Origin of the sequence: Phaeovulum molybdatiresistens (assembly GCF_023544865.1) — a bacterium.
GTDB lineage: Bacteria > Pseudomonadota > Alphaproteobacteria > Rhodobacterales > Rhodobacteraceae > Pontitalea.
Window position 1 is genome coordinate 111,016 of record NZ_JAMJFX010000003.1, and the last position, 84,160, is coordinate 195,175.

The 84,160-nt window shown below is 67.0% G+C and carries 77 protein-coding genes (1 of these 77 cut by a window edge); 41 read left to right on the forward strand and 36 right to left on the reverse strand.

Annotated elements, in window-relative coordinates:
- Positions 1–831: the 3' portion of a DNA helicase RecQ gene (gene recQ / locus MXB90_RS04000; protein ID WP_250041339.1), read on the forward strand. The gene continues 1,221 nt to the left of window position 1, outside the view; 831 of the gene's 2,052 nt are visible here — the last part of the coding sequence; the start codon falls outside the window, past its left edge; its stop codon occupies positions 829–831.
- A 6-nt stretch (positions 832–837) separates the two neighbouring features.
- Here the strand turns inward: recQ and MXB90_RS04005 are convergent, their stop codons facing one another.
- Positions 838–3,060, reverse strand: a complete 2,223-nt coding sequence (locus MXB90_RS04005) for a response regulator (protein WP_250041342.1) — start codon at positions 3,058–3,060, stop codon at positions 838–840.
- A 133-nt stretch (positions 3,061–3,193) separates the two neighbouring features.
- Between MXB90_RS04005 and MXB90_RS04010 the strand changes: the two genes are divergently transcribed.
- Complete coding sequence (locus MXB90_RS04010) at positions 3,194–8,632, forward strand: alpha-2-macroglobulin family protein (RefSeq protein WP_250041344.1); 5,439 nt, start codon at positions 3,194–3,196, stop codon at positions 8,630–8,632.
- 1 nt (position 8,633) lies between these two features.
- Entirely contained in the window at positions 8,634–10,667 is a 2,034-nt protein-coding gene (gene pbpC, locus MXB90_RS04015) for a penicillin-binding protein 1C (protein WP_250041349.1), read from the forward strand.
- An 8-nt stretch (positions 10,668–10,675) separates the two neighbouring features.
- On the opposite strand, the gene bktB is transcribed toward pbpC, so the two are convergent.
- From bktB to MXB90_RS04035, 4 genes are all read right to left on the reverse strand, one after another.
- The gene (gene bktB / locus MXB90_RS04020) at positions 10,676–11,851 is read right to left on the reverse strand and encodes a beta-ketothiolase BktB (RefSeq protein WP_250041350.1); all 1,176 of its coding nucleotides are present in this window, start codon (positions 11,849–11,851) and stop codon (positions 10,676–10,678) included.
- Between the two features lie 98 nt (positions 11,852–11,949).
- Positions 11,950–12,690, reverse strand: a complete 741-nt coding sequence (locus MXB90_RS04025; RefSeq protein WP_250041351.1) for a metallophosphoesterase family protein — start codon at positions 12,688–12,690, stop codon at positions 11,950–11,952.
- Between the two features lie 77 nt (positions 12,691–12,767).
- Entirely contained in the window at positions 12,768–14,363 is a 1,596-nt protein-coding gene (gene serA / locus MXB90_RS04030; RefSeq protein WP_250041352.1) for a phosphoglycerate dehydrogenase, read from the reverse strand.
- A 62-nt stretch (positions 14,364–14,425) separates the two neighbouring features.
- The gene (locus MXB90_RS04035) at positions 14,426–15,574 is read right to left on the reverse strand and encodes a phosphoserine transaminase (RefSeq protein WP_250041354.1); all 1,149 of its coding nucleotides are present in this window, start codon (positions 15,572–15,574) and stop codon (positions 14,426–14,428) included.
- A 149-nt stretch (positions 15,575–15,723) separates the two neighbouring features.
- Here MXB90_RS04035 and serB point away from each other — a divergent pair, with 149 nt between their 5' ends.
- Positions 15,724–16,596, forward strand: coding sequence for a phosphoserine phosphatase SerB (serB, locus tag MXB90_RS04040; protein ID WP_250041356.1), 873 nt, complete (start codon positions 15,724–15,726; stop codon positions 16,594–16,596).
- Here serB and nagA read toward each other — a convergent pair.
- Together nagA and MXB90_RS04050 are read right to left on the reverse strand one after the other, a co-directional pair.
- A complete protein-coding gene (gene nagA, locus MXB90_RS04045) occupies positions 16,584–17,720 on the reverse strand; it encodes an N-acetylglucosamine-6-phosphate deacetylase (protein ID WP_250041366.1) in 1,137 nt (378 codons plus the stop codon). The two genes, serB and nagA, sit on opposite strands and share 13 nt — an antisense overlap.
- Positions 17,717–18,547, reverse strand: a complete 831-nt coding sequence (locus MXB90_RS04050; RefSeq protein WP_250041368.1) for a glucosamine kinase nucleotide-binding domain-containing protein — start codon at positions 18,545–18,547, stop codon at positions 17,717–17,719. Before MXB90_RS04050 ends, nagA begins: the two co-directional genes overlap by 4 nt.
- 196 nt (positions 18,548–18,743) lie before the next feature.
- Between MXB90_RS04050 and MXB90_RS04055 the strand changes: the two genes are divergently transcribed.
- The 9 genes from MXB90_RS04055 to MXB90_RS04095 all read left to right on the forward strand — a co-directional run bounded on the left by MXB90_RS04055 (position 18,744) and on the right by MXB90_RS04095 (position 28,631).
- Positions 18,744–20,879, forward strand: a complete 2,136-nt coding sequence (locus MXB90_RS04055) for an FAD-dependent oxidoreductase (protein ID WP_250041370.1) — start codon at positions 18,744–18,746, stop codon at positions 20,877–20,879.
- Entirely contained in the window at positions 20,876–21,490 is a 615-nt protein-coding gene (locus tag MXB90_RS04060; RefSeq protein WP_250041372.1) for a CDP-alcohol phosphatidyltransferase family protein, read from the forward strand. Before MXB90_RS04055 ends, MXB90_RS04060 begins: the two co-directional genes overlap by 4 nt.
- Before the next feature lie 3 nt (positions 21,491–21,493).
- On the forward strand, positions 21,494–22,672 hold the full coding sequence (locus tag MXB90_RS04065) for an ABC transporter substrate-binding protein (RefSeq protein ID WP_250041374.1): 1,179 nt from the start codon (positions 21,494–21,496) through the stop codon (positions 22,670–22,672).
- Entirely contained in the window at positions 22,669–24,342 is a 1,674-nt protein-coding gene (locus MXB90_RS04070) for an ABC transporter permease (protein ID WP_250041383.1), read from the forward strand. Before MXB90_RS04065 ends, MXB90_RS04070 begins: the two co-directional genes overlap by 4 nt.
- Entirely contained in the window at positions 24,339–24,974 is a 636-nt protein-coding gene (locus MXB90_RS04075) for an ATP-binding cassette domain-containing protein (RefSeq protein ID WP_250041385.1), read from the forward strand. The genes MXB90_RS04070 and MXB90_RS04075 overlap by 4 nt, the downstream gene beginning before the upstream one ends.
- Before the next feature lie 72 nt (positions 24,975–25,046).
- Positions 25,047–26,780, forward strand: coding sequence for a dihydroxy-acid dehydratase (gene ilvD / locus MXB90_RS04080; RefSeq protein ID WP_250041388.1), 1,734 nt, complete (start codon positions 25,047–25,049; stop codon positions 26,778–26,780).
- Positions 26,761–27,399 carry a hypothetical protein gene (locus MXB90_RS04085; RefSeq protein WP_250041389.1) on the forward strand — a complete coding sequence of 213 codons (639 nt, stop codon included), beginning with the start codon at positions 26,761–26,763 and terminating at the stop codon, positions 27,397–27,399. Before ilvD ends, MXB90_RS04085 begins: the two co-directional genes overlap by 20 nt.
- Before the next feature lie 92 nt (positions 27,400–27,491).
- Positions 27,492–28,265, forward strand: a complete 774-nt coding sequence (locus MXB90_RS04090) for a DUF6478 family protein (RefSeq protein WP_250041390.1) — start codon at positions 27,492–27,494, stop codon at positions 28,263–28,265.
- A gap of 9 nt (positions 28,266–28,274) precedes the next feature.
- Positions 28,275–28,631, forward strand: a complete 357-nt coding sequence (locus MXB90_RS04095) for a hypothetical protein (RefSeq protein ID WP_250041391.1) — start codon at positions 28,275–28,277, stop codon at positions 28,629–28,631.
- 10 nt (positions 28,632–28,641) lie between these two features.
- Here MXB90_RS04095 and MXB90_RS04100 read toward each other — a convergent pair whose 3' ends face one another.
- Positions 28,642–30,660 (reverse strand): NADPH-dependent 2,4-dienoyl-CoA reductase, encoded by a 2,019-nt coding sequence (locus MXB90_RS04100; RefSeq protein WP_250041392.1) that lies wholly within the window; start codon positions 30,658–30,660, stop codon positions 28,642–28,644.
- A 268-nt stretch (positions 30,661–30,928) separates the two neighbouring features.
- Between MXB90_RS04100 and MXB90_RS04105 the strand changes: the two genes are divergently transcribed.
- Complete coding sequence (locus tag MXB90_RS04105; RefSeq protein ID WP_250041394.1) at positions 30,929–31,834, forward strand: LysR family transcriptional regulator; 906 nt, start codon at positions 30,929–30,931, stop codon at positions 31,832–31,834.
- Positions 31,835–31,838: 4 nt separating this feature from the next.
- Here MXB90_RS04105 and MXB90_RS04110 read toward each other — a convergent pair whose 3' ends face one another.
- Genes MXB90_RS04110 through MXB90_RS04120 form a run of 3 tightly spaced genes read right to left on the reverse strand, consistent with a single transcriptional unit; the run spans position 31,839 to position 34,238 of the window.
- On the reverse strand, positions 31,839–32,783 hold the full coding sequence (locus MXB90_RS04110; RefSeq protein WP_250041397.1) for an OmpA family protein: 945 nt from the start codon (positions 32,781–32,783) through the stop codon (positions 31,839–31,841).
- Entirely contained in the window at positions 32,780–33,508 is a 729-nt protein-coding gene (locus MXB90_RS04115) for a GNAT family N-acetyltransferase (protein ID WP_250041400.1), read from the reverse strand. Before MXB90_RS04115 ends, MXB90_RS04110 begins: the two co-directional genes overlap by 4 nt.
- Before the next feature lies 1 nt (position 33,509).
- The gene (locus MXB90_RS04120; RefSeq protein WP_250041403.1) at positions 33,510–34,238 is read right to left on the reverse strand and encodes a competence/damage-inducible protein A; all 729 of its coding nucleotides are present in this window, start codon (positions 34,236–34,238) and stop codon (positions 33,510–33,512) included.
- Between the two features lie 109 nt (positions 34,239–34,347).
- Here MXB90_RS04120 and map point away from each other — a divergent pair, with 109 nt between their 5' ends.
- Entirely contained in the window at positions 34,348–35,163 is an 816-nt protein-coding gene (gene map / locus MXB90_RS04125; protein ID WP_250041404.1) for a type I methionyl aminopeptidase, read from the forward strand.
- 65 nt (positions 35,164–35,228) lie between these two features.
- Here the strand turns inward: map and rsmD are convergent, their stop codons facing one another.
- Both rsmD and MXB90_RS04135 read right to left on the reverse strand, forming a co-directional pair.
- On the reverse strand, positions 35,229–35,792 hold the full coding sequence (gene rsmD / locus MXB90_RS04130) for a 16S rRNA (guanine(966)-N(2))-methyltransferase RsmD (RefSeq protein WP_250041410.1): 564 nt from the start codon (positions 35,790–35,792) through the stop codon (positions 35,229–35,231).
- Entirely contained in the window at positions 35,789–36,991 is a 1,203-nt protein-coding gene (locus MXB90_RS04135) for an NAD(P)/FAD-dependent oxidoreductase (RefSeq protein WP_250041413.1), read from the reverse strand. The genes rsmD and MXB90_RS04135 overlap by 4 nt, the downstream gene beginning before the upstream one ends.
- Before the next feature lie 80 nt (positions 36,992–37,071).
- Here MXB90_RS04135 and MXB90_RS04140 point away from each other — a divergent pair, with 80 nt between their 5' ends.
- Positions 37,072–37,560, forward strand: a complete 489-nt coding sequence (locus MXB90_RS04140; RefSeq protein WP_250041415.1) for a peroxiredoxin — start codon at positions 37,072–37,074, stop codon at positions 37,558–37,560.
- Positions 37,561–37,609: 49 nt separating this feature from the next.
- On the opposite strand, the gene MXB90_RS04145 is transcribed toward MXB90_RS04140, so the two are convergent.
- From MXB90_RS04145 to smc, 5 genes are all read right to left on the reverse strand, one after another.
- Positions 37,610–37,972, reverse strand: a complete 363-nt coding sequence (locus MXB90_RS04145) for a 4a-hydroxytetrahydrobiopterin dehydratase (RefSeq protein WP_250041417.1) — start codon at positions 37,970–37,972, stop codon at positions 37,610–37,612.
- Between the two features lie 65 nt (positions 37,973–38,037).
- Positions 38,038–39,207: a GNAT family N-acetyltransferase gene (locus MXB90_RS04150; protein ID WP_250041419.1), complete on the reverse strand. Its 1,170-nt coding sequence runs from the start codon at positions 39,205–39,207 to the stop codon at positions 38,038–38,040.
- A gap of 45 nt (positions 39,208–39,252) precedes the next feature.
- Positions 39,253–40,017: a glycerophosphodiester phosphodiesterase family protein gene (locus tag MXB90_RS04155; protein WP_462982215.1), complete on the reverse strand. Its 765-nt coding sequence runs from the start codon at positions 40,015–40,017 to the stop codon at positions 39,253–39,255.
- Complete coding sequence (locus tag MXB90_RS04160; RefSeq protein WP_250041424.1) at positions 40,017–40,475, reverse strand: RidA family protein; 459 nt, start codon at positions 40,473–40,475, stop codon at positions 40,017–40,019. Before MXB90_RS04160 ends, MXB90_RS04155 begins: the two co-directional genes overlap by 1 nt.
- Before the next feature lie 126 nt (positions 40,476–40,601).
- On the reverse strand, positions 40,602–44,060 hold the full coding sequence (gene smc, locus MXB90_RS04165) for a chromosome segregation protein SMC (RefSeq protein WP_250041426.1): 3,459 nt from the start codon (positions 44,058–44,060) through the stop codon (positions 40,602–40,604).
- A 270-nt stretch (positions 44,061–44,330) separates the two neighbouring features.
- Here smc and MXB90_RS04170 point away from each other — a divergent pair, with 270 nt between their 5' ends.
- Together MXB90_RS04170 and MXB90_RS04175 are read left to right on the forward strand one after the other, a co-directional pair.
- The gene (locus MXB90_RS04170; RefSeq protein ID WP_250041533.1) at positions 44,331–44,687 is read left to right on the forward strand and encodes a CidA/LrgA family protein; all 357 of its coding nucleotides are present in this window, start codon (positions 44,331–44,333) and stop codon (positions 44,685–44,687) included.
- On the forward strand, positions 44,680–45,396 hold the full coding sequence (locus MXB90_RS04175; RefSeq protein ID WP_250041434.1) for an LrgB family protein: 717 nt from the start codon (positions 44,680–44,682) through the stop codon (positions 45,394–45,396). Before MXB90_RS04170 ends, MXB90_RS04175 begins: the two co-directional genes overlap by 8 nt.
- Here MXB90_RS04175 and MXB90_RS04180 read toward each other — a convergent pair.
- From MXB90_RS04180 to MXB90_RS04205, 6 genes are all read right to left on the reverse strand, one after another.
- Positions 45,393–45,911 (reverse strand): trimeric intracellular cation channel family protein, encoded by a 519-nt coding sequence (locus MXB90_RS04180; RefSeq protein ID WP_250041435.1) that lies wholly within the window; start codon positions 45,909–45,911, stop codon positions 45,393–45,395. The two genes, MXB90_RS04175 and MXB90_RS04180, sit on opposite strands and share 4 nt — an antisense overlap.
- Positions 45,901–46,362, reverse strand: a complete 462-nt coding sequence (rnhA, locus tag MXB90_RS04185) for a ribonuclease HI (RefSeq protein WP_250041437.1) — start codon at positions 46,360–46,362, stop codon at positions 45,901–45,903. The genes MXB90_RS04180 and rnhA overlap by 11 nt, the downstream gene beginning before the upstream one ends.
- A 31-nt stretch (positions 46,363–46,393) precedes the next feature.
- Positions 46,394–46,843, reverse strand: coding sequence for a DUF3429 domain-containing protein (locus MXB90_RS04190; protein ID WP_250041440.1), 450 nt, complete (start codon positions 46,841–46,843; stop codon positions 46,394–46,396).
- Positions 46,840–47,793: a 4-hydroxy-3-methylbut-2-enyl diphosphate reductase gene (gene ispH, locus MXB90_RS04195; RefSeq protein ID WP_250041442.1), complete on the reverse strand. Its 954-nt coding sequence runs from the start codon at positions 47,791–47,793 to the stop codon at positions 46,840–46,842. Before ispH ends, MXB90_RS04190 begins: the two co-directional genes overlap by 4 nt.
- Positions 47,794–47,884: 91 nt before the next feature.
- Entirely contained in the window at positions 47,885–48,331 is a 447-nt protein-coding gene (locus MXB90_RS04200; RefSeq protein ID WP_250041444.1) for a YqaA family protein, read from the reverse strand.
- A gap of 91 nt (positions 48,332–48,422) precedes the next feature.
- On the reverse strand, positions 48,423–48,986 hold the full coding sequence (locus MXB90_RS04205; protein ID WP_250041447.1) for a LabA-like NYN domain-containing protein: 564 nt from the start codon (positions 48,984–48,986) through the stop codon (positions 48,423–48,425).
- Positions 48,987–49,116: 130 nt separating this feature from the next.
- Between MXB90_RS04205 and folK the strand changes: the two genes are divergently transcribed.
- The 11 genes from folK to recO all read left to right on the forward strand — a co-directional run bounded on the left by folK (position 49,117) and on the right by recO (position 57,800).
- Positions 49,117–49,734, forward strand: a complete 618-nt coding sequence (gene folK / locus MXB90_RS04210; protein WP_250041449.1) for a 2-amino-4-hydroxy-6-hydroxymethyldihydropteridine diphosphokinase — start codon at positions 49,117–49,119, stop codon at positions 49,732–49,734.
- A 36-nt stretch (positions 49,735–49,770) separates the two neighbouring features.
- Positions 49,771–50,124, forward strand: coding sequence for a DNA-directed RNA polymerase subunit omega (gene rpoZ / locus MXB90_RS04215; protein ID WP_250041452.1), 354 nt, complete (start codon positions 49,771–49,773; stop codon positions 50,122–50,124).
- A 24-nt stretch (positions 50,125–50,148) separates the two neighbouring features.
- Positions 50,149–52,266, forward strand: a complete 2,118-nt coding sequence (locus tag MXB90_RS04220; protein ID WP_250041454.1) for a RelA/SpoT family protein — start codon at positions 50,149–50,151, stop codon at positions 52,264–52,266.
- Between the two features lie 39 nt (positions 52,267–52,305).
- The gene (locus MXB90_RS04225; protein ID WP_250041456.1) at positions 52,306–52,977 is read left to right on the forward strand and encodes a DUF2062 domain-containing protein; all 672 of its coding nucleotides are present in this window, start codon (positions 52,306–52,308) and stop codon (positions 52,975–52,977) included.
- A gap of 63 nt (positions 52,978–53,040) precedes the next feature.
- Positions 53,041–53,802, forward strand: coding sequence for a pyridoxine 5'-phosphate synthase (locus MXB90_RS04230; protein WP_250041458.1), 762 nt, complete (start codon positions 53,041–53,043; stop codon positions 53,800–53,802).
- 12 nt (positions 53,803–53,814) lie between these two features.
- Complete coding sequence (acpS, locus tag MXB90_RS04235) at positions 53,815–54,216, forward strand: holo-ACP synthase (RefSeq protein WP_250041459.1); 402 nt, start codon at positions 53,815–53,817, stop codon at positions 54,214–54,216.
- Between the two features lie 56 nt (positions 54,217–54,272).
- On the forward strand, positions 54,273–55,055 hold the full coding sequence (gene lepB, locus MXB90_RS04240; protein WP_250041460.1) for a signal peptidase I: 783 nt from the start codon (positions 54,273–54,275) through the stop codon (positions 55,053–55,055).
- A complete protein-coding gene (rnc, locus tag MXB90_RS04245) occupies positions 55,052–55,741 on the forward strand; it encodes a ribonuclease III (protein WP_250041461.1) in 690 nt (229 codons plus the stop codon). The genes lepB and rnc overlap by 4 nt, the downstream gene beginning before the upstream one ends.
- Entirely contained in the window at positions 55,734–56,645 is a 912-nt protein-coding gene (gene era, locus MXB90_RS04250; RefSeq protein WP_250041462.1) for a GTPase Era, read from the forward strand. The genes rnc and era overlap by 8 nt, the downstream gene beginning before the upstream one ends.
- Positions 56,645–56,980, forward strand: a complete 336-nt coding sequence (locus MXB90_RS04255) for a DUF1491 family protein (RefSeq protein ID WP_250041464.1) — start codon at positions 56,645–56,647, stop codon at positions 56,978–56,980. Before era ends, MXB90_RS04255 begins: the two co-directional genes overlap by 1 nt.
- A 94-nt stretch (positions 56,981–57,074) precedes the next feature.
- Positions 57,075–57,800, forward strand: a complete 726-nt coding sequence (gene recO / locus MXB90_RS04260) for a DNA repair protein RecO (protein WP_250041466.1) — start codon at positions 57,075–57,077, stop codon at positions 57,798–57,800.
- Between the two features lie 45 nt (positions 57,801–57,845).
- Here recO and MXB90_RS04265 read toward each other — a convergent pair whose 3' ends face one another.
- Together MXB90_RS04265 and MXB90_RS04270 are read right to left on the reverse strand one after the other, a co-directional pair.
- Positions 57,846–59,510 (reverse strand): acyl-CoA dehydrogenase family protein, encoded by a 1,665-nt coding sequence (locus tag MXB90_RS04265; protein WP_250041469.1) that lies wholly within the window; start codon positions 59,508–59,510, stop codon positions 57,846–57,848.
- 124 nt (positions 59,511–59,634) lie between these two features.
- Positions 59,635–60,741, reverse strand: a complete 1,107-nt coding sequence (locus MXB90_RS04270; protein ID WP_250041471.1) for a Hint domain-containing protein — start codon at positions 60,739–60,741, stop codon at positions 59,635–59,637.
- 269 nt (positions 60,742–61,010) lie between these two features.
- On the opposite strand from MXB90_RS04270, the gene dapE reads away from it, so the two are divergent.
- Both dapE and rnr read left to right on the forward strand, forming a co-directional pair.
- Positions 61,011–62,153 carry a succinyl-diaminopimelate desuccinylase gene (dapE, locus tag MXB90_RS04275; protein ID WP_250041473.1) on the forward strand — a complete coding sequence of 381 codons (1,143 nt, stop codon included), beginning with the start codon at positions 61,011–61,013 and terminating at the stop codon, positions 62,151–62,153.
- A gap of 118 nt (positions 62,154–62,271) precedes the next feature.
- Positions 62,272–64,533, forward strand: coding sequence for a ribonuclease R (gene rnr / locus MXB90_RS04280; RefSeq protein ID WP_250041474.1), 2,262 nt, complete (start codon positions 62,272–62,274; stop codon positions 64,531–64,533).
- Between the two features lie 10 nt (positions 64,534–64,543).
- Here the strand turns inward: rnr and MXB90_RS04285 are convergent, their stop codons facing one another.
- Positions 64,544–66,115, reverse strand: coding sequence for a phospholipase D-like domain-containing protein (locus tag MXB90_RS04285; RefSeq protein WP_250041475.1), 1,572 nt, complete (start codon positions 66,113–66,115; stop codon positions 64,544–64,546).
- Between the two features lie 109 nt (positions 66,116–66,224).
- Complete coding sequence (locus MXB90_RS04290; RefSeq protein ID WP_250041476.1) at positions 66,225–67,823, reverse strand: phosphoenolpyruvate carboxykinase; 1,599 nt, start codon at positions 67,821–67,823, stop codon at positions 66,225–66,227.
- Positions 67,824–68,162: 339 nt separating this feature from the next.
- Here MXB90_RS04290 and MXB90_RS04295 point away from each other — a divergent pair, with 339 nt between their 5' ends.
- Genes MXB90_RS04295 through MXB90_RS04325 form a run of 7 tightly spaced genes read left to right on the forward strand, consistent with a single transcriptional unit; the run spans position 68,163 to position 73,484 of the window.
- Complete coding sequence (locus MXB90_RS04295; RefSeq protein ID WP_250041479.1) at positions 68,163–68,864, forward strand: response regulator transcription factor; 702 nt, start codon at positions 68,163–68,165, stop codon at positions 68,862–68,864.
- On the forward strand, positions 68,861–70,579 hold the full coding sequence (locus MXB90_RS04300; protein ID WP_250041481.1) for a sensor histidine kinase: 1,719 nt from the start codon (positions 68,861–68,863) through the stop codon (positions 70,577–70,579). Before MXB90_RS04295 ends, MXB90_RS04300 begins: the two co-directional genes overlap by 4 nt.
- Positions 70,576–71,010 carry an HPr kinase/phosphorylase gene (locus MXB90_RS04305; protein ID WP_250041483.1) on the forward strand — a complete coding sequence of 145 codons (435 nt, stop codon included), beginning with the start codon at positions 70,576–70,578 and terminating at the stop codon, positions 71,008–71,010. Before MXB90_RS04300 ends, MXB90_RS04305 begins: the two co-directional genes overlap by 4 nt.
- Positions 71,007–71,930, forward strand: coding sequence for an RNase adapter RapZ (gene rapZ, locus MXB90_RS04310; protein WP_250041485.1), 924 nt, complete (start codon positions 71,007–71,009; stop codon positions 71,928–71,930). The genes MXB90_RS04305 and rapZ overlap by 4 nt, the downstream gene beginning before the upstream one ends.
- Positions 71,927–72,328, forward strand: coding sequence for a PTS sugar transporter subunit IIA (locus MXB90_RS04315; RefSeq protein ID WP_250041494.1), 402 nt, complete (start codon positions 71,927–71,929; stop codon positions 72,326–72,328). Before rapZ ends, MXB90_RS04315 begins: the two co-directional genes overlap by 4 nt.
- Positions 72,328–72,597 (forward strand): HPr family phosphocarrier protein, encoded by a 270-nt coding sequence (locus MXB90_RS04320; protein ID WP_250041496.1) that lies wholly within the window; start codon positions 72,328–72,330, stop codon positions 72,595–72,597. Before MXB90_RS04315 ends, MXB90_RS04320 begins: the two co-directional genes overlap by 1 nt.
- A gap of 26 nt (positions 72,598–72,623) precedes the next feature.
- Positions 72,624–73,484: a lysophospholipid acyltransferase family protein gene (locus tag MXB90_RS04325; RefSeq protein WP_250041499.1), complete on the forward strand. Its 861-nt coding sequence runs from the start codon at positions 72,624–72,626 to the stop codon at positions 73,482–73,484.
- A gap of 48 nt (positions 73,485–73,532) precedes the next feature.
- On the opposite strand, the gene MXB90_RS04330 is transcribed toward MXB90_RS04325, so the two are convergent.
- Positions 73,533–74,408, reverse strand: a complete 876-nt coding sequence (locus MXB90_RS04330) for a 3-hydroxybutyryl-CoA dehydrogenase (RefSeq protein WP_250041501.1) — start codon at positions 74,406–74,408, stop codon at positions 73,533–73,535.
- Between the two features lie 154 nt (positions 74,409–74,562).
- On the opposite strand from MXB90_RS04330, the gene MXB90_RS04335 reads away from it, so the two are divergent.
- Positions 74,563–75,390 carry a DUF6473 family protein gene (locus tag MXB90_RS04335; RefSeq protein WP_250041503.1) on the forward strand — a complete coding sequence of 276 codons (828 nt, stop codon included), beginning with the start codon at positions 74,563–74,565 and terminating at the stop codon, positions 75,388–75,390.
- Positions 75,391–75,461: 71 nt separating this feature from the next.
- Here MXB90_RS04335 and MXB90_RS04340 read toward each other — a convergent pair whose 3' ends face one another.
- From MXB90_RS04340 to MXB90_RS04365, 6 genes are all read right to left on the reverse strand, one after another.
- On the reverse strand, positions 75,462–76,388 hold the full coding sequence (locus MXB90_RS04340) for an electron transfer flavoprotein subunit alpha/FixB family protein (RefSeq protein WP_250041505.1): 927 nt from the start codon (positions 76,386–76,388) through the stop codon (positions 75,462–75,464).
- The gene (locus MXB90_RS04345; RefSeq protein ID WP_250041507.1) at positions 76,388–77,146 is read right to left on the reverse strand and encodes an electron transfer flavoprotein subunit beta/FixA family protein; all 759 of its coding nucleotides are present in this window, start codon (positions 77,144–77,146) and stop codon (positions 76,388–76,390) included. Before MXB90_RS04345 ends, MXB90_RS04340 begins: the two co-directional genes overlap by 1 nt.
- 174 nt (positions 77,147–77,320) lie before the next feature.
- Positions 77,321–77,893: a cob(I)yrinic acid a,c-diamide adenosyltransferase gene (locus tag MXB90_RS04350; RefSeq protein WP_250041510.1), complete on the reverse strand. Its 573-nt coding sequence runs from the start codon at positions 77,891–77,893 to the stop codon at positions 77,321–77,323.
- 3 nt (positions 77,894–77,896) lie between these two features.
- Positions 77,897–78,100 carry a twin transmembrane helix small protein gene (locus MXB90_RS04355; RefSeq protein WP_250041512.1) on the reverse strand — a complete coding sequence of 68 codons (204 nt, stop codon included), beginning with the start codon at positions 78,098–78,100 and terminating at the stop codon, positions 77,897–77,899.
- Positions 78,101–78,163: 63 nt separating this feature from the next.
- Positions 78,164–78,991: an SDR family NAD(P)-dependent oxidoreductase gene (locus MXB90_RS04360; protein ID WP_250041513.1), complete on the reverse strand. Its 828-nt coding sequence runs from the start codon at positions 78,989–78,991 to the stop codon at positions 78,164–78,166.
- Positions 78,992–79,067: 76 nt separating this feature from the next.
- Positions 79,068–79,568 carry an SH3 domain-containing protein gene (locus MXB90_RS04365; protein ID WP_250041514.1) on the reverse strand — a complete coding sequence of 167 codons (501 nt, stop codon included), beginning with the start codon at positions 79,566–79,568 and terminating at the stop codon, positions 79,068–79,070.
- Between the two features lie 144 nt (positions 79,569–79,712).
- Between MXB90_RS04365 and parC the strand changes: the two genes are divergently transcribed.
- Complete coding sequence (gene parC / locus MXB90_RS04370; protein ID WP_250041515.1) at positions 79,713–81,971, forward strand: DNA topoisomerase IV subunit A; 2,259 nt, start codon at positions 79,713–79,715, stop codon at positions 81,969–81,971.
- Between the two features lie 4 nt (positions 81,972–81,975).
- Here parC and MXB90_RS04375 read toward each other — a convergent pair whose 3' ends face one another.
- Positions 81,976–83,343 carry a cytochrome P450 gene (locus tag MXB90_RS04375; RefSeq protein WP_250041516.1) on the reverse strand — a complete coding sequence of 456 codons (1,368 nt, stop codon included), beginning with the start codon at positions 83,341–83,343 and terminating at the stop codon, positions 81,976–81,978.
- Positions 83,344–83,486: 143 nt separating this feature from the next.
- Between MXB90_RS04375 and MXB90_RS04380 the strand changes: the two genes are divergently transcribed.
- Positions 83,487–84,160 (forward strand): GTP-binding protein (locus MXB90_RS04380; protein WP_250041517.1); only part of this gene is annotated, 674 nt, incomplete at its 3' end.

The window sequence follows — 84,160 nt, forward strand, 5'->3', positions numbered from 1 at the left end:
GCGGTTCGCAAGGCGCTGTCGGCGGCGCTGCGCACGGGGGAAAGCTTTGGCACGGGTCATCTGATCGAGATCCTTCTGGGCAATGCCACCGACAAGATCACCACGCGCGGGCATGACCAGTTGCCGACCTTCGGCGTGGGGCGCGACCTGTCGCGCGCGCAGTGGCAGGCGGTGTTCCGGCAGATGATGGGCCATGACCTGATCCGCCCCGATGCCGAACGCCACGGCGCGCTGGTGATGACCGAAGCCGCCCGCCCCATTCTGCGCGGCGAGGCGCAGATCACGCTGCGGCGCGACCTGATCCGCAAGGCCACCGCCCGCCCGGTTGTGCGCACGCTTGTGTCCGAGGAGGATGCGCCGCTTCTGTCCGCGCTCAAGGCCAAGCGCCGCGCCCTGGCCGAGGCGGCGGGCGTTCCGGCCTATGTCGTCTTCCCCGACCGCACCCTGATCGAGATGGCCGAGGTGCGGCCCACGACGCTGGATGCGATGGCGCGGATCAACGGGGTCGGCGCCAAGAAGCTGGAAAGCTATGGCACCGCTTTCCTGGAGGTGATCTCCGGCGCGGCCGAGCCGATGCATCCGGCGCGCCGCCGTCTGGCCGGGCGCGAGGCGGGTGGCCTGTTCGACCGTCTGGCCGAGGTTCAGCTGGGCCTGGTCCGCGGCGCCGATGGCCACGACCGCTATCTCAGCTGTCCGCCGGCAACATTGCGCCGGATCGCCGAAACACGACCCCGCACCCGGGCCGATCTGCTGCGTGCGGGGCTGGCGGATCAGAAGCTGGACCGCTTCGGCGATGCGTTCCTGCAGGCAATCGCCGCGTTTGAAGGCTGACAGGCCCTAGCCCGCTTCGTCGTCGCTGCCGATCGGGGGGCGGGCGTCCGCTGGCTGATGGGCGCGGATCATGTCGGCGATCGCCGTCTTTTTCAGCGGCTTGGTCAGATAGTGATCGACCCCCGCGGCAAAGATTGAATCGCTGTCGCCATCCATCGCATGGGCGGTCAGCGCGCAGATCGGGGTGTGCGCCCCCGCCACCCCTTCGGCCGCCCGGATCGCGCGTGTCGCTTCACGGCCGTCCATCTCGGGCATGGAAATATCCATGAACACAAGATCGGGGCGGAACGCGGTCCACAGATCCACCGCCTCGCGCCCGTTATTGGCAAAGCGCAGGTCGATGTCGAAATCCTGCACCATCTTGCGAAACACCAGCTGGTTGGTGCGATTGTCCTCGGCCGCAAGAATGCGCATCTGCCGCAGTTCCGCGGGGGGCGGTGCGGGCGGGTCGGGCGGCGTGGCGGCCGCATCGGGGTGTGACAGCGCCTGAAGCGTGCGGAACAGGTTCGATCGCAGCACGGGCTTTTCAAGGCATCCCGCCAGTTCCGCGCGCATCCGGCCATCGCCCATCGCCTCGGGGTCCGAGGTCAGCAGCAGGATCGGGGCTGCCACCCCGCGTTCGCGCAGCTTTTCGACCAGCGCCATGCCGTCCATTTCGGGCATCTGATGGTCGGTCAGCACCACATCGAATCGCGCGCCATCTTCCAGCACCCGAAGCGCCTCGGCGCTGGATCGGCACAGGGTCACATCCAGACCATAGGTTTCCAGCTGGCGTTCCAGGATGACGCGGTTGATCAGCAGATCGTCGATCACCAGGGCCGCCTTGAGCGTGATCGGCGGCCCGGTCTTTTCCGTCGGTTCGGCGGGTTCCGCCACGGGCACCACGACCTTGAACCCGAAGCAGGATCCCTTGCCGGGTTCGCTGTCCACCCAGACCGCGCCGCCCATCAGCTCGACCAGCTGGCGGGTGATGGTCAGGCCAAGGCCGGTGCCCTCGAATTTGCGGTTGGAATCGCTTTCGACCTGATTGAATTCGCCGAACACGTGATCAAGGAGTTCGGGCGCGATGCCGATGCCGGTATCTTCAACGGTGACATGCAGTTCATATTCGCTGGTGGCCCGTTCGAACCCGACCACGCGCGCCAGCACATGGCCTGCAGTGGTGAACTTGACCGCATTGCCCAGAAGGTTGGTCATGATCTGGCGCATGCGGCCCGGGTCGGCCACGAACCGCGTCGGCAGGAACAGGTCGTAATCGACCAGCAGCTTCACCCCCTTGTCCTTGGCCGTGGGCTGCAGCAGCACCATCACCTCATGCACGCAGCGTTCCAGATCAAAGACTTCGGGGTAAAGTCGCAGGCGTTCCGCCTCGATCTTGGAATAGTCCAGCACGTCATTGATGATGGTCAACAGCGCCTCGCCCGAGGATTTGATCGTTTCGGCATAAAGCCGTTGATCCTCGGTCAGGTCGGTTTCCGCCAGCAATTCGGCCATGCCCACGACCCCGTTCATGGGGGTTCGGATCTCATGGCTCATGTTGGCCAGGAAGGCGGATTTGGCGCGGCTGGCGGCCTCGGCCCGGCGGCGGGCTTCCTCCAGCTCGGCTTCGCGCTGGATCGTGCTGGTGATGTCCTGGGCCAGGCAGACAAGGTCGCCATCTTCGGCCCAGCGGTCGATCAGCTTGATGTGGCGGCCATCCGGTGTGTGCAGGATGAAGGGGTCGATATGGCTGCCGCGGATGCGAGCGACCATTTCGTGGTGCCAGTCCAGCGGGTCGCGACCGCCCATGTCGACCATGCCGTGCCGGGCCACCAGTTGCAGCACCGAATCATAGGTCACCCCGGGGGTCAGCGCGATGTGTCCGCGAAAGAACGACAGATAGGCGCGGTTGGCCACCACCAGCCGCAGGTCGCCATCAAAGACGGCAAAGCCGTCGCGGATGGTTTCCAGCGCGTCCCACAGCCGACGCTGCGCGATCTGGGCCACCGAATGGGCGCGCTGCAGATCGTCGCGCACCTTGGTGTTTTCCCCCTTCAGCGATTCGGCCTCGGTCAGGGCGCGCTGCAGGCCGTGGCGCTGCTGCACGATCTGGTCCGAGAGCGCGCGTGCATGTTGCGCAAGCTTCTGGTTTGCGGCGAAAAGTTCGCGTTTCTTCTGTTCCAGCAGCCGTTCCGCCGCAAGGCGCGCGCGGCGTTCCTGCGCCAGCTTGTCCACGATACTGCTTTGCATTCCGCCGAACCCGTCCCAAAGTTCCGATCCGGGCAGATTGGCAAATGGCCGTGAAATAAGGCTTAACCCCCGCAGGCATTGTCAGCAAAGCCACGCCGTGACACCATCCCCGCATCGGAGCGGAGGAGTTTTCATGCGTGCCATCCTGTTTGCGGTTTTCGCCGCCTTTGCCTTCCCCGCTTTTGCCCAGGACGCGCCCTTGGTGCCCGAACGTCGCATGGTCCTGTCCGAAGGGGTCGATCTGGTGGGCCGCGATCTGGCGCAGATCTTCGACACCACGCTGGATGCCTGCGAGGCCGCCTGCCTGACCGATCCGCGCTGCGAGGCGATGACCTATAACGCCCGTTCGCGTGCATGTTTTCCGAAAGCCGCCGTCACCGGGTCATTGCCCTATCAGGGGGCCTATTCGGGCCATGTCCGCGCGGCTGCGGCGGGCGCGCAGGCGCGGGCGGCGACCCGGGCGGCGGATCTTGGGTTTCTGCCCGACGACATGCTGCGCGCGGCCCATGATCAGGCGCGCGCCTTGGGCCGCACCCATGTGACAGGCGACTGGTCCGAAGCTGATCTGCTGGAGGCGCTGGCCACCGCGCGGGCGGCGGGCGATGGCGCGCAGGCGCTGCGGCTTTTGGGCGCGGTCCTGAACCTGACCGATGCCGCCGACCAATGGATCGACTACGCCCGCCTGACGCTGGAAGCCCCCGCGCCGGATAGGCCCGAGGCCGCGCACCGCGCCGCGCTGGCCGCCGTGAACGGCTATCTGCGCGCGCCATCCGCCCCCGTTCAGGCCGAGGCGCTGATGGTGCTGGCCCAGGCCGAGGCGCGCGGGGGCGCGACCCGCGCCATCGTTCCCGCCCTGCGCCTGGCAACCCGGCTGTCGCCGCGACAGGACATCGCCGCGGCGCTTGACGATGCGATCGGCAAATACGGCTTTCGCATCGTCGAACACCGGGTGGAGTCCAACCTTGCCAGCCCCCGCCTTTGCGCGGTTTTTTCCGAGGATCTGGCCCGTGGGGTGGATCACGCCAGTTTCGTGCAGCTGCCCGAACCGGCCCTGTCGGTTGAGGCCGAGGCCAATCAGCTGTGCGTGGCAGGGCTTCGGCACGGCGCGCGGCTGGCGCTGACCTTCCGCGAAGGGCTGCCCGCCGCCTCGGGCGAAAGCCTGGCGCGGGATGTGACGATCACCGCCTATGTCCGCGACCGCGCGCCCGCGGTGCGTTTTCCGGGCCGCGCCTACGTTTTGCCGCGTGCGGCCGATGCCGGATTGCCGGTGGAAACCGTGAACACCAAGGCGCTGAATCTGCGGCTGATGCGGGTGTCCGACCGCAACCTGGTCGCGGCGCTGCGCGACGATTACTTTGCCCGCTCGCTTGATGTCTGGTCGGCCGATCATTTTGCCGAAACCCTGGCCGAAGAGGTCTGGACCGGCACGGCCCAGGTGGGGATGGAGGTCAACCGCGACATCACCACCCGCCTGCCCGTGCAACAGGTGACCGGCCCGCTGGGCCCCGGCATCTATGCGCTGCAAGCCTCGGTCCCCGGGGCGGATGTCTATGAAAACCCGCCCGCAACGCAGTGGTTCGTGATCTCGGATCTGGGGCTTGCGACCTGGTCCGGGGTGGATGGGCTGACGGTGGTGGTGCGCGGCCTGTCCGATGCGGGCCCGCGCGCGGGCGTAGCCGTGGAACTGGTGTCGCGCGCCAATGCGGTGATTGCCACCGCGCAGACCGATGCCGAGGGCGTCGCCCGTTTTGCCCCGGCGCTGACCGCGGGGCGGGGGTCTTCGGCCCCGGCGCTGGTGCGGGTGGCGCAGGGCGAGGACATGGCCTTCCTGTCACTGACCGATGCGGAATTCGACCTGTCCGACCGCGGGGTCGAGGGGCGCCCGCCCGCGCCGCCGATCGACCTGTTCCTGACCACCGATCGCGGCGCCTATCGCGCGGGGGAAACGGTGAACGCCACGATTCTGGCGCGCGACGGCGCGGCCCGGGCGCTGCCGGCGCTGCCGCTGACGGCGGTGCTGATGCGCCCCGACGGCGTGGAATATGCCCGCGGCCTTGCCGATCCGGTGGGGGCTGGCGGTCATGTTGCGGCCTTCCCGATCGGCGCCGCCGCCCCGCGCGGCACCTGGCGGCTGGATGTCTTTGCCGATGTAAAGGCCCCGCCGTTGGCCTCGGCGCGCCTGTTGGTCGAAGATTTCTTGCCCGAACGGATCGACTTTGACCTGACCTTGCCCGAAGTCCCCCTGGCCGCCGATGCCCTGTCCGATCTGGGCCTTGCCGCGCGTTATCTGTTCGGGGCGCCCGGCGCGGATCTGCAGGTTGAGGGCGAGATGCGGCTGACCGCCGCCACCGCCCTGCCGGGCTGGGAAGGTTTCCGCTTTGGCCGCCATGACGAGCCCTTCCCCCCGCGCTTTGAGGCCGTGGACCTGGCGCAGACCGATGCATCGGGGCAAGCCACGATCACCCTGCCGCGCCCCGATCTTGGCGCCGACGCGGTCCCGCCGCTGGAGGCCGCACTGACGGTTCGCGTCCGCGAAGGTTCGGGCCGGCCGGTAGAACGCACCATCACCCGCCCGCTGCTGCCCGCCGATCCGGTGATCGGTATCCGTCCGCTGTTTCAAGGCGATGCGGTGTCCCAAGGCGCCGAGGCGGGTTTCCAGCTTGTGGCGCTGGGGCCCGATGCCCGACCCGTGCCGATGCAGCTGCGCTGGGTGCTGAACCGGGTTGAAACGCGGTATCAATGGTATGCGCTGTATGGCTCCTGGAACTGGGAAGCCGTCACGGCCCGCACCCGCATTTCCGAAGGCACGGTGACGCTGGACGGTACCGCCCCCGCACAGATCGCCGCGCCGGTGGACTGGGGCCGGTATGAGCTGGTGGTGGAACGGCTGGGCGGGCCCTATACGGCGGCCTCGGTCGGGTTCGATGCGGGCTGGTATGCCGCCGCCGACACGATCGCCAGCCCCGACCGGCTGGACCTGTCGCTGGACCAGCCGCGCTACCGCGCGGGCGATACGGCGCGGCTGCGCATCGCGGCCCCGGCGGATGGCGTGGCGCTGATTTCGGTCCTGTCGAACCGGGTGATCGCGCTGAAGACCGTGCCGTTGACGGTTGGCGACACCGTGGTCGACCTGCCCGTGACCGAGGAGTGGGGTGCCGGGGCCTATGTCACGGCATCGGTCCTGCGCCCGCTGTCCGGTGATCCGCAGGACCGTGTGCCGGTCCGCGCGCTGGGTCTGGCCCATGCCGCGGTGGACCCCGGGCCCCGCCAACTGCAGGCGCGGTTCGAGGTACCCGAGGCGGTCGATCCGCGCACGACCCTGCCCGTGGCGATCAAGGTGGATGGCGTCGCCCCGGGCGACACCGCCCATGTCACTATCGCGGCGGTCGATCTGGGCATCCTGAACCTGACCGCCTTCAAGGCGCCAGATCCCTCGGGGCATTATTTCGGTCAGCGGCGGCTGGGCGTGGGGTTGCGCGACATCTATGGCCGGTTGATCGACGGGCGCACCGGGGCCGAGGGGATCATCCGATCCGGCGGCGATGCGGGGCGCGGGATGCAGATGCAGGCCCCGCCCCCGACCGAGGAGCTGGTCGCCCATTTCACAGGCCCGCTGGTCGTGGGCCCCGACGGCTATGCCCGGACCGAGGTGCCCCTGCCCGCCTTCAACGGCACGGTGCGGCTGATGGCGGTGGTGTGGTCGGATGGTGGCGTGGGCCAGGCGCAGGCCGACGTTCTGGTGCGCGATCCGGTGGTGGTGACGGCGTCCCTGCCGCGCTTCCTTGCGCCGGGCGACCGGGCAAGGTTGCTGCTGGAGGTGGTCCATGCCACCGGCCCCGCAGGGCGGATGGGGCTGGATGTCACCTCGGGCGGGCTGGGCCTGGGCGATGTGCCCGCGGGCTTTGATCTGGAACCGCTTGGCAAGGCGGAGCTGTCGATCCCGCTGACCGCCGGGCAGGCCGAGGGGTTGGAACAGATCCGCGTGGCCCTGACCACGCCTGCGGGAAGGGTGCTGGAAAAGATCCTGACCATCCCCGTGCAGCGCAACGATCCGGCTGTGGCGCGGCAATCGCGCTTTGATCTGGCGGCGGGCGATACCTTCACGCTGGATGCCAATGCCTTTGCCGGTTTCGTGCCGGGCAGTGCGCAGGCCACGCTGGCGGTTGGCCCGCTGGCGCGGTTCGACACGGCGGCGCTGCTGGCGGCGCTGGACGCCTATCCCTATGGCTGCACCGAGCAGGTGACGTCCAAGGCCCTGCCGCTTCTCTATCTGTCCGAGGCCGCACAGGCGATGGGCCTTGCCACGCCTGACGATCTGCGCGCCCGGATCGACACGGCGATTGCCAACGTGCTGACCAATCAGGACGCCAGCGGATCGTTCGGCCTGTGGCAGGCCGGGGCCGGCGATCTGTGGCTGGATGCCTATGCCACCGATTTCCTAAGCCGGGCGCGGGCGCGGGGCCATGCGGTGCCCGATGCGGCCTTCCGCACGGCGCTAGACAATCTGCGCAGCCGGGTGAACTACGCCCCCGATTTCGATGCCGACAGCAATGATGGCGGCACAGGGCTGGCCTATGCGCTGATGGTGCTGGCGCGCGAAGGGGCCGCTGCGGTGGGCGATCTGCGCTATTATGCCGATGTGAAGGGCGGCGATTTCGCAACGCCCCTGGCTGCGGCGCAGCTGGGCGCGGCGCTGGCGCAATATGGCGATCCGACGCGGGCCGATGCCATGTTCGCCCGTGCCGCACGGATGCTGCAGGCGGCCCCCGCGACCGAGGGGCAGCTGTGGCGCGCCGACTATGGCAGCGCCTTGCGCGACCGCGCCGCAGTGCTGGCGCTGGCGGCCGAGGCCGGGACGAACGCGGTGCCGCTGGATACGGTCGGCACCGCAATCGCCGAAAGCCTGCGCCAGCAGCGCTTGTCAACGCAAGAGGCCGCCTGGGTGTTGATGTCCACCAACGCGCTGATCGACCGGCCCGGGGCCGAGGGATTTACCGTCAACGGCGCGCCCGTCACCGGCCCCTTGTTGCGCGTGCTGGACGATACGGATGCGCCGCTGGAAATCACCAATGGCTCGGACCGGGCGCAGGTGCTGACGCTGACCACGACCGGCGTACCCCAGGTGCCCGAACCCGCAGGCGGCAAGGGCTATACCCTGACGCGCAGCTATTACACGCCCGAAGGTGTGCCGGTGGACCCGGGCAGCGTGGCGCAAGGCACCCGGCTTGTCACCGTGCTGGAGATCACGCCCCATGGCGGTGGCGCGGCGCGGCTGATCGTGGCCGATCCCTTGCCGGCGGGGTTTGAAATCGACAATCCCAACCTGATCCGGGGTGGCGATCTGGCGGGGCTTGACTGGCTTTCCCTGGCCCAGGACACGCGGATGACCGAGTTCCGGCAGGATCGCTTTCTGGCCGCGCTGGACTGGGATCAGGATGCGCCCGTGCGGCTGGCTTATATGGTCCGCGCCGTGACCCCGGGCGATTTCCACCACCCCGCCGCCAGCGTCGAGGACATGTATCGCCCCGACTATCGCGCGCAGACCGCGACGGGCCGGGTGACGGTAAACTAGGATGCGCCGGACGGGGCTGATCTGGCTGGTCGCGGGGTTGTTGGCGTTTGCGACAGCCCGCGACGGGCTGGACCACTGGATCGCCCGCACCGACCTGCCGCCCCTGTCGGTGGCGGTCGGAACCGAGGTGCAGGCCCGCGACGGGTCGATCCTGCGCGCCTTTGCCGTGGCGGACGGGCGCTGGCGGCTGGCGCCCGGGCCGGTCGATCAGGAATTCCTGGCCGCGCTGATCGCTTATGAGGATCGCCGCTTTTACGACCATGGGGGCATCGACTCCTTGGCGGTCGCCCGGGCCGTATGGCAGGCGATCCGGGCGGGGCGGGTGGTGTCGGGGGCGTCCACGCTGACGATGCAGGTGGCCCGCCTGCTGGAAGAGGGGCCGACCGGCACGCTCTCGGGCAAGATCCGGCAGGCCCGGGTGGCGTTGGCGCTGGAACGGCGCCTGTCCAAGGCCGAAATCCTGGGCCTCTATTTGCGCCTTGCGCCCTATGGTGGCAATCTGGAAGGGGTGCGGGCGGCAACGCTGGCCTGGTTCGGCAAGGAACCCCGTCGCCTGACCGCGGCCGAGGCGGCGCTGCTGATCGCGCTGCCGCAAGCGCCCGAAGCGCGGCGCCCAGATCGCTTTCCCAAGGCGGCCGCGGCCGCGCGCGCCCGTGTTCTGGACCGGCTGGCTGCGGCCGGGGTGCTGGCCCCCGACCGGGCAGAGGCCGCCCTTGCCGAACCCGTGCCACTGCAGCGGCGCGACTTTCCCGCGCTGGCCCCGCATCTGGCGGCGCGGCTGGCCCGGGCCGCACCGCCGGGCGCGCAGATCGCCACCACCATCGATCCCGGCCTGCAACGCGCCGCGGAACGCCTGGCTGCGCGTGCCGTGGCCGGGCAGGGCGGGCAGGTTTCCGCGGCGGTGATCTTTGCCGATCATGCCACCGGCGCGGTTCTGGCGCATGTCGGCGGCGCCAGCTGGGGTGCCGAGGCGAACGCGGGCTTTGTCGACATGACCCAAGCGCCGCGATCGCCCGGATCGACGCTGAAGCCCTTTGTCTACGCGCTGGCCTTCGACGATGGCCTGGCCCATCCCGAAACGCTGATCGAGGATCGCCCGCTGGCCTTCGGCACCTGGGCACCGCAGAACTTCGACCGCCGTTTTCGCGGCACCGTCAGCATCCGCGCCGCGCTGACCGAATCGCTGAACATCCCCGTTGTCAGCCTGACCGAGGCGCTGGGCCCGGCGCGGCTTCTGGCCACGCTGCGGGCGGCGGGGATGCGGGCCGAGGTGCCCGCAGGCGCGCCGGGGCTGGCGGTGGCGCTGGGGGGGCTGGGGGTCAGTCTGCAGGATCTGGTGCAGGGCTATACGGGCCTGGCGCGGCTGGGGCGGCCCGTGCGCCTGTCGCCGCAGCCGGGGCAGGCGCAATTTCCCGACGGGCGGTTGTTCGGCCCTGTGGCCGCCTGGCAGGTGGCCGATATTCTGGCGCAGGTGCCGCCCCCCGCCGGGGCCGCGCCGGGGCGGATCGCCTTCAAGACCGGCACCAGCTATGGCCACCGCGACGCGCTGGCGCTGGGCTTTGACGGGCGCCATGTCGCGGGCGTCTGGCTGGGCCGTCCCGATGGCACGCCGGTCCCCGGCGCCTTTGGCGGTGATCTGGCCGCGCCGATCCTGTTCGAACTGTTCGACCGCGCCAAGCAGGCCCGCGACCCGCTGCCCCCGCCGCCGCCTGCCACGCTGCTGGTGCCCCATGCGCGCCTGCCGCAGCCGCTGCAGCGGTTCCGCCCGCGCGGTGTTCTGGTGCCCGATGCGCCGGGGGATGCCCCGGAACTGGCCTTCCCCCCCGATGGCGCCGAGGTTGAGGCGCAGGGCGGCCTGGTCGCCAAGCTGCGCGGCGGCACGCCGCCCTTCACCTGGCTGGCCAATGGCGCGCCGGTCGCCCTGGCCGAACGCGGGCGCGAGGTTCTGTTGCCGCTGTCCGGCCCCGGTTTCGTGACGCTGACGGTGATCGACGGGGGCGGGCGGTCCGCCGCCGCCTCGGTGCGGTTGCGCTAGGCGCCGGGTCAGACCCGTTCGATTGCCAAGGCGATGCCCTGCCCGCCGCCGATGCACATGGTGATCAGCGCGCGCCGTCCGCCGGTGCGTTCCAGCGCGTGCAGCGCCTTGACCGTGATGATCGCGCCGGTTGCCCCGACCGGATGGCCAAGCGCGATGGCGCCGCCGTCGGGGTTCACCTTCGCCGGGTCAAGGCCAAGCGCCGTGTTGACGGCCAGCGCCTGGGCGGCGAACGCCTCATTCGATTCGATGAGGTCGAAATCGCCGGGCTCCAGCCCGATGCGGGCGCAAAGCGCCTCGACCGCCGGGATCGGGCCGATGCCCATCACCTCGGGGCGCACGCCTGCCACGGCATGGCCCAGGATGCGCGCGCGCGGGCGCAGTCCCGCCGCCTCGGCCGCATCGGCCCGTGCCAGCACAAGCGCCGCCGCACCGTCATTGATCCCCGAGGCATTGCCCGCCGTGACCGTGCCGTCCTTGCGAAAGGCCGGGCGCAGCGCGGCCAGCGCGGCGGCGCTGGTGGCCTTGGGGTGTTCGTCGGTGTCGAAGATCACATGCCCCTTGCGGGCCGGAACCTCAACCGGGACGATTTCGGCCTTGAAATGCCCGGCGGCAATCGCGGCGGCGGCCCGGCGCTGGCTTTCCAGGGCGAAGGCATCCTGCATTTCGCGGGTGATGGCATGTTCGGCCGCGACGTTTTCGGCGGTGATGCCCATGTGCCCGGTGCCGAAGGGGCAGCTGAGCGTCTGGGTCAGCATGTCGATGGCCCTGATGTCGCCCATCTTCTGGCCGAAGCGCGCCTGCGGCAGGCTGTAGGGCGCGCGGCTCATGCATTCGGCGCCGCCGGCCAGGGCGAAATCGGCGTCCCCCAGCATCAGCGCCTGCGCCGCCGAAACGATGGCCTGCACCCCGGACCCGCACAGCCGGTTGACGTTCATCGCGGGGGTGCCGACCGGGATGCCCGCGTTGATCGCCGCGACCCGCGACAGATACATGTCACGCGGTTCGGTGGCGATGACATTGCCAAAGACCACCTGGCCGATCAGTTCGGGTGCGATCGTTGCGCGGTGCAGTGCCGCCTTGGCGGCGACGGTGGCAATGTCGATTGGCGCCAGGCCCGACAGGCCCCCGCCAAAGGTTCCGATGGCCGTCCGCGCGCCGGACAGGATGACGATCCCGGTCATGGCTGATCCCCTTTCGATTTTGCGCGAAGGCTATCGCCCGCCAATGCGTGGCACCAGTCCCGACCGAGGCCGTGACGTAGCGTCACGGTCCGTCGGTGTCAGCCCTGCGCCGGCAGCGGATCGCGCCCCATGGCGGTCAGCAGCCAGGCATCGCGCCCCTCGATCACCACGGCAGAGACCGGGCCGCCATAGCCGGCGCTGGAATCCAGGTTCAGGCGGTTGCCATAATGGGTGGCGCGGTCGATTGCGGTATGACCATGCACGACAAGGAAACCATGATCGCGCGGGTCATTCAGGAAATCGCCGCGAATCCACAGCAGATCATCTTCGGCCTGATATTGCAGCGCGATGCCGGGGCGGATGCCTGCGTGCACGAACAGCGCCGGTCCCCGCTGAAAATGAACGGGCAGGCGCGCCAGCCAGTCGACGTGATCGCGCGGCACGGCGGCCAGCGCCTCGGCGTGGATCTGTTCGACGGGGCGGTTGGCGGGTTCGCGCAGGCCATAGGATTCAAGCGTCTGCGGGCCGCCCAGACGGGGGTGCAGCCAGCTGAATTCTGCGCGCAGCCCCGGATCACGCGCCCAGGGGTCGGCCAGAAAACCCAGAAACATGCGGTCGTGGTTGCCCTTCAGCACTATCCAGTTTTCGCCCTGCGCCTGCCCGGCGATCAGATGGCGGACCACGCCCGCACTGTCGGGGCCGCGATCCACCAGATCGCCGACATGGATCACAGGCGCATCCGCGTCACCGCAGGCCACGCGATCGGCCGCGATCAGCGCATGGGCCTGGCGCAACAGGTCCAGCTGGCCGTGAATATCCCCGATCGCATAGCTGCGCATCGCACCCCCCAAGGACAAAGGCCCCCGCCGTCGCGGGGGCCAATGCCCATTACATCAAAGTCAGACGGGATTCGAGGTCAGGCGACTTCAAATTCCAGCGGCTTGACCTGCTGGAACAGCCCCGAGGCCTTCAGCTCATCGACCACGGCGGCGGGAAGCGGCTCATCCAGATACAGGATCGCGATGGCATCGCCACCGGCCGCGGCGCGGCCCAGGGTGAAGTTGGCGATGTTCACCTGATGCTTGCCCAGCGTGCCGCCCAGCGTGCCGATGATGCCGGGCACGTCCTTGTTGGTGGTATACAGCATGTGTGCCCCCACCTCGGCGTCGATGTTGATGCCCTTGATCTGGATGAAGCGCGGCTTGCCATCGCTGAACACGGTGCCCGCGACCGACCGTTCGCGGGTTTCGGTCACGACGGTCAGCTTGATGTAGCCATCGAACACGCCCGATTTCGCCTGGGTGGTGGTGGCGATGTTCACGCCCCGCTCTTTGGCGATGACCGGGGCCGAGACCATGTTCACATCCGGGTTCGCGGCCTTCATGATGCCCGCGATCGCGGCGCAGTTCAGCGCCTGCAGCTTCATGTCGGTCACGACACCATCGTAAAGGATGTTGATCGCCTGGATCGGCTCATCCGTCATCTGGCCGACGAAGTCACCCAGATGGCCCGCCAGCTTGACCCACGGGCCCATGACGGCGGCTTCCTCGGCGGTGACGGACGGCATGTTCAGGGCGTTCTGCACCGCGCCGGTCAGCAGGTAGTCCGACATCTGTTCGGCCACTTGCAGCGCCACGTTTTCCTGCGCCTCGGTGGTCGAGGCGCCCAGGTGCGGCGTCGCCACCACGTTCGGCAGGCCGAACAGCGGGCTGTCGGTCGCGGGTTCCACCGCGAACACGTCCAGCGCGGCGCCGGCGACATGGCCCGACTTCAGCAGTTCGGCCAGCGCCTCTTCGTCGATCAGGCCACCACGGGCGGCGTTGACGATACGGACACCCTTCTTGGTCTTGGCCAGGTTTTCGCGCGACAGGATGTTCTTGGTCTTTTCGGTCAGCGGCACGTGTAGCGTGATGAAATCGGCCTTGGCCAGCAGTTCATCCAGTTCCACCTTGGTGACGCCCATCGCCTTGGCGCGCTCTTCCGACAGGAAGGGGTCGTAGGCCATGACCTTCATCCGCAGACCCAGCGCGCGGTCGGCCACGATGGACCCGATGTTGCCCGCGCCGATCAGGCCCAGCGTCTTGTTGAAGACCTCGACGCCCATGAAGCGGTTCTTTTCCCACTTGCCGGACTTGGTCGACACTGACGCCTCGGGCAGTTCGCGGGCCACGGCGAACATCAGCGCGATGGCATGTTCGGCGGTGGTGACGCTGTTGCCAAAGGGCGTGTTCATCACGATCACGCCCTTTTTCGAGGCGGCCGGGATGTCCACGTTATCGACGCCAATACCGGCGCGGCCGATCACCTTCAGGTTTTTCGCGGCTTCCAGCACCTTTTCGGTGACCTTGGTGGCGGACCGGATCGCCAGACCGTCATACTGGCCGATCACTTCCAGCAGCTTGTCCTTGTCCTTGCCCAGATCGGGCATGTAATCCACCTCGACCCCGCGATCGCGGAAGATCTGCACGGCGGTTTCAGAGAGTTTGTCGGATACGAGAACCTTGGGCGCCATCACGGGCTCCTATCAAATGGGGTGGGGAAGGCGGGCGGCGGGGCCGCCCTGCCGGGTCCAGATCAGGCCTGCGCGGCGATCTCGGCCTCGAAGGCCCATTCAAGCCAGGGCATCAGCGCCGCGACATCCGCCGTTTCGACGGTCGAGCCGCACCAGATCCGCAGACCCGCGGGCGCGTCGCGATAGGCACCAACATCCAGCGCAACGCCTTCTTTTTCCAGCCGCTTGGCGACGGCCTTGGCAAAAGCGGCGGCGTCCTTGATCCGGTCGTCGGTGAACTTGAGGCAGACCGAGGTGGTCGAGGCCGTTGCCGGATCGACCGCGAGGTTCGCGATCCAGGGTTTGGCGGCGCAGAAATCCCACACGACCTTGGCGTTCGCCTCGGCCCGGGCGATCAGGCCCTTCAGCCCGCCGACGGATTTGGCCCATTTCAGCGCGACAAGATAATCCTCAACCGCCATCATCGAGGGGGTGTTGATCGTTTCGCCGACAAAGATGCCTTCGATCAGCTTGCCGCCCTTGGTCATGCGGAAGATCTTGGGCATCGGCCAGGCGGGGGTATAGCTTTCCAGACGTTCCACCGCGCGCGGCGACAGGATCAGGATCCCGTGCGCGCCTTCGCCGCCCAGCACCTTCTGCCACGAGAAAGTGACCACATCCAGTTTGTCCCACGGCAGGTCCATCGCAAACGCGGCCGAGGTCGCGTCACAGATGGTCAGGCCCGCGCGGTTCGCGGGGATCGCGTCGCCATTCGGCAGGCGCACGCCCGAGGTGGTGCCGTTCCAGGTGAAGACCACGTCCTTGTCGAAATCGACGGTGGCGAAATCCACGATCTCGCCATAAGGGGCCTTTTTCACGGTCGCGTCGAGCTTGAGCTGCTTGACCACGTCGGTGACCCAGCCTTCGCCGAAGGATTCCCAAGCCAGCATTTCCACGCCGCGCGCGCCCAGCAGCGACCACATCGCCATTTCCACGGCGCCCGTGTCCGAACCCGGCACGATGCCGATGCGGTAATCCGCCGGCACGCCCAGAATTTCGCGGGTCAGGTCGATGGCCTCTTTCAGCTTGGCCTTGCCGACGGCTGCGCGGTGCGACCGGCCCAGCGGCGCATCAGCAAGCATGTCGAGAGAGAAGCCAGGGATCTTCGCGCAGGGGCCCGAAGAAAAACGCGGATTGGCCGGCCGCGCAGCCGGGATCATGTGATCGGTCATGGTATCCTTCCAGATAAACGCCCCTCGTTGGGGAGAGGTGTCCCGCCGCTGGAAATACGCCTGCGCCTGCTCTGGCACAAGATGGAAAATTGCGATAATGCGCCGCATCTGACGCCAAAGACGACATCGCCCCAGACCGGAAGGCCCCCATGTTCATCGCAACCCTTCTTAGTGCCCCCGAAAAAGCCAATCTCGACCGGGTGACGGTCGAATCGCTGCGCGATGCCTGGGCGGGCGGGGCGGCGGAATGGCTCAACCCCGGGGTTGCGGCGGAATTTGAACTGCCCGAGGTGCCCGCGAACCGCTGGCAGGTTTGGGAAGGCCTGCAGAGGCTGGGTGTCGACCTGGTGATCCAGCCCGCCGAGGGGCGGCAAAAGCGGATGCTGCTGGCCGATATGGACAGCACGATGATCCAGCAGGAATGCATTGATGAACTGGCCGATGTCGCGGGCGTGGGCGACCGGGTCAAGGACATCACCGCCCGCGCGATGAATGGCGAGCTGGATTTTGAAGGCGCGCTCACCGAACGCGTGGGCCTGCTGAAAGGTCTGCCGCAATCGGTGATCGGGCAGGTCATCGCGGAACGCATCACCTTCATGCCCGGCGGGCGTGAACTGTTGGCGACGATGAAGGCCAATGGCGCCTATACGGTTCTGGTGTCGGGCGGGTTCACGGCTTTTACCGGCCATGTCGCGGGCACGCTGGGCTTTGACGAGGCCCGCGCCAACACGCTTTTGGTCGCGGACGGCCATCTGACCGGCGAGGTTGCCCGCCCGATCCTGGGGCGCGAGGCCAAGATGCAGGCACTGACCGAGGTTTCGGCGCGCCTTGGCATCACCCACGATCAGGTGATGGCGGTGGGCGATGGCGCGAATGACCTTGGCATGCTGGGCATGGCGGGCGCCGGGGTGGCGCTGCATGCCAAGCCCGCGGTCGCGGCGCAATGCGACATCCGCATCAACCACGGCGACCTGACGGCGCTGCTGTATATCCAGGGCTACCGGGTCGATCAGTTCGCCTGAACCGGCGCGCCCGCCTGCCAGACGCGGGTCAGGTTCCAGTCGGCATCGAAATGCACCAGATCGGCGGGCAGGCCGGGGGCGATACGGCCCCGGTCGGCCCCGATCACCTGCGCCGGAATGCGCGTGGCCATCGCCAGCGCGCGTTCGGGCGCGACGCCCACCTGTTCGATCATGAAGCGCACCGCCTGCGGCAGGCTCAGGTCCGCCCCGGCCAGTGTGCCATCCTCCAGCGTCAGCCGGCCGTCGCGGCGCAGTATGCGGCGGTGGCCCAGATGGAACTCGGTCAGGTCTGTGCCCGCCACGGCCATCGCGTCGGAAACCAGGAACACCGCGCCCGCGCGTTTGGCGGCCAGCGCCAGGCGGATGGTTTCGGGATGCACATGCACGCCATCGGCGATCAGGCCGCAGGCCAGTGGCAGCGACAGGGCCGCGCCGACAAGGCCCGGCTCGCGGCTGCCAAGCGCGCTCATCGCGTTGAAGAGATGCGTGACGCAGGTGGCGCCCGCGGCATGGGCGGCGGCGGCCTCGGCCAGGGTGCAATCGGCATGGCCCAGGCTGACCACCGCCCCCGCCGCGCGCAGGGCCGCGATCTGATCCGGCCGGGCCGAGGCCGGGGCCAGCGTCACCATCAGCGCGGGCAGGGCGCGGGCGGCGGCGATCAGCGCGGCAAGGTCATCCTCGGTCATCGGGCGGATCAGGGCCGGGTCATGCGCGCCGTGGCGGCGCGGGTCCAGATGCGGGCCTTCTAGATGCAGGCCAAGGAACCCCGGCACGCGCGCCTTTGCAGCGGCGATTCCGGCCCGGATCACGGCGGCGGTGGCCTGCGGTGTGTCGGTGATCAGCGTGGGCAAGATGCCCGTCACGCCCAGCCGCGCGTGGGCCGCGCAGATCCGGGCGAGGGTGTCCACGGTCGCGCTACCATCAAGCAAGATCCCGTCGCCGCCATTCACCTGCAGGTCGATCAGCCCCGGCGCCAGCACCCCGCCGTTCAGGTCAATCGCGCCTGCGGGTGCCTCGGCCTCGGTCAGGATGGCGGCAATCCGGTCGCCCTCGATCGCCAGGGCAAGGCCGGGGCGGATTGTCGTGCCGTCGAACAGGGCGGCGCCGGTCAGAATCTGGGTCATGTCGCGGCCAACCGGCGGGCCATGTGCAACGCGCCGTCCATGTTGTCGCCCAGGGCGGGGCGAATCTGCCAGCGGTCGCGCAGGCGGGTGGCGTAGGCCGGGCCAAGGCCGCCGGTGAAGGTAACGGGCAGCGCGCCGCCCTGCTGCAAAAGGCCGATGGCGGCGGCGACCTCGGCCGTGGCGGCGCCCAGAACCGCGATCGCGGCGGGGTCGTCGCTGCCGGTGACAAGCGGCGCAAGGGCGGCGAAATCCGCCGGGCGTGCGGATTGGGCAAAGGCGGCTAGCCCCGCGCCGCCGCCGTGGTCATCCAGTAACCGCCGCAACAGCGGCGTCAGCGGCACAAAGCCGTCCAATCCCCGTAGCGCCCGCGCCATCAGCGCCCGCCCGATCCACGCGCCCGACCCCTCGTCGCCCAAGACCAGCCCCCAGCCGCCGATCACCCGCAGCGCGCCGGCGCGCCGCACCGCAAAGACCGACCCGGTGCCCATTGCGGCAAGGATGCCATCGTCATCCCCCAGGGCGCCGGCCACCGCGATCTGCACATCCTGTACCACCTGCACACGGGCAAAGGGCAGACCTTGCGCAATGCGCGCGGCGGCCTCGGGGAAATTCGCGCCCGCAAGGCCCAGTACGGCGCAGACCTGATCGGGGGGGCAATGGCCTTGCATCACCGCCCCGGCAGCAGCAAGGATCGCGGCGCGCGCGCCCTGCGGATCGGTGACGATATTTGCCGGGCCTGCGCTGGCGCGGGCGATCACGCGGCCTGTCGCATCGGCCAGCGCCGCGCGGCATCCGGTGCCACCGCCATCCAGTCCAAGAAGAAACATGCCCGCCCCCTTGCAGCCCCGCGCCGCCAGATTGCCAAAACCCCGCGCCCGGCGAAAGGGTGGCTGGCGCGGACTGCGCTTTTTCCGCCTTATGCCGGGGCGTGCGGATTTTTTGGGTGACATTCGGCCCGCTTGCGCCAATTGAGGGGGGCGGGCGCGTATCGCCGCCCGAAGCGATGGGCGGCAAGGGAAAACGATGCGCAAACCGGTGATCTTTGCGGCGCTGGCGCTGGGGGTGCTGGGTCTGATCTGGGCCAGCGGCGGGGTGCCCGCCGATCTGGATGGCCTGCGCGCCGCGCTGGCCCACGCTGAAGGCTGGCGCGCGGCGCATCCCGCCGCCTTTGCGGCGCTGTTCTTTGCCGCCTATGTCACGGTCACGGCGCTGTCGCTGCCCTTTGCGGTCTGGATGACGTTGGCGGCGGGGGCGGTGTTCGGGTTCTGGGGCGGGCTGGTGCTGGTGTCCTTCGCCTCGACGCTGGGGGCGACGCTGGCCTTTCTGGCGGCGCGGTTTTTGTTGCGCGACTGGGTGATGGCGCGGCTGGGCGCGCGCGCCAAGGCGGTGGAACAGGGGCTGGAACGCGACGGGGCGTTCTACCTGTTCTCGCTTCGGCTGATCCCGGTGGTGCCGTTCTTTGCGCTGAACCTGCTGATGGGCCTGACCGCGATGCCTGCGCGGCGGTTCTATTGGGTCAGCCAGTTGGGGATGCTGCCGGGCACGGCGGTCTATACCAACGCGGGCACGCAGCTGGGGCGGATTGACAGCCTGTCGGGCGTGATCTCGGCCCCCGTTCTGGGTGCTTTTGCGGCGCTGGCGGTGTTTCCGTGGCTGGCGCGGCTGCTGTTGGGCGTTTTGCGGCGCAGGCGCGCCTATCGCGGCTACACGCGTCCGGCGCGGTTCGACCGCAACCTGATCGTGATCGGGGCAGGTGCGGCGGGGCTGGTCACGGCCTATGTCGCGGCGGCCGCCAAGGCACGCGTCACGTTGATTGAGGCGCACAAGATGGGCGGCGATTGCCTGAACTATGGCTGCGTGCCGTCCAAGGGGCTGATCCGCTCGGCCAAGGTCGCGCATCAGATGCGCCATGCCGACCGCTTTGGCCTGACGCCCGCCGATCCGGGCGTGTCGTTCCGCGCCGTGATGGCGCGGGTGCGGCAGGTGATTGCCGACATCGCGCCGCATGACAGTGTCGAACGCTATGAGGGGCTGGGGGTTGAGGTGCTGCAGGGCCACGCCCGGCTGATCGATCCCTGGACGGTCGAGGTGACCGGCGAGGCCGGGGCACAGCGTCTGACGGCGCGGGCGATCGTGCTGGCGACCGGGGCCGCGCCGGTGATCCCCGATCTGCCGGGGCTGGCGGATGTTGGGCCGCTGACCTCGGACACGTTGTGGGACCGACTGGCCGACCGTGACACCCCGCCCGCGCAGCTGTTGCTGCTGGGCGGCGGGCCGATCGGCTGCGAATTGGCGCAGGCGTTCCAGCGGCTGGGGTCACAGGTGACGCTGGTGGAACAGGGCCCCCGCCTGCTGCCGCGCGACGATGCCGAGGCCGCCGAACTGGTCCGCGCGTCGCTGGTGGCGGATGGGGTGCAGGTGCTGACCGGCCACCGGGCGCTGGCCTTTGGTGCGCAGGTCGGCAAATGGGTCGATCTGGACGGCGGTCAGCGGGTCGAGTTTGACGAGGTGATCGTGGCCGTGGGCCGCGCCGCGCGGTTGCAGGGCTACGGGCTGGAGGATCTGGGCATCCCCACCACCCGCGTGATCGAGACGAACGACTATCTGGAAACCGTTTTCCCCAACATCTACGCCGCCGGCGATGCGGCGGGGCCGTTTCAACTGACCCATGCTGCGGCGCATCAGGCGTGGTTCGCCGCGGTGAACGGGCTGTTTGCGCCCTTCTGGCGGATCAAGGCCGATTACCGGGTGATCCCCGCAGCCGTTTTCACCGACCCCGAGGTTGCCCGCGTCGGCCTGACCGAGGACGAGGCCCGCGACCGGGGCATCCCCTTTGAGGTCACCCGCTACGGCATCGACGATCTTGACCGCGCGATTGCCGACAGCACGGCGCGCGGCTTTGTCAAGGTGTTGACCCCGCCCGGCAAGGACCGGATTCTGGGCGTGACCATCGTGGGCGAACATGCGGGGGATCTGTTGGCGGAATTCGTTCTGGCGATGAAACAGGGGCTGGGGCTGGGCCGGATCCTGTCCACGATCCACATCTACCCGACCCTGGCCGAGGCGAACAAATTCGTCGCCGGCAACTGGCGCCGGGCGCATGTGGCCCCGCGCGCGCTGGCGGTTCTGGCGCGGTTCCACGGCTGGAGACGCGGATGATCGACGCCGCGCTTTTGCCCCTGCAGCGCCGCCTGCTGCATCCCCCGGCCCGCGCGCTGGTGGGTTTGGGGGTGCAGGCCGACCAGATCACCATTGCGGGGTTCGTGCTGGGCCTTGGCGCGGTGGTGGCCCTGACGGCGGGCGCCTTTGGCGCGGCGCTGGCCTTCATCGCGCTGAACCGGCTGGCCGACGGGCTGGATGGCGCGGTGGCGCGGATCACCGGGCCGACTGATCGCGGCGCCTTTCTGGATATCGCGCTTGATTTCGTGTTCTACGCGCTGGTGCCTTTGGGCTTTGCGCTGGCCGATCCTGCCGCCAACGCCCTGCCTGCGGCGGTTCTGATCGCGGCCTTCGTCGGCACTGGCTCCAGCTTTCTGGCCTTTGCCAGCATCGCCGCCAAGCGCCGCCTGCGGACCGATGCCTACCCGGCCAAGGGCATTTATTACCTGGGCGGTCTGACCGAGGGGGCCGAGACCATCGCCTTTTTCGCCGCCGCCTGCCTGTGGCCCGGGGGCTTCCCGGTTCTGGCCTATGTCTTTTCCGCCGCCTGCGCGGTGACCACCCTGACCCGCTGGCATATGGGCTGGCGGGCTTTTGCCGACAAAGGATGACCGATGCGTCTGTTGCTGACCGCCCTTGCCCTGACCGCCGCCACCCCCGCCCTTGCCGACTGGCAGGCCACGCTGGATGCCGCGCGCGGCCAGACCATCTATTTCAACGCCTGGGGCGGGGATCAGCGCACCAATGACTTCATCGCCTGGGTGGGCCAGCAGACCGAGGCGCGGTACGGCGTGAAGGTTGAACAGGTAAAACTGACCGACACCGCCGAGGCCGTGTCGCGCGTGATTGCGGAAAAGGCGGCGGGCAAGGATACGGGCGGCTCGGTCGACCTCATCTGGATCAATGGGCCGAACTTTCTGGCGATGCAACAGGCGGGGCTGCTGCATGGTCCCTTCGTCGCAGACCTTCCAAATGCGCGGTTCGTGGACCTGTCCGCGGGCGCCCCGGCCAGCCTTGATTTCACCGTGCCGGTCGAGGGGATGGAATCGCCCTGGCGGTTGGCGAAATTCGTCTTTGTCCATGACAGCGCCCGCGTCGATCCGCCCGAAACGATGGCGGATTTCGTCGGTTTGGCCACGGCCCATCCGGGGCGGATGACGCATCCAAACCCCGCGAATTTCATGGGCGCAACCTTCCTGAAACAGGCGCTGGTTGAACTGGCGCTCGATCCGGCGGTGCTGCAATCCGAACCGACCGAGGAAAGCTATTCCGCCGCCACAGCGCCGCTGTGGGCCTGGTATGACGCGCTGCGCCCGCATCTGTGGCGCGCGGGCGAAAGCTTCCCCGAGAATGAATCGGTGCAGGCCCAGATGCTGAACGATGGCGAGGTCGATATCGCGATGTTCTTTGATCCGGCCGCCGCCGCCTCGATGATCGAACAGGGGCTGCTGCCGGAAACCGCGCGCGTTTTTGTCCCGAAGGGCGGCAGCCTTGGCAACGTGTCCTTCGTCGCGATCCCCTACAACGCCGCGCATAAAGAAGGCGCCAAGGTCGTCGCCGATTTCCTGCTGGAACCCGCGACCCAGGCGCGGATGCAGGACATCACCGTGCTGGGCTCGTTCTCGGTCCTTGATCCGGCCCGGCTGGACGGGGCGGCGCGCGCGGCCTTTGACGCGCTGCCGACCGCGCCCGCCCTGCCGACCCTGGAGGATCTGGGCCCGACCCTGGCCGAGCCGCACCCGGCCTGGATGACCCGACTGACGGCGGATTGGGCCGCGCGCTATACGAAATGATCGGCGCGCGCGTCATCCGCGGGCTGGTGGTGCTGGGGATCGGCGGGCCGATCCTGGCGGGGCTGGCGGTGACGCTGGCGGCCGCCTTCGGCTGGTTGCCGGCGATCGGCGCGCGCGAACCGGGTCTTGATCCCTGGCGTCAGGCCATGGCTTTGCCGGGGGTCGCCACCAGTTTGCGGCTGACGCTGGTGACCGGGTTCGGGGCCGCGGCGGCATCCTTGGCGCTGGCGCTGGCGCTGGGCCTTTGGACCGCGCGGCATCCCGGTGTTCTGCGCTGGCTTTCGCCGCTGCTGGCGGTGCCGCATGCGGCATTGGCGATCGGGCTGGCCTTTCTGATCGCGCCTTCCGGCTGGATCGCGCGGGGCCTAAGCGGCCCTTTGGGCTGGACGCAGCCGCCCGATCTGGCGACCGTCGGCGACCCCTGGGGGTTTGCGCTGATCCTGGGGCTGATGATGAAAGAGGTGCCGTTCCTGTTGCTGGTGATCGTGGCGGCGCTGTCGCGGGTGCCGGTGGCGGCGCAGATGGCGGCGGGCCGGGCGCTGGGCTATGGCGCGGGCGCGGTCTGGGCCAAGGTGATCGTGCCGCAGCTTTACCCGCTGATCCGGCTGCCGGTTTTCGTGGTGCTGGCGTTTTCGATGTCGGTGGTGGACATGGCCTTGATCCTTGGTCCGTCGCATCCGCCAACGCTGGCCGTGGCGATCCTGCGCGGCTTTTCGGCGCCTGATCCGGCGATGATCCTGCCAGCCTCGGCCCTGGCGATGTTGCAGGCGGGGATCGTCGCGGGCGGCGTGGCCTCGTGGTGGCTGGCCGAGCGGGCATTGGCCGTGGCGGGCAGGCTTTGGCTGCGCCGGGGCGGGCGCGGGGGCGCGGGCCCGGTATGGGCGATAGCGGCCGTCGGCGGGGGGACCGGTCTGGTGCTGGCGGTCGGATCACTGTCGGTGCTGGCAATCTGGTCGCTTGCGTGGCGCTGGCGCTTTCCGCAGGCCCTGCCCGAAAGCTGGTCGCTGCGGATCTGGGCCGCGCCGGGGCAGGGCTGGGGCGGCGATGCGCTGGTGACGCTGGGGCTTGGGCTGGTGGCGGCGGCGCTGGCGCTGGCGCTGGCCATCGCCTGGCTTGAGGCCGAGGACCGACTGGGCCGTCGCACGCCGCTGGCGGCGCTGGTCGCCTTGCCGCTTCTGGTGCCGCAGATCGCGTTCCTGCATGGGGTGAACGTGGCCTTCCTGCGCGCGGGCCTGCCGCCCGGCTTCGCGGCGGTGGTCTGGGCGCACCTGCTGTTCGTCTTTCCCTATGTGCTGCTGGCCCTTGCGGGGCCGTGGCGCGCGCTGGATGCGGGGCTGATCCGGTCCGCCGCCAGCCTTGGCGCGGGGCCGGCGCGGCGGCTGGCGGGGGTCAAGCTGCCGATCCTGCTGCGCCCGATCCTGACGGCTGCGGCGATCGGTTTTGCCGTGTCGGTCGCGCAATATCTGCCGACGCTGTTTCTGGGCGGGGGCCGTGTGGTGACCCTGACGACCGAGGCGGTGGCGCTGTCCTCGGCCTCGGACCGGCGGGTCGCGGCGGTCTATGCGGTGTTGCAGGGCGCGCTGCCGCTGCTGGCCTTTGGCGCGGCGATCACCCTGCCCGCACTGGTGCAGCGCAACCGCGCGGGCCTGACCGGGGGGCTGATCCGATGACGCTGATCTTGCAGGATGTGACCGTGACCGCGCCCGGTGCCAGCGCACCGCTGTTTGCGCCCCTAAGCCTGACGGTGCCGCCCGGTGTGGTGGCGGCGGTGATGGGGCCGTCGGGGGTGGGCAAGTCCACGCTGCTGGATCTGATCGGCGGGCATCTGGGGCGGGGCTTTCGCGCGACGGGCCGGGTGACGCTGGACGGGCGCGACCTGCTGCCCCTGCCGGCCGAGGCGCGACGGGTGGGGGTGCTGTTTCAGGATGCCCACCTGTTCCCGCATCTGTCGGTGGGCGACAACCTGGCCTTTGGCCTGTCCGCGCAGGTGCGCGGCCGCACCGCCCGCCGCGCCGCCGTGGAACAGGCGCTGGACCGGGCGGGCCTGTCGGGCATGGCGCGGCGCGACCCGGCCACGCTGTCGGGCGGGCAGCGGGCGCGGGCCGCGCTGATGCGCACGCTTCTGGCGCGGCCCCGGGCGATCTTGCTGGATGAGCCGTTCTCGCGCCTTGATGCCGCGCTGCGCGCCGAGATCCGCGCCTTCGTGCTGGACCACATCCGCGCCGAGGCGATCCCCGCGCTTCTGGTCACCCATGACCCCGAGGATGCGCGCGCCGCCGCCGGGCCCATCGTGCCGCTCTGACGCGCCAAACCGCCTTGCCCCGCCAGCCCGCGCGCTTTATGCCATAGCCAGCCAATTCCGGGAGGATGACCCATGCAGAACAGCCGTTTCGACAAGTCGAAACTTCCCAGCCGGCATGTGACCGAAGGGCCCGAACGCGCCCCGCATCGGTCCTATTTCTACGCGATGGGCATCACCGAGGAAGAAATCCACCAGCCCTGGGTCGGCGTCGCCACCTGCTGGAATGAGGCTGCACCCTGCAACATCGCGCTGAACCGTCAGGCGCAGGCGGTGAAGATGGGCGTGAAGAAGGGCGGCGGCACGCCGCGCGAATTCACCACCATCACCGTGACCGACGGTATCGCCATGGGGCACGAAGGCATGCGGTCCTCGCTCGCCTCGCGCGATGCGATCGCGGATACGGTCGAACTGACGATGCGCGGCCATTGCTATGACGCGCTGGTCGGTCTTGCGGGCTGTGACAAGTCGCTGCCGGGGATGATGATGGCGATGGTGCGGCTGAACGTGCCGTCGGTCTTCATCTATGGCGGGTCGATCCTGCCGGGCAAGCTGAACGGCAAGGACGTCGTGGTGCAGGACGTGTTCGAGGCCGTGGGCCAGCATGCCGCCGGCAACATGACCGATGCGGAACTGGCGATCCTGGAACGTGTCGCCTGCCCCTCGGCCGGGGCCTGCGGCGGGCAGTATACCGCCAACACGATGGCCTGCGTGTCCGAGGCGATCGGTCTGGCGCTGATGAATTCCTCGGGCGCGCCCGCGCCTTATGAAAGCCGGGATCAGTATGGCGATGCCTCGGGCGTGGCGGTCATGCACCTGATCGAAAAGAACATCCGCGCGCGCGACATCGTCACCCGCAAGGCGCTGGAAAACGCGGCCCGCGTGGTGGCCTGCACGGGCGGTTCGACCAACGCCGGCCTGCACCTGCCCGCGATCGCGAATGAGGCCGGGATCGACTTTGACCTGTTCGACGTCTGCGACATCTTCCGCGACACGCCCTATTTTGTGAACCTGCGTCCGGGTGGCGATTACGTCGCCAAGGACCTGTTCGAGGTGGGCGGCGTGCCGGTCGTGATGAAGGAACTGCGCAAGGCGGGCCTGATCCATGAAGATTGCATCACCGCCAGCGGCAAGACCATGGGCGAAGAACTGGACCTGATCACCCGCGAGGCCGATGGCCGCGTGATCTATCCGGTGGAAACCCCGATCTCGGCCACGGGCGGTGTTGTGGGCCTGAAAGGCAACCTGGCCCCCGATGGCGCGATCGTGAAGGTGGCCGGCATGGCGCCCGAACAGCAGGTCTTCACCGGCCCCGCCCGCGTCTTCGAATGCGAGGAAGAGGCCTTTGCCGCCGTTCAGGCGCGCACCTACAAGGAAGGCGACGTGATCGTGATCCGCAATGAGGGCCCCGCCGGCGGCCCCGGCATGCGGGAAATGCTGTCCACCACCGCCGCGCTGTCGGGTCAGGGCATGGGCAAGAAGGTCGCGTTGATCACTGACGGGCGTTTCTCGGGCGCGACGCGCGGGTTCTGCGTGGGTCACGTCGGCCCCGAGGCGGCGCATGGCGGGCCGATCGCACTTTTGAAGGATGGCGACATGATCACCATCGACGCGATCAAGGGCGAAATCTCGGTCGCGCTGTCGGATGAGGAACTGACCGCGCGCAAGGCCGATTGGAAGGGACCCCGCGCCACCGATTATGCTTCGGGCGCGCTGTGGAAATATGCCCGTCTTGTCGGGCCGACCCGCTTTGGGGCGGTGACCCATCCGGGCGCCAAGGCCGAAACCCATGTCTACATGGATCAGTAACCTGCGGCGCAGGGCCGGGCGCATTGCCCCGGCCCTGGCACTTGCGGCGCTGGCGGGGTGCGTGGCCCCCACGGCGGGCCCCGCGCCGCGCAGCGTGGCTGTGGCCGATGGCACCCTGGTGCTGGCCGCCCCGCGCGGCTTTTGCGTCGACAATCGTTCGTTGCGCAACCAGGGCGCGGCCGCTTTCGTGCTGTTTGGCAATTGCGCAGCGCTGTCGCGTGACCCGTCCGATGCGCGCCCCGACTATCCCGCGGTGTTAAGTGCGGCGGTCAGCATGGGCGCGGGCGGGGCCGGTCTGGAAGGCCGGTTCGATCAGATGCGGCAGTTCTTCCGCTCGCCTGCCGGGCGCGCCGCGCTAAGCCGGGCGGGCCGGGCCGAGACCGTCGAGGTTCTGGATATCCGCACCGAAGGAAGCCTTTTGCTGATCCGCCTGTCGGACAGTGCCCCGATGGGCGGGGCGCCGGTCAGCGAGACCTATTGGCGCGCGATCACCGGAATCGGCGGGCGCATCCTGTCGCTTTCGGTGCTGCCGCTGAAGGACCGGCCGATCAGCGATGCGGCGCAACGCGCCCTGCTGGAACAGTTCGCCGCGACGATCCGCGCGAACAACGCGGGCTGAGTGTAAAAAATCGCGCGGATTGGTCCGTGCGAAACGAAATGATTACGGGTAAGTGGTTCACTCCGGCAAAAATGCGGGTGTTTCGCGTAAAGATGACCAAGAAACCGGCCTCTCTCCTTGACCGTCTGGCACAGCGCCACGCCCTGGCGCGCTGGTCGCGCGCTGCGCGCATTGCAGAGGCGTTGGATTTTTCCGACCTGCGGATGCTGCGCGCCGAGGCCCGCGCCCTGCGGCGCGAACTGAACCGCCTGCTGCATGTGGCCGAGGGGCGGCTGGCGCAGCCATTGCCGGGCCATGACGGAATCGCGCGCCCGTTGGGCACCGAATGGGCCTGGCGCGGGGATCTGTGGTCGGGGCCGGTGCATCCCGCCGGTCTGGCCCCGGCCGTCAACCGCGCGATGTTGGGCGGCCATGCGACGCTGTTTCATGACTGCCCGACCTCGGAACTGGTCTTGCGCCAGGTCCGCAGGGCCGATCCCGATCAGGTTGCGGCTTTCTGCCTGGGGCTGGATGTGTTTCGCTTTGACGGGTCGTTCCTGTCGCTGGCGATCGATCTGCCCGAAGCGGCGGTCCGGGGGCTTCGGCGCGACCATCTGATCCGGCTGGACCTGCCGGTCGAAATGGAACGCCCGCTGGAAATCTATTGTCGGCTGAATGTGAAACACGGGCCGAATACCGAACATCTGGTGCGCACCCTGCCGCACCGACAAGGGGAAACCGCGGTGGAATTCGACCTGGCCTACACGAAACTGAATGAAAAGCGCGTCGAACGGGCCTGGATCGACCTTGTCTTTGACGGGCCGCAGATGAACCGGATCGTGATCCACGATCTGACCGTCTCGCGTCGGCCGCGCGCGGGCATATAGGGGGCAGGCATGAAGCTGGAACTGTCGCGAATCCGCGCGGGCCATTGGGAAGGGATCATCGCCGCCGGTGCCCCCCCCGCACCCGAGGTGGTGCATCTTGATCAGGTTCTGCCGGGGCTGACGGTCGATGCGCAACCGGACGGGCGCTGGCGCCTGACCCTGCCGATCCCGGCAGAGCTGTTGCACGACGGTGTGCAGACCTTCGTGGTCCGCGATGCCGGATCGGGGGACCGGATAGGCCACTTCACCATCATCGCGGGCGTCCCGCTGGATGATGACATCCGCGCGGAACTGGATCTGCTGCGGGCGGAACTTGACATGCTCAAGCGCGCGTTCCGCCGCCACTGCGCCGAAACGGGCACCTGATCGCGCCCGGTTACAGCCCCGCGGCCAGGCGCGTCCCCTGATCGATGGCGCGCTTCGCATCCAGCTCGGCGGCGACATCGGCACCGCCGATCACATGTGGCTTGCGTCCCGCGGCAATCAGCTGATCGGCCAAGCTGCGGTCGGATTGCTGGCCCGCACACAGCACGACGGTATCCGCCACAATCACGGTCGGGTTTTCCCGCGCAGCGCCGAATGTGATGTGCAGCCCTTCGGCGGTGATGCGTTCGTAATTCACGCCACCGATCATCCTGACCCCCTTTGCCGCCAGCGCCGCGCGGTGGATCCAGCCCGTGGTCTTGCCCAGCCTGCGCCCGGGTTTTTCCGGCTTGCGCTGCAACAGCGTCACGGCCCGGGCGGGCGGCTCGGGCTGCGCGGGGGCCAGCCCCCCGGGGCTGCTGGCCGGATCGCCCACACCCCATTCGCGCATCCAGTCCGCGGGGTGCAGCGTGGGGCTTGTGCCGCGTTGCGTCAGGAATTCGGCCACGTCAAAGCCGATGCCCCCCGCGCCGACAATGGCCACCCGCGGCCCGGCCGTGACGGTGCCGTTCAGGATGTCGACATAGGACACCGCCTGACCGCCCTCAACGGGGATCGCGGGGTCGCGCGGGGTGACCCCGGTGGCGATGATGACCTCGTCAAACCCGGCAAGTTCCGCAACCGTCGCCTCGGTGTTCAGCCGCAGGTTGACCCCGCTTTGCCCGATCATTGTGGCGAACCAGTCGGTCAGCCCCCGGAATTCCTCTTTCCCCGGGATTTCGCGTGCCAGTGTCAGCTGCCCGCCAATCTGGGCCGCGCGGTCGAACAGGGTGACCCTGTGCCCGCGCTGTGCGGCGGTGATCGCCGCGGCAAGCCCGGCGGGCCCGGCCCCGACGATGCCGATCGATTTGGGAACGGCCGCCGGTTCAATCTGCAACTCGGTCTCATGCGCGGCGCGGGGGGTCACCAGACAGGTTGAAATCTTGCCCGAGAATGTATGGTCCAGGCAGGCCTGATTGCAGGCGATGCAGGGCGCAATCTCGGCCGCGCGTCCGGCGGCGGCCTTGGCCACGAAATCGGGATCGGCCAGGAAGGGCCGCGCCATCGACACCATGTCCGCCTGCCCCTGGGCCAGAACCGCCTCGGCCACCTCGGGCATGTTGATCCGGTTTGACGCGATCACCGGTATCGACACCTCCGGCCGCAGCCGCGCGGTCAGCCAGGTAAAGGCCGCGCGCGGCACAGATGTGGCGATGGTGGGAACCCGCGCCTCATGCCAGCCGATGCCGGTGTTCAGCATGCTGGCCCCCGCCGCCTGGATCGCGCGGGCCAGTTGCACCACCTCATCCCAGGTCGAACCATCCGGAACAAGGTCGATCAGCGAAATGCGATAGATGACGATGAAATCTGGCCCCACCGCGGCCCGAACCCGGCGCACCACCTCGACGGGCAGGCGCATGCGGTTTTCATAGGCACCGCCCCAACGGTCGGTGCGGCGGTTGACGTGGCGCACCAGAAACTGATTCAGGAAATAGCCCTCGGACCCCATCACCTCGACCCCGTCATAGCCCGCCTCACGCGCGCGGGCGGCGGCGGTCACGATGTCGGAAATCTGCTTTTCAATCCCCGCCTCATCCAGTTCCTGCGGCGCAAAAGGCGAAATCGGCGACTTCACCGCCGAGGCGGACACGCAGTCCGGCCCGTAGGCATAGCGCCCCGCATGCAGGATCTGCATCGCGATCCGCCCACCCGCGCCATGCACCCGGTCCGTGACGCGGCGGTGGTTGGCGATGTCCTCGGGCGTGAAAAGCCCCGCCGCGCCGGGAAAAACGCCCCCCTCACGGTTCGGCGCCATCCCCCCAGTCACCATCAGCGCGACCCCGCCCCGTGCGCGCGCGGCATAGAATTCGGCCACCCGGTTCCAATCGCCAGTCTCTTCAAGACCCGTGTGCATCGACCCCATCAGAACCCGGTTCGGCAGCACGACATGCCCCAGATCGAGCGGTGAAAGCATCTGCGGATAGCGGCTCATGCGACCCTCCCCCTTGGCCTGTTCCTCGCGCCAATCTGCGCCGCGCGCCGCCTCAAGTCACGCCAAACGCGGCGTCATGTTTTCATCTTGCGCGAAATACCTCGGGGGGGGGGGCGCAAGGCCGGGGGGCAGAGCCCCCCTTGCGCCGCGGATCCCCCCGACTGACCTTTGGGGCTTTTTCCAACATCTTGTCCGTCCGTGGCCCCATTTGCGCCCGAATTCGACCCGATACCGGATCAAGCTGCTCAATGTTGTCGAAGGTCGCACAATGGATCGCCTGACAGAAATGGAAGCCTTCGCCACCGTAGTGGATCAGGGCGGGTTCACCGACGCCGCCCGAAAGATGGGCATTTCAAAGTCGGCCGTGTCCAAGCACGTCTCTGCGCTTGAGGCGCGTCTGGGTGCGCGCCTTCTCAACCGCACCACGCGCCGGGTTTCGCCCACGGAAATCGGGCTGGCCTATTACGACCGTGCGCGCCGGGTGCTCAATGATGCGGGTGAGGCCGATGCGTTGGTCACCGCGATGCAGACCGCGCCCTCGGGCCTGTTGCGAATCTCGGTGGCCACCGATTTCGGCGTCAATCTGCTGTCGCCGATCCTTGGGGATTTCCTGCAGGAATATCCCGAAATCACCGTGAACATGGTGCTGAACAACCGCTATGTCGAACTGATCTCGGAAGGGTTCGACATGGCGATCCGGGTGGGCGATCTGGAAGACAGCACATTGCGTGCCCGCAAGCTGACCGAAACATCGCGCCGGATGATCGGCGCGCCGTCCTACTTTCAGCGCTATGGCCGCCCGCTCAAGATCGACGATCTGAACGATCACAAGCTGCTGCACTATTCCAGCCAGTCCAATGGCAATGTCTGGAAAATCACCGCGCCTTCGGGCGAACGCCGTCAGGTGCGGTCCAACGGCTGGCTGACGGTAAATGACGGTCAATCGCTGTTGCATGCCGCGATTTCGGGGCTGGGCATCGCTTATCTGCCCTCGTTCCTGTATGCCGATGCGATGCGCAAGGGGCTGGTCGAGGAGGCGATCCCGGGCCTGCCGATGGAAACCCTGGGGATCTTTGCCGTCTATCCGCCGGGCCGGTTCACCCAGCCGAAGGTGCGCGCCTTCATCGATTTTCTGGCGCAGACCTTCGCGGACAAGGGGCCGGACAACTGGTAGCGCGTTAGTCGGTTCCGGCGGTGGATTGCGGGGCGGTTGTCAGAACCGCCTCGACCCGCCGGTTACGCAGGCGGCCTTCGGGCGTCATGTTCGTGGCACGCGGGGCAAGCCAGCCCGCGCCTTCGGCCGAAACCTGCCCCGGCGTCACGCCGTAATCCGCGATCAACGCATTTCGCACCGCCTCGGCCCGGCGCTGTGACAGGGCGATGTTTGCGGCCAGGCCGCCCTCGGTATCGGTATGGCCGACCAAGGCGACCTGCGCATCCCGATGCGCCGCCAGATAGGCGGCCAGCGCCGCAAGCGAGGCGCGCCGATCCGGCCCAAGCGTCGTGGACCCGCTGTCAAACTGCAGATCCTCCAGCACGGCCCGGCCTTGCGTTTCCAGCGCGGCGGCTAGGTCGCTTTCGGGCGCCGCGGGGGTGGGCGCGGTGTCCTGGGCGGTGGCGGGCTGCGGGGCGCGGATGGGCCCGTCAGTGATCTCGGTGATCTGGATGAACCCCGATTCGCTGGACCGGCTGACCAGAACCGCCAGATGATCCGCGCCGCGCCGGGCCGACAGAAACCGGAAATCCCCCAGATCAACATGCATTGCGGGTTCGGGCAGCGTGTCGGTTTCATAGCGGAAGTCAAATCCGCCGCAGCCGTCCGTCTCGCATTCGAACAATAGACTGTAGCCCGCGGCAAGGATCTGGTCGCGCAGGGGGGCCAGGATCTGCAGCGTTGTCAGGCTGCTTGACGGGATGCGCCAGGCGCGGTCGCTGCGCGGACCTTCCAGCCGGCGCCGGTCAAAGCCGGTTTCGGTCCAGGGGCCAAGGGCCAGGTCATAGCTTGCCGCCGCGCTGGTGGTGGCGGCGGTTTCCACCGCGCCCGTCGGCAGGCCGGGGGCAAAGGCCAGGGCAATCCCCGGCAAGGCGGCCAAGGCCGATCCCAGCGCCAGGCGGCGGATCATTCCGCCGCCTCTGCGGGTGCGATGCGGTAATGATAGGCAGCGGTCTGGGTCATCCCCAGGCTGCGGTAAAGCGCGTTCGCGGCCACATTGGCGCGGGTGACGACCAGCGCCAGTGTATCGGCCCCGGCCTCTTGCGCCCAGTTCGCGGCCTCGGTCATCATGTGGCGCGCAAGGCCCCGGCGGCGCAGATCCGGCAGGATCGCCAGGGCGTGGACCATTGCGGTTTTCTGGTGCAGCGCGACGAAGGCCGCCCCCGCGCAGCGGTCCTCGGTGCGGCCCAGGATTGCGGTCTTGGGGGGGGACACGCGGTCCATGACCGCCTGGCGTTCCGCCCCGATCCCGGATTCGGTCCACAGGTCGCGGGTGATCTGCAGCGGCGGCCAGATCGCGAAGGCGGTGATCGGGGGGACCGGGCCCGCCAACTGCGCCACCGGGATCGCATAGGCCGCCACCGGGTCGACGACGCCGTAGCCCCGTGCGGCCAGCGCCGCATCAAGCGGGTCTTCGCCGGGCCGGATCATGAAGCGCGGCAGCTGGCCGAAGGCGCGATGCGCCGCCTCGGCGGCGGCGATGTCGGCCTGATCGAAGGGCCCGTCAAGGCTTGCCGCGCTGACCCGACCGCCGCCGCCACGGCCTTCGCGCACGGCAAAGCCGCCTGCGTGGACGATGCTGGCCGCGGGCCAGGTGGCGTCGATCGCGGCAAAGATCGGATCGGGGGGTGTCATGTCAGTGGCCATCCGGGAAGGCGGCCTGCAGCCGGGCGAACCCCTCGCCGACGCGGGCGGGATCGGTGCCGCGCACCACAAGATTGGTGCCATAGGCCCCATCGATCACGAAGGGATAGGATCCAAAGGACAGATCGGGCATGTCGCGCGCCAGATCGCCGAGGCCGTCGGCCAACGCCGCCTCGGGGCGCATGACGCGCAGGCTGTGGGTGACAAGCGGTGCGCCGCCCGTCAGCTGCGGCAGGACCGAGGCGACCATCGCCTGAAAGATGTTGGGCACCCCCGCCATCACATGGCAATTGCCGATGCTGAAGCCCGGCGCGGCGGAAACCGGGTTTTCGATCAGGGTGGCGCCTTCGGGGATGCGCGCCATGCGCAGCCGGGCTTCGTTGAAGTCCAGCTGGCGGGCGGCGTAATGCGCGGCAAGGATGGCGCGGGCATCTTCGCGCACGCCGATGGTCACACCAAAGGCATCGGCGACGGCATCGGCGGTGATGTCGTCATGCGTGGGCCCGATCCCGCCCGAGGTGAACAGATGATCATGCGCCGCCGACAGCGCCTTGACCGCCGCAACGATGGTTGGGTGATCATCGCCCACGACGCGGATTTCCCGCAGGTCGATTCCGGCGCGGGCAAGCTCGCCCGCCAGGTAATGGGCGTTGCCCTCGCGGGTGCGGCCGGTCAGGATTTCATCCCCGATCACAAGGATGGCGGCGGTGGGATTGGGCATGGAACTCTCCTTCGATGCAACAGCTATAGGGCGCGGGCGGGGGCACGAAAAGCCCGGCACTGGCCAAGGCCGCGATTTGTGACTATCTAGAAGCCGCAAACGCAGGAGAATGCCCGTGGACGATAGCAGTGGCCGTCTGACGAAGGATGGCATCCGCATTCATGAGCCCGCCGATTTCGAAGGCATGCAGGCCGCAGGTCATCTGGCCGCGCGCATCCTGGATGAGGTGGCGCCCCTGGTGGAACCGGGGGTCAGCACCGGCGCGCTGGACGATTTCATTCGCGACCGGGTCGAGGCGCTGGGCGCGAAATCGGCCACCATCGGCTATCGCGGCTATCAGCATGCCTCGTGCATTTCGGTCAACCATGTGGTCTGCCACGGGATTCCGGGGGCCAAGCTGCTGAAGGATGGCGACATCCTGAACATCGACGTGACCGTCATTCTGGATGGCTGGTATGGCGATACCAGCCGGATGTATGTGGCGGGCAACCTGCCGCGCAAGGCCGAACGGCTGATCCAGGTGACGCATGACGCGCTGATGCTGGGGATCGAGGCGGTCAAGCCCGGCAACACCTTTGGCGATATCGGCCACGCCATCCAGAGCTATGTCGAGGGCCACCGGATGAGCGTGGTGCGCGATTTCTGTGGCCACGGGCTGGGCCGGGTGTTCCACGCGCCGCCAAACGTTCTGCACTATGGCCGCGCGGGCGCGGGCCCGGTGCTGGAAGAGGGCATGTTCTTCACCATCGAGCCGATGGTGAACCTGGGCCGGCCCGAAACCAAGGTGCTGGCCGATGACTGGACCGCGGTGACGCGCGACAAGTCGCTGTCGGCGCAGTTCGAGCATTCGGTGGGCGTGACTGCCGATGGTTGCGAGATTTTCACACTGAGCCCGGCCGGGCGGTTTCATCCGACCTGGGGCTGAACGGTCAGGCCGGGGGCGCCGCCCCCGGACCCCCGGAGTATTTGGCCAAGAAGAAGCGGCAAGGGTCAGTCCGGCATCCGCAGCAGTGTGACCAGCGTATCGCCATAGGCGCGCTGGTCGATCTGTTGCAGTGGCGCGGGGGGCGTGGGCGGGGTGTTTTCTTCCCATACGATCATTGCGCCGGGGGCGATCCAGCCGCCTTCCAGGCATGAGGCGAGCGCGGCCTCGCCCAGCGATTGTCCGTAGGGCGGGTCAAGGAAGATCAGGTCGTAGCCGGGGCCGCGGTTGGGGCCCATGCGGGTGGCATCGCGCCGCCAGACATCGGTGACGCCCATGGCGCGCATTTTTTCGATGTTCTGGCGCAGAAGCGCGCGGGCCGCGGTGCCATCATCGACGAAGGCCACGCGGGCAGCGCCACGCGATAGCGCCTCAAGCCCCAGCGCGCCGGTTCCGGCGAAGAGGTCAAGCACCCGGGCGCCGGGGATCGGGTTGCCGTGGGTGCCGTTGACCAGAAGGTTGAAGATCGCTTCGCGCACCCGGTCAGAGGTGGGGCGCAGGTGGGCGCGGGCGTCGCCCTCGCCCACATCGGCCAGTTTCAGGCCGCGCTTGTCGCCGCCGATGATCCTCATGCCAGCAGCGCCTTGAGATCGGTTGCCGGATCGGCCAGCGCGTCAGGCGCGGGGGATTTGCCCGATTCAATCAGGCGCTTGCCGATCATGTAGGCGCGCGCGTCGTTCAGCGCATCCACCGCGATCAGCCGGTCGTTGCGATAGTACCAGAAGGATTGGCCGTCGCCCCGGCGGGTGATGACCTGGGTGTAGCCGGTGTTTAACCCGGCGATCTGAAGTTTCGCATCGAACTGATCCGACCAGAACCAGGGTTTGGGGTGATAGGCCTTGCCCGCCCCCAGCATGTTCGCGGCGACCGTTTCGGCCATGTCGATGGCGTTGCCCACGCTTTCCAGCCGCATCCGGCCATCTGGCCCGGGGAAAGAGGCGCAATCGCCCGCGGCCCAGATCGCGGGATCAGTGCTGCGGCCCTGGGCATCGACCTTGATGCCGTTTTCGATGGCAAGGCCCGCGGCTTCGGCCAGCGCGGTCTGTGGCGCGACGCCGATGCCGACAACGACCACATCCGCCGGGATGTGGCGGCCGTCGGCCAGATCGGCGCCGGTGACGTGGTCGGTGCCGGTCAGGCGCGCAAGGCCGGTACCCTCAATGATCTGCACGCCGTGGGCATGGTGCAGGGCGCGGATCGCGTCCGCGGTTTCGGCGCAGGCGACGCGGCCCAGGATACGCGGGGCGGCCTCGATCAGGGTGACCTCCAGGCCCAGCTTGCGCGCGACGGCGGCGCCTTCCAGCCCGATGTAGCCGCCGCCGATGACCACCAGCCGCGCGCCGGGTTTCAGCGCCGGGGCCATTGCATCGACATCGGCCAGCGTGCGCACCACATGCACCCCGCCAAGCCCGCCGCCGATTGCCGCGGGCAACTGGCGCGGGGTGGCGCCGGTGGTCAGGGCCAGCTGGTCATAGGCCAGGGTTTCGCCGTCGGTCAGGTGCAGGGTCTTGGCCGCGCGGTCGATCGCCTCGGCCCGGCAGCCGGTGCGGATGGTGATGTCCTGCGCGGCCCAGAAATCATCGGCGCGCAGCAGCAGCCGATCCAGTGCCATGTCACCCAGCAGATAGGCCTTGGACAGGGGCGGGCGTTGATAGGGGGGCACGGGTTCATCGCACAGGATCGTCAGCGCGCCCACATATCCCAAGGCGCGCAGCTTGACCGCCAAAGAGGCCGCCGCCTGCCCCCCGCCCACGACGACAATTCCTGCCATGACTGCATTCCCTCTAGTCGTTTCCACAACAGAACCTATATCCTGCCAGCATCTTAGCGCAACGCAACAGGGAGACTGACATGACGATTTCCGCGGGAGACACGCTACCGGGGGCGACGCTGCTGGAACTGGGCCCTGAAGGGCCGCGGACGGTGGATCTGGCGGCAAAGCTCAAGGGCCGCAAGGTTGTGATCTTTGGCCTTCCCGGGGCCTTTACCCGCACCTGTTCCTCGGCGCACCTGCCCAGCTTCATGCGCACGAAGGCCCAGCTTGAGGCAAAGGGCGTGGACGAAATCATCTGTGTTTCGGTCAACGATCCCTTCGTGATGGGCGCCTGGGGCGAGGCCACCGGGGCGACGGCGGCGGGCATCACGATGCTGGCCGATGCCGAAAGCGCCTTTGTCAATGCCATCGGGCTGTCGTTCAGCGCGCCGCCGGTGGGCCTGATCAACCGCTTCAAGCGCTTCGCGATGTATGTCGAGGATGGCACCATCAAGGTGCTTCAGGTTGAGGAATCCCCCGGCGTCTGTGACGTTTCGGGCGGTGAGGCGATGCTGGCCGCGATCTGATCGCGCGACCCCGGGCGCGCCCCCGCACGGGCGCGCCTTTTTTATCCGGTCATTGCGTTGCGTGCAGCTTGCACAGGCATTCGACGGGTTCCGTCTGGTCGCGCTGGACGGTCGCGCCCAAGGCCAGCGTGTCGATGGCGCGGGCCAGGTCGATGTCCAGCTGGCTTAGCCCGTCGCAGTGATGTGTCGTCAGGGTGATGTCGACCACGTTATAGACATTGGTCCATTCCGGGTGGTGGCCCATCTTCTCGGCCACCAGCGCGGCGCGCGACATGAAGCCCCAGGCTTCCGAGAAATTCCCGAACTTCAGGATCTTGCGGATCGCATCGCGGTCGGGCACCGCGCCCCATCCGGTTTCGCCCAGATCGGGCAGCAGGCGCAGGCGGTCGGCTTCGCTCAGGCGTTGGGTCATGGCAGTCGCTCCTTGGCTTTCGTGTGACGATAGCGCGCGGGCCGCCCCCGGAAAGGGCGGGGCGGTCAGTCGGCGGTGCCGGACCGGAACGGGCCATAGGCGGTAAGGATCTCGATATCCTCGGCCACGGCGACGCGTTCGGCGCGCAGGTAATCGGCGATGGCGGCGCGCAGGCCCGGATGCGCAATCCAATGCGCCGAATGGATCGGGCTTGGCAGATAGCCGCGCGCCAGCTTGTGTTCGCCCTGTGCCCCCGCCTCAACCCGCGACAGTCCCTGCGCGATGGCCCAGTCAATCGCCTGATGATAGCACAGTTCGAAATGCAGGAAGGGGTGATCCTCGATGCAGCCCCAATAGCGGCCAAACAGCGCATCGCGCCCGATCAGGTTCAGCGCGCCCGCAATGGGGCGGCCATCGCGTTCGGCCAGCACCAGCAGCACATCGTCGCGCATCTGGTGCAGCACGTCGAAAAAGGCGCGCGTCAGATAGGGGCGGCCCCAGTTGCGGCTGCCGGTGTCCTGATAAAAGACCCAGAAGGCATCCCAATGCTGCGGCTGAATATCATCCCCGGTCAGGGTGCAGATCGTGCCGCCAAAGCCCTGCGCGCGGTCACGTTCCTTGCGCAGCGCCTTGCGCTTGCGCGATGACAGCTCTGCCAGAAAATCGTCATAGCTGGCATAGCCGCGGTTGACCCAGTGGAATTGCTGCGTGCGGCGCGCCAGGTAGCCTGCGGTTTCCGCATCCGCCACCTCATCGGCCGTGCAGAAGGTGACATGCACCGAAGACAGCCCCGCGTCCTGTGCGATTTGTTCCATCCCGTGCAACAGCGCCGCGCGGCCCTGCGCCTCATACCCCGGTCGGGTCAGCAGGCGCCGCCCGGTGACGGGCGTGAAGGGCACAGCGCATTGCAGCTTGGGGTAATAGTGGCCGCCCGCGCGCTCATAGGCATCGGCCCAGCCGTGATCGAAGATATATTCCCCCTGGCTGTGTGATTTCACATAAACCGGCGCGACGGCAATCACTTGGTCCCGCAAGCGCGCCACGATCGGGCGCGGCTGCCAGCCGGTCTCCGCCCCGACGGAACCCGAGCTTTCCAGCGCGCTCAGGAAGCGATGCGTGGTGAACGGGTCGATGGCACGGCCCGCTGCCGCCTCGGGGCAGGCGCAGGCATCCCAATCCTGCGGGGCGATCGCCGCCACACCCGAATGGATCGTGATCTCGATGCTCTCGTTCATGCCGGCCCCCGTTCGCCCGCAAACATGGCGCGTCGGGGGGCGCCGTCAAGCGGGCAGGGGGGAAAGATAGTCCTCGAAGGTCACGTTATCCGCGATCTGGCGTGCCTTGGCCTCGACCTCGGGGGATTTGACGGTCCAGCACAGCACCGCCGCACCCTGCGCCTTCAGCGCGGCCACGCGTGGCCGGTCCAGGTCTGATACCTCATGCGAGATGAAACAGGCCCCGACGCGGTCATAATCCGGGATCTCGCGCAGCCGGTCGCGCGTGCCCGCCGCGATCAGCCCCCAATCTTCGGCGCGATAGGCAGATGTCGTCAGCCCCACCGCCACCCCGGGTGCCGCCCGATGAAATGCCGCCACCGCATGCGGGTTGAACGACATCACCGCCACCGGCCCGCCATAGCCGGCCAGCGTCCCGGCCACCGCCTGTTCCAGTAGGCCGACCTCGGGGCCAAGACCGCCATCCTGATCCTTGATCTCGATCAGCAGGGGCACCCGGCCCGCCACGATCGCCAGCACCTCGGCCAGCGTCGGGATACCGTCTTCGCCCCCCAGCAGCCGCAGCGTTGCCAGCTTGCGCGCGCTCAGCCCCCGGATGCGCCCGGACACCCCGGTCAGGCGCCGCAGATCATAGTCGTGAAAGACCATCGGTACTCCGTCTTCCGACGGCTGGATGTCGATCTCTATCGCATAGCCCGCCGCCACGGCCGCACGCACGGCGGCGCGGCTGTTTTCCGGTCGACCGGCCGCGCGGTCGTGCAGCGTGCGATGCGCGATCGGCAGGCGCAGGAAATCGGGGTGCAGCGCCATCATTCGACCTCGAAGATCGCCTCGACCTCAACGGCAACCCCGCGCGGCAGGCTGGCGGCGGATACGGCGGACCGCGCATGCCGCCCGGCATCGCCAAAGACCTCGACCATCAGGTCGGAACAGCCGTTGACCACCTCGGGCTGATCGGTGAAATCGGGCGTCGAATTGACAAAGCCCACCAGCTTCACGACCCGCCTGATCCGGTCCAGATCGCCAAGCGCGGCCTTGGCCTGCGCAATCAGCGCCAGCCCGCAGGATCGCGCGGCCAGCGCGCCCGCCTCTCGGTCCAGATCCGCGCCCAGCTTGCCCGTGATCAGCCCTTGGGCCCCGGCCGAGATCTGGCCCGATACGAACAACTGATCGCCCGTGCGCACAAAGGGCACATAATTGGCCGCCGGCATCGGCGCCGCCGGAAGCTCGATCCCCAGTTCCGCCAGACGTGCTTCGATCTTCGCCATGATTCCCTCCGGTTGGTTGCGGGGGCAGGCTAGGGTGCCGCCCGCGCGCCCTCAAGCCCCCTTCGGCTTTGCCGAAATATCCCGGGGGTAAGCGGCCTTGGGCCGCAAGGGGGCAGCGCCCCCTGCCTACGCCACCAGCTGTTCCGCCCGCTTGAGGTCGACCGAGACCAGCTGGCTGACCCCCTGTTCCTGCATCGTGACGCCGAACAGCCGGTCCATCCGGCTCATGGTCACGGCATGGTGGGTAATGATCAGGAACCGCGTGTCGGTGCGGCGGGTCATTTCATCCAGAAGGTCGCAGAACCGGGTGACGTTGGCATCGTCCAGCGGCGCGTCAACCTCATCCAGCACGCAGATCGGGGCGGGGTTGGCCAGGAAGACGGCAAAGATCAGCGCCATCGCCGTTAGCGTCTGTTCTCCCCCCGACAAAAGGCTCAGCGTCGACAGCTTCTTGCCCGGCGGCTGGCACATGATCTCAAGGCCCGCTTCCAGCGGATCATCGCTTTCCACCAGCACCAGATTTGCGTCGCCCCCGCCGAACAGATGGGTGAACAGCATGCGGAAGCTTTCGTTCACCTGTTCAAACGCGGTCAGCAGGCGCTCGCGGCCCTCGCGGTTCAGGCCCGCGATGCCCGCGCGCAGCTTGCGGATCGCCTCTTCCAGATCGGCCTTTTCCTTGACCAGCGTGTCATGTTCGGCCTGAACCTCTTTCGCGTCTTCCTCGGCGCGCAGGTTGACGGCGCCAAGGGCTTCGCGCTGGCGCTTCAGGCGGGCGACCTCGATCTCCAGCTCTTCGGATGCGGGCATGGCGTCGGGGTCGGTCGCCAGCGTCGCCAGCAGCGCGGGGGGGTCAAGCTCGGTCTCTTCGCGGATGCGTTCGGCGGCATAGGCCACGGTTTCGCGCGCCGCATCAACCCGGGCTTCGGCGCGGGCGCGGGCCTCGCGCGCCTCACCGGCCAGACGTTCGGCATCGCGTTCGGCCATCTGTGCCTCGCGCAGCGCGGATTCGGCGGTGGCCAGCGCATCGGCGGCGCGCGCGCGCCGGTCTTCGGCGGCCTCGATCGCCTCGGTCAGTTCCTCGCGCTTGGCGGCCAGCTCGCCCGGGGCCTCGGCGGCCTCGTGCAAATCGGCCTCGGTTTCACGCCGGCGCTGCGCCAGTTCGGCGGACCGTTTCTCGGCGGTTTCCAGGCGGTGCCGCCAGCCCGAGATTTCCTTGGTGATCTCCTGCCGACGCTTCAGCCGCGCCTCGCCCTCGCGGCGGATTTCGTCATGGGCGGACCGGCGGGTCATCATCGTCATCCGCGCGGCTTCGACAGTCATCTTGACCGCGTCGACATCGGCGCGGGCGGCGGCCAGATCGGGCAGGGCGGCCAGCGCGCTTTCCGCCTCGCGCAGCGCCATGCGCGCGGCCGAGGCCTCTTCCTCATGGCGGGCCACGGCCAGACGCGCGCTTTCCAGCTTGCTGCCCGCGATCGAGCGGTCCGCCTCGGCGCGCGACAGCGCGCGGCCTGCTTCGGCCAGCCGCCGGTCCGCCTCGCGCCGGGCGTCGCGGGCGCGGGCATCGGCGGCGCCAGCCTCGGCCAGCTGACGGGTCAGCATCTCATGCGCCTGCCGCGCGCCTTCGGCCCGGGCGGCGACTTCTTCCAGATCGCGCTTCAACTCGACCAGGCGGTTCAGTTGCTGCAACCGCAGCGCCGCGGCCGAGGGCGCATCCTCCGCACCCGACCGGAACCCGTCCCAGCGCCACAGATCGCCCGCGCGCGACACCAGCCGCTGGCCGGGGCGCAGCGCGTGTTGCAACCGCGTGCCTTCCGCGTGATCGGCCACCAGCCCGATCTGCGCGATGCGGCGGGCCAGCACGGCGGGCACGGTGACATGCGCCGAAAGCGGCGCCACGCCATCGGGCAGCGATTGGGGCGCATCGTAATCGGGCAGCGCCCCCCAGCCCGATTTCGCGGTCTGATCCACCTCGGGCGCGCGCAGATCATCGGCCAGCGCCGCCCCCAGCGCCGCCTCAAAGCCCTTGTCGACCCGGACCCGGTCCAGCAATTGCTTGCCCGCCGCAGATTCACGCTCGACCAGACGCGCCAGCGCCGCAACCTCGGCGCGCAGGGCGCCCGCTTCGCCTTCGGCCTCGGACCGGGCGGCGCGGGCGGCGGATTCGCGGCCCTGAATTTCGGCGCGGGCTTCTTCCGCGGCGGCAAGCGCCTCTTCGGCGGCCTCGGCACTGTCCTGCGCCTCGGTCTGGGCGGCTTCGGCCGCCGAGTGATCGGTATCCGCGCGTTCCAGCGCCGCCTGCGCGGCGGTGGCGGCCTGGGCGGCGCGGGCGGCTTCGGTTTCGGATTTCTCGGCGGTGGCGCGGTTGTCGGCCACCAGACGTTGCGCCGATTGATGGCGCGCGGCAAGGCGGGCGACATCCTCGGTCATCTCGGACAGCTGCGCCTCGCGGTCCTGCAGCACGCCCGCAGCCTCGGAGGAGGCCTCGGCGGCGGCGGTCAGGCGGGCCTCATGCCCGTCACTGGCCTTGGCGATCTGGCCCTGCTCCCATTCCAGTTGCGCGATCGTTTCGCCCGCATCGCGGTTCAGCCCCGCCTCGCGGTCCATGTCGCGGTCCAGCTGTGCGATGCGCGCGGTCAGGGTTTCGATCATCGCGCGGGCACGGTTTTCCTGATCGGTCAGGGCATCGCGCTGCACGGTCAGGCGTTGCAGGATGGCCCCCGCGATTGCCTCTTCCTCGCGCAGGGGGGGCAGGGCGTCTTCGCGCGTGGCGCGGTCCTTGGCGGCGATGCGGGCGGCCTGTTCGGCCTGACCCGCGGCGCGCATGCGTTCCGCCAGGCCCGATTCCGCCTCGGCCCGGGCCAGATCGGCCTCGCGCCAGCGGCGATACAGCAGGCTGCCTTCGGCCCGGCGCAGATCGGTGCCGATCTCGCGGTAGCGGGCGGCCTGCCGGGCCTGCCGGGCCAGCGTGGCCAGCTGGGCGGCCAGTTGCTCGACCACGTCATCGACGCGCAGCAGGTTCTGTTCGGCGCCGTTCAGTTTCAGTTCCGCCTCATGCCGGCGCTGATACAGGCCCGAGATCCCGGCCGCTTCCTCAAGGATGCGGCGGCGGGCCTTGGGCTTGGCGTTGATCAGCTCGGCGATCTGGCCTTGGCGGACCAGCGCGGGCGAATGCGCCCCGGTCGAGGCGTCGGCAAACAGCATCTGCACGTCGCGGGCGCGCACATCCTTGGTGTTGACCTTGTAGGCGGACCCCGCATCGCGCGTGATCCGGCGCACGATTTCCAGCACGTCGGACTCGTTAAAGCCCGAGGGTGCCAGCCGTTCGGTATTGTCGATCGACAGCGACACCTCGGCAAAGTTGCGTGCGGTGCGGGTGGCGGCGCCGGCGAAGATCACGTCTTCCATCCCCTCGCCGCGCATCGCGGTGGGGCGGTTTTCGCCCATGACCCAGCGCAACGCCTCAAGCAGGTTGGACTTGCCGCAGCCATTGGGGCCGACCACGCCGGTCAGCCCGTCGTGGATCACCAGATCGGTGGGGTCCACGAAGCTTTTGAAACCGTTGAGGCGAAGCCGGGTAAAGCGCAAGACGAGGCCTTTCTGATTCCATCGGGCGGGGCACAAGTGTCGCTGCATCGGGGCCCAAGTCAATCAGGTTCCCCATGATCTGGCGGTATCTTGCGCCTTATCCACAAGATATGCGCGGGTTGGCGCCGTGGGGGGCTGTCTGCCCCCCGGCCCGGCCCTGGCGGGCCGGTCCCCCCCGAGGATATTTGGACAAAGCCGAAGATCAGGGATTGGTGCTGGCGCGGGGGATTTGCGCGGGCTAGGCTGGGCGTGTTGATGGGGGAGGATGCGATGATCCCGGCGCTGGCCACGATCCTGATGTTTCAGCTTGCGGGCGAGGTGATCGCGCGCGCCCTGGAATTGCCCTTGCCGGGGCCTGTGCTGGGGATGATCGGTCTGGTTGTCGCCTTTCTGATGGCGCCCCGGCTGGCCGAGGTGGTGCGGCCCACGGCGCAGGGGCTTCTGGCGCATTTGTCGCTGTTGTTCGTGCCCGCGGGCGTGGGCGTGGTGGCGCATTTCGGGGTGCTGTCTGAACAGGGCCCGGCGATTGCGGTGGCGCTGGTCGGATCGACCATTCTGGCGATTGCGGTGGGCGCGCTGGTCTTTGCCTACGTCGCGCGCCTGGTGGGGAGCCGGGACGATGGCTGATGCGGCGCTGATCTGGTCCTATCTGTCGCGCGAGCCGTTGCTGTGGCTGACGGCTACCTTGCTGGCCTATTGGGCGGGGGATGCGGCGTTCCGGGCCTCGGGGCGGAAACCCTATGTCAATCCGGTGCTGGTGGCGGTGATCGTGCTGGCGGCGGTGCTGTGGCTGACGGGCACGGACTATCCCGCCTATTTCGAGGGGGCGCAGTTCGTGCATTTCATGCTGGGCCCGGCGACGGTGGCGCTGGCGGTGCCGTTGCATGCCAATCTGTCCCGGGTGCGGCGGGCGGCCCTGCCGATTCTGGCGGCGCTTTTGGCGGGGTCCGTCACAGCGGTGTTGAGCGCGCTGGGCATTGCCTGGGCGATGGGGGCGGATGCGGGGGTGCTGGCCTCGCTTGCGCCGAAATCGGCGACGGCGCCGGTCGCCATCGGTATTTCCGAGGGCCTGGGCGGGGCGCCGACGCTGACGGCAGTGCTGGTGCTGCTGACGGGGATCATCGGGGCGGTGGTCGTGACGCCGCTGCTGAACGCGCTGGGGGTGCGTGACTGGCGGGCGCGCGGCTTTGCCGTTGGCGTGGCGGCCCATGGCATCGGCACCGCGCGGGCCTTCCAGGTAAATGAGACCGCGGGCGCCTTTGCAGGCATCGGCATGGGCCTGAACGCGGTTCTGACGGCCCTGATTGCGCCGCTTGTGCTGCGGCTGTTTGTCTAGGCGCGGGGCGGGCGCGCCTTGTAGACCGGCAGGCGCCAGCCGAAGATCAGGCTGCCCGCGCGCAGGGCAAAGGTCACGCCGCCGCAGACCAGCAGCGCCGGCGCCCCGGGCCAACCCAAGCTCACCATGACCAGCGCCGCCGCCGCCCCGCAAAAGGCGCAGGTCAGGTAAAGTTCCCCCTGTTTCAGGACAAGCGGAACCTCATTACAGACCACATCGCGCATCAGCCCGCCGAAGGACCCGGTGGCGATGCCCATGATCACCACGATGACCGGCCCGGCCGCCAGCACGACAAAGCCCGGCTCGCCGACCCAGAACACCGGATCACGACCCAGCATCAGATCGCGCAGCGTGCCACCGCCCACCGCCGTCAGGGCGCCTATGAAGACGATCCCCACCAGATCCAGCTGTTTGCGTGAGGCAACCAGTGCCCCGGTCAGCGCGAAAACCAGAACCGAGGCATATCCAGCGCGGCGACGACCGACAGGTTCGCCAGCGCCCCGGTCATTTACCACTGCCCTTGAAGGGTGCCATGCCGGCGCGGGCCAGTTCGTCGGCCCGTTCGTTTTCCGGGTGGCCGGCGTGGCCCTTGATCCATTTCCAGGTGACCTTGTGGCGGCGCTGTGCCTCATCCAGGCGTTGCCACAGGTCGACGTTTTTCACCGGCTTGCGGTCGGCGGTTTTCCAGCCGTTCTTCTTCCAGCCGTGAATCCAGGCGGTCACGCCGTTCTTCACATAGGCCGAATCGGTGGTGACGGTGATCGCCACATCGCGGCTTAGAACCTCTAGCGCGTTGATCGCGGCCAAAAGCTCCATCCGGTTGTTTGTCGTTTCAGGCTCGCCGCCCGAAAGTTCGCGTTCCTTGACGATGCTGGTTCCGTCCAGTGCGCGGATCAGCACACCCCAACCGCCGGGGCCCGGATTGCCCGAACAGGCGCCGTCTGTCCATGCGAAGAATTCAGCCAAGGGTCACCTGTTCATCTGTCAAAAAGGGGCATCAGCCCGTCGTCAGGATCGCGATCAGGGCCGCGATCACAACCGCGCTCAGCATCAGGCGCAGACGCATCCACCAGCGCGGCGCAAGCCCGCGTGCGGCAAAAGCCCAATCCAGCGGCAAAAGCGCGGCAAAGCCCAGGATCAGCGCTTCGTTCACCGACAGGGCCTGTATCGCCATTGCGGCCAGAAACCCCAGCACAGGCAGCACCGACAGCGCGTAGCCAAGGGCCCAGTTGCCCTTGGCGGCAAAGCCCCACAGGCTGCCGGCCATGAAGCAATAGATCATCAGCCCATAGGCAAGCGCCACTTCGCGCGCGCTGAGCCCCGGCAGGGAAAAGAGGCCAAAGCGCAGCACCGCCACCGCCCAGAGGAAGGGGATCAGCCCGGCCAGCCCCAGCGCCAGCGCGACCACGGGGACGCGCCCCAGACCGATCAGGCCCCGACCGATCATGCCACCACCTCGCGCAGCACGCGCGGCACCTTGAATTCAATGTCTTCGCGCGCGGTTTCCACCGGCTCGACGGTCAGGTCGAAACGGTCGCGGAAGGCGTCGATTACCTCGGTCACCAGAACCTCGGGGGCGCTGGCGCCGGCGGTTACGCCCACCGCGCCCACCCCATCCAGCGCGCGCCAGTCGATGTCTTCGGCGCGCTGCACCAGCTGGGCATAGGCACAGCCCGCGGCGCGGCCCACCTCGACCAGGCGGCGCGAGTTTGACGAATTCGGCGCGCCAATCACCAGAAGCGCGTCGATCCGGGGCGCGATGGCCTTGACCGCAGCCTGCCGGTTGGTGGTGGCATAGCAGATGTCTTCCTTGGCGGGGCCGACGATGGCGGGAAAGCGTGCCTCCAGCGCGGCCACGATCGCGGCGGTGTCATCGACCGACAGGGTGGTTTGTGTGATATAGGCCAGCCGCGCGGGATCGCGCGGGGCCAGATGCGCCACGTCCTCGACGGTTTCGACCAGCAACACCTCACCCTCGGGCAGCTGACCCATGGTGCCCAGCACCTCGGGGTGGCCGGCATGGCCGATCATCACCATCTGAAGGCCTTCGGCATGGTGACGCTCGGCCTCGATATGGACCTTGCTGACCAGCGGGCAGGTGGCGTCGACATAGACCATCTGGCGGCGGGCGGCCTCCTGCGGGACGGATTTCGGCACGCCATGGGCGGAAAAGATCACCGGCCGGTCGTCGGGACATTCGTCCAGGTCCTCGACGAAAACCGCCCCTTTTTCGCGCAGCCCGTCCACCACGAACTTGTTGTGCACGATTTCGTGGCGCACAAAGACCGGCGCGCCCCATTTCTGCAACGCCAGTTCCACGATCTTGATCGCCCGGTCCACGCCCGCGCAAAACCCGCGCGGCGCGGCAAGGTAGAGTGTGAGAGCAGGTTTTCCCATGCGGCGCCCCTTTGCCGAAATCTTCTGACAGGTATGTCTGCCGGGCGCGAAGGTCCAGACCGAAATCCCGTCGCCGGGCGGTGGATCGGGCCTAGCCGCCCCAGCCCATCGCCTGCGCGGTGACCCAGGCCACCGCGGCGTAGCGCCCGGTCTTGGCCAGCGCCACCAGCGGCAGGAAGATCAGCATCGGCAGACGCAAGACCCCGGCCACCAGACAGGCCAGGTCGCCCCCCGGTGCCCAGCTGACCAGCAGCACCCAGAAACCCCAGCGGTCGAACCAGCGTTCGGCGCGCGCCATTTGACTGGCCGAGGCGGGGAACCAGCGCCGGTCGCGCCAGTGGTTCACCCCGCGCCCCATCCCGTAGGTGATCAACGCCCCCAGCGTGTTGCCGACGCCGGCCACCAGAACCATCAGCCAGACCGGCGCGGCCCCGGCGGTTTGCATGGCGACAAAGACGATCTCCGATTGCATCGGGATCGGCGAGGCGGCCAGGATGGCCGAAAAGAAAAGCCCGGTCAGGGCGGCAAGATCCTGCATCGGGCGTGCCTTGCCAAAAGGGCCGGCGGGGCGCAAGCGTGCCGGGTTGAACTTTGCGCGATCAACCCGGCCCGGGGGTCGGTTGCTGCGGTCAGGGTTCGGTGGCTGGCTCGGGCTCGCGCGGTTCGCGCGGCGGGCGGCCGATCACCTCGCGCAGGGCATCCAGCTCGATGAAATTGTCGGCCTGGCGGCGCAGTTCATCCGCGATCATCGGCGGCTGGCTGCGGATCGTCGAAACGACCGAAACCCGGCATCCCTGGCGCTGCAGGCTTTCGACCAGCGGCCGGAAATCGCCATCCCCCGAGAACAGCACGACATGATCCAGCCGCGGGGCCAGTTCCATCGCATCCACGGCCAGCTCGATGTCCATGTTGCCCTTGACCTTACGGCGGCCCATCGAATCGGTATATTCCTTGGCAGGCTTGGTCACCATTGCGTAGCCGTTGTAGTGCAGCCAGTCGACCAGCGGGCGGATCGGGGAATATTCCTCATTCTCCAGAAGCGCGGTGTAGTAAAAAGCGCGGACCAATTTGCCGCGGCGTTCGAATTCCTGGCGCAGCAGCTTGTAGTCGATATCGAACCCCAACGCCTTGGCCGCGGCGTAAAGGTTCGACCCGTCAATGAACAGCGCAAGCCGTTCGTCCTTGTAAAACATCAAATCGTCCTTTCCAGAATGCCCGCCATCTGAAGTCTATTGGTGCAAAGTCCTGTGAGGTCAAAGATAACGGGTGCTTTGTAAGATCAGCGCAGTATACGAAAACGCATCTGTCTGGGTATGTGTCTAAATGGATAATAGTACTTATTTTGTCGCCTTGGGCGCCAATCTGCCATCGCCCGCCGGCGCGCCGGCGCGGACGCTGGTCGCGGCCTTGCGCGCGCTGGTGCAGGCGGGGGCGGAATTGCGCGCGGTCAGTCGATTTTACCACGCGCCAGCCTTTCCTGCGGGCGCCGGGCCGGATTACGTGAATGCGGCGGCGGCGGTGGCATCGGGGCTGGCCCCGGCGCAGTTTCTGGCGCTGTTGCACCGCATCGAGGCGGATCTGGGGCGTCAGCGCGCGGCGCGCTGGGAATCGCGCGGGGTGGATCTGGATCTGCTGGTGGCGGGCCAGACGGTCCTGCCCGATGCGCGGACCCAGGCGCACTGGCGCGGGTTGGCGCTGGCCGATCAGATGCGCGACTGGCCCGAGGGGCTGATTCTGCCGCATCCGCGCCTGGCCGATCGCGCCTTCGTGCTGATTCCCCTGGCCGAGATCGCGCCGCTTTGGCGTCATCCGGCAACCGGCGACAGCGTGATCCAGATGCTTGCTGCCCTGCCACAGGCGGAAAAAGCCGCGATCCGGCCCCTTGAGACCCCGTTCTGCGGGGAAGGGCGCTTGTCAAGGCCCGGGTTGGGGTCTAAATAGGCCGCTCACACCTTCCATGTCCGATTGGAGATGCTCATGGCCCGCGTGACGGTTGAAGATTGCGTTGACAAGGTTCCGAACCGGTTCGAACTGGTGATGCTTGCCGCGCACCGCGCCCGTGAGATTGCTGCCGGCTCTGCGATCACGGTGGACCGCGACAACGACAAGAACCCCGTTGTCGCCCTGCGCGAGATCGCCGACGAAACTCAGGCAGCCGATGATCTGCGTGAACGGCTGATCGAAAGCAACCAGACCCAGATCGAGGTTGATGAGCCCGAGGATGACTCGATGTCGCTGCTGATGGGCGGCGAACCCGATCGCCCGCGCGAAGACGACATGTCCGAAGAACGCATGCTGCGCATGCTGATGGACGCGCAGGGCCGCGAATAACACCGGGGGGCAGGGCGCGCGCGAATGATCGATGTCGAAGACCTGATCGCGCTCGTCCGCAATTACAACCCGCGCACCAATGCCGAATTGATCCGCCGCGCCTATGATTATGGCCGGCGGATGCATGATGGGCAGTTCCGCCATTCGGGCGAGCCCTATTTCACCCATCCCGTCGCCGTCGCCGCCATTCTGACCGAACAGCGGCTGGATGATGCGACCATCGTGACCGCGCTGCTGCACGACACGATCGAGGATACCCGCTCCACCTATTCCGAAGTGGCGCAGATGTTCGGCGATGAGGTCGCGGAACTGGTGGATGGGGTCACCAAGCTGACCAATCTGCAGCTGTCGTCCAACGCCTCGAAACAGGCCGAGAATTTCCGCAAGCTGTTCATGGCCATGTCCAAGGACCTGCGGGTGATCCTGGTCAAGTTGGCCGACCGTCTGCACAACATGCGCACGATTCGGTCGATGCGGGCCGACAAGCAGGCCCAGAAGGCGCGCGAGACTATGGAGATCTTTGCGCCCCTGGCCGGCCGGATGGGCATGCAGTGGATGCGCGAGGAACTGGAAGACCTTGCCTTCAAGGTGCTGAACCCCGAGGCGCGCACCTCGATCATCCGCCGTTTCGTGACCTTGCAGAAGGAAACCGGCGATGTGATCCCCAAGATCACCGCCGACATCCGCCACGAACTGGAAAAGGCGCAGATCGAGGCCGATGTTTTTGGCCGCGCCAAGCGCCCCTATTCGATCTGGCGCAAGATGGAGGAAAAGCAGCTTTCCTTTTCGCGCCTGTCCGACATCTACGGTTTCCGCGTCATCACCCGGTCTGAATCGGATTGCTATGCGGTGCTGGGGCTGATCCATCAACGCTGGCGCGCGGTGCCGGGGCGGTTCAAGGATTACATCAGCCAACCCAAATCGAACGGTTACCGCTCGATCCACACCACCGTTTCGGGCCGCGATGGCAAGCGGGTCGAGGTGCAGATCCGCACCCGCCAGATGCACGAGGTGGCCGAGGCGGGCGTTGCGGCGCATTGGTCCTATCGCGATGGTGTGCGGGCGGCGAACCCCTTTGCGGTGGACCCCGCCCAATGGATCGCGCAGCTGACCGAACGTTTCGACGAGGGCGATCACGACGAATTCCTGGAAAACGTCAAACTTGAGATGTATTCCGACCAGGTCTTCTGCTTCTCGCCCAAGGGCGAGGTGGTCAAGCTGCCCAAGGGCGCGACACCTATCGACTATGCCTATGCGATCCACACCCGGATCGGCAATTCCTGCGTCGGCGCCAAGGTGGACGGCATCCGCGTGCCGCTGTGGACCCGGCTGAAGAACGGCCAGTCGGTCGAGATCATCACCGCCACCGGCCAGCGGCCGCAGGCGACCTGGCTGGACATCGTCAAGACCGGCCGCGCCAAGGCCGCGATCCGCAAGTCGCTGCGCGAAGAGGACCGGACCCGGTTCGTGAAACTGGGCACGGAACTGGCGCGTGTGGCCTTTGAACATGTCGGGCGCAAGGTTTCCGACAAGGCGTTGCGCACCGCGGCCAAGACCCTGGGCCTGCCCGATGAGGTGGAACTGCTGGCCCGGATCGGATCCGCGGAACTGACCGCGCGCGAGGTGATCGAGGCACTTTACCCCGAACTGGCCGTGGCCCCCGCCGAAACGGTCGAACCCGCCCGCGCCGTTCTGGGCCTGCCCGCCGACCAGACCTTCCGCCGTGCGGGCTGTTGCCAGCCGCTGCCCGGGGAACGGATCATCGGCATCACCTATCGCGGCCAGGGTGTCGTGATCCATGCCGCCGACTGCCCGGTTCTGGCCGAATTCGAGGAACAGCCCCAGCGCTGGGTCGATCTGCACTGGCATTCGGGCCGGCACGCGCCAGTCTATTCTGCCAGTCTCAAATTGACCATTTCCAACGATGCCGGGGTGCTTGGCCATATCTGCACCTTGATCGGTCAGCAGAAGGCCAATATCTCTGATCTGAACTTCGTCGATCGCAAACCCGATTTTTATTCTCTCATGATAGAGGTCGAGTTGCGCGACGTCGAACATCTGCACACGCTGCTGACCGCGCTTGAGGCGGAAAGCAACGTGGCGCAGGTTGAACGGTATCGCGATCTGACGCGCAAGCCCTGATCTGCGACGCGCCCGGGCAGGGCGGGGGAAGGACTGGACGTGGTATTCAAGCGGCGTGACAGGCGACCGGCGCTAAAGGCGATGCGGGAATTCCTGTGGCCTCGCGGTGGTTGGGCGCGGGCCTTCCACTATGTCCGCCACCGCGTGAACCGCCTGCCCGATCAGCCCCACCGCATTGCGCGGGGCATTTTTGCGGGGGTTTTCGTTTCCTTCACGCCGCTGTTCGGGCTGCATTTCCTGTCCGCCGCGCTGGTGGCGCTTGCGCTGCGGGCCAATGTTCTGGCGGCGTTGCTGGCCACCTTTATCGGCAACCCCCTGACCTTCCCGATCATTGCGGTTTCGGCGATGAAGCTGGGCAAGTGGATGCTGGGCCGCCGCCACGGCCCGGAAGAACCGGAACGTCTTGGCCAGACATTCCTTGCCGCGGGTGAGGATCTGCACCACAATTTCCTGGCGCTGTTCACCACCGACAAGATGTATTGGGGCGGGCTTGCGCGCTTTTTCCACGATGTCTGGTTGCCCTATCTGGTGGGCGGGCTGCTTCCGGGCATTGCCGCCGGGGTGCTGTGTTACTACCTGTCCCTTCCCATCGTCGAGGCTTATCAGACGCGCCGCCGCGCCCGCCTGAAGGACCGGCTGGAGGCCCTGCGCGCCCGCCTTGACGCGCGGCGCGAAGACCGTGGCAGCCGCGACCCTGGCGACACGCTTTAGGGGTGTTCCCAATCCGGTTGCGCCGCATTACCCTGCGCGCGTCATGGCCATGGGGGACCGACGATGCCGCAATCCGACCCGAACCGCCTGCGTCTGGGCGTCAATATCGATCACGTCGCCACGCTGCGCAATGCGCGCGGATCGGCCTATCCTGACCCTGTCCGCGCCGCGCGCCTGGCCGAGGAGGCGGGGGCCGACGGCATCACGGCCCATCTGCGTGAAGATCGCCGCCATATCCGCGATGCCGATATCGGCGCGCTGATGGCCGCGTTGCGCCGACCGCTGAATTTTGAAATGGCGGCCACGGCGGAAATGCAGGAAATTGCCCTGCGCCACCGCCCCCATGCGGCCTGCATCGTCCCCGAAAAGCGCGAAGAGCGCACGACCGAAGGGGGCCTTGATGTGGCGGGCGATGAGGCCCGGCTGGCGGATTACATCGCGCCCCTGTGTGCGGCGGGCATCCGCGTGTCGATGTTCATTGGCCATGACCCTGCCCAGATCGAGGCTTCGGCCCGGATTGGCGCGGCGGTGGTGGAACTGCACACGGGCCATTACTGCGACCTTCACCACGAAGGCAGGCTGGCCGAACGCGATGCCGAACTTGCGGCGCTGCGCGAGGGCGCCCGGCTGGCCCATTCCCTGGGCCTTGAGGTGCATGCCGGCCACGGCCTGACCTTTGACACCGTGGGCCCCATCGCCGCCTTCCCCGAGGTGCGCGAACTGAACATCGGGCATTTCCTGATTGCAGAGGCGGTGTTCATCGGCCTTGGCCCCGCCATCGCACGGATGCGGGCCGCGATGGATGCGGCGCGCGCCGGCGCATAGGGGCGGGGGGCGATGATCCTGGGCATCGGGTCCGATCTGGCCAATATAGACCGGATCGCGGCGACGCTGGATCGGTTCGGCGACCGGTTCCGCAACCGCGTCTTCACGCCCGCCGAACAGGCCAAGGCCGAACGGCGCGCGGACACGCCCGGAACCTATGCCAAGCGCTGGGCCGCGAAAGAGGCCTGTTCCAAGGCGCTGGGCACCGGCCTGCGGATGGGCATTGCCTGGCGTGACATGGCGGTGACCAACCTGCACACCGGCCAGCCGGTCATGCACCTGACCGGCTGGGCCGCCGACAGGTTGGCCGCGATGACGCCGGCCGGCCACGAAGCCGTGATCCACGTCACCCTGACCGATGATCACCCCTGGGCGCAGGCCTTTGTCGTGATCGAGGCGCGCAGGCTTCCTTGACTCGGGCGCGCGCGCATCGCAAGGAAGGCAGGATTTTCAGCAAGGACCGGGCAGGCATGGCAAGCAAGACCGACAGCGGCATCGTCGAGACGATCAAGACCGTCTTCTGGGCCCTTCTTATTGCGGGGGTGTTCCGGACGCTGTTCTTTCAGCCGTTCTGGATTCCTTCCGGATCCATGAAGGATACGCTGCTGATCGGCGACTTCCTGTTCGTCAACAAGATGGCCTATGGCTATTCGCGCCATTCCTGCCCGTTCTCGGCCTGCCCGATCGAAGGGCGCATCTTTGGATCGGACCCGGAACGGGGCGATGTGGTGGTGTTTCGCCACCCCACCCGCGGGGTCGATTTCATCAAGCGCGTCGTTGGCATGCCAGGCGATACGGTGCAGATGAGGGACGGCGTGCTGCATATCAATGGCGCGCCGGTGCAGCTGGCCGATGGCGGGGTCTTCCGCGAGGTCAAGGAACTGCAGGGCCCCCAGGGCCTGATGCCGCGCTGTGAAAATGATCCGGTGGGCCAGGGCGGTATCTGCGAAAAGACGCGCCAGATCGAAACCCTTCCTGGCGGCGCCAGCCATTCCATCCTGAACATCGCAGATGGCTGGATGGCCGACAACACGCCCGTCTTCACCGTGCCTGCGGGGCAGTTCTTCTTCATGGGCGACAACCGCGACAATTCCGAAGACAGCCGCTTTCCGGCCGCCGCGGGCGGGCTTGGATTTGTTCCGGCGGAATTCCTGATCGGGCGCGCGGATCGGGTGATGTTCTCATCCGCGGGGCGGTCGCTGTTCTTCTTCTGGACCTGGCGGTCCGACCGCTTCTTCAAGGCGATCGAGTGAAGGTTTCCGCCGATATCCAGGCCTTCATGGGCCGTCTGGGGCATGGTTTCGCCAAGCCCGAACTGCTGCTGCGCGCGCTGACGCATGCCTCGATCGCCTCATCGACCCGGCCCGACAACCAGCGTCTGGAATTTCTGGGCGACCGGGTGCTGGGTCTGGTGATGGCCGACGCGCTTTTGCGCGCCGACAAGGGCGCCTCCGAAGGTCAGCTTGCCCCGCGCTTCAATGCTCTGGTGCGCAAGGAAACCTGCGCCGATGTCGCCCGTCAGATCGACCTTGGGGCGGTGCTGAAGCTGGGCCGGTCGGAAATGATGACCGGCGGCCGCCGCAAGGAGGCGCTTCTGGGCGACGCGATGGAGGCGGTGATCGCCGCCGTCTATCTGGACGCGGGCCTTGAGGTTGCGCGCGCCCTGGTGCTGCGGCTTTGGGGCGGCCGGCTGGCCAACGTCGCCGAAGACGCCCGCGACGCCAAGACCAGCTTGCAGGAATGGGCCCAGGCCCGCGGCCTGCCGCCGCCGAAATATGTGACCATCGCGCGCGAAGGCCCGGACCACGCCCCGGTCTTCACGATAGAGGCGCAGCTGGCCTCGGGCGAGGTGGCGCAGGCCACGGCGGGCGCGAAACGGCAGGCCGAACAGGCCGCGGCAAAGGCGCTTCTGACCCGGATGGAGGGGCAAGATGACTGAAACGACACGCGCCGGCTTTGTGGCCTTGATCGGTGAACCGAACGCGGGCAAGTCGACCCTGTTGAACCGCATGGTCGGGGCCAAGGTCTCGATCGTGACGCACAAGGTGCAGACCACCCGCGCCCGCATCCGCGGCGTCGCGATCGAAGGCGACGCCCAGATCGTCTTTGTCGACACCCCCGGCATCTTCCGCCCGCGCCGTCGGCTGGACCGCGCAATGGTTTCCGCCGCCTGGGGCGGCGCCGCCGATGCCGATATCATCGTCCTGCTGATCGAGGCGCATCGCGGCCTGACCGAAGGCGTGGCGTCGATCATCGCGGCGCTGAAGGAACGCGCTGGCGACCGCCCGGTGACCCTTGCCATCAACAAGATCGATCGCGTCAAGGCCGAGGTGCTTCTGGCGTTGGCCGAAAAACTGAACGGCGAATACCCCTTTGCACGGACCTTCATGATCTCGGCCGAACGTGGCTATGGCGTGGATGACCTGCGCGAATGGCTCGCCCGGCAATTGCCCGAAGGCCCGTGGTTCTACCCTGAAGATCAGATCGCCGACCTGCCGATGCGCGTCATCGCCGCCGAGGTCACGCGCGAAAAGCTGACGCTTCGCCTGCATGAGGAACTGCCCTATCAGCTGACCGTCGAGACCGAGAAATGGGAAGACCGCGCCGACGGTTCCACCCGCATCGACCAGCTGATCTATGTCGCCCGCGAAGGCCACAAGGGCATTGTCCTTGGCAAGGGGGGCGAAACGATCAAGGCCATTTCCAAGGCCGCGCGCGCCGATCTGACGGAATTCCTGGGCCGCCCGGTGCATCTGTTCCTGCAGGTCAAGGTCCGCCCGAACTGGCTGGAAGAGGCGGAACGCTATTCGGAAATGGGCCTTGATTTCAAGGACGGTGACTAGTGTCGGCGCGCCTGGCATCCGATGTCTGGGTGCGCGCCTACCTCAAGCGGCTGGAGCTGGCTTTCATCCCCGCCTATGTCACGGCGCATGGCCATGCCGAGGCGGGGGCTATCCTGATAAAATGCGCCACGCTGGACGGCCGCGCCCGGGCCCTGCACCGCAGCTATGACCTGATGACGGGCCAACGCGCCTGGGTCACGCTGGCCGAAGGCCCCGAACCCGAGGTGGACGCCGCCGTCGCCCGCCAGCGCAAGTTCGACCCCGACCTCTGGGTCATCGAAATCGAAAGCCGCGATGGCCGCACCCTTCTGGAGGAGGAGGGTCTGGCCGACTGACCGGCTTTCCCTTTCGGCTTTGCAGAAATATCCTGCGGGGGTCCGGGGGTGCAAAACCCCCGGTGCGACCTGACCGATTTCGCCAAGGAAGGGCATGATGGACTGGCGCGACGAAGGCACGATCATCGCGGTGCGCCCGCATGGCGAAAGCTCGGCGATTGCCGAGGTCTTCACCGCCGCGCATGGCCGGCACGCCGGGGTCGTGCGGGGCGGGGCCTCGCGCCGCCTGGCCGCGGTGTTGCAGCCGGGCAGCCGGGTCGCGGTGGCTTGGCGCGCGCGCCTGGAAGATCACATGGGCAGCTTCACGGTTGAACCGCTGGCAAGCCGCGCCAGTGTTCTGTCGGACCGCCTTGCGCTTCTTGGGCTGAATGCCACCTGCGCGCTGCTTAGCTACACCCTGCCCGAACGCGAACCGCACCCCGCGCTGCACGCGATGACGGAACCGTTGTTTGACCTGATGGCCGGTGCTGCGCCGGGCTGGCTTCTGGCCTATCTTCGCTGGGAGATGGGCTTGCTGGAAGAACTGGGCTACGGCCTTGACCTGACCCGCTGCGCCGTCACCGGCACGCGCGAGGATCTGGCCTTTGTCAGCCCGAAAACCGGCCGTGCCGTCAGCCGCGAAGGCGCGGGGGACTGGGCGCCGCGGCTGCTGCCCCTGCCGCAATGCCTGTTGGGGCAGGGGCCTGCCAGCGTGGAAGAACTGCGGCAGGGCTTGGCCCTGACCGGGTTCTTTCTGGGGGAACGGCTTTCGGTGGACCTTGGCACCCGCCCCTTGCCTGCGGCGCGGGCACGGCTGATCGAGGCCTTGACGCGGGCATGAAAAAGGCGGGGCCCAAGCCCCGCCTGTTCCGCGAGTTCAGCCGGATCAGCCCAGCAGGCGCCGCGCGATCACCTGCGCCTGAATTTCCGCAGCACCTTCAAAGATGTTCAGGATGCGGGCGTCGCACAGGATGCGGCTGATCTGGTATTCCAGCGCAAAGCCGTTGCCGCCGTGGATTTGCAGCGCGTTGTCCGCCGCGGCCCAGGCCACGCGGGCGCCCAGCAGTTTCGCCATCCCGGCCTCAAGGTCGCAGCGGTGGCCGTGATCCTTTTCCCAGGCCGAGAAATAGGTCAGCTGCCGCGCGATCATGATTTCCACCGCCATCATCGCCAGCTTGCCGGACACGCGGGGGAATTCGATCAGCGACTTGCCGAACTGCTTGCGGTCGATGGCATATTGCATGCCGACCTCGACCGCGGCCTGCGCCACGCCGATCGCGCGCGCAGCGGTCTGGATGCGGGCGGATTCGAAGGTTTCCATCAGCTGCTTGAAGCCCTTGCCCGGTTCGCCGCCCAGAATATTCTCGCCCTTGACGCGGAAGCCGTCGAAGCCGAGTTCATATTCCTTCATGCCGCGATAGCCCAACACCTCGATCTCGCCGCCGGTCATGCCGGGGGTGGGGAAGGGGTTTTCGTCGGTGCCGGGGATCTTTTCGGCCAGGAACATCGACAGGCCGCGATAGTCGGTGGTGTTCGGGTCGGTGCGCGCCAGCAGCGTCATCACATGGGTGCGCGCGGCATGGGTGATCCAGGTCTTGTTGCCGGTGATCACCCAGTCGTCGCCGTCTTTCACCGCGCGGGTGCGCAGGCTGCCAAGGTCGGACCCGGTGTTGGGTTCGGTGAAGACCGCCGTGGGCAGGATCTCGCCCGAGGCGATCTTGGGCAGCCACTTGGCCTTTTGCTCCTCGGTGCCGCCACACAGGATCAGCTCGGCGGCGATCTCGCTGCGGGTGCCAAGGCTGCCGACGCCGATATAGCCGCGCGACAGTTCCTCGGACACGACGACCATGGATGCCTTCGACATGCCAAGCCCGCCGTATTCTTCCGGGATGGTCAGGCCAAAGACGCCCAGTTCCGCCAATTCGCCGATCACCTCCATCGGGATCAGCTCATCCTTCAGGTGCCATTCATGGGCATTGGGGGCGACGCGTTCGTCGGCATAGCGGCGGAACTGGTCGCGGATCATTTCCAGATCGTCATCCAGACCCGAGGCGCCAAAGGTCGCCCGGCCCTGATTGTCGCGCATCAACGCCACCAGCGCGGTCCGCGCGGCGGGGGTGTTGCCCTGGGCGATCAGCTGCGCCGCGGCGGGGCCGGGGGTCCAGCTTTGGTCAAGGTCCGACAGGCGGGCGGTTTCGCCCTGGCTCATCGGGATGCCGCCCAAAATCTGCGCCAGGTATTCGCCAAAGCCGATCTGCAGGATCAGGGCTTCCATGTCGCCGAACTGCCCGGCCTCGGCCAGTCGGCCCGCCCAGGCACGCAGCTGGGTCAGCGAGTGGTTGTAGGTGGTCAACCACGACAGGGCATGGGCCGCGAATTGATCGGCCTCCAGCGCCGCGCCGGAAATCTTGCCATCGCGGGTCACCCGGGCGCGCAACGCCTCGGTCGCGGATGCGGTCAGCGCGGCCACTTCGGGAAGGGCGGCATTGGTCAGGGCCAGAAGGTCGGTCAGAATGGCGGTTTTCGGCATCGCAGCCCCATCATGCGGCATGAGTCGGTTCCTTTCTGCAGTTGCACAATGCTTAGGCAGTCTTGATTTGCTGCGCAATAAAAATTCGCGCAACCGCATCAAGGGGTATGATTGTGTCGCGCCAGTTATCGGCCATGCCTATGGCTCAGGCGGCGCGTGATCCGCGGTCCCGGGCGGTGGCCAGTCGGCGCGCGTCGTGATCCGACAGGATGGGCCGGGCCGGTGTGTCATGCACCGGCAGGCGGCCCTTGGCGGCAAGATCGGCCAGCGCCGTCGTCATCGCCAAGGCGGTGCTTCTGGCCAGCCGACCAAGCCCCAGGCTTTCGATCCGGCAGCCATCCGCGATCAGAAGGTGATGATCCTGCAGCAAAATCCCCTGCCAGGTCAGCGTTGCGGCTCGATCCGGTTGCAGCGCGCCGCGCCCATCAACCAGATGGCGGCTTTCCACCAGAACCTCTTCGCTGGCGAAAAGCCCCTGCACCGCAGGCCCAGCTACCGCGATCCGATGCTGCGGCAGCAGCCACAGGTCGCGCGTGCGTCCGTAGACAGGCGCGCAAAGCCGGACCGGGCGCAGCGCCCCCAGGGCCGGCAGGCTGACCCGGCCGGACCAAAGCACCGGCTGCGCCCCGGCATCCACGGTTTCCACCAGATCACCTGCGCGGATCAGATTGGCCGGTCGCGGCCCCTGCGGTGTCTCGATCTGCGTCGCCGGGGCGAAACACCCCGCTGGACCCACCGGCTGCAGATGATCGCCAAGCGCCAGCCAGTCCACCTGCAGCCCGATCCGCGCAGCCCCGGTTCGGTTGGTCAGTGCCTCCAGATCAATCCGGGGCAGTGGCAGCGGATCGGCGCCGGCATTCTGGCGCAGGGTTCCGGTGTCCAGCGCCTCCAGCGTCAGCAGGCTTTGACGGTCGGCCGTGTCCCATCGCCAGGACAGACGCATCCGCCCGCCCGTCGCCAGTTCGGTGCTTGCATCGATCGACAGCGCATGGAAGGCCGCGCCCTGCAGCTGGATCACCTCGATCCGCCGCTCGGGCGTGATTGCAAGCGACAAAAGCCGGGGCTCGGGCGTGCGCGTCGCCAGGTGGATCAGCCGTATCGGCCCGGCAAAATCCGCGCCCGTGGTGAATTCCAGCAACAGTGTCCCGCGCCCCGCCAGCGCCGGAAACGGTCGCGCATCAAGCGTCAGCGCGCCTTCCCCGGGCACATGGGCCGCGATCCAGCCGCCCTCTGCCATGCCTTCCATTGCCATGCCTGCCTCCTGCGCGCCGGAGGCCCGTGCAAACACATCTGCCGCGCCCGCTTGTCACGGATCATCCGGCGATACTGCTCTGACGGGGGTTTGCCCCCGGTGTCTGCCCTGCCTCGGGTCATTCTTGCCCTTACGATAGGGCAGCTTCGCGACCGCGGGCGAGGGTTTCCTGCCGCCATCCGCGCGTGAACGCCCCAGGGTTGCAGAGCGGCAACAGTTGTGCCCCGCGCGCCGGGCCGCTAATCCTGTGGCATCTGAAGGAGGTGCCGATGCCGCTCGATCCCGTGAAGCTGACCGCAGACCTGATCCGCTGCCCCTCGGTCACCCCGTTCGAAGGCGGCGCGTTGACGCTGCTGGAAGGGATCCTGCGCGATGCGGGCTTTGAATGTCATCGCGTCGATCGCAACGGTATCCCGAACCTTTTCGCCCGCTGGGGCGTCCGGGGGGCGCCGCGCAGCTTTGGCTTCAATGGCCATACCGACGTGGTGCCGGTCGGTGACGCATCGGCCTGGACGCATGACCCCTTTGGCGGCGAAATCCACGGGGGCGAACTTTGGGGCCGCGGCGCGACCGACATGAAATCCGGCGTTGCCGCCTTTGTCGCGGCCGCGGTCGATTTCGTCACCGAAACCCCACCCGATGGCGCGGTGATCCTGACGATCACCGGCGATGAGGAAGGCGCGGGCCACGATGGCACCCGCGCGCTTTTGGACTGGATGGCGGATCGGGCCGAGGCGATGTCGGTCTGCCTGGTCGGCGAACCCACCTGCCCTGAACATATGGGCGAGATGATGAAGATCGGCCGCCGCGGTTCGATGACACTCTATCTTGAAGCGCAGGGCATTCAGGGCCACTCCGCCTATCCGCATCGCGCCAAGAACCCGCTGCATGCGCTGGTGACGCTTCTGGGGCGGATGACCGCCGCGCCGCTGGATCAGGGCACCGCGCATTTCGATGCCTCGACGCTGCAAATCACCACGATCGACTGTGGCAATCCGGCCAACAACGTGATCCCGGCCAAGGCGCGCGCCACGGTCAACATCCGCTTCAACGATGCCCATTCCGGTGAAAGCCTGACCCGCTGGGCCGAAACCCTGCTGACCACGGTCGAGGCCGAAACCGGCGTCACCCTGACCCTGCGCAGCGAAATCTCGGGGGAAAGTTTCCTCACCCCGCCGGGCGATTTCGTGCGCCTCGTCGCCGCGGCGGTCCAGGTGGAAACCGGCCTGGCGCCGGTGCTTTCCACCTCGGGGGGCACGTCGGATGCGCGCTTTGTCAAGGATCACTGCCCGGTGCTGGAATTCGGCCTTGTCGGCAAGACCATGCATCAGGTCGACGAACGGGTCGAGATCGCCCAGATCGCCCAGCTCAAATCCATCTACGCCCGCATCTTGCGCGACTATTTCGCCTGACCCCTTTCATCTTGCCCAAAATACCTCGGGGGTGCGGGGGCAGCGCCCCCGCCTGTGCCGGGCCCTGCCTTGCGCTTTCCGTCATGACGCCGCCTTCGGCCCGTGCTAATCCTTGCCCATGACCCAGATCCCGACCAAAGAACAGATCCTCGACTGGCTTGCCGACCACCCCGGCGCCGGCGCGAAACGTGACATCGCCAAGGCCTTCGGGATCAAGGGCGCCGCACGGATCGAATTGAAACGCCTGCTGAAGGAGATGGAGGCCGATGGCGTCCTTGCCCGGCGCCGATCCAGCTTCCACGATGTGGAAAAGCTGCCGCCTGTCACCGTGGTTCAGATCCTGGCCCCCGACGCGGCGGGCGATCTGTTCGCGCGCCCGATGGAATGGGCAGGCAGCGGCCCCGCGCCGCGTATCCTGTTCGTGGCCGGCCCCCAGGATGCGCCGGTGGCCGAAGGCGACCGGGTTCTTGCCCGCCTGACCGAGGTCGCGGCCGAAGATCACAGCTATGACGCCCGCCTGATCCGCAAGATCGGCGTGGCCGCGCATCGCATCGTCGGCATCTTCCGCAAGACGGCCGAGGGCGGGCGGATTCTGCCCATCGACAAGGGCGAAGACAAGGAATGGACGGTCGAACCCGGCAAGACCCTTGAGGCGCGCGACGGCGAACTGGTCGAGGCGGAATTTGCCGGCCCCCGGGGGCGCCTGGGCCTGCCGCGCGCGCGGATCATCGAACGGCTGGGCGATCCCACCGCGCCGCGCGCGGTGTCCCTGATCGCGATTCATCAGCACGGCATCCCCGACGATTTTCCCGACCCCGTCATTCTTGAGGCCGATACCGCCGAACCTGCGGGCCCTGGCGCGCGCGAAGATCTGCGCGATCTGCCGCTGGTCACCATCGACCCGTCGGATGCGCGTGACCGGGACGATGCCTGCCTGGCGCTGCCCGATGACGACCCGGCCAATGAAGGCGGGTTCATCCTGTGGGTCGCCATTGCCGATGTGGCCCATTATGTCCGCCCCGGGTCGGCCCTTGACCGCGAGGCCCGCAAGCGCGGCAATTCCACCTATTTCCCCGATCGCGTTGTGCCGATGCTGCCGGACCGGCTGTCGGGTGATCTGTGTTCGCTGCACGAACATGTGCCGCGCGCCTGTATCGCGGTGCGCATGAAGATTGATTCGGGCGGCAACAAGCTGTCGCACCGCTTTACCCGCGGGTTGATGAAATCGGTGGCCTCGCTGGAATATGCCGAGGTGCAGGCCGCGCGTGATGGCGCCCCGTCGGACCGGCTGAAGCCGCTGGTCGATGACATCATCACCCCGCTTTATGGCTGTTACAACGCGCTGATGCGCGCCCGCGCTACGCGCCAGCCGCTGGAACTTGACCTGCCCGAACGGCGCATCGTGATCGGCGAGGATGGCAAGGTCGCCTCGGTCGCCTTCAAGGACCGGCTTGATGCGCATCGGCTGATCGAGGAATTCATGGTGCTGGCCAATGTCGCCGCCGCCGAGGAATTGCAGCGTCTGCGCCGCCCGCTTTTGTATCGCGTCCACGAAGAGCCCAGCCCCGAAAAGCTTGAGGCGCTGCGCGATGTCGCCGAAGCCTCGGGCTTTACCTTGGCCAAGGGGCAGGTGTTGAAAACCGCGCATCTGAACCGGCTTCTGGCGCAGGCCGAGGGCACCGAGTTTGATGAATTGCTGAACATCTCGACCCTGCGGTCGATGACCCAGGCCTATTACCATCCCCAGAACCTTGGCCATTTCGGGCTTGCGCTGCGGTCCTATGCGCATTTCACCTCGCCGATCCGGCGCTATTCCGACCTGATCGTGCATCGCGCGCTGATTGCGGCGCATGGCTGGGGCGATGACGGGTTAAGCCCCGCGGATATTGAAACGCTTGAAGAAACCGCCCAGCACATTTCCGATACCGAGCGCCGGTCGATGGCAGCGGAGCGGGACACGACCGACCGCTATCTGGCGGCCTATCTGGCCGATCGGGTGGGCAGCGAATTCGCGGGCCGGATCAGCGGTGTGCAACGCTTTGGCGCCTTTGTGAAGCTGGACGAAACCGGCGCGGACGGGCTGATCCCGGTGCGATCGATCGGGCGGGAGTACTTCCATTACGACCGCGACGCGCAGACGCTGGTGGGGTCGGATACCGGGGTGACCATCGGGATTGGCCAGCGCGTCACCGTGCGCCTGGCCGAGGCGATCCCGATGACCGGCGGCCTGATGCTGGAGCTGCTGGAGCTGGAGGGCAACCCCCTGCCCGCAGGCCGCCGCCATGGCGGCAAGGGTGGGCCGCGGGGACGCAAGTCGGCGGCGCTGAAGGCCAAGGAACGTGGCGTGGCACGCAAGGTCCGGCGCAGCCGCAACAGCTAGGTTGCGGCCGCTACAGCATCCACTCGATCGGCAACCACGAGGCCAGCACGACAAAGACGCGCTGGGGCCAAGTCGTGTGCGGCTCGCGCCGAAGCGGCGGGCGGCCGGGGCGGCGCCAGCGCAGCCTTTGGGTGCGCGTCAGCGTCAGCCGCCAGGATCGCTCGGGGATGAAGCCGGAAAATGCATCGCTGATCATGCGCGCAATTTCGGGGGAATGGATCACGATGCCCAGTTCGGTGTTCAGCCGCAGCGATCGCGGGTCAAAGTTGAACGATCCGATGAAGACCCGCGCCCGGTCTACGGCAAAGACCTTGGCATGCAGCTTGTTGCGCGAAAACGGCGAGGTGCCCTTGATCTGCTTGCCCAGCAGATCCGGCGGGGGCGTGGCTTCGGCATCGGGGGCGTATTCATAAAGGTCCACCCCGGCGCGCAGCAGCGGGCGGCGGCGATGGGCATAGCCCGCGTGGACGATGCCGACATCGGTGGCCGCGAAGGAATTGGTCAACACCCGCACCCGCACCCCCGCGTCGGTGAACCGCCGGATCGCCCTAATCCCTGCGCGCCCCGGCACCAGATAGGGCGTGATCAGCACCAGTTCGGATTGCGGCCGGCCCAGTGCGGCGCGCAGAAAGCGCCACAGCATGTCACGATCGCGCACCCGACCTTCGACCTTTTCGGGTGGGTCATAGAGCAATTCGGCCCTTGCCCAGACAAGGTCGGTGGTGCCCGCCAGCAATTGGGCCGCCATGCTGTCCCGCGCCGCGCCGGCCAGGTAGATCGCGGCCTCGGGGCGAGCCAGAACCTCGGCCTCGGCGGCGCGCAGGCTGGCGGCGCGGGCGGGCGTCGGCGGGGGGCACAGGGCGCGCAGGGGGATGGCGGCGGGGGCGTTCCAATAGGCGTCGAACTGGGTACAAAGTTCGGCCACCACGGGGCCTGCCACGGCCACATCCATATCCATGAACAGATCGCCGGACAGATTGCTGTAATAATCATCCCCGATATTGCGCCCGCCCAGTACGGCGATGGTCGAATCAAAGATCATCGCCTTGTTGTGCATGCGCCGATTCAGCCGCGCGAAATCGGACAGATAGCCCAGCACCCGCGCTCGTCGGATCGGGAAGGGGTTGAACAGCCGGACCTCGACATTCTCCTCGGCGTCGAACAGCGACAGGATGTCATCCAGCCCGGCGGTGCCGTTGTCATCCAGCAAAAGCCGCACACGGACACCGCGCCGGGCGGCGTCGCGCAACGCCTGAAGCAGCGCAAGGCCGACCGTATCAGCCTTCCACAGATAATATTGCGCATCAATCGAATGGTGCGCGGCGCCGACAAGGCCGATCCGGGCGTGAAAGGCATCGGGCGGATCGACCAGCGCGTGGATGCCATTTTCCCCCGGATGGGCGGCCAGCGCCGGGGCCAGGGCGCGCGCCAGCGGCGCATCTGCCGGTGGTGGCAGGCAAAGATCCTTTCCCTGCGGCGGTGTGGGACGCGGGTAGACCGCGTGGGCGATCAGCAAAACCAGCTTCGCCGCCGCCAGTGCCAGCGCAACCGCAATCACCGCAACAAGGATCGGACCCGGCATCATGCGCCCAGTATGGCGCGACTTCGTCTGCGGGCCTAGTGGCCGCGCGCAGAAAGAAAAGGGCCGGGTGCGTTGCCGCCCCGGCCCTGATTTTCGCCCTGATCCGCGATCAGCCGATGGCGGCGGCTTTCACTTCGTCGTCGATATAGGGGACATACTGGGCGAAGTTCGCGGCGAACATTTCGACCAGTTTCTTGGCCTGCGCGTCATAGGCGGCCTGATCGGCCCAGGTCGCGCGCGGATCCAGCAGGGTGCTGTCCACGCCCGGGACGGCGACCGGAACCTCAAAGCCGAAGTTCGCGTCCTTGCGGAAGGTCACGCCGTTCAGCGACCCGTCCAGCGCGGCGGTTAGCAGGGCGCGGGTGGCCTTTATCGGCATCCGCTTGCCGGTGCCGAAGGCGCCGCCGGTCCAGCCGGTGTTGACCAGCCAGCAGGTCGCGCCATTCGCCGCGATCTTGGCACGCAGCAGGTTGCCATAGGCCTCGGGGCGGCGCGGCATGAAGGGCGCGCCGAAGCAGGTCGAGAAGGTCGGCGTGGGTTCGGTCACGCCAACCTCGGTGCCCGGGGTCTTCGAGGTGAAGCCCGACAAGAAGTGATACATTGCCTGCGCCGGCGTCAGCCGCGCGATCGGCGGCAGCACGCCATAGGCATCGCAGGTCAGCATGATCACGTTGCGCGGATGGCCGCCCAGCGAGCTGTCGGACGCGTTGGAGATGTACTCCAGCGGGTAGGCGCAGCGCATGTTGTCGGTCAGCGAGTTGTCCTCGAAGTCCAGATCCAGCGTGTTCGCGTCGAAGATCATGTTCTCGACCACGGTGCCGAATTTCGAGGTGGTCGCGTAGATTTCCGGCTCGGCCTCGGCGCTGAGGTTGATGGTCTTGGCATAGCAGCCACCTTCGAAGTTGAAGGTGCCGCGGTCCGACCAGCCGTGTTCGTCATCGCCGATCAGGATGCGCGCGGGGTCCGCCGACAGCGTGGTTTTGCCGGTGCCCGACAGGCCGAAGAAGATGGCGGTGTCGGCCACATCGCCGATCGCGTGGTTGGCTGAGCAGTGCATCGGCATCACGCCCTTTTCGGGCAGCAGGTAGTTCAGCAGGGTGAACACCGATTTCTTATTTTCCCCGGCATAGGCGGTGTTGCCGATCAAGATCAGCTTCTTGTCGAAGTTGAGCGCGATGACCGTTTCGCTGCGGCAGCCGTGGCGCGCGGGATCGGCCTTGAAGCTGGGGCAGTTGATGATGGTGAATTCCTGCTGGAAGCCGGACACCTCGTCCGCGTTCGGGCGGCGCAGCAGGTGGCGGATGAACAGCCCGTGCCAGGCCAGTTCCGTCACCACCCGCACGTCCAGGCGCAGTTCGGGATCGGCGCCGGCATACAGGTCCTGGACGAAATAGTCCTTGCCCTTCATGTGCGCCAGCATGTCGGCATAAAGCACATCGAACTTGGCCGGATCCATCGGGGCGTTGTTTTCCCACCAGATCGAGTTTTCGACCGAGGCGGTGCGCACCACGAACTTGTCCTTGGGCGAGCGGCCGGTGTGCTTGCCGGTGGTGCAGTAGAACGCACCGCCCTTGCCCAGCGTCCCTTCGCCACGCTTCAGCGCGGCTTCCACCAGCGCGGGTTCGATCAGGTTGTAATAAACGTTGCCCAGGCCAGTGATGCCCTGATCTTCCAGGCGGTTCGCCGGGTTCACACGTCCATTGATCATCTGCAAGCTCCCGATGCCGTCGCGCGGCGCTTCAACGGTTCCCTCGGCACCCCGGGCCATTGGGATACCGATCCAGCCGGGCCAACCCGGTGGATGACCGCCCTATAACATGTAGGATTTGCGAAGGAACAGGCAGCTTTGCCGCAGTTAGCGCAATCAATGCCGGTTTAGCGCCACCACCCCGAAAAGGTGAGGCAAATTAGTCAAACCTTCGGATTTTTCGTCTGTGATGAAAGTGATGCGCGGGCCGATTCGTATAACGGTGTTGATTCCGCGACTCGGAAAGCCGACTATTGATCACGAAAGAATTATAAACTGGGCAGTTGAAGGGAAGAACATATGTCACGGATTGCGCTTGTCGATGATGATCGCAACATTCTGACGTCCGTTTCCATGACGCTAGAGGCCGAGGGTTTCGAGGTCGAGACCTATAACGATGGTCAGGCAGCCCTGGACGCCTTCAACAAGCGGCTGCCGGACATGGCGGTGCTGGACATCAAGATGCCGCGTATGGACGGGATGGACCTGCTGCAGCGCCTGCGCCAGAAGACGACGATGCCGGTGATCTTCCTGACCTCGAAGGATGATGAGATCGACGAGGTTCTGGGCCTGCGCATGGGCGCGGATGATTATGTGAAAAAGCCGTTCTCTCAACGGCTTCTGGTGGAACGTATCCGCGCGCTGCTGCGCCGCAAGGAGGCGATTTCCACCGGTGAGGTCGCCACGTCCGAGGAAAACAAGGTCATCGTCCGCGGCTCGCTGACGATGGACCCGCTGCGTCATTCGGTGACCTGGAAGGGCAAGGAGGTCACCCTGACGGTGACCGAATTCCTGCTGTTGCAGGCGCTGGCGCAACGACCGGGCTTCGTCAAAAGCCGCGATCAGCTGATGGATGTGGCCTATGATGACCAGGTCTATGTCGACGACCGCACCATCGACAGCCATATCAAGCGGCTGCGCAAGAAGATGCGCACGGCCGATGAGGAATTCTCGGCCATCGAAACGCTGTATGGCATCGGCTATCGTTACAACGAAGAATGACTCTTGCGGGGCGCATCGGATTGGGCAAGACGCGGTCGGCACGGACAAAACCGGATGTCGTTCTGGGTGAGGACTGGGTTTCACCCGACGTGACATTGACCGGCCGGGGGCGGCGGGGGCTGATTTCTCTCAACCGTTCGCCGCTGGCCCGCAAGATCATCACCTTCAACCTGCTGGCGATGATCGTGCTGGTCGGGGGGGTGCTTTACCTGAACCCGTTTCGGGATTCGCTTGTCCTTCAGCGTGAACGCGGGCTGGTCAACGAAGCGCAGCTGGTCGCCGATGTGTTCGAAGCGCAACTGCCCGTCGGCGCGCCGGTCAACCTGGCGGCGGGCGATGGCGTGGATGTCGCGCGCACGATGGCCGGGATCGAGCTTGCCGATGGCGCGGATCTTTTTGTGTTCGACACCTCGCTTGTGCTTGTCGGCATGACCGACCCGGCCACGCGCGCGGCGCGCGAGGCTGTGGCAGGGCTGGGGGTCGATCACCGATCGACGCTGATCACCGATTTTCTCAACAAGGTCTGGGAAGGGATTGCCGGCTTCGTGGCGCGGCGGGGGGGCGATGACGCATCGGTCAGCGTGCAGGACATGGTGCGCGCCCTGGCGCCTGCGGCGCTTGAGGGGCAGACGCAGATCGCCTCGCGTCGCGATGCGGGCGGGGCCGCGATCTTTGCGGTGGCCACCCCGATCCGGCAGGGCGATACGGTCGTGGGGGTGGTAGGCCTGGCCTCGGTCGCGGGCGAGATTGATGAACTCGTCCGGGTGGAACGGGAACAAGTTCTTCAGATGTTCGTCATCGCGGTGATCGTGTCGATCGGGCTAAGCCTTGTGCTGGCCTCGACAATCGCCAATCCGCTCAGCGATCTGGCCGCCGCGGCCGAGATCGGGCAGGAACGCAACGCCCGCAAGATGGCGCCGTCACGTGTGCGCATCCCCGACCTGACCGCGCGGCCGGATGAAATCGGGCGCCTGTCGGGTGCGATGCGCGGCATGGTGGCGGCGCTTTACGAACGGATCGACGCCAACGAACAATTCGCAGCCGACGTCGCGCATGAAATCAAGAACCCGCTTGCCTCGTTGCGCTCAGCCGTGGCCTCGCTGCACATGGTTCGGCGCGAGGATCAGCGGACCCGCCTGCTTGAGGTGATCGATCACGATGTGCGCCGGCTTGACCGGCTGGTCAGCGACATTTCCAACGCCTCACGTCTGGATTCGGAACTGGTGCGCGAAGAGGAAGAGCCCTTCGATCTGGTGCGGATGATGTCCAACCTGACCGAATATCTGGGCAAACAGGCGCGCGAAAAGGGGGTCGAATTCATCACCGACCTGCCCCCCGACCCGATCCGCATCACCGGGCTGGAGGCGCGGCTGGCCCAGGTCTTTGTCAACCTGATCACCAACGCGATCTCTTTCTGCGACGAGGGGGATGCGGTGCGCGTCTGGGCGCGCCGGCGCGAAAACCGCGTTCTTGTCGTGGTTGAGGATACCGGGCCCGGCATCCCCGAAGAGGCGCTGACAAAGATCTTCAAACGCTTCTATTCCGAGCGGCCCGCAGGGCAGTTCGGCGATCATTCCGGCCTGGGGCTTGCGATTTCGAAACAGATCGTCGAGGCGCATGGCGGGGTGATCTGGGCCGAGAACATCCGCCCGACCGATGCCGACATCACATCGGAACCGCTGGGGGCGCGTTTCGTGGTCGGCCTGCCGCTGTGAGCGGGGAGGGCGGCGGCATCAACCTGCATGCAAGCGCGGTGGCGCTGCGCCGGGATCGGGGCGTTCTGATCCTGGGGCGTTCAGGGGCGGGGAAATCGGCGCTGGCGCTGAGACTGATGGCCAGTGGCGCGCATCTGGTGGCCGACGACCGTGTTGATCTGCGCCTGCGTGACGGCGGGCTGTGGGCCAGCGCGCCGCCACAGATCCGCGGCCTGATCGAGGCGCGCGGTATCGGCCTTTTGTCTGCCAGCGCGCTGCCCGGGGCGCGCATCGCGCTGGCCGTTGATCTGGATCACGAGGAAACCGAGCGCCTTCCCCCCCTGCGCGAGGCGCAGTATCTTGGCCAGAGCGTTCCCTTGGTGCGGTTTTTGCGTCAGGACCATTTCCCTGCCGCGATCATGCAATATCTTCGGGGTGGGAGGGTTGCATGACGAAGGAACTGCAAAGTCCTGACGCGCAGGCCGGGCAAAGCGTGGTGCTGGTCACCGGGCCTTCGGGCGCGGGACGGTCCACGGCGATCGCCGCACTGGAAGATCTGGGCTATGAGGCGATCGACAACCTGCCGCTCAGCCTGGTGCCACGGGTGCTGGACGGTCCGGTCGTTCAGCCCCTTGCGCTGGGCATTGATGTGCGCAATCGCGATTTTTCGGCCACCCGCCTGATCGAGCTGATCGACACATTGACACGCAATCCGGCGCTTCACCTGTCGGTGCTGTATCTGGACGCCTCGGCCGAAACGCTGGTGCGGCGCTATAGCGAAACGCGCCGCCGCCATCCGCTGGCGCCCGCGCAGGCGCCACTGGACGGGATCCTGCAGGAAATTGACCTGCTGATCCCGATTCGCGCACGCGCCGACGTTCTGATCGATACCTCGGGCATGACCCCGCATGACCTACGCGCGGACCTGGCGCGGTGGTTCGATCCGGGTCGGGTCGCGCGGCTTGCGGTGTCGCTGCACAGCTTTTCCTACAAGCGCGGGGTGCCGCGGGGCTTGGACATGATGTTTGACTGCCGCTTTCTGGCCAATCCGCATTGGGTCGATGGTCTGCGCGCGCTGGACGGGCGGGATGACGCCGTGGCCGCTTATGTGGCCGCCGATCCGCGCCATGACACCTTTTTCAGCATGGTTCGCGATCTGCTGTTGTTCGTGTTGCCCGCGCATGTCGAAGAGGGCAAAAGCCATCTGTCTGTCGGCTTTGGCTGCACCGGCGGGCAACACAGATCCGTTGCCGTGACGGAAAACATGGCCAAAGCGCTTGCAGAGGCGGGGTGGCAGGTGTCTAAACGGCATCGGGAACTGGAGCGTCGGGGGATGACCCCGACCGCTGTAAACACGGGAAGCACTGCGTGATCGGGATCGTGATCGTGGCACATGGGGGGCTGGCGCGCGAATATCTCGCGGCGGTTGAACATGTGGTTGGGCCGCAGACCGGCATCCGCGCCATCACGATCGAGGATGATCACGACCGCGCCGCCAAGCAGGATGAAATCCGCGCCGCGGCTGACGCGGTGGATGTAGGCGATGGCGTGGTGGTGGTAACGGACATGTTCGGCGGCTCGCCCTCAAACCTCAGCCTGCTGGCCTGCGAATCGCGCGAGCGCGAGATCATCTATGGCGCCAACCTGCCACTGTTGATCAAGTTGGCGAAATCGCGGTCGCTTGGGGTTCATGCCGCCGTGGCCGCGGCGCTGGACGCGGGGCGCAAATATATCAACAGTTATTCCGTCTGCGGCACGGGTGGGAAATGATGGCGTCGTCCGTTCTGAAAATTGTCAATGAAAAGGGCCTGCATGCGCGCGCCTCGGCCCGTTTTGTCGAGGTGGTCGAGGCACATGACGCCGAGGCTCAGGTCGAGAAGGATGGCATGCGGGTTTCGGGCGATTCCATCATGGGGTTGCTGATGCTTGCGGCTTCAAAAGGGACCTCGATTGCCGTCACCACAACCGGCGCCGAGGCCGAAAAGCTGGCCGAGGCGCTGGCGGCCCTGGTCGCGAACCGCTTTGGTGAGGATTATTGACCCAAGTAAAGGGGGGGGCGCGGCCCGTGGATCACGATCAGCACCCGGAAAACGCGCATCCGCCCGCCAAGCCCTATGACAAAGCGCGCCTGTCCTATGCCGGAACCTTCACCGATCCGTGGAAGGCCAACACGATCCGGGCCGTTGAATGGGCGACCGCCAAGATCACGCTGTTGCGCCTGATCCGGAAATTTGAACGCCGGGGCGCGCCCTTTGGTCAGCCGTTCTGGCCCCAGGCGCTTGAGGTGATGGGCATCAAGGTTCTGACACCGCCCGAACAGGTGGCGCGCATCCCGGCCACCGGGCCGCTGGTTGTCGTCGCCAACCATCCCCATGGCCTGATCGATGGCATGGTGCTGGCCGAGCTGATCGGCCGGGTCCGGACGGACTACAAGATCCTGACGCGATCCTTGCTGACCGGCATTCCCGAGATTGCCGATTTCCTGATCCCCGTGCCGTTTCCGCATGAAACGAACGCCCGCGAGGCCAGCCTTGCGATGCGTGAGGCCAGCATGCGCCATCTGCGCGACGGCGGCAGCATCGTGCTGTTCCCGGCCGGTCGGGTCGCCCATTCCGAAACCTGGTTCGGCCCCGCGATCGAGGGGGACTGGAACCCGTTCACCGCGAAAATGGTCGCGCGGTCGGGGGCCACGGTTCTTCCCGTGCGTTTTACGGGGCGCAACACCCGGATCTATCAGATCGCCAATCAGGTTTCGGCAACACTGCGGCAAGGGCTTTTGTTGCATGAAATCAAGGCCGCGCTGCATAAACCGCAGGCACCCGTCATCGGGCATCCGATGGCCCCCGATGAGATTCGGCAGAAGCTGCAGAACCCGCGCGATTTTCTGGACTGGTTGCGCAACCACACCCTGTCGCTGAGCGGCTGATCAGACCCGCCCCACCCGATGCGTGTCGACCGCCGGCGGGGGGCCCTGTCAGCGCGTCGGCACCGGCGGTTCAACGCGATAGTCGTAAAAGCCGCGGCCCGTCTTGCGGCCAAGCCAGCCCGCCTCGACATATTTCGTCAAAAGCGGACAGGGCCGGTATTTCGTATCGGCCAGCCCGTCGTGCAGAACGTTCATGATTGCAAGGCAGGTATCCAGACCGATGAAATCAGCCAGCTCCAGCGGCCCCATCGGATGGTTCGCGCCCAGCTTCATCGATTCGTCGATGGACCGGACGTTGCCCACGCCTTCATAAAGCGTATAGACCGCCTCATTGATCATCGGCATCAGGATGCGGTTCACGATGAAGGCCGGGAAATCCTCGGCCGAGGCGGCGGTCTTGCCGATCTTTTCGACCACCTCCAGAAGCGTGCGATAGGTCTCCTCATCCGTGGCGATGCCGCGAATCAGTTCCACCAGTTGCATCACCGGAACCGGGTTCATGAAGTGGAAGCCCATGAACTTTTCCGGGCGATCGGTGCGGCTGGCCAGGCGCGTGATCGAGATCGATGAGGTGTTCGAGGTCAGGATCGTCGTAGGTTTCAGATGCGGCAGAAGATCCTCGAAGATCGCCTGTTTCACCGTTTCGCGTTCGGTCGCCGCCTCAATGATCAGGTCGCAGGGGCCCAGATCGGGCAGTTGGGTCGTGGTGCGAATGCGCGCCATCGCGGCGGCCTTGTCCTCGGCGGGGATCTTGCCGCGGGCCACCTGACGTTCCAGATTGCGTCCGATCAAGGCGACCGCCTTGTCCAGGTTGTCCTGGCTGATGTCGTTAAGCACAACGTCATAGCCCGCCAGCGCGAACACATGCGCGATCCCGTTGCCCATCTGCCCCGCGCCAACAATGCCAACCGACTGGATCGTCATGGATTCATCTCCTGCTTTCGTCGTTGCGGAGCATAGGCGGCACACCACGCCCCGGCAAGCGGTGCACTGATTTCGATTGAATTTTCCCTTTAGCGCTTTGGAAAGGGTCCGCGTGCAAGGTCATTGCGGGTGAGTCGACCATGAGGTGGGATCAATGGCTTTCGAAAATGCGGGGTGCGGAACCCTGGACTACCTTCCATGCCGTTACGGCAAATCAAAGCTTCTGTTCCGGGGGCCCCGCCGCAGGCTGGATGGCGTCTTCTGTGCCGCGATGGGGGGGGCCGAAACCTATGGCAAATTCGTGCAAGATCCATGGCCCGCGCTGTTAGAAGCGCGGATCGGCCTGCCCGTTGTGAACTTCGGTTATCTGAACGCGGGGGTAGACGTCTTCGCGCATGAACCGCAGGTGACCGATGTGTCGCGCAAGGCGTGCCTGTCGATCATTCAACTGATGGACGCGCACAACATGTCCAATCGGTTCTACGCCGTGCATCCGCGTCGCAATGACCGGTTCTTGCGTGCATCAAGCCTCATGCGCAGCGTTTTTCCGGAAATCGACTTTACCGAGTTCAACTTTACGCGCCACATGCTCAACGCCTTGCGCCTGCGCGCACCGGATCGTTACGAGATGCTGGTAGAAGAACTTCGCACCGCTTGGGTCGCCAGGATGGGTATGCTTCTGAACCGGGTTGAGGGGCGGAAGATCCTGTTGTGGATCGGTGACTACACCCGCGCGTCGGATGGGGACGAGGGGGCAGCACAGTCGCTTCTGACCCCACAGATGGTTGAACAGGTCCGACAAAATGCGGATGACCTCGTCTTCGTTCAACCCTCGGACAGCGCCCGCGCCGCGGGCACTGATGGCATGCATTTCGGGCCGTTGGAGGCTGCCGCCGCAGCGGAAATGCCTGGGCCGCTGGTGCATACGGAAATCGCGGCAGCGCTGGAACCGGCGGTGCGTGCAATGATCCCGGCAGCCTAGGAAAAAGCCCCGCCGGTTGGCGGGGCTTTCCGATCTGTTGCGTCGGCGGGGGTAGACCCCGGCCTGATAACTCACACCTTCGCGGTGAGTTCCGGCAGGGCGACAAAAAGATCCGCGACCAGGCCATAGTCGGCGACCTGGAAGATCGGGGCTTCTTCGTCCTTGTTGATCGCAACGATAATTTTGCTGTCCTTCATCCCGGCCAGGTGCTGAATCGCGCCGGAAATGCCCACCGCGATATACAGGTCCGGCGCCACGACCTTGCCGGTCTGGCCCACCTGCCAGTCGTTCGGGGCAAAGCCCGAGTCGACGGCTGCACGGGATGCGCCCACCGCCGCGCCCAGCTTGTCGGCCAGCGCGCCGATAAGGGCAAAATCCGCCTCGGACCCGACCCCACGACCACCCGACACCACGATCTTCGCGCTGGTCAGTTCGGGGCGGTCCGATGCCGCGACCTTGTCCTCGACCCAAGCGCTCAGGCCCTTGTCGCCCGCAGCCGTGGCTGCCTCAACCGCGGCCGCGCCACCCGCACCCGCGGCCTCAAAGGACGCGGTCCGCACCGTCAGCACCTTGACCTTGTCTGCCGATTTCACCGTCTGGATCGCGTTGCCGGCATAGATCGGGCGTTCGAAGGTGTCGGCATCGACGACCCCGGTCACATCCGACAAAATCATCACATCGAGAAGCGCCGCGATCCGCGGCAGGGCGTTTTTCGCCACCGCGGTCGAAGGCGCGAAGATATGCGTGACACCCTCGGCCAGCGCCAGGACCAGATCGGCCAGCGGCTCGGCCAGGGCATGGGCATAGGCCGCATCATCGGCCTTCAGCACCTTGGCCACGCCGTCCAGACCCGCGGCTGCGGATGCCGCCGCATCGACGCCCGACCCCGCGACCAGAACCGTCACCGGACCCAGCTTCTTCGCCGCCGACAGCGCCTTGGCCGTCGCGTCCAGCGCCAGGTCGCCGCCATTCACCTCTGCAATCAGAAGAACCGACATCAGATCACCCCCGCGTCTTTCAGTTTGCCCACCAGCTCCTCGACCGAGGCCACCTTGATCCCCGCCGACCGGCCCGCCGGCTCGGTGGTTTTCACGACCGTGAGGCGCGGCGAAACGTCGACGCCGTAATCGGCGGCGGTCTTTTCCTCGAGCGGTTTTTTCTTTGCTTTCATGATGTTGGGCAGGCTGGCATAGCGCGGCTCATTCAGCCTCAGGTCCGCCGTGACGATCGCCGGCAGCTTGACCGAAATGGTCTGCAGACCGCCATCCACCTCGCGCGTGACGCGAGCCACATCGCCCTCAATCGCCAGTTCCGAGGCAAAGGTCGCCTGGCCCCAGCCCAGCAGCGCCGCCAGCATCTGGCCCGTCGCGTTCATGTCATTGTCGATCGCCTGCTTGCCCGCGATCACCAGGCCGGGCTGTTCCGCCTCAACCACCTTCGCCAGGATCTTGGCCACCGCCAGAGGTTCAATATCCTGATGCACATCGGACGCTGCCTCAACCAGGATCGCCCGGTCCGCGCCCATCGCCAGCGCGGTGCGCAGCGTTTCCGCCGCCTGCTTCACGCCCACCGAAACCACCACGATTTCCGACGCGGCGCCCTTTTCCTTCAGACGGATCGCCTCTTCCACCGCGATCTCGTCGAACGGGTTCATCGACATTTTCACATTGGCAAGATCAACCCCGCTACCGTCCGCCTTCACACGAACCTTCACGTTGTAGTCAATCACGCGTTTGACCGGTACCAAGACCTTCATTGGCGAGTGTCTCCCTTTGTTCCAGATTCCGCCCCTTGCCTGGGGCGGGATGACCAGCTCTCGCAGGGTTGTTAGCGGGTTGGTTGGATCAAGGACAGTCCAAAATCGACCCTGCCACACCTTGCGACGTTACGTTGCGGCAGCCGTTTGCGATAACGGTGCCGCGCTGCGGCGTCAGCGGTTCGCGCCGGGCAGCCAGAGCACATCGGCGCGGCCTTCATCATTGGCGATGCGCGCGGCGACGAAGAACCAGTCGGACAGGCGGTTGAGGTATTTCACCGCCGCATCGTTAACCGATTCCATCGTGGCCAATTCGACCGCCTCGCGTTCGGCACGCCGGGCGACCGTGCGGCACAGGTGCAGATGCGCCGCCAGCGCCGAGCCCCCGGGCAAGATAAAGCTGCGCAACGGATCGAGCCGCGCGATCATGGCGTCGATTTCGTTTTCGAGCCGGGCAACCTGCGTTTCTGCGATGCGCAGGACGGGATAGCCGGCCTCATGGTCGCGTTCCATGTCGGGGCGGGCAAGATCGGCCCCCAGGTCGAACAGGTCGTTCTGGATGCGGCCAAGAGCGGCGTCCAAATCGCCCGTGGCATGCAGGCGCGCAAGCCCCAGCGTCGCGTTGGTTTCGTCGACCGTGCCGTAGGCGGTGACGCGCATCGAATGTTTGGCGACCCGCGACCCGTTGGCCAGCGCGGTTTCCCCCGCATCGCCGGTTTTGGTATAGATCCGGTTCAGAACAACCATGTATCAGCCTCCTTGACGCAGCCAGACGAACAGGACGATCAGCGCGATGGCGACGGCCTGCGCGATGACGCGCAGCCGCATGATGCGGTTCGCGTGTTTGCGGTTGAAATCGCCGCCCCTGGCAAAGCCGCCGATGCCGATCATTAGAATGACCAGAACCGCCAGCGTTGCCGCCGCGACGATGTAAAATAGCGGATCGTTGCGCATCATGCCCCCTCGGTTCGCCCGCTAGACATAGCGGGGCGGTCTGGAAAAGCGAATGGAAAATGCTCAGCCCTTGGCGGCCAGCCAATCCAGCGCGCGGCCCGGCAGAATGCGCCGGGCGATGCCCATCAGATAAGTGGGCGTGGTGACGTAATAGCGTGGGCGGGGATTGGGGCTTTTCAGCGCGCGCAGGATCTTGGCGGTAACGGCGGACGGCGGCAGTTCCCAGCGATCCGGTCCCCGCTTTTCATATAGCCGCTTCAGCAGGCTGGTTTCGTATTGCGCCCGGCGGGCTGAGTTGCGCCAGTCGATCCAGCGTTCGAAATGCGGGATCGAATTGACCCGGATCTTCGATGTCACGGGGCCAGGTTCGATCAGCACCACCTTGATCGGCGTGTCGGCCAGTTCCAGACGCAGCACGTCGGTCAGCCCTTCCAGCGCGAATTTCGTTGCGACATAGGCGCCGCGCCACTTGATGCCGACAAGGCCAAGCACCGAGGAACATTGGATGATCCGCCCGTGGCCCTGCGCGCGCATCACCGTGATCGCGCGGCGGGTCAGGTCATGCAGACCAAATAGGTTGGTTTCAAAGATTTCGCGCAGGGCGCCGGGGGGGATGTCTTCGACCGCGCCTGGGCAGGCGAAGGCGGCGTTGTTGTAAAGCGCGTCCAGCGTGCCGCCGGTACGGGCCATCGCCTCGGCAAAGCCCGCCGCGATCGAGGCGGGGTCGGAAACATCCAGGGGAAAGCTTTCCAGCCCCTCGGCCTGCAGGCGGGCGCAGTCGGCGGGGTTGCGGCAGGTGGCCAGAACGCGCCAGCCTGCGGCGGTAAGGCCATGGGCGGCATCAAGGCCGATGCCTGACGAACAGCCGGTGATCAGGATCGCTTTTGCCATGTCATCCCCTGCCCTTGGAACCCTGTGGCGGGGATAGGGGCGGCGGGGGGAAATCGCAAGGCGCCCGGCGGCGCGCTTAGCGTGCGGGGCGCAACAGGCTGCGCGCGACCCAGCCTTCGATGCCGTCGCCTTCCACCCGGATACGCACCCAAGGGGCGGCCGGGTCCGACAGGACCAGCACATCCTCGCCCCGGGTGATCTGGCCAAGAACGCCGTCCTGCGTCGATGGGCCTGCGCGCACGTTCAGCCGGTTCGCGGTGACGGTGAAGATCGCGCCGGTGTCTTGGGGCTGCACCTGATCCGTCGCGCGATGTTCGGGCGACGGGCGCAGCGCGGGTCCGGGCATGCGGGGTTGCGGGGCAGTGGGCGGGGCCGGGTCGGATGCGGGCGCGGCGGCCGGAATGATGCGGGCGTCCGGGGTCTGCGGTGTGGCAGGCTCGGGGGCGGGGGCGATCAAGGGCAGGGCGGTGGCCATGGCCGCGCTGTCCTGCGGCGCCGGGGCATTCGGATCGGGCCTTCCGGCGATCAACATCGTCAGGAAAAGGACAATCAGCGTGTTCAAAACAAGTTTTGTCATCAAAGCCTCCCGTAGGGGCGTGTTCAAAGCTTAACACATTTTTCTGCCCCTGCGTGTAACGAATGTCGCTGGCGGGCATCCGGTTCCCTGACAGGTCGCGTTTCGTGCTGGACCGGGGCGGGCCGTGGCTTTACATGCCAAGGAATGAGCGAGAATGACGATACCAATCCCCTGAACACCGTGTCCGAGCCCCTAAGCCGCGCGATCGGCGAACGGTATCTGACCTATGCGCTGTCCACGATCATGCACCGCGCGCTGCCCGATGCGCGCGACGGGCTGAAGCCCGTGCACCGGCGCATCCTGTTCGCGATGCGCGAGCTGAAGCTTTCGCCCACGGGGGGGTTCCGCAAATCGGCCAAGATCTCGGGCGATGTGATGGGGAACTATCACCCCCATGGCGATGCCGCGATCTATGACGCGATGGCGCGATTGGCGCAGGATTTCGCGATGCGCTACCCGTTGGTGGACGGGCAGGGCAACTATGGCAATATCGACGGCGACGGCCCCGCCGCCAGCCGTTACACCGAGGCGCGGCTTGCCTTTCCGTCCGACGCGCTGCTGGAAGGTCTGGCCGAAAACGCGGTCGATTTCCGCCCGAACTATGATGGCACGCTGGAAGAACCCGTGGTGCTGCCCGCGGCTTTTCCGAACCTGCTGGCCAATGGGTCCAGCGGCATCGCCGTGGGCATGGCCACGAACATTCCGCCGCACAACCTGCATGAACTGGTGGATGCCTGTCAGGCGATGATCCGCCAGCCCGATATTTCCGATGAGGCGCTTGTCGATCTGGTGCCGGGCCCCGATTTCCCCACCGGCGGCATCCTGGTCGAGCCGCGCGAAAATATCCTTGAGGCCTATCGCACCGGGCGCGGCGCGTTCCGGTTGCGCGCGCGCTGGGAAAAAGAGGATCTGGGCCGCGGCAGCTGGCAGATCGTCGTGACCGAGATCCCCTATCAGGTCGCCAAATCCAAGCTGATCGAACGGCTGGCCGAACTGATCCAGACCAAAAAGGTCCCCGCGCTGGCCGATGTGCGCGACGAATCGGCCGATGACGTCCGGATTGTGCTGGAACCCAAATCTCGCACGGTCGAGCCCGAGATGCTGATGGGCATGCTGTTCCGCAATTCCGACCTGGAAATCCGGTTCAGCCTGAACATGAACGTGCTGATTGACGGCAAGGTGCCGAAGGTCTGTTCCTTGAAAGAGGTGCTGCGCGCCTTTCTGGATCACCGCCGCGACGTGCTGTGCCGCCGCGCGGGTCACCGGCTGGAAAAGATTGCGCACCGGCTTGAGGTGCTGAACGGCTACATCATCGCCTACCTCAACCTGGATCGGGTGATTGAGATCATCCGCACCGAGGATGAACCCAAAGCCGCCCTGATGTCGGAAAACTGGGCGGTGATGGATGGCGACCGCGTCTTCCTGACCGATGTGCAGGCCGAGGCGATCCTGAACATGCGCCTGCGCAGCCTGCGCAAGCTTGAGGAAATGGAGCTGCGCGCCGAGCGCGACCAGCTGCTGGCGGAACGCGAGGATCTGACCGGGCTTCTGGCCTCGGACAAGGAACAGTGGAAGCGGATTTCGGCCCAGCTGAAGGACATCCAGAAGCAATTCGGCAAGGCCGCGCCGGGCGGCGCGCGCCGCACCGGCTTTGCCGAGGCCGGCGAGGTCGAGGATGTGCCGATCGAGGCGATGATCGAGCGCGAGCCGATCACCGTGATCCTGTCGAAAATGGGCTGGGTGCGCGCGATGAAGGGCCACCAGCCGCTGGACGCCGAGGTCAAGTTCAAGGATGGCGATGGCCCGCAGTTCACGCTGCATGCCGAAACCACCGACCGGATCGTGCTGATGGGATCGAACGGGCGGGCCTATACGCTGCTGGGGGCCAATCTGCCCGGCGGGCGCGGCATGGGCGAACCCGTGCGCCTGATGGTCGATCTGCCGAATGAGGCCGAGGTGACCCATCTGCTGATCCCCAAGGCCGGCGAGAAATTCCTGATCGCGTCGTCCGACGGCGACGGGTTCATCGTGCCGGCCGAGGAACTGGTGGCCCAGACCCGCGCGGGCAAGCAGGTGCTGAACTTGCGTGACGGCGCGCGCACGCAGGTTTGCCGTCTGGTCGCGGGTGATCACGTCGCCTGCGTCGGCGAAAACCGCAAACTGCTGGTCTTTGCGCTGGAAGAACTGCCCGAAATGGCGCGCGGCAAGGGCGTCCGGCTGCAGAAGTTCAAGGACGGGGGCCTGTCGGATGCGATCACCTTCACGCTGGCGGATGGCCTGACCTGGAAAGACCCGGCCGGTCGCACCCGGACGGAACCCGATCTGGGCGAATGGCTGGCCAAGCGCGCCAGCGCGGGCCGGATGGCGCCGCGCGGCTTCCCACGCGACAACCGCTTTACCTGATCCGTCAGGCGGGGGTGACGGTCAGCCACACCCCGCCCGCCGGGCGCAGGGTCAGGATCATCTCGGGGCGCGGAGCACGGCCCGGGATTGCCGTGAACCGATGACGCGCCAGCAGCGTGGCCAGGATGATCGTGGCTTCCTGCAGGGCAAACCCCGCGCCGATACAGATCCGCGGCCCCGCGCCGAAGGGCAGGAAGGCGAAGCGATCGATGGCCTCGGGGGTCAGGAAACGGTCCGGGTCAAAGCGGTCGGGCGCCTGCCACAGGGCGTGGTGACGGTGCAGCGCATAGATTGGCAGCATGACGGTGTCGCCCGCACGGATCTCGCGGCCCAGAATTCTGTCGGGTCGGCGCGCGGTGCGCGACAACAACCCCGCCGGGGGATAAAGGCGCAGCGATTCCTCGACGATGCGACGGTTCAGGGGCAGGGCGGGCAGATCCTGCGCCGTGGCGGCGCGGGCGCCCAGGGCGGCCTGCGCCTCGGCCCGGGCACGGTCCTGGACGGATGGGTCGAAGGCGCAAAGATACAATGCCCAGGCCAGCGTCAGCGCCGTGGTTTCATGCCCCGCCACGATGAAGGTCAGCAGATTGTCGCGCAGTTCCGCCGGGGTCATCCGGCGACCGGTTTCGGGGTCTTGCGCCGCGGCCAGCAGGTCCAGCAGATCGGGCAGCGGGCGTGCCCCGGCCCGCATCCGCGCGGCGATCGCGGCATCGGCATGCTGTTTTAGCCCGCGCACCACTGGCCCCGACACGATCCGCGACGGGCGCGGCACCCAACCCGGCAGGCCGAACAGGTCCAGCAGCGAGAGCTTGGCCGACTGCGCGATATAGGCATCGATGGCACGATGGATCGCGGTGCGGTCAAGTCCGTCATCACCGGAAAAGGTGACCTCGGAAATCACCTCGAAGGTGGCCGCGACCATCGCATCATGCAGATCGACCGCGCGCCCGGCCGCCGCCGACAGCCGCGCGCTGGCCGCCTCGGCAGCGGCGGTCATCACCGGGGCCAGCGCCTCGACATGGCGCGGGGCAAAGACGGGGGCAGCGGCGCGCCGCTGCCAGCGCCAATCGGCGCCTTCGGCCACGAACAGCCCCTTGCCCACGGCAGGGCCCAGGATCAGCTTGGTCACCTCGGATTTGGGGTAATCATCGACCCGGTCCTTCAAGATGCGCCGCAGCGCATCGGGGTCCATCACCATGTGCCAGCGCGCGCCGGTCCAACCCGAGATCATCGGCGCATGGGTGGCGATTTCGGGAATGAGCCGCAGCAGATTTTGCCGCGCGACCCGCAGCGACCCCAGCACCCCCAGCGGGCGGGTCGCCAGCGGCACGCGGGCAGGCAGCGGGGCATCAGGGCGCGCAGTGTGATCCATACCCCTCAGCTTAGCGCGCCGTGGGGGCTGTCCAAGGGCCTTGCGCGTAAAGCGGGCTTGATTTTTTGCAGCCGACCCAATAGGGAACCCGCGAAGTTGACTCGGGCCTTGACACGGCCCCCCAAATCAGAGGCGCCCGCATCATGGCAAAGGCAAAGTTTGAACGGACGAAACCGCACGTCAACATCGGGACCATTGGTCACGTTGACCACGGCAAGACGACGCTGACGGCTGCGATCACGAAGTATTTTGGCGAATTCAAGGCCTACGACATGATCGACGGTGCGCCGGAAGAGCGTGCGCGCGGGATCACGATTTCGACGGCGCACGTTGAATATGAATCCGAGAACCGTCACTACGCGCACGTCGACTGCCCTGGCCACGCGGACTATGTGAAGAACATGATCACGGGTGCTGCGCAGATGGACGGCGCGATCCTGGTTGTGAACGCGGCCGACGGCCCGATGCCGCAGACGCGCGAGCACATCCTGCTCGGCCGTCAGGTGGGCATCCCCTACATGGTCGTCTACATGAACAAGGTCGACCAGGTTGACGACCCGGAACTGCTGGAACTGGTCGAGATGGAAGTGCGCGAACTTCTGTCGTCCTACGACTACCCCGGCGACGACATTCCGATCATCAAGGGCTCGGCGCTGGCGGCGCTGGAAGGCCGTGACCCGGAAATCGGCGAGAACTCGATCCGCGAACTGATCAAGGCCGTGGACGAATACATCCCGACGCCGGCGCGTGCGGTTGACCAGCCGTTCCTGATGCCGATCGAAGACGTGTTCTCGATCTCGGGCCGCGGCACGGTTGT

Coding starts and splice junctions, on each gene's coding strand:
- acpS (WP_250041459.1), top strand. CDS start 53,815: ATGATCCTGGGCATCGGGTCCGATCTGGCCAATATAGACCGGATCGCG.
- MXB90_RS04085 (WP_250041389.1), top strand. CDS start 26,761: ATGTCTACATGGATCAGTAACCTGCGGCGCAGGGCCGGGCGCATTGCC.
- MXB90_RS04145 (WP_250041417.1), bottom strand. CDS start 37,972: ATGACCCAACGCCTGAGCGAAGCCGACCGCCTGCGCCTGCTGCCCGAT.
- MXB90_RS04265 (WP_250041469.1), bottom strand. CDS start 59,510: ATGCCGCATGATGGGGCTGCGATGCCGAAAACCGCCATTCTGACCGAC.
- MXB90_RS04105 (WP_250041394.1), top strand. CDS start 30,929: ATGGATCGCCTGACAGAAATGGAAGCCTTCGCCACCGTAGTGGATCAG.
- serB (WP_250041356.1), top strand. CDS start 15,724: ATGTTCATCGCAACCCTTCTTAGTGCCCCCGAAAAAGCCAATCTCGAC.
- MXB90_RS04010 (WP_250041344.1), top strand. CDS start 3,194: ATGCGTGCCATCCTGTTTGCGGTTTTCGCCGCCTTTGCCTTCCCCGCT.
- parC (WP_250041515.1), top strand. CDS start 79,713: ATGAGCGAGAATGACGATACCAATCCCCTGAACACCGTGTCCGAGCCC.
- MXB90_RS04320 (WP_250041496.1), top strand. CDS start 72,328: ATGGCGTCGTCCGTTCTGAAAATTGTCAATGAAAAGGGCCTGCATGCG.
- MXB90_RS04110 (WP_250041397.1), bottom strand. CDS start 32,783: ATGATCCGCCGCCTGGCGCTGGGATCGGCCTTGGCCGCCTTGCCGGGG.
- bktB (WP_250041350.1), bottom strand. CDS start 11,851: ATGACCGGGATCGTCATCCTGTCCGGCGCGCGGACGGCCATCGGAACC.
- MXB90_RS04115 (WP_250041400.1), bottom strand. CDS start 33,508: ATGACACCCCCCGATCCGATCTTTGCCGCGATCGACGCCACCTGGCCC.
- MXB90_RS04360 (WP_250041513.1), bottom strand. CDS start 78,991: ATGGCAAAAGCGATCCTGATCACCGGCTGTTCGTCAGGCATCGGCCTT.
- ispH (WP_250041442.1), bottom strand. CDS start 47,793: ATGGGAAAACCTGCTCTCACACTCTACCTTGCCGCGCCGCGCGGGTTT.
- nagA (WP_250041366.1), bottom strand. CDS start 17,720: ATGACCCAGATTCTGACCGGCGCCGCCCTGTTCGACGGCACGACAATC.
- MXB90_RS04330 (WP_250041501.1), bottom strand. CDS start 74,408: ATGACGATCCAGTCGGTTGGCATTGTTGGCGCGGGGCAGATGGGCAAC.
- MXB90_RS04300 (WP_250041481.1), top strand. CDS start 68,861: ATGACTCTTGCGGGGCGCATCGGATTGGGCAAGACGCGGTCGGCACGG.
- MXB90_RS04175 (WP_250041434.1), top strand. CDS start 44,680: ATGGCTGATGCGGCGCTGATCTGGTCCTATCTGTCGCGCGAGCCGTTG.
- MXB90_RS04170 (WP_250041533.1), top strand. CDS start 44,331: ATGATCCCGGCGCTGGCCACGATCCTGATGTTTCAGCTTGCGGGCGAG.
- serA (WP_250041352.1), bottom strand. CDS start 14,363: ATGGCGCCCAAGGTTCTCGTATCCGACAAACTCTCTGAAACCGCCGTG.
- MXB90_RS04230 (WP_250041458.1), top strand. CDS start 53,041: ATGCCGCAATCCGACCCGAACCGCCTGCGTCTGGGCGTCAATATCGAT.
- MXB90_RS04270 (WP_250041471.1), bottom strand. CDS start 60,741: ATGGCAATGGAAGGCATGGCAGAGGGCGGCTGGATCGCGGCCCATGTG.
- dapE (WP_250041473.1), top strand. CDS start 61,011: ATGCCGCTCGATCCCGTGAAGCTGACCGCAGACCTGATCCGCTGCCCC.
- MXB90_RS04160 (WP_250041424.1), bottom strand. CDS start 40,475: ATGGCGAAGATCGAAGCACGTCTGGCGGAACTGGGGATCGAGCTTCCG.
- folK (WP_250041449.1), top strand. CDS start 49,117: ATGGATAATAGTACTTATTTTGTCGCCTTGGGCGCCAATCTGCCATCG.
- MXB90_RS04340 (WP_250041505.1), bottom strand. CDS start 76,388: ATGTCGGTTCTTCTGATTGCAGAGGTGAATGGCGGCGACCTGGCGCTG.
- MXB90_RS04095 (WP_250041391.1), top strand. CDS start 28,275: ATGAAGCTGGAACTGTCGCGAATCCGCGCGGGCCATTGGGAAGGGATC.
- MXB90_RS04150 (WP_250041419.1), bottom strand. CDS start 39,207: ATGAACGAGAGCATCGAGATCACGATCCATTCGGGTGTGGCGGCGATC.
- MXB90_RS04375 (WP_250041516.1), bottom strand. CDS start 83,343: ATGGATCACACTGCGCGCCCTGATGCCCCGCTGCCTGCCCGCGTGCCG.
- MXB90_RS04220 (WP_250041454.1), top strand. CDS start 50,149: ATGATCGATGTCGAAGACCTGATCGCGCTCGTCCGCAATTACAACCCG.
- pbpC (WP_250041349.1), top strand. CDS start 8,634: ATGCGCCGGACGGGGCTGATCTGGCTGGTCGCGGGGTTGTTGGCGTTT.
- MXB90_RS04090 (WP_250041390.1), top strand. CDS start 27,492: ATGACCAAGAAACCGGCCTCTCTCCTTGACCGTCTGGCACAGCGCCAC.
- MXB90_RS04155 (WP_462982215.1), bottom strand. CDS start 40,017: ATGGCGCTGCACCCCGATTTCCTGCGCCTGCCGATCGCGCATCGCACG.
- MXB90_RS04060 (WP_250041372.1), top strand. CDS start 20,876: ATGATCGACGCCGCGCTTTTGCCCCTGCAGCGCCGCCTGCTGCATCCC.
- MXB90_RS04140 (WP_250041415.1), top strand. CDS start 37,072: ATGACGATTTCCGCGGGAGACACGCTACCGGGGGCGACGCTGCTGGAA.
- MXB90_RS04290 (WP_250041476.1), bottom strand. CDS start 67,823: ATGATCAATGGACGTGTGAACCCGGCGAACCGCCTGGAAGATCAGGGC.
- rapZ (WP_250041485.1), top strand. CDS start 71,007: ATGACGAAGGAACTGCAAAGTCCTGACGCGCAGGCCGGGCAAAGCGTG.
- recO (WP_250041466.1), top strand. CDS start 57,075: ATGATGGACTGGCGCGACGAAGGCACGATCATCGCGGTGCGCCCGCAT.
- MXB90_RS04350 (WP_250041510.1), bottom strand. CDS start 77,893: ATGGTTGTTCTGAACCGGATCTATACCAAAACCGGCGATGCGGGGGAA.
- MXB90_RS04065 (WP_250041374.1), top strand. CDS start 21,494: ATGCGTCTGTTGCTGACCGCCCTTGCCCTGACCGCCGCCACCCCCGCC.
- lepB (WP_250041460.1), top strand. CDS start 54,273: ATGGCAAGCAAGACCGACAGCGGCATCGTCGAGACGATCAAGACCGTC.
- MXB90_RS04120 (WP_250041403.1), bottom strand. CDS start 34,238: ATGCCCAATCCCACCGCCGCCATCCTTGTGATCGGGGATGAAATCCTG.
- MXB90_RS04345 (WP_250041507.1), bottom strand. CDS start 77,146: ATGAAGGTCTTGGTACCGGTCAAACGCGTGATTGACTACAACGTGAAG.
- MXB90_RS04005 (WP_250041342.1), bottom strand. CDS start 3,060: ATGCAAAGCAGTATCGTGGACAAGCTGGCGCAGGAACGCCGCGCGCGC.
- MXB90_RS04335 (WP_250041503.1), top strand. CDS start 74,563: ATGGCTTTCGAAAATGCGGGGTGCGGAACCCTGGACTACCTTCCATGC.
- MXB90_RS04285 (WP_250041475.1), bottom strand. CDS start 66,115: ATGCCGGGTCCGATCCTTGTTGCGGTGATTGCGGTTGCGCTGGCACTG.
- MXB90_RS04050 (WP_250041368.1), bottom strand. CDS start 18,547: ATGTTTCTTCTTGGACTGGATGGCGGTGGCACCGGATGCCGCGCGGCG.
- ilvD (WP_250041388.1), top strand. CDS start 25,047: ATGCAGAACAGCCGTTTCGACAAGTCGAAACTTCCCAGCCGGCATGTG.
- MXB90_RS04295 (WP_250041479.1), top strand. CDS start 68,163: ATGTCACGGATTGCGCTTGTCGATGATGATCGCAACATTCTGACGTCC.
- rnr (WP_250041474.1), top strand. CDS start 62,272: ATGACCCAGATCCCGACCAAAGAACAGATCCTCGACTGGCTTGCCGAC.
- MXB90_RS04035 (WP_250041354.1), bottom strand. CDS start 15,574: ATGACCGATCACATGATCCCGGCTGCGCGGCCGGCCAATCCGCGTTTT.
- rpoZ (WP_250041452.1), top strand. CDS start 49,771: ATGGCCCGCGTGACGGTTGAAGATTGCGTTGACAAGGTTCCGAACCGG.
- MXB90_RS04070 (WP_250041383.1), top strand. CDS start 22,669: ATGATCGGCGCGCGCGTCATCCGCGGGCTGGTGGTGCTGGGGATCGGC.
- MXB90_RS04205 (WP_250041447.1), bottom strand. CDS start 48,986: ATGTTTTACAAGGACGAACGGCTTGCGCTGTTCATTGACGGGTCGAAC.
- rsmD (WP_250041410.1), bottom strand. CDS start 35,792: ATGAGGATCATCGGCGGCGACAAGCGCGGCCTGAAACTGGCCGATGTG.
- MXB90_RS04355 (WP_250041512.1), bottom strand. CDS start 78,100: ATGCGCAACGATCCGCTATTTTACATCGTCGCGGCGGCAACGCTGGCG.
- MXB90_RS04075 (WP_250041385.1), top strand. CDS start 24,339: ATGACGCTGATCTTGCAGGATGTGACCGTGACCGCGCCCGGTGCCAGC.
- MXB90_RS04365 (WP_250041514.1), bottom strand. CDS start 79,568: ATGACAAAACTTGTTTTGAACACGCTGATTGTCCTTTTCCTGACGATG.
- era (WP_250041462.1), top strand. CDS start 55,734: ATGACTGAAACGACACGCGCCGGCTTTGTGGCCTTGATCGGTGAACCG.
- MXB90_RS04055 (WP_250041370.1), top strand. CDS start 18,744: ATGCGCAAACCGGTGATCTTTGCGGCGCTGGCGCTGGGGGTGCTGGGT.
- map (WP_250041404.1), top strand. CDS start 34,348: ATGCCCGTGGACGATAGCAGTGGCCGTCTGACGAAGGATGGCATCCGC.
- MXB90_RS04135 (WP_250041413.1), bottom strand. CDS start 36,991: ATGGCAGGAATTGTCGTCGTGGGCGGGGGGCAGGCGGCGGCCTCTTTG.
- MXB90_RS04190 (WP_250041440.1), bottom strand. CDS start 46,843: ATGATCGGTCGGGGCCTGATCGGTCTGGGGCGCGTCCCCGTGGTCGCG.
- MXB90_RS04025 (WP_250041351.1), bottom strand. CDS start 12,690: ATGCGCAGCTATGCGATCGGGGATATTCACGGCCAGCTGGACCTGTTG.
- MXB90_RS04100 (WP_250041392.1), bottom strand. CDS start 30,660: ATGAGCCGCTATCCGCAGATGCTTTCACCGCTCGATCTGGGGCATGTC.
- MXB90_RS04200 (WP_250041444.1), bottom strand. CDS start 48,331: ATGCAGGATCTTGCCGCCCTGACCGGGCTTTTCTTTTCGGCCATCCTG.